Below are 84326 nucleotides of genomic sequence, written 5' to 3' on the forward strand. Positions count from 1 at the left end.
GATCGAGTTGCCCGCCGACAAGGAAATGGTCATGCCTGGCGACAACGTCAGCATCACCGTGAAGCTGATCAACCCGATCGCGATGGAAGAAGGCCTGCGCTTCGCCATCCGTGAAGGCGGCCGTACCGTGGGTTCGGGCGTCGTGGCCAAGATCCTCGACATCTAAGCCGAACGCAAAGGAATCATCATGGCAACCAAGCAAAAAATCCGCATCCGCCTGAAGGCGTTCGACTACAAGCTGATCGACCAATCGGCCGCTGAAATCGTGGACACCGCGAAGCGCACCGGCGCGATCGTCAAGGGCCCCGTGCCCCTGCCGACCCGCATGAAGCGTTTCGACATCCTGCGTTCGCCGCACGTCAACAAGACGTCGCGCGACCAGCTGGAAATCCGCACGCACCAGCGCCTGATGGACATCGTCGACCCGACCGACAAGACCGTGGACGCGCTGATGAAGCTCGACCTGCCGGCTGGCGTGGACGTCGAGATCAAGCTGCAGTAAGCACCGGTTCTCGCGCACCTCGCGTCGCGTTTTGACAAGGCCCGCCCGCAGAAATGCCGGCGGGCTTTGTTTTTTGTCATGCGGCTGTGGCATCCTCGCGCACCGGTAATGTTCAGCGCACGGGCCGGTGCTGAAAACGAGGGCTGCACAAGTGATGAAACAGAAGTTCTCCTTTGCGTCGGGGCTGGTGGCATGCATCGTGGCGGCCGCGCTGCTGACCGCCTGTGGCGGTGGTGGCGGGGGAGGCGGGGGAGGCGGCGGTGGGGGCTTGCCCTTTTTTCCGGTAGCTGCTCCCGCGGCAGGCCCTGTCACCTTAAGCGGCACGGCCACCTACGAGTCTGTGCCGAATGTCAGTGGAGGCCTGGTTTACACCGACACCTCGGTCAAGCCGGTGCGCGGCGCCTATGTCGAAGTGCTCGATGCGGGTGGCAGCCAACTGGTGGCGACCTCGACCGACGACGGCGGCGCCTATGCCGTGAGCGTGCCGGCAAACACGACCGTCGTCGTGCGCGTCCGCGCACAGCTGACGCGTCCCGGACCGGCGGCGAGCTGGGACGTGACCGTGCGGGACAACACGCAGTCCAGCGCAATCTATTCCATGCAATCGTCAGCGTTCTTCACGGGCACTGCCGCATTGACCCGCGACGTACGTGCCGGCAGCGGCTGGGGCGGATCGGGCTACACCAGCCAGCGGGTGTCCGCGCCGTTTGCCGTGATGGACACGATCTACACCGCGATGCAGAAGGTGTTGTCTGTGGCGCCGGTGACGGCGTTTCCGTCGCTGAAGGTGTTCTGGAGCGTCAGCAACACGAACGCCCCGGGCAGCGTCGCGCTGGGACAGATCGGCACCACGTTCTTCATCGCCAGGAGTACGGGCGCAGAAATCTACGTGCTCGGCAAGGAAAACGTGGACACCGACGAATTCGACGCGCCCGTGATTGCTCACGAGTGGGGGCACTACTACCAAGCCTCTTTCAGCCGTGACGATTCGACAGGCGGCGAGCACGCCACGAGCGACCTCGTCGATCGGCGGCTTGCCTTCTCCGAAGGTTGGGGTAACGCCTGGTCCGGCATCGCGCTCGGGCGGAGCAACTATGTCGATTCGGGAGGCCCTGGCCAATCCCAGGGAACGAATCTCGATCTTTCGAAGGGGCCGCCGTCCAATCCGGGCTGGTTCCGCGAGACCTCGGTCCAGTCGATCTTCTGGAACCTGAACCAGCAGGTCGGGTTCAAGCCGATTCACGACACGATGACGAGTGTCCTGTTCCGCGGCGGGGCGCCGGTCACGTCGATTCACCCGTTCACCGCGGCATTCGACGCGGCGGCGCCCGGCAGCGCGTCGGTGCTCACCTCCTTGCTGGCGGGTCAGAACATCAGCGCGGCCGCCAACGATGCCTATGGCGATCAGGAGCGCAACGACGGCGGCCAGCCGGTCGTGCTGCCGATGTACAAGCCGGCCGCGATCGGTGGCGCGAGCACCCAGGCCTGCGTGACGAACGCCGTGGATCCGAAGCGCGAGGGCAACAAGCTCGGCAGCTTCGCGTACCTGCGTTTCGTTGTGCCGACCAGTCGCACGTACCAGTTCGGGATCACACCGCCACCGGGCGCCGCCGCCAATGCAGCGATCTACCAAGGGGGCGTGGTCAGTCGAAATCCCGGTTCGATCAATCTGTCGGCAGGCGCCTACGTGCTGGTGATCAACGATCTCAACAATTCCGCCACGAACACCTGTTTCGGCGTGACCATCCAATAGCAGTGGGGACCGCCATGAACTTCCGTTCCAGCTCGATGATCGCCGCGTCGGCATGGCTGACGCTCGCCGTCGTGTCCATGCCAGCCTGGGCGGACGGCGTACCGGCGCCGCGCGGAGGCAAGCAGGCCGCATCGACTTCTCACGCCTCCATGACGGTCGCAGTGCGCAAATCGAACGATTCGGGTGTGGCGATCCAGTACCGGGTCGACGGCGTGGCGCAGGCCGGCCGGCCGGTTTCCGTCTTCCTGCAGTTCGACGGCGTGACGGACCCGGCCGGCGCCACGGTGCGCCTGACGACGGATGCGGGCCTGGTCTTGTCGACAAGCAGCACCCTGGCGCTGCCGGTCGGCCAGCGCACGAGCGCCACTGCGACGGTAACGAGCAGCCGCGAAGGCCTCGCCTACCTGAACGTCTTCGTGACGCAAAACGGGGCCATGAGCATCGTTGCGATCCCTGTGCAGACGGGCTCGAGCACGCCGGCGACCAGGTCGGCGGGCGACATGAAGTCTTCGGCGGACGGCGAAAAGATCATCTCGCTGCCTGCCCAAGAGCCGAAAGAGCCTGCCAAATAGGCTCGAAACGGACCCTTTGGCCCCTGCCGATCGGACGTTTTTGCAACGCTTGCGCCGCGCCCGCATCGCGGGCTATAATCGCTGGCTCTGCCCTTGTTGCGTCCGCAAGGGTGTTGTGTGGGCAGAGATTTATCAACCTTCTTCCGTAGCCGGAGAAATCTGGCAAACGCTGTTGCCAATTGAAGTGGCAGTGGCGGAAGAGGATTTCCATTTTTGGAGAAAACATATGAGTCTGAGCAACTCCCTCGGGTTGCTGGGCCGCAAGGTGGGGATGATGCGTCTCTTCACCGATGACGGGGACGCAGTTCCTGTCACGGTGGTGGATGTGTCCAACAACCGTGTGACCCAGATCAAGTCCCAAGAGACCGATGGCTACGTCGCCCTGCAGGTGACGTTCGGTTCGCGCAAAGCATCGCGCGTGACCAAGCCCCAAGCCGGCCACCTTGCCAAGGCAGGTGTCGAAGCTGGCGAAATCATCCAGGAATTCCGCGTCACCGCAGATACCGCAGGTCAGCACAAGGCTGGCGGCGTGATCGCTGCGAGCAGCGTGTTTTCCGTGGGCCAGAAGGTGGACGTGCAAGGCACTTCCATCGGCAAGGGTTTCGCAGGCACGATCAAGCGCCACAACATGAAGTCGCAACGCGCGTCGCACGGTAACAGCCGTTCGCACAACGTTCCCGGCTCGATCGGCATGGCACAAGACCCCGGTCGCGTGTTCCCCGGCAAGCGCATGACGGGCCACCTCGGCGACGTCACCCGCACGACGCAAAACCTCGACGTGTTCCGCATCGACGAAGCGCGTCAACTGCTGCTCATCAAGGGCGCGATTCCGGGTTCGAAGGGTGGCTTCGTCACCGTGCGTCCCGCCATCAAGGCCAAGCCGCAAGCGGCTGAAGGAGCGAAGTAATGGAACTCGAACTCCTGAACGAACAAGGCCAGGCCGCGTCGAAGTACGACGCCCCCGAAACCGTGTTCGGCCGTGACTACAACGAAGACCTGGTTCACCAGATCGTCGTTGCATTCCAGGCCAACGCCCGCCAAGGCACGCGCGCCCAGAAGGACCGCGAACAGGTCAAGCACTCGACCAAGAAGCCTTTCAAGCAAAAGGGAACGGGCCGCGCCCGTGCCGGTATGACGTCCTCGCCGCTGTGGCGCGGGGGTGGCCGTATCTTCCCGAACATGCCTGACGAAAACTTCTCGCAGAAGATCAACAAGAAGATGTACCGCGCCGGCATGGCCGCCATCTTCTCGCAGCTCGCTCGCGAAGGCCGTCTGGCCGTGGTGGATTCGCTGACCGTGGATTCGCCCAAGACGAAGCCGCTGGCAGCCCGTTTCAAGGCAATGAATCTCGAGTCCGTGCTCGTGATCGCCGAAGAAGTCGACGAAAACCTGTACCTTGCCTCGCGCAATCTGGTCAACATCCTCGTGGTCGAACCCCGTTACGCCGATCCGGTGTCGCTGGTTCACTACAAGAAGGTGCTGGTCACCAAGGGTGCCGTCGACAAGCTCAAGGAGATGTTCGCATGAGCCGCGTGAACCCTACCGCCGCTGAACGTACGTTCGAAGAAGGCCGCCTGATGGCGGTGCTGGTCGCCCCGATCGTGTCCGAAAAGGCCACGATGGTCGGCGAGAAGTCGAACGCTGTCACTTTCAAGGTGCTGCAAGACGCCACCAAGCCCGAGATCAAGGCCGCTGTCGAACTGATGTTCAAGGTCGAAGTCCAGGGCGTGTCGGTGCTCAACACCAAGGGCAAGACCAAGCGCTTTGGCAAGTCCATCGGCCGCCGCGACAACGTTCGCAAGGCCTATGTGACGCTGAAGCCGGGTCAAGAGCTCAACCTCGTCGGGGAAGGCGCTTAATCATGGCCGTCATCAAGATGAAACCCACTTCGCCGGGCCAACGCGGCGCGGTGAAGATTTCGCGTGATCACCTGTTCAAGGGTGCTCCTCACGCAGCCCTGCTGGAACCCCAGTTCCAGAAGGCCGGCCGTAACAACAACGGTCACATCACGATCCGTCACCGGGGCGGTGGTTCCAAGCACCACTACCGCGTTGTCGACTTCGTGCGCAACAAGGACGGCATTCCGGCCAAGGTCGAACGCATCGAGTACGACCCGAACCGCACCGCCCATATCGCTCTGGTCTGCTACGCCGACGGCGAGCGCCGCTACATCATCGCCCCGCGCGGTCTTGAAGCCGGTGCAACGCTGCTGTCGGGCGCCGAAGCCCCGATCCGCGCCGGCAACACCCTGCCGATCCGCAACATCCCGGTCGGCTCGACGATCCACTGCATCGAACTGCAACCCGGCAAGGGCGCGCAGATCGCGCGTTCGGCCGGCACGTCGGCGACGCTGCTGGCTCGCGAAGGCGTCTACGCCCAGGTCCGCATGCGTTCGGGTGAGGTGCGTCGCATCCACATCGAATGCCGCGCAACCATCGGCGAAGTGGCCAACGAAGAGCACAGCCTGCGCCAACTCGGCAAGGCAGGCGCCAAGCGCTGGAAGGGCATTCGCCCGACCGTTCGCGGCGTGGTGATGAACCCGGTCGACCACCCGCACGGTGGCGGCGAAGGCAAGACTGGCGAAGGCCGCCATCCTGTCGACCCATGGGGCAATCTGACCAAGGGCTATCGCACCCGTAACAACAAGCGCACGCAGGTCTTCATCGTGTCGCGTCGCAAGAAGTAAGGGATAGCCAATGACTCGCTCTCTCAAAAAGGGTCCTTTCGTCGACCACCACCTGGTGGCCAAGGCCGACAAGGCCGTGACGACCAAGGACAAGAAGCCGATCAAGACCTGGTCGCGCCGCTCGATGGTCCTGCCCGAATTCATCGGTCTGACCATCGCTGTGCACAACGGCAAGCAACACGTGCCCGTGTACATCACCGACCAGATGGTCGGCCACAAGCTCGGCGAATTTGCGCTCACGCGCACGTTCAAGGGGCACCCCGCGGACAAAAAAGTCCAGAAGAAGTAAGGAACGACCATGTCTGAAACACGTGCAGTCCTCCGCGGTGTCCGCCTGTCGGTCGACAAGGGCCGTCTGGTTGCGGACCTGATCCGCGGCAAGAAGGTCGATCAAGCGCTCAACGTTCTGCAGTTCACGCAGAAAAAGGCCGCTGTGATCATCAAGAAGGTGCTGGAGTCGGCTATTGCCAACGCAGAGCACAACGACGGTGCCGACATCGACGAGCTGAAGGTCAAGACCATCTACGTCGAGCAAGGTGCAACGCTCAAGCGCTTCACGGCGCGGGCCAAGGGTCGCGGCAATCGCATCAGCAAGCCCACGTGCCATGTGTACGTGACGGTTGGCAACTAAGAAGGCCTGGAAGAAACATGGGACAGAAAATCCACCCAACCGGGTTCCGCCTTGCGGTTACCCGTAACTGGTCCAGCCGCTGGTATGCAAGCGACCGCGATTTCGCGGGAATGCTGGCTGAAGACATCAAGGTTCGCGAATACCTGAAGAAGAAGCTGAAGAACGCTTCGGTTTCGCGCGTCATGATCGAACGTCCCGCCAAGAATGCACGCATCACGATCTACTCGGCACGTCCGGGCGTCGTGATCGGCAAGAAGGGCGAAGACATCGAGAACCTCAAGCGCGAACTGGGCAAGCAGCTCGGCGTGCCGGTCGCGGTCAACATCGAAGAAGTGCGCAAGCCCGAAATCGATGCACAGCTGATCGCTGACAGCATCACGCAGCAGCTCGAAAAGCGGATCATGTTCCGCCGTGCCATGAAGCGCGCCATGCAAAACGCCATGCGTCTGGGTGCCCTGGGCATCAAGATCATGTCGTCGGGCCGCCTGAACGGTATCGAAATCGCTCGTTGCGAGTGGTATCGCGAAGGTCGCGTGCCGCTTCACACCCTGCGCGCCGATATCGACTACGGCACCTCGGAAGCCAAGACCACGTACGGCGTCATCGGCGTCAAGGTCTGGGTCTACAAGGGCGACACGCTGGGTCGTAACGACCTGCCGGCCGTCGAAACGCCGCGTCCTGAAGAAGAACGTCGTCCGCGTGGTCCCCGCCGTGATGGTCGCCCTGGCGACCGTCCGGGTGGCGACCGTCGTGGTCCCAGCTCCGGCCCCCGCGCCGGTGCCCGCGGCCCGATCGGTGGCAACACCGCTCCTGCCGATGGCAGCGACAAGCCCGCAGAAGCAACCGGCGCAGCCGGTGACTCGAAACCCGCCGTTAAGCGCGTCCGCAAAGCCGCGCCCGCTGCAGCAGCGGACGGTGCCAAGACCGAGTAATCGGTCGCTCCCGGGCGCGAAAGCGCCTGGGGCTCTAACGGAGTAATAAAACATGCTGCAACCTGCAAGAAGAAAGTTCCGCAAGGAACAAAAGGGCCGCAACACCGGCGTCGCAACCACGGGTAACTCGGTTGCGTTCGGTGATTTCGGTCTCAAATGCACCGATCGCGGCCGCCTCACGGCACGCCAGATCGAAGCCGCTCGTCGCGCGATTTCGCGTCACGTGAAGCGCGGTGGCCGTATCTGGATCCGCGTGTTCCCGGACAAGCCCATCTCTACCAAGCCCGCTGAAGTGCGGATGGGTAACGGCAAGGGCAACCCCGAGTACTACGTCGCTGAAATCCAGCCCGGCAAGATCGTGTTCGAGATCGTCGGCGTGCCCGAAGAACTCGCCCGCGAAGCGTTCCGCCTGGCCGCCGCCAAGCTTCCGCTGCGCACGACGTTCGTCGCTCGCCAGCTCGGCGCCTGAGAGGAGAACACCCATGGCAACCCGTAAGAAAAAAGAAACCGTGGCTCCGGCCAAGGTGACCAAGGCCGCAACGCTTCGCACGAAAGATGTCGACGCGCTGAAGGTTGAAGTCAAGGAACTGCAAAAGGCCCATTTCGGCCTGCGCATGCAGAAAGCCACGCAACAGCTGTCGAACACCTCGACGCTGCGCGTGACGCGCCGCGACATCGCGCGCGCCAAAACCATTCTTGCGCAGAAGCAGCAAGAAACCCCCGCCGCCAAATAAGGAATGAACATGACGGAACCTAAAAAATCCCTCAAGCGCACCTTGATTGGCAAGGTGGTCAGCGACAAGCGTGCCAAGACCGTGACCGTGCTGGTCGAGCGCCGTGTGAAGCACGAGCTCTACGGCAAGATCGTGGCCAAGACCAGCAAGTACCACGCTCATGACGAGAATGGCGTGTACAAGCTGGGCGACACCATCGAGATCACGGAAAGCCGTCCGATCTCGAAGACCAAGAACTGGGTTGTGACCCGTCTGGTCGAGAAGGCCGTCCTGGTCTAAAAGCCTGGATACCCGGCTCGATACAGCCCCTTCGAAAACGGCCCACAATGTGGGCCGTTTTTCTTTTTCGGGAGCATCTACATGATCAAAGTCGGCGACACCCTTCCCTCGGCCACCTTGCAGGAATATTCCGAAGTCGAGGGCGAGGGCTGCAGCATCGGCCCGAACGCCGTGGACGTGACCAAGGCATCGGCCGGCAAGACCATTGCGCTGTTCGCGCTGCCGGGGGCCTTCACGCCCACCTGCTCGGCCAAGCACGTGCCGGGCTATGTGCAGCACTTCGACGACTTCAAGGCTGCCGGCGTGGACGAGATCTGGTGCGTGAGCGTGAATGACGCGTTCGTGATGGGCGCATGGGCGCGCGACCAGAAGACCGGTACCAAGGTGCGCATGCTCGGCGACGGCAGCGCCGACTTCGCCAAGGCCACCGGCCTGACGCTCGACCTGACCGGCCGCGGCATGGGCGTGCGCAGCAACCGCTATTCGATGCTCGTGAAGGACGGCAAGGTCGCGACGCTCAATGTCGAAGGTCCGGGCAAGTTCGAAGTCAGCGACGCCGACACGCTGCTGGCACAAGCCCGCGGCTGAGCCCGGCTAGACATCCGCTTTCAGGTAGTGGGCCCCGGCGACGGGGTTGTGATAGTAGGGCGGCACCTCCGCGAAACCCAGGTCTTCATAGAGGGCCCGGGCGGACTCCATGTCGTCGAGGGTGTCGAGCAGCACGCAGCTGTAGCCCGCGCCGCGTGCGGCATCCAGGATGGCCTCGGCCAGCTGCCGGCCCAGGCCCAGTCCGCGGAAACCGGGGCGCACGTAGAGGCGTTTCATTTCCGCGGCGTTCACGTAGTCCGCGTTGTCCAGCGGGCGCAGCGCGCAGCACCCCGCCACGTGCGCAAGCGTACCGTCGGCGCGCTGGAGTGTCGGCGTCCGGCGGCCGGCATCTTCCTTCACGTTGACGGGGTCGACCAGCGCCAGCAACAGCGTGCCGCGCGGCTCGGCGTAGTCGCCCGGCAGGCCGGCCAGTTCGCCATCGAAATCCTGGAATTCCAGGTCGATGCCCAGCGAGGCGGCGTAGTCGCGGAAGATCGCGCGCGTGGCGTCGATCTCGTGCGCCGCTTCAGGCGTGAGCAGCACGACGGCCGGCATGGCCGACAGCGGCAGGGGGCGTGAGACGGAAAAGCTCATATGCGCAACGAAGAAACCCAATAGGCCAGGCCGGCGCACAGCGCGAACAGCACCAGCGCCAGCAGACGGGACGCCGCATCGTCGCGGCTGGCGGCGACCTGTCCGCCCGCCGCGCCAAGCAGCTTGTCGCCCGTCACCATCGGTCGCACCAGGCGATGCCGCTTGACCAGAACGTAGAACAGCACCGCCAGAACGTGCAGGCTCACCAGCGCGATCACGGTCCATTTGCCCGGCGCGCTGTGCCAGCGCGTGGCCAGGCTCACCACCTCACCGGAGACAAAGCGCGTGAGCGGCCCGGAGGCCGAAATCTCGTCGTCCGCCATCAATCCGGTCGCGACCTGCAGCGCCAGCAACGCCAGCACCGCGAACACCGACAGCGCTCCCAGCGGCGTGTGTCCGATCAGATGGTCCGGGTGCGCCCGGCCACGCAGATAGGTGACGACCGCCCCCGGCGAATAGACGAAAGCGGCAAAGCGCGACCAGCGTCCGCCCGCAAAACCCCAGAGCAGCCGGAACAGCAGAAGCGAGAGCACCAGGTAGCCGATGCGGAAGTGCCATTCCATGACCCCGCCCAGGCCGGTGCCGATCATGCCGGTGACGGCAATGGCCAGCGTCCAGTGGAACAGGCGCGTCGGCAAGTCCCAGACCCGCGTGCGGGCGCTGGCGCCAGAGGCGGCCACGGAGGAGTCGGTCATCGAGGAAGGCGCGGGAGCGCGATGCTGCGGAAGGCGCAGATTAGCAAAGTCCAGGCCCCAGTCCGCTTCGGGTTGTTGCTATGTGTCCGCCGCAACACGCCCCTACACTCGCCCGCAGCGCCGCGCCCGACGGCGTTTCCCCCCACAAGGACCTGCACGATGACCCGATTTGCCTCGTTCGCACTCGCAGCCGCCTGTGCTGTGCTGTCCCTGCCCGCCGCAGCCCAGTTCGCCAAGCCCGAAGACGCCGTCAAGTATCGCCAGAGCGCGCTGTTCGTGATGAGCCAGCATTTCGGCCGCCTCGGTGCCATGGCCAACGGCCGCGTGCCCTACGACGCGTCGGCGGCCGCCGCCAACGCCGAAGTGGTCGCCGACATGGCGAAGCTGCCCTGGGCGGCGTTCGGCCCCGGCACCGAGGGCGGCAAGGCCAGGCCTGAGGTCTGGAAGGAAGACGCCAGGTTCAAGGAGCGCCAGCAGAAGCTGATCGAAGAGACCGGCAAGCTGGTGACCGCGGCCAGGGCCGGCAACCTCGATGCGCTCAAGGCCCAGTTCAGCCCGACCGCGGCCAGCTGCAAGGCCTGCCACGACAGCTTCCGCAACCAATAGGCGCGCCACCGGCGCGGCTGCAAAAACAAAAGGCGCTCTTTCGGGAGCGCCTTCTTTCTTGTCGGTGAGGGTGCTGGCTCAGGCTTCGGCCAGCAATTTCTCGATCAGCTTGTGCAGTTCGGCGAAGTCCGGCTCGCCCACATAGCGCTTCACGATTTCGCCGCGCTTGTTGACCAGGTAAGTGGTCGGCGTGAGCTTCACGTCGCCCCAGGCCTGCGCCACGCTTCCGGTGTTGTCGATCGCCACCTTGAACGGCAGCTTGCGCGTTTCGGCGAAGTTGACGACGTAGCTCGGCGGGTCGTAGCTCATGGCCACGGCCAGCGTGTCGTAGCCCTGCGCCTTGTACTTGTCGTAGGTGGCGATCACCTTGGGCATTTCGCCGACACAGGTCACGCAGCTCGTGGCCCAGAAGTTGACCAGGGTGACCTTGCCTTTCAGGTCCGCGGTGCTCTTTTGCGTGCCGTCGAGCAACACGAAGGTCGAGGCGGGCGCGGCGGTGGCGCCGGAGCCGAAGTACACGCCCACGCCAACGGCCAGCGCAAGGACGACGGAGGCAGCAGCGATGTATTTCTTCATGGCTTCACAGATGAGAAGGGCGGCGCGATTTTAGTTCCGCCCGCCCGATTCGTGCTGGCGACGCCACGGTGCCCCTCGGCGACGCCTTGCGGCTCGATAATCGCTGCCCCATGCCGTCGTCCGTCCCCCGCTCCTGGCTCGCGCTGGCCATCGCAGCCCTGGTTGCCGCCTGCAGCCCCACTTTCAACTGGCGCGAGGTGCCCATTGCCCAGGCCGGCCTGATCGCGCTGCTGCCCTGCAAGGCCGACCGCGCGAACCGCGCGCTGCCGCTGGGCGCCGAATCGGTGCAGGTCGACATGACGGGCTGCGAGGCCGGCGGCGCCACCTTCGCCATCGCCCATGCGTCGGCCAACGGCCCCGTGCAGGCCGAGGCGTGGCTCGACGCCTGGCGCACCGCCACGCGCGGCCAATTGGAGGGGACGGGCGAGGCGCAGGTGACGGAAACTCAAGTGGCGCTGCAACGCGCAACGGCCACGCCGGCTCCGCTGCGGCTCGACGGGCGCAAGCAGGGTGCCGCGCCCGTGCAGATCCTCTGGTTCGCCCAGTCGCAAAAGGACGGCACCGTGGCGCTCTACCAGGCCACCGTGCTGGGGACGCCCTCCTCGGGCGAGGCGTCCAAAACCTTCTTCGAGGGCCTGCGTCTGCCATGACGGCGGCGCTTCGCGTGGGTACGGGTGCAACACTGTCCGCTTTTCCGGGCTGCCGCGTTGTGTCACATATCTACTTACCCTGGGCGGCCCCGCATAATCGACGCGTCGTCCTCCGTCCCGCATGAACAGCATCCTCATCATCGCCCACTCACCGTTCGCCCATGCGCTGCGGCAGTGTGCGCTGCATGTGTTCCCCGATTGCGAGCAGGCCATCGTCGCGCTCGACGTGCTGCCCAACGTGTCGCCCGAGGAAACGCTGGCCGCCGCGCGCATCACGCTCGATCAGCAGCTGCGCGCACCGCGCTCGCAAGTGCTGGTGCTGGCCGACGTGTTCGGCGCCACGCCCTGCAACGTGGCGCAAAAACTCGTGGACGGCGCCCGTTCGCGGCTGGTGGCGGGGGTCAACCTGCCGATGCTGCTGCGCGCGGTCACCTACCGGCACGAGCCGCTGGAGACGCTGGTGCAGCGCGCCCTCGCGGGCGGCACCGCTGGCGTCATGCAGGTGGCGGTGGCGGCTCCCCAGAACCAGGCCAAGAGAAAGCACAGTGATCAAGAAATCCGTGACCATCAGCAATAAGCTGGGCCTGCACGCACGCGCATCGGCCAAGCTCACCAAGCTCGCAGGCAGCTTTCCCTGCGAGGTGTGGCTCTCGCGCGGCGACCGCCGCATCAACGCCAAGAGCATCATGGGCGTGATGATGCTGGCTGCCGGGCTCGGCTCCACGGTGGAGCTCGAAACCAACGGGCCGCAGGAAGAAGAAGCGATGAACGCCATCGTCCACCTCATGGACGACAAGTTCGGCGAAGGCGAGTAAGGACCCTGCCATGACCTTCGCAGTCCACGGCCTTCCCGTTGCCCGTGGCATTGCCATCGGGCGCGCGGTGCTGGTGGTGTCGAGCCGCATCGACGTGGCCCACTATTTCATCAAGCCCGAAGAAATCGAGACCGAGATCGACCGCGTGCGCACCGCGCGCAACGCGGTGGCCGACGAGCTCATCAAGCTGCAGGCCAACGTCGCGCTGATGGGCCCGAACGACGCGCCGCACGAACTGTCCGCGCTGCTCGAGGTGCACCAGATGCTGCTGCAGGACGAGGCCCTCAGCACCGGCGTGAAGCACTGGATCAGCGAGCGGCTCTACAACGCCGAATGGGCGCTGACCACGCAGCTCGAGATCATCGCGCGCCAGTTCGACGAGATGGAGGACGCGTACCTGCGCGAACGCAAGGCCGACCTCGAACAGGTGGTCGAGCGCCTGCTGCACCGCATGAAGGGCACGGCCGCCGTGCTCGCGCCGAGCCCGCCGCGGCGCAAGCGCGCCGCCGCCACGGACGACGACGCCGACGACCCCACCGCGGGCGACGGCATCGACGTGCCGCTGGTGCTCATCGCGCACGACCTCTCTCCGGCCGACATGCTGCAGTTCAAGAAGAGCGTGTTCGCCGGCTTCGTGACCGACGTGGGCGGGCGCACCTCGCACACCGCCATCGTCGCGCGCAGCATGGACATTCCGGCCGTGGTCGGCGCGCGCACCGCCAGCCAGCTGGTGCGCCAGGACGACTGGGTGATCATCGACGGCGACGCCGGCGTGGTGATCGTCGACCCGTCGCCGATCATCCTGGCCGAGTACGGCTTCAAGCAGCGCCAGGGCGACCTCGAACGCGGCCGGCTCGCGCGGCTGCGCCACAAGCCGGCCGTCACGCTCGACGGCCAGCGTGTCGAGCTGCTCGCCAACATCGAGATGCCCGAAGACACCGTGGGCGCCGTCAAGGCCGGCGCCGTGGGCGTGGGCCTGTTTCGCAGCGAGTTCCTTTTCATGGGCCGCGAGTCGTCCACGCGCCAGACGCGCCTGCCCGACGAAGAAGAGCAGTACCAGGCCTACAAGCGCGCGGTCGAGGGAATGCAGGGCATGCCCGTGACCATCCGCACCATCGACGTGGGGGCCGACAAGCCGCTGGACAGCAAGTCGTCCAACAAGCAGGAGCACCTGAACCCCGCGCTCGGCCTGCGCGCCATCCGCTGGAGCCTGGCCGACCCGGCCATGTTCCTCACGCAGCTGCGCGCCATCCTTCGCGCGGCCGCGCACGGCGAGATCCACCTGCTGATTCCCATGCTCGCGCACGCCAGCGAGATTCGCCAGACGCTGTCGCTGATCGACTTCGCGCGCACCGAGCTCGACAACCGCGGCGCGGTGTACGGCCAGGTGAAGCTCGGCGCCATGATCGAGATTCCGGCGGCTGCGCTCACGCTGCGCATCTTCCTGAAGCACTTCGACTTCCTGTCGATCGGCACCAACGACCTGATCCAGTACACGCTGGCCATCGACCGTGCCGACGAGTCGGTCGCGCACCTGTACGACCCCGCGCACCCGGCCGTGCTGCGCCTCGTGGCCGACACCATCACGGAGTGCCTCCGCCAGGGCAAGGGCGTGTCGGTATGCGGTGAGATGGCCGGCGACGTGGCCTTCACACGGCTGCTGCTGGGGCTGGGCCTGCGCAGCTTCTCGATGCATCCCTCGCGCATCCTCGCGGTCAAGCAGGAAGTGCTGCGCGCCGACACCAGCAAGCTCGAGGCCTGGGCCAGGGCCGTGCTCGAGTCGGACGATCCCGCCGCCGCCATGGCGGGCTGAGTCACCTGTATTCCTTCTCCCGGTAGGGGTGGAGCAGCGGCACGAAGTGCGCGTCGCCTGGGGGCGAGCCGAAATATAACGATACATGCCGCAACCGCGGCGAAAGGACTTGCGGGCCGCCCGCAAGCACGATCAGGTCTTCTCTTCCACCCCGAAAGAAAGGCCTGCATCATGAAGTTCGTCTCCACCTCCGTCTCCTTCTCCCAGATCATCGCGATCAGCTCGTTCGCCATGCTCGCCGCTGCCGGCGCCAAGGCCGAAAGCTACGAGGGCGTGCAACCCGCCGTGTCGGCCAGGAGCCGTGCCGATGTGAACGCCGAAGCCATGCGCACCGCGTCGGCACCCAACCAGAACGTGGTGCGCGGCTCGCGCGGCCCGGAGACCATGGCCGTGTCGATGGAGCGCGACCGCGTCGTCGCCGAAGCCATGCGCACCGCCGCCGCGCCCGACCAGAACGTGTCGTCCGGCTCGCGCGTGAACAGCAAGGTCGTCTCGACCCTGCAGAACCCTGTCGACGCACGCGCCGCGGCCATCAACGCCAAGAGCAGCCGGCTGTAGACAGCCCCTCGGCTGTTGCCACGCCCGTCGCAATCAAACGAAACACGCCGATACCCCGGCGAGAGGACTCGGGCCCACGCACCTCGCACCATCGAGCTTCCTCCTCACAAGACAACACCAAGGACTTGACATGAAGCACTGGATCAAACGCACTCTCTTCGGTTTCGCAGGCGCCGCCATGGTGGCCGGCAGCATCGCCGGCTGTGCCGGCCCACGCCACGGCTGGAGCGGCGACAGCGCCGAGTTCCGCGCGAAGATGGTCGAGCGCGTGGGCAGCAAGCTCGAGCTCGACGCCAGCCAGAAGCAAAAGCTCACCGTGCTGGCCGAGAAACTGCAGGCACAGCGCGAAGCGATGCGCGGCGCAGGCGGATCGGGCGACCCGCGCTCGCAGTTCAAGGCGCTGTTCGCGGGCAACAAGCTCGACCAGGCCGGCGCCACGCGACTGGTCGACGAGAAGACCACCGCCGTGCGCAGCGGCAGTCCCGAAATCATCGCGGCGGCGGCCGACTTCTACGACAACCTGAACGCCGCCCAGCAGCAGAAGGTGCGCGACTTCATGGACAGAGGCGGCCGCCGCTGGAGCCATCGTGGCTGAGCTTGACTCACCCCAAACCTTCGCGCACTTCCTGTCGCTTCGCCAACGTCCTCTTCCGGAGCGACACCTGTGGCCCGGCGAAGCCGGTTCCACGGTGTCTCGCGAACAGAGCCTGGGCGCCGCGGGCGGTGTGCGCGGGCTGCTGCGTCTCGAAGGCACCGTGGTGCTCGGCGTGGCACTCGCCGCCTACGCCCAGTTCGGCGCGGGCTGGGGCGTGTTCGCGCTCTGGCTGCTCGCGCCCGACCTCTCGCTGCTGGGCTACCTCGCGGGTCCTCGCGTGGGCGCGGCGCTCTACAACGCGGCGCATTCTTACGTCGGGCCGGTGCTGCTGCTGGCGCTCGGCGTGTTCGCTGCCCTGCCGTGGGCGGTGGCCGGCGGCCTCATCTGGCTGACCCACATCGGGCTGGACCGCGCACTGGGCTACGGCCTGAAGTACGCCGCGGGCTTTGCCTTCACGCACCTCGGGCGCATCGGCCGGGCCGATCCGTGGTGAGCGGCACCGCCCCCGTCATGCGCCCGCGGGCCGCGCGCGCCTGGATGCTGAGCGAAGCGCTGGTGCTGGGCCTCGCATCGGCAGTGCATGCCGGGCACCTCGTGCCGGGCTATGCGCACCCGCAGGCCCGCACGGCCGAAGCGGTGATCGCCACGGTGCTGGTGCTCGCCTCGGTCGAGACCTGGCTGCGGCCCGACGATGCACGCCGCGCCGCCATCTTCGGCCAGGGTTTCGCGCTGCTGGGCACGCTGGTCGGGCTGGGCGCCATCGTCACGGGCATCGGCCCGCACACCCTGACCGACGTGGTCTATCACGCGCTGTTGCTCTCACTGCTGGTGACGGGCCTGACCTGGGCGGTGCGATGCCACCCGGTCTGATGGTCAGCGAAGTCATCCGCCATTTTCTTGCCAGGAGGCACAATCCCGCCATGCCGCGCATCCTGCTGATCGACGACGACGAACACCTCGCCGCGCCGCTGACCACCTACTTCGCACGCTTCGGCTGCACGCTCGACAGCGCGGTGCGCCCGAGCGAAGGCCTCGCCAAGCTGCGCGCCGGCCATTACGACGCCGCCATCCTCGACGTGATGCTGCCCGAGATGGACGGCTTTGCGCTGTGCCGCGAGATACGCAAGGAAAGCGACATTCCCATCGTGATGCTCACTGCCCGCGGCGAAGTGATGGACCGCGTGGTCGGCCTCGAACTGGGCGCCGACGACTACGTGCCCAAGCCCTTCGAGCCGCGCGAACTGGTGGCGCGCGTGCAGACCATCCTGCGGCGCCAGCGCAGCACGACAGCCGCAGCCAACGCCGCCGGGAACGGCAATGGCAATGGCAACGGCGCTCAGCAGCGCGTGTTCGACGGCCTGTCGATCGACCTCGACCGGCGCCAGGTGCTGCGCCACGGCGAGCGCGTGGAGCTCACCGGCACCGAGTTCGAACTGCTCGCGCTGCTGGCGGCCGAGCCCGGCAAGGTGTTCAGCCGCGACGACATCCTCAACCGCCTGCGCGGCCACGAGGCCGAGCTCTACACGCGCGCGGTCGACATCGTGGTGAGCCGCCTGCGCAAGAAGCTGGAGCCGCTGGACTGCATCAAGACGCTGCGCAACGCGGGCTACGCGCTGGCCGTTGCGCGCAGCGAGGCTGCATGAGCGCAGCGCCGGGCCGCCCCAAGCAAGCTCGCACCGCAGCGCGCCGCGCGAAGGTCTTCCGATGAGCGTGAACCGCAGGGACCATCGCGCGGTGATGCGCGAGATGCGCCAGCGCATGGCCTGCCGCGAAGACATGTCGCGCGAGGAATGGCGCACGCAGTGGCACGCCCGCTGGAACGAGAAGGTGCAGGGCAAGCGCCGCTGGCGCCGCTCGCTGCGTGTTCGGCTGGTGCTGATGTTCGTGATGCTCGCACTGGTGATGGCGGCGGTGTTCATGGGCGGCATGAAGAAGTCGTTCTCCACCGGCTGGGCCGAGGCCGCCAAGCCGATGCTGACCGACTACACCGACCGCCTGGTCGCCGAGATCGGCGCGCCGCCCGACGTGGCGCGCGCGCAGGCGCTGGTGGCCCGGCTGCCCATCACCATCCGCATCGTCGGCCCCACGGTCAACTGGGACTCCAACCCCGGCGGCGCGAACGGCCCCGGCGGCTGGATGCACGACCGCGACGACATCTTCGGCGGCGACAAGTGGTTCATTCGCTCCACCGCCGACGGCCACCGCGTGATCTTCGGCTGGGCGCCCAAGCTGTGGCAGCTGGCGCCGCGCGTCATCGGCTGGGCCACGCTCGGCCTGCTGCTGTCGTGCGTGCTGCTGGCCTATGCCTACGTCAACCGGCTGCTGCGTCCGCTCATCGACATCCGCGAAGGCGCGCAGCGCTTCGGCCGCGGCGAGTTCACGCAGCCCATTCCCGTGCGGCGCAACGACGACCTGGGCGACCTCGCGGAGCGCATCAACACCATGGCCGACGACATCCAGGCCATGCTCGACGCCAAGCGCGGCCTGCTGCTCGCGCTCAGCCACGAGCTGCGCTCGCCGCTCACGCGCGCGCGGCTCAACGCCGAGTTGCTGCCGGCCACGCCCGAAGGCCAGCCTGAGCGCGAGGCGCTGCTGCGCGACCTGAACGAGATGCGCGACCTCATCAGCGACCTGCTCGAAAGCGAACGCCTCGCGAGCCCGCACGTGGCGCTGCTGCGCGAGCCGGTCGACCTGGCCGTGCTGATCCGCGAGACCGTGGCCGAGTTGCCCGGTGCGCAGCACGTGCACCTCGACCTGGCCGAAGGCCTGCCCCCGCAAGCCGTGGACCGCATGCGCATCCGCCTGCTGGTGCGCAACCTGCTGGACAACGCGCTGCGCTACAGCACCGACGCACCGAGGCCGCCCTGCGTGTCGCTGCGCGCGGTGCTCGACGGCAAGAAGCAGGGCGTGGAGATCGAGGTGCGAGACCACGGCCCCGGCGTGGACGATGCGCAGCTCGAGCGGCTGACCGAGCCCTTCTATCGCACCGACGGCGCGCGGGCGCGCGCCACCGGCGGCGTGGGCCTGGGCATGTACCTGTGCCGGCTGATCGCCGAGGCGCACGGCGGCGAGCTGACGGTGCGCAACGCCGGGCCGGGACTGCAGATCATCGTCCGGCTGACTTGAGCGATCGGGCGGCGGGGGCTGTCGCCTGCGCTACCAGCCGGGCCGGGGGGCACGGCTACGATGCGCCTCCCAGTCCGCATCGGTCCATCAAGGAGACACCATGAGCAGCCCCCTCGCCAACCACCAGGTCCGACTCGCCAAGCGCCCCGAAGGCGCGGCCACCCGCGAGAACTGGAAGTTCACCACCGAGCCCGTCGGCGAGCCGGCCGAAGGCGGCGTGCTGGTCAAGACGCTGTCGCTGTCGCTCGACCCGGCCATGCGCGGCTGGCTCAACGACGCCAAAAGCTATATCCCGCCCGTGGGCATCGACGAGGTGATGCGCGCCGGTGGCGTCGGCCGCGTGGTCGCGTCGAAGAACCCGCAGTTCGCGGTGGGCGACACGGTGTACGGCACGCTCGGCGTGCAGGAATACATCCTCGTGGCGCAGGAAGAACTCAAGCGCAACGGCCTCGTGAAGATCGACCTGAACGTCGGCACCATCGGCCAGTGGCTCAACGTGCTCGGCATGCCGGGCATGACCGGCTACTTCGGCCTGATGGACGTGGGCCAGCCCAAGGCGGGCGAAACCGTGGTGGTGTCGGGCGCGGCCGGTGCCGTGGGGCAAACGGTGGGCCAGTTGGCCAAGCTCAAGGGCTGCCGCGTGGTCGGCATCGCGGGCGGCGCGGCCAAGTGCGAGTGGGTGGTGAAGGAGCTGGGCTTCGACGCCTGCATTGACTACAAGGCCGGCGAAGGCGCTGTGCGCGCGGGCCTGAAGGAACACTGCCCGAAGGGCGTGGACGTGTACTTCGACAACGTCGGCGGCGAGATCCTGGACCACGTGCTGGCCAAGCTGGCGCGCAAGGCCCGCATCATCATCTGCGGCGCCATCAGCCAATACAACAACGCCAACAGCATGCCTGCGGCCGGGCCGCGCAACTACCTGAGCCTGCTGGTGAACCGCGCACGCATGGAAGGCATCGTGGTGTTCGACTACGCCGACCGCTATCACATCGCCATCGCCGAAATGGCCGGCTACCTGAAGGACGGGCGCATGAAGAGCAAGGAAGACGTGGTGAAGGGCCTCGACACCTTCCCCGAGTCGCTCAACAAGCTGTTCGCGGGGGAGAACTTCGGCAAGCTGGTGCTGGAGGTGGCCGAAAGCTGAGCGTTCAGTTGCCGGTCTTGTTCGGGTCGCGCCAGGCCCGCTCGAACGGCAGGCGCCACGCGTGCGGCGCAATCAGCTGGTGCACCGGCTTCGGCCCCCATGACCCCTGCTCGTAGAGCCGCACCGGCGGCGGCGATTCGAGCAGCGCGGTCGACACCTCCCACAGCCGCTCGATGCCCTCGGCCGTGGTGAACAGCGTGCGGTCCCCGCGCATCGCATCGAGTATCAAGCGCTCGTAGGCTTCCAGCACCTCGCCGGCCATGCCGGTGTCGCGCATCGCGAACTGCAGGCTCAGCTTGTCCAGCCGCATGCCGGGGCCGGGGCGCTTTCCGTAGAAGGACAGCGACATCTTCGACGCGTCCGCCAGGTCGAAGGTCAGGTGATCGGGCCCCTGCGCGCCGACGCCCGAGCCCGGCGGAAACATGCTCTTGGGCGGCTCGCGAAACGCGATGGAAATGATGCGCTGGCCCTCGGCCATGCGCTTGCCGGTGCGCAGGTAGAAGGGCACGCCGGCCCAGCGCCAGTTGTCGATGTGGCACTTCAGCGCAATGAAGGTCTCGGTGTCGGAGTCGGGGTCCACGCCTTCCTCGGCGCGGTAGCCGCTGTACTGGCCGCGCACCACGTCGGCGGGCCGGATCGGCTCCATGCTGCGGAACACCTTGTTCTTTTCTTCGCTGATGGGCGCGGGCTCCAGCGCGGTGGGCGGCTCCATGGCCATGAAGGCCAAAATCTGGAACAGGTGCGTGACCACCATGTCGCGGTAGGCGCCGGTCTGTTCGTAGAAGCCCGCGCGCTTGCCCAGGCCCAGCGTTTCGGGCACGTCGATCTGCACGTGGTCGATGAAGTTGCGGTTCCAGATGGGCTCGAACAGCCCGTTGGCAAAGCGGAAGGCCAATATGTTCTGCGCCGGCTCCTTGCCCAGGAAGTGGTCGATGCGAAAGATCTGCTCTTCCTGGAATACCTCGTGCAGCTTGCCGTTGAGCGTGACGGCGCTGGCCAGGTCGGTGCCGAAGGGCTTTTCCATCACGATGCGCGAGCGCTCCACCAGCCCGGCCTCGCCGAGCGTGCGGACCACGGTCAGCGCCGCGCTGGGCGGCACGCTCAGGTAGTGCAGGCGCCGGCACTCGGTGCCCAGCGAGGCCTCGGCGCGGTCGACGGCAGCCCGCAGCGCGCCAGCGCCGGCCGACAGGGGCACGTAGTCGAGCGTGGCGGCGAAGGCGTCCCAGTCGGCGGGCTTTGTCTTGCGGCTGCCGAACTCGTCGAGGGCCGCGCGGGCGGCGGCGCGAAAGCCGTCGACGTCGAGTTCGTCGAGCGACACGCCGATGATCCGGCAGCCCGGAATGAAGCCGGCGCTGCACAGGTGAAACAGCCCCGGCAGCAGTTTTCGCCTGGCAAGGTCGCCGGTGGCGCCCACCAGGACCACCACCTGCGGAAAACGCGGACCGACACCGGGAGGGATCTTCGCCATGTTGTCACCTTGGAGCTGTTGTACCCGGGCCCCAAGCGATTTCGGTGCCAGCCCCGGCGCCGGGCGTGCGGGTCAGTCGGTGGCGGGCCGCATGGGCACGTCGCCCAGCGCCTCGTCGTCACGCAGGCCGTGCGCGGACTTCAGCAGTTCGATCGACATGCCGTCGCTCTGTCCGGCAAAGCCCTTGGCAACGCCTTCGAGCACCGTCGACAGGCCGACTTCGCCGTCGGCACGGGCGTCCATGCTCACGTTCAGCACCCGGGCCGCCATCTGGCGGTAGGTGACGGCGCCCGCGCTCTCCAACGCGGCCACCAGGTCGAGGTACAGCGCCAGGTTCAGGTCGAACACCAGCTTGGGCGTGATCTCGAAATCCTCGTTCTTGTTGTGCATCGGTGTGGCTCCTTTTTTTCCTGAGGCTCCACTCTAGCCACAAAAAACGACCGGGCTCGTCGGATACGGCCTGATTCAGCGTGCGCGCGTGCCCATGACGGCCGCCGAGATGATGAGCAGGGCCGCGAGCGCGATGGTCCAGGTCAGCGGCCGTCCGGTCACGAGCAGCAGCAGCGCGGTCGAGCCCAGCGGCGTGAGGTAGCTCAGGATGCCGATCTGGCGCGCGTCGCCGCGCTTGAGCGCCATGTCCCACGCGAAGAAGGCCGCGCCCAGCGGACCCAGCCCGCACAGCAAGAGCAGCAACCCGTCGCGCCCCGACAACGCCACCGAGGGCTCGAGCACCGCGTGGCACGCCAGCGACAGCACGCCCGAGACCAGCCCGAACAGGCCGATGGCCGAGGTCGGGAAGGGCGCGACGCGCTTCGTGCCGAGCGAGTAGCTGGCCCAGACGAAGGCCGAGGCCAGCGCCGGCAGGAAGCCCCAGTAGCCCGAGAAGGTGGCCGTGCCGCCGCCCGCGCCCAGGATCGCGGCCGCCGCGCCCGCGAACCCCAGCAGCCCTGCCACCAGGTGCAGCGGGCGCAGCCTCACGCCCGGCAGCAACACCGGCGCCAGCACCACCATGAGCAACGGCCAGAGGTAGTTGACCAGGTTGGCCTCCACCGGCGGCGCGTAGCGCAACGCGATGAACAGCAGGAAGTGGTAGCCGAACAGGCCGTAGACGCCCAGCGCCAGCGTGCGCGGCGGCACCTTCCAGGCCCGCCGGTCGCGCAGCACGAGCGGCCAGCTCGGCACACTGCCGATGACGAGCGCCAGCCCCGTGAGCAAGAACGGCGGCAGGTGCGACAGGGCCGTGCCGAGCGAGGCGAGGGTGGTCCAGAGCGCGATGGCGAGCAGGGCGTAGACGGTCGATGACATGGGCCGAGAGGCTACGCGATCCGTTCGCCGAGAAACGAGGGCTTGCGTCTTGCTCCTTCCCCCTTTGGGGGAAGGCTGGGATGGGGGCAGGCCTCCGATCAGGCGCCGCCCTTCTCCGCGCCCCGCACCGCCCGGCCGTTGACCTTCACCGCCTCGACCACGCGCCCTTCGCCCGTGGCCAGCGGCTGGGCGTGGCCCTCGGCGCGCACCTTGTCGCCCACCTTCAGGCCCAGTCGCGCGAAGCCGTCGGGCCGGGTGTGGACGAAGTCGCCCGTGTCCAGCACCACGCCGTTGGCCTCGCCATGGCGCGCGTAGTTGAAGCGCACCACCGTGCCCGCGATGTCCGCGTCGGCGTCCGCGTTCTGCGGTGCCTCGCCGTCGACCGAGGCCAGCCGCTCGAAGCGGTAGACCGTGTGCCCGGCCTCGCCCTTGGGGGAGGGGCCTTCTTCGGTGCCCTCGATCACCAGCGCCTGGCCGGCCTGCAGGCCCGCGAAGGCGGGCGCGGCGCCTTCGTCGTGGCGCTCGAACACGAACTGCGTGAGCACGCCGTCGGTGTCGATCAGCACGCCTTCGACACCGCCCTTGGGGCTGTACACCAAATGCTGGAAGCGGCCTTCGACCGACCAGACGTCCAGCGTGTCATGGGTTTCGTGAGGATGTGGCATGGAACGAAAGTCCTTTGTGAGAGTGGTTGTGGAACAGGAAAAAACGCGTTTCAACCGAGCCGCAGCAGCACCGCCGACGCCGCGCACACGATCAGAAAAGGAATGCCGATGCGGTGAAACTCGCGCAGCCCGTGCGGCACCTTGGCCAGCCGCAGCGCGATGAGGTTGGCCAGCGAACCCAGCACGCAGCCGAAGCCGCCCACGCTCACGCCCGCCGCCAGCGCGGGCAGGTCGTGCACGTAGCGGTCCAACAGGATGGTGGCCGGCACGTTGCTGATGAACTGCGAGGTGACGATGGCCGCGAGGTACGCGCGCCAGCCTTCGGCAATGGGCCATTGCCCCACCAGCGCGGCCACCGACGGCAGCTCCGCCAGCTGGCGCAGGTCCACGAACATCAGCGCGATGATGGCCAGCAGCGCCCAGTCCACGCCCAGCAGCACGCGGCGCTGGAACAGCAGGTAGGCGACGAACACCACCGCCAGGCCCGCCAGCAGCCAGTGCCGGTCGAGCGCGACGACGAAACCCACGAACAGCACGCCCGAGAGCGCCAGCAGGCGCGGCTGCACCGGCGCGGCCTCGGCGGAGGGCTTGAGCGCGATGGCCGTGCGCGGCACCAGCAGCCACACGGCCACGAACAACCAGAACAGCATGACCAGCACGGTGGGCGCCATCATGGCCATGAAGCCGCCGAAGCTCTCGCCGGTGCGGTGCCACAGGTACAGGTTCTGCGGATTGCCGATGGGCGTGAGCGCCGAGCCCGCGTTCACCGCCAGCGCCTGCAGCACCACCAGCCGCGCCAGCGGCAGGTGCGCCTGCGTGGCCAGCACGCGCGTGAGCGGCACCAGCAGGAACAGGCTCACGTCGTTGGTGACCAGCGCCGACAGCACGGCGGCGGTGGCGGTGAGCAGCAGCGCCAGCTGGCGCAGGTTGGTGGTGCGCGCCAGCAGGCGCTGCGCGGCCGACTGCAGCATGCCGCTCTTCTCCACGCCCTGGGTGATGGCGAGCAGCCCGGCCAGCGCGCCCACGGTCTGCCAGTCGACCAGCTTCAGCCAGTCCATCGGCGCGCGCGGGCGCAGAAAGGCGAACAGCACGGCCACCGCGACCAGCACCCAGAGCAGGCCGTTGCCGCCGCCTTCGTGGGGCGGTGGGGCCTGGCTGTCCGCAGGGGCAGATGAAGAAGGGGGCAGGGCGGACACGTTGTCTTGGGTCATGGGGCGGCGGGGGTCAGTGCGGAGTCGGCGGGCGCGTTCGCCATCGAACGGCGCCGGTCGCGAGTTTCCGGTATGGCCAGTGCGAACAGCGTCAGCGCACAGGCCGCGACGCCCGCCAGCATCACGAAGGCCGTGCCGTAGCCGGCCAGGTGCGCCACCGTGCCCGCCACCAGGTTGCTGAGCGCCGCGCCCAGCCCCACGCAGGCCGCGCCGATGCCCAGCGCAAAGTTGAAGTGCCCGCTGCCGCGCGTGAGGTCGCCGATCATCAGCGTCAGCATCACGCCGAAGATGCCCGCGCCGACGCCGTCGAGCACCTGCAGCGAAAGCAGCGCAGCCGGGCTGTCTGCCAGCAGGTACAGCAGGCCGCGCACCGGCAGCACCGCGAAGCCGACGAGAAAGATCGGCTTGCGCGCCAGCCGCGGCGCCCAGCGCCCGACCGCCAGCGCGATCGGAATGGTGACCAGTTGCGTGACGATGACGCCGCCCGACAGCCACAGCGTGGCCGAGGTGCCGGCCCGGCTGCCGACCTTCTGCGCCACCAGCGTGAGCATGGCGGCGTTGGCCAGGTGGAACAGGAAGGCGCAGACCAGCAGCACGACGAGGCGGCGGTCGTACCAGCGGGCGGTGGCGGGCGCGGTGGGGGCCTCGCGATCGGCATCGGCATCGGCGCCGCGCGCCAGCCGTGGATCGACATCGCGCTGGCGGATCAGCATCGCCGCCGCCACGGTCGGCAGCGCCATCGCCACCGCGTAGAAAAACATCGCATGCGGGCCGAACGCGTGGCCGACCCCGCCGGTGCCTAGCGCCCAGAGCACCGTGCCCGCCGCGGTGATGGCCGCGTTGCGGCCGACGCGCGCGTCCAGCCCGGCGCGCCCCACCATGCCCAGGCTGGTGGCCGCGATGGCGGGCGCCACCAGCGTGCCCGCCGCGCCGACGAGCGACTGGCCCGCCAGGATCACGCCGTAGCCCGGCCAGTTCGCCATGACCACCAGGCACACCGCGATGAGCGCGATGGCCCCCGCGATCCAGCGCGGCTTGTTCGGCACGCTGTCGATCAGCGCGCCGGCCGGCGCCTGCACCACCAGCCCCACCAGCGCGGAGACGAACATCACGGTGCCGATGCGCTGCGGGTCCCAGGCCAGCGTGCCGGCCATGAAGACGATCAGGAACGGGCCGACGCCGCCCTGAATGTCGGGCGCGAAGAAGGCCAGTGCGTCGAGCGCGCGCAGGCTGCGGCGCGACGGAGCGGAGGTGGCGGTCATGGCGTGCGGGCCTGGCGGATCAGGACGCCGGCAGCGGGGCCGGTGGCGCCATCAGCGGGCCGGGCGGCGTCGGCCCGGCGCCGTGCGGACCGCGGGGGCCGCCCGGACCGGCCGGACCACGCGGTCCGGGCACCAGCCCCGGCCCGCCGAACACCTCGCGCACCGTGTCCGCGCTCTGGCCCAGGCGGGTGGCTTCCAGCGCCGTGCCCTGCGCGCCGCGGGTGCCCCAGCCGCGCGCATGCAGCTGCGCGCCGGGTTGCAGCTGCGTGCCGTACATCGCGCCGATGTGCGGCGGGAAACGCACGATGGTCTTGTCCGCGAGCACCACGCCGCGCACGTCGCCGCGGTCGGTGTACAGCAGGCGCTCGATGCGCCCGCTCGCCGACAGGGCGCTGAGCGCGCCCGGCTCGCGTGGCGGCGGCGGGGCCATGCCGGGGGCCGGCGGCTGGTCGGTCAGGCTGCGGCCGTTCGCGGTGAGCGACTGCATGCGCACCACCGGCACGTGGGGCGCGCGCCAGCCGCTGACCTGCACCGTGTCGCCCGGCTTGAGCATCTGCATCACCGCTGCCGAGAAGTGCGGCGCAAAGGCGACCTGCGTGCCGTCGGCCAGCAGCAGGCCGTCGGCCTCGCCGTTCGGGTTGACCAGCCATTGCTGCACGCGGCCGGTGGCGACCGTGCCTGCTTCGGGGGCGACGGGCGGAACGGGTGCGGCGGCGCCAAGCGGCGGCAGCAGCACCGGACCGCCGGGCGGGGGCGGCGGCATCTGGGCGAAGGCTGCGCTGCCCGCCAGCAGGCAGGCGGCGGCGAGGAGGGTGATGCGGGATGTCATGGGCGCTCCTTGGGGTGGGATGCCCAAAGACATCTCACACAACGTGCCAGGTCCCGAACCCTTTGAAATCAACGACTTGCGTGTACCGCACGGTCAGAGGCCGGATGATTCGCAGACACCGTGTGTCCGGTTTGCGGACACCTCGGTGTCAGTCCAGCCCGTACTGCGTCAGCTTGCGGTACAGCAGCTGCCGGTGAATGCCCAGCCGGCGCGCGGTCTCGGCCCGGTTGCCCTGTGTCTGCGCGAGGGCATGGGCGATGAGCAGGCGTTCGAGCTTCTCCACGGCGGCCGGCAGTTCGCCTTCGAGCCAGTCGGCGGGCAGCGTGCCGGATGCGTCGCCGCGCGGCGCGGCTCCCAGCCCGAGGGCCAGGTCGGCGCCGCCGATCACGCGGTGCCGCACCAGCGCGTGGCAGCGCTCCATCACGTTGCGCAGTTCCCGCACGTTGCCCGGCCACGGGTGGCTCAGCAGCCGCTGGGCCGCCTCGGCCGACAGCGCCTTCGGCTCGTCCGGGGAGCCGGACGAGGCGGACCGCGCCGCGCGGCGCAGGAAGTGCTCCGCCAGCGGAATGATGTCCGCCAGCCGCTCGCGCAGCGGCGGCATGCGGATCGACAGCACGTCGAGCCGGTACAGCAGGTCTTCCCGGAAGCGCCCTTCGCGCACGGCGGCGCCCAGGTCGCGGTGCGTGGCGGCGACCACGCGCACGTCGACCTTCACCGTCTTGTGGCTGCCCAGCGGCGTGACTTCGCCCTCCTGCAGTGCGCGCAGGATCTTGGCCTGCACGTCCAGCGCCATGTCGCCGATCTCGTCGAGCAGCAGCACGCCGCCGTCGGCCGCGCGAAAGCACCCCGGGCGCTCGCCGGTGGCACCGGTGAAGGCGCCGCGCACATGGCCGAAAAGCTCGCTTTCGAGCAGCTCCTTCGGAATGGCCGAGCAGTTGACGGCCACGAAGGGGCGCTCGGCGCGCGCCGAATGGCGGTGCAGTGCGCGCGCCACCATTTCCTTGCCGGTGCCCGTTTCGCCGAGCACCAGCACCGGCATCGCATGGGCCGCGGCCAGGCCGATGCGCTTGTGCACGTCGCGCATCGCGTGGCTCGGGCCGATCAGGTCGCTGCCGTCTTCATCGTCATCGCCCGGCGTGCCGGATGGCGATGCGGTCGTGCGCCGTTGCAGCGCGCGGTCCAGCACCTCGCGCACCGCCTCGCGGCTGACCGGCTTGGCCAGGTGATCGAAGGCACCCAGGCGCATCGCCTCGATGGTGTTGCCCGCGCTCGAGAACGCGGTGAGCACGATCACCGGCGGCAGCCGCGCGAGCAATGCCCGCATGGCCGAGAGCGTCTGCAGGCCGTCCATGCCGGGCATGCGGTGGTCGAGGAACACGGCGTCGAAGCGCTCGCGCGGCAGCACGGCCAGCGCCTCGGCCCCGCTGGCCGCCGCCACAACGCCGTGGCCCAGGCCCTGCAGCGTTTCGGCCAGCGTGTCGCGAAAGGCGTTGTCGTCGTCGACGATCAGGAGATGCGCCATGGAAGCTCCAGTTCGAAGCGGGTGCCCGGTGTCAGCGGCACATGATGCAGGTCGCCGCCGTGCGCCAGCGCCACCTCGCGCGCCAGCGCCAGGCCCAGCCCGGTGCCGTCGGCGCGCCCGGTGGCGAAGGGCTCGAACAGGCTCGCCTGCAGCGACTCGGGCACGCCGGGGCCGTCGTCTTCCACGCGGATGGCCAGCGTGTGCACATCGGGCTGCAGGGCTGACAGCACCACGTGGCCGCCGCGCGGCGCGTGGCGCACCGCGTTGTCGAGCAGGTTGTCCACCGCGCGCGCCAGGTGCACCGGGTCGAACACCGCGCTGGCGGGCCGGTCGTGCTGCAGCGTCACCTGCACGCCCGCGGCATGGGCCTTGGGCGCCACGGCGGCCACGCGCTCGTCCAGCCAGCGGTGCAGCACCACCTCCACCGGCGCCAGCGTCACCGGCTGCACCAGCGCCAGCAGGCTTTGCACCAGGCCGTCGAGCCGGTCGATCTGCCCGACGATGGCCTGCAGCGCGGCGCCCTGGCGTTCGGGCGTCGCGGCCAGGGCGTTCTCGGCCTTCAGCCGCATGGTGGCGATGGGGTTGCGGATTTCGTGCGCGATGCCGCCCGTCATGCGGCCCAGCGCGGCCAGGCGCTGGTCGCGGCTGCGCTGCTGCGCGGCCCCGCGCAGGTGGGCGCGGGCCTCCTCGAAGCGCAGGCGGTAGTGGTTAAAGCCGTCGACGATGCGGTCGAGCTCGCGCACGCCGGTGCGCGGCAACTCGGGCATGGCGCCCCCGTCGGCATCGGCCTCCGCCTCGGCGTGCGCCAGGCGGCTTTCCAGGCGCTGCACATGGCGCAGCCCGCGCAGCAGGATGAAGCCCAGCCACAGCCCCGAGGCCAGCACCAGCAGCAGCAACACGCCCAGGCCGGTGCGCAGACTGTCCTGGGCGGCCAGCGCGCCGCCGTGGGTGCGGGTCATGGTCCATGCCGCCAGGTCGTTGCCCGGCGCGCCCAGCGGGCACGCCGAGACGATCAGTGCCTCGCGGCTGCCGCGCACCACGTCGGTCTGGGGCTGCTGCGTGCGCGCCGAGAGCTGCGCCATCTCCACGATCAGCGGCTGCTCGGCCGCCGGCACGTCGCGCTTGACGCCGCTGCCTTCGTAGGTGGGGTAGGCGTAGGCCAGCTGGCCGCCGCTGGCCTGCCACACGCCGCCTTCGACGTGTGGCGCCTCGATCAGTGCCAGCTGCAGAAGCACCTGCAGCAGGTCGACCTGGGGCTTGGCGGGGGCGGGCACGGCGGCCGACTTGGCGTAGCGCGCCGCAATCGCCCGGCACGACTGTTCGGTGGCGCTGCGCCCCGCAGCCACCTGCGCGCCCGCGCTGCTGCGGTACAGCGTGAGCATCACCACCGCCAGCGCGGCGCACATGCCGAACAGCAGCACCCAGAAGAACAGCAACTGACCGCGCAGGGATTTCATGGGCCGCGATCGTGCCTTGTCCGCGGGCCGCGGCGCGTCAGCCGGGGTCGCGTTCGCGCAGTTCCCGTTTCAGCACCTTGCCGATGGCGCTGCGCGGCAGCTCGTCGATGAAGCCCAGCCGCGCCAGCCGCTGGGTCTTGCCGAGCTGGTCGTTGGTCCACTGCAGCAGGGCTTCTTCGGTGGTGGCGTCGCCGTGCCTGCGCACCACGTAGGCCACCGGCGTCTCGCCCCACTGCTCGGAAGGCACGCCGATCACCGCCACGTCGGCCACCGCCGCATGGCCGCGCAGCACGCCCTCGAGGTCGCTCGGGTAAATGTTGAAGCCGCCGCTGATGATCATGTCCTTCTTGCGGTCGAACAGCGTGAGGAAGCCCTCGGCGTCGAAGCGGCCCACGTCGCCCGTGCGAATGAAGCGTTTGCCGGCGGCGTCGAACCATTCGGCCTCGCGCGTCTTCTCGGGCTGGCGGTGGTAGCCGGTCATCATGCCGGCCGAGTGGCCCACCACTTCGCCGGCGGCCTCCGGGTTGTCGCGCGACAGCTCGCGGCCTTCCTCGTCGATCAGTCGGATGTCGCTGCCCGGCGCGGCCTGGCCCACGGTGTGCAGCTTGGTCGGGTGCAGGTGCGCCTCCAGGATGCACGTGCCGCCGCCTTCGGTCATGCCGTAGAACTCGATGAGCCCGCCCGGCCAGCGCTCGAGCACGTCGGCCTTCAGCGCGGCATTGAAGGGCGCGCTGGTGCTGAACTTGAACCTGTAGGTCGACAGGTCGTGGTCGTCGAAGCGCGGGTGCGCCATCAGGCGCTGGTACTGCACCGGCACGAGCATGGTGTGCGTCACCTTGTGCTTCACGGCCAGCTGCAGGTAGCCCAGCGCGTCGAACCTGGGCATCAGCACCACGCAGCCGCCGAAGGCGATGGTGGGGAAGAACACCACCAGCGTGGTGTTGGAGTAGAGCGGCGTCGACAGCAGCGTGACGGTGTGGCTGTCGTACTCGTACTTGGCGCCGCGCTGCACATGGGCCCAGCGCATGCCGTGGCCCTGCACGATGCCCTTGGGCTCGCCGGTGGTGCCCGACGAATAGATGATGTTGAACGGCCATGCGGGCTGTGCCTCCACCGGCGTGGGGCTCGCGCCTGCCGGCGCCAGCCAGGCTTCGAAGGCGCCGCCGACCTGCGAGCCGTCGAGCGCGATGCGCGCAATGCCGCCCGGCACGGCGGGGCCGATGACTTCGGCGGCCAAGGCGTCGCTGAACAGCAGGCGCGCGTCGGCGTCCGAGATCATGCGCGCCAGGCTGGCGGGCGTGGAGCCGGGCGCCAGCGGGGCCACGGCCACGCCCGCGCGCAGCGCGCCCAGGAACACGGCCGCGTAGTTCACCGACGAGGCCGCGCACACGGCAATGGCGTCGCCGGGCTTCAGGCCGTCGCGCTGCAAGGCGGCCGCGATGCGGTCCATCAGCGCGTCGAGCGCGCGGTAGTCCAGCGTGTGCTGCGCATCGGCCAGCGCGGGGTGGCCGGGGGTGTGTTCGGCGTGGAAGCGAACCAGGTCGGCGATGGCGCCGAATTCGCGTTCCATCGCGGCTTGAAAAACGGGGTGCATGAGAGGGTCGGTCCTTCGTCTTGGCCAGGAGCCGGCAGGATAGCGGAGCCATCGCCCAAGGCCAGCGCCTAGGTGACGCGGGCGCGGCACTCCCGGCGGGCGCGGCAGTCGCGGCGGGAGCCGCGGACACGGCCGCCCCACCGGCGTCAGTTGCCGCTCAGCAAGGCGGCGCCACCATGCCCGCCACGGCTTTCGATTCCAGCCAAGGAGCTCCCATGGGTTTACTCGACATCCTTCAGCAGGCCATCGGCAACAACAACGCCGAGGCCCACATCGACCAGGTCACGCAGCACGCCTCCACCGGCGAAGTCGGTGCGGGGCTCGCGGCGGCCATGCGCTCCGACCAGACGCCGCCCTTCGGCGACACCGTGGGCCAGCTGTTCGGCCGGTCGTCGCCCACGCAGCAGGCCGGCGTGCTCAACCAGATCCTGGCCACGCTCGGCCCGGCGGCCGCGTCGGCGCTGGCCGGCGGCGTGCTGGGGCGCCTGCTGCAGCCGGGGCAGACGCAGGTCACGCCCGACCAAGCCTCGCAGCTGTCGCCCGCGCAGGTGACCGAGATCGCCGCGCACGCCGAGCAGCAGCACGCCGGCGTGATCGACGAGGTGAGCCAGTTCTATGCGCAGCACTCGGGGCTGATCAAGACGCTGGGCGGCGCGGCGCTGGCCATCGCGCTGGCGAAGATGAAAGAGAACGCCACGCGCGGCTGACGCGCCGAACCCTTCAGCGGGACGAGGCGGTCGTCTCGGCCTTCACCCTTGGCTGCTCGGTATCCCCGCCCCCCATCACCTTGTAGAGCGTGATGCGGTTGCCCTGCTCCGACAGGCGCAGGCCGATCAGCGTCTGCTGCGCGGTGTACAGCGAGCGCTGCGCGTCCAGCACCTCGAGGTAGCTGTAGCTGCCGTTGCGGTAGAGCGCGTTCGACAGCGTGAAGCTTTTCTGCGTGGCGTCCACCAGCGACTGCTGCGCCGCCAGCTGCTCGCCCAGCGAGGCGCGCGTGGCCAGCGCGTCGGCCACTTCGCGGAACGCGGTCTGCACGGTTTTTTCGTAGGTGGCGAGGTCGATCTCGCGCTGCGCCCTGGCGGCGTCCAGGCTGGCACGGTTGCTGCCCGCGTTGAAGATCGGAATGCTCACGGAGGGCGCGAAGCTCCACGCCCCGCTGCCGCCCTTGAACAGTCCCGACAGCGCCGTGCTCGACGAACCCGCGCTCGCCGTCAGCGAAATGCTCGGAAAGAAGGCCGCGCGCGCCGCGCCGATGTCGGCGTTGGAACCTTGCAGCGTGTGCTCGGCGGCCAGCACGTCGGGCCGCTGCTGCAGCAAGGCCGAGGGCAGGCCCGCGGGCACATCGACCAGCGCGCTGGCTGCGCTGTCCGGGGCCAGGCCGGCGGCGGGCAGCAGCTCGTCGGGCACCGTGGCACCGGCCAGCAGGTCGAGCGCGTTGCGGTCCAGCGCCACCTGCGCGGTGTAGCTGGCCACGTCCACGCGCGCGGAGTCCACGGTGGTCTGCGCCTGGGCGAGCGTCAGCGCCGAGCTGGCGCCCAGCGCGTGCATGCGCCCGGTCAGCGCGTACGAGCGCTGCTGGCTCGCCAGCGTGTCCTGCGCCAGCTGCAGCCGCGCGCGGTCGGCCGCCAGCGTGAGCCAGGCCGAGGCGACTTCCGCCACCAGGCTGATCTGCGTGCTGCGGCGCGTGGCCTCGGTGGACAGGTAGCTCTGCAGCGCCGCCTCGTTCAGGTTGCGCACGCGGCCGAACAGGTCGAGCTCGTAGCTGCTGAAGCCCAGCGCCGCCGTGTACTGCGTGCCGATGGCCGACTCGCCGCTGCTGCTCGCGGCCGCCGAGGTGCGCTGGCGCGTGGCGCCCGCCGTGGCGGCCACGCTGGGGAACAGCTCGGCGCGCTGCACGCCGTACTGCGCGCGCGCCTTCTCGATGTTCTGCACCGCCACGCGCAGGTCGCGGTTGTTGGCCAGCGCGAGCGCGATGGTGCGGCGCAGCCGGTCGTCGGTGATGAAGTCTTGCCAGCCGGCAGGGGGTGTGGCTGCGTCGGCCTTCGCGTTCGACGGCGTGGGCCAGGTCGAGGCCACCGGCGCGTCCGGCCGCGAGTAGACCGGTGCGAGGTTGACGCAGCCGGCCAGCAATGCGGCCACGGCCAGCGCGCAGCGTCGGAAATTCACGGCGGTCATGGGGTTCCCGTTTCAGCAAGTGCGGGCAGCGTGGGCGCCGCCGCGGGTCGGGTCTTCGGCGCGAAGAAGCGCCGGATCACCACGAAGAACAGCGGCACGAAGAAGATGCCCAGCGCCGTGGCGCTCGCCACGCCGCCCAGCACGCCCACGCCGATGGCGCGGCGGCTGCCCGAGCCCGCGCCGGTGCTCAACGCCAGCGGCAGCACGCCGAACATGAAGGCCAGCGAGGTCATGAGGATGGGGCGCAGCCGCAGGCGCACGGCCTGCAGCGTGGCGTCGACCAGGGCCATGCCTTCGTCCTGCAACTGCTTGGCGAACTCGACGATCAGGATGGCGTTCTTCGCCGACAGGCCCACCGTGGCCAGCAGCCCCACCTGAAAGTACACGTCGTTCGACAGCCCCGCGAGCTTGGTGGCCACCACCGCGCCCAGCACGCCCAGCGGCACCACCAGGATCACCGAGAACGGGATCGACCAGCTCTCGTACAGCGCGGCCAGGCACAGGAACACGAACAGGATCGACACCGCGTACAGCAGCGGCGCCTGCGAGCCCGACAGCCGCTCCTGGTAGGAGCTGCCCGCCCATTCGTAGCCGATGCCCTGCGGCAGCTGCTTCATGATGCGTTCCACCGCGTCCATCGCCGCGCCCGAGCTCACGCCCGCGGCCGGGTCGCCGATGAGCTCGAACGACGACATGCCGTTGTAGCGCGCCAGCTCCGGCGAGCCGTAGGTCCAGCGGCTGCTGGCGAAGGCCGAGAACGGCACCATCTCGCTGTTGGCGTTGCGCACGTGCCAGCCGTCGATGCTGTCGGGCTGCATGCGAAAGGGCGCGTCGGCCTGCACGTAGACCTTCTTCACGCGGCCGTTGTTCACGAAGTCGTTCACGTAGCTGCCGCCCATCGCGCTCGACAGGGTGTCGTTGATGTCCGCCGTGGCAAGGCGCAGCGCGGCGGCCTTGCGGTCGTCGATGTCGATGGCGAACTGCGGCGTGTCGTCCAGGTTGTTGCTGCGCACCTGGCTGAGCGCCGGGTCCTTGCGCGCGAGCGCCAAAAACTGCTCGCGCGCCTTCACCAGCGCGTCGTGCCCGATGCCGCCCAGGTCCTGCAGCTGCACGTCGAAACCGGCGTTCGACCCCAGGCCGCGCACGGCCGGCGGCAGCATCACGAACACGCTGGCGTTGCCGGCGCGTGCCGACATCTCCTGCGTGAAGCGGCGTGCCAGCGAGGCGGCGTCCTGCGCCTTGCCGCTGCGCTCGCTCCAGTCCTTCAGCGTGATGAAGGCGTTGCCCGTGGCCTGGTCGCCGCTCAGGCCGGTCAGCGTGATGTAGTGGCCCACCTCCTTCTGCGTGGCCAGGTAGTCCTCGAAGACCTTCATGGTCTGGCGCAGCTGCTCGTCGGTGGCGCTGGCGGGCAGCTTGATCTGCGTCATCAGCGTGCCCTGGTCTTCGTCGGGCAGGAACGAGGTGGGCAGGCGCATGAAAGTCAGCGCCATCACGCCCGCGAGCAGCGCATACACCAGCAGGCTGCGCTTGCCGCGGTGCAGGATGCCGCCGACGCCCGAGCGGTAGCGCTCGGCATTGCGCTCGAAGCTGCGGTTGAACCAGCCGAAGAAGCGGCCCCCGATGCCGCTGCGCGGCGCATGCCCGGCCGCCTTGACCGGCTTGAGCAGGGTGGCGCACAGCGCCGGCGTGAGCGTGAGCGCCACCACCACCGACAGCAGCATGGCCGCGACGATGGTCACCGAGAACTGCCGGTAGATCACACCCGTGGAGCCGCCGAAGAAGGCCATGGGAATGAACACGGCGGACAGCACCAGCGCAATGCCCACCAGCGCACCGGTGATCTCGCGCATCGACTTGCGCGTGGCCTCCAGGGGCGAGAGCCCTTCCTCGGCCATGAGCCGCTCCACGTTCTCCACCACCACGATGGCATCGTCCACCAGCAGGCCGATGGCCAGCACCATGCCGAACATGGTGAGCGTGTTGACCGAATAGCCCAGCAGCGACAGCACGCCGAAGGTGCCCAGCAGCACCACCGGCACCGCGATGGCGGGCACCAGCGTGGCGCGCAGGTTCTGCAGAAAGAGATACATGATGAGCACCACCAGCACCATGGCCTCGCCCAGCGTCTTGGCCACTTCCTCGATGGAAATGCGCACGAAGGGCGTGGTGTCGTAGCCGACCACGGCCTTCATCTGGTTCGGAAAGAAGGGCTCCAGCGTGGCCAGTTTGGCCTTCACCGCGTTGGACACCGAGAGCGCGTTGGCGCCGGTGGCCAGCTTCACGCCCATGCCCCCGGAGGGCTTGCCGTCGAAGCGGGAGTTGACGGTGTAGCTCTCGCTGCCCAGCTCGATGCGCGCCACGTCGCCCAGGCGCACCACGGCGCCGGCGCTGTCCGACTTGACGATCACCTCGCGGAACTGCTCGGCGGTGCGCAGCTTGCTGCGCGCGGTGATGGTGGCCGTGAGCCGCTGGCCGGCAATGGCGGGCAGTGCGCCGAGCTGGCCGGCCGAGACCTCGGTGTTCTGGCTGGTGAGCGCGCTCGTCACGTCCGACGGCATCAGCGAATATTTCTGCAGCTTCGCCGGGTCGAGCCAGATGCGCATGGCGTAGCCCGAGCCCAGCACCTGCACGTCGCCCACGCCGTCGATGCGGCTCAGCACGTCGAGCAGGCTGCTGGAGATGTAGTCGCCGATGTCGGTGGACGAAGCGCTGCCGTCCTGCGAGGTCAGCGAGACGATCATCATGATGTCGGTGCCCGACTTGGTGACCGTCACGCCCTGGCTCTGCACCGACTGCGGCAGCTGCGACATGGCCTGCTGCAGCTTGTTCTGCACCTGCATCTGCGCCACGTCGGCGTTGGTGCCGGCCTCGAAGGTGAGCTCGATGCGCGCGGTGCCCGAGGAGGTGCTGCTCGAGGACATCGAGCTCAGCCGGTCGAGCCCTTTCATCTTCTGCTCGATGACCTGGGTGACCGAGTCCTCGATGGTCTTGGCCGACGCGCCCGGGTAGGTGGCGTTGATCGACACCTTGGTGGGCGCGATGTCGGGGTATTGCTCCAGCGGCAAGGTGCTGATGGACAGCGCCCCGGCCAGCATGATGACGATGGCGATGACCCACGCGAAGATGGGCCGGTCGATGAAGAAGCGTGCCATGTGCGGTGCCTCAGCGCGCGGTGGCCGGGGTGGCCGCGGCGGCGACCGTGGTGTCCGTGGCGGCCACCGGCTTCACCGTGTCGCCCACCCTCACCTTCGTCGAGCCTTCGACGATCACGCGTTCGCCGGCCTTCAGCCCCTCGGTGACCTGCCAGCGGCTGCCGAGCGCGCGCGACACCTTCAGCGCGCGCTTCTCGACCTTGTTTTCCGCCGTGACCACCAGCGCCGAGGCGTCGCCGCTCGCGGTGCGGGTCACGCCCTGCTGCGGCACCAGCAGCGCCTGCTCGGCCACGCCTTCTTCGAGCACGGCGCGCACGTACATGCCGGGCAGCAGCGTGCGCTCGGGGTTGGGCACCAGGATGCGCAGCGTGACCGCGCCGGTGCCTTCGTTCACCGTGACGCTGGCGAACTGCAGGCGCCCGGCGTGGGCGTAGGCCGTGCCGTCTTCCAGCATCAGCCGGACCGCGGCCTCGCCCTTGTTCGCGCTGCTCTTGAGCGCGCCGCTGGCCAGTTCGCGCTGCAGCCGCAGCAGCTCGGTGGTCGACTGCGTCACGTCGACGTGAATCGGGTCGAGCTGCTGCACCGTGGTGAGCGCCGTGGTCTGGCCGGCCGTGACCAGCGCGCCGGGCGTGACGGCGGAAGCCTCGATGCGCCCCGCGATGGGCGCGGTGATGCGCGTGAAGCCCAGGTTGATGCGCGCCGTGTCCAGCGCGGCGCGCGCCACGCCCAGGTCGGCCTGGGCCTGCTGCAGCGTGGCCTGGCTGTCGTCGTTGGTCTGCTGGCTCACGGCGTCGATCTTCACGAGATCGGCGTTGCGGCGTGCGGAGGTCTTTGCCGAATTGAGCGTGGCCTCGGACTTGGCGACGCTGGCCTGCGCGCTGGCGTAGGCGGCCTGGTAGCTGGCCGGGTCCAGCTGGTAGAGCACCTGGCCGGCCTTGACCAGCGCGCCTTCTTCGAACAGCCGCTGCTGCACGATGCCGCCGACCTGCGGGCGAATCTCCGCGCTCAGGCGGGCACGGGTGCGGCCCGAGAGCTCGGTGGTGACGGGCTGGTTTTCAGGCTGCAGGGTCACCACGCTGACCTGCGCGGCGGCGGGTGCGGGAGGCGGTGCGGACGAAGAGCCGGAGCACCCCGCGATGCCGCCCAGCAGGCCGAGGGCCAGGGCGCACGCGAGGCCGGTGCGGGTGAAGCGAGAAGACATGGGCGGGTTTCCAATCAGGTTGGAACCCATGGTCTTCAGCGAATGTGGAGCGAGTGTGAAGGTGCCACGGCCCGCGCGGCCATGGGGCGGCGATGCACCGGACACGCGCCTTCTGGCTTATCTTTCGGGCCTTCATGAAGATCAGCATCACCACCAAGCTCTTTCTCGCCGTGCTGGCCACCGCCGTGCTGGCCGTGGTCGCGATGGGCGCCGCCTCGCGCTGGAACTTCGAGCGCGGCTTTGTCGGCTACCTCAACGAGCAGGGCGTGGAGCGGCTGGACGCGGTGGTGCCCAACGCCGTGGCGGCCTACCGGCAGCACGGCAGCTGGGACTTTCTGCGCGAAGGTCCGGGGCCGTGGTTCGAGATCATGCGGCCCGCGCCCCTGGCCAGCGGTGAGCGCTTCGAGCCGGGACGCACGCCGCCGCCCGTGTCCGACCTGACGGGCGCCATGCTGCGCGTGGGCCTGCTGGACGCCGACCGGCGGGGGATCGCCGGCTTCAGGGAGGCGCGAAAGGGTTCGACGGAACGCGCGGTGGTGGTCGAGGGCAAGACCGTGGGCTGGGTGGTGATGGCGCCGTTCCAGAACGTGAGCGAGGCCGGCGACCAGCGCTTCCAGCAGAACCAGGCGCGCGCCAGCTGGGTCATCGGCAGCCTGTGCGTGCTGCTGGCCGCGGGCATCGCGTGGTGGATCGCGCGGGTGCTGCTGGGCCCCGTCAAGCGCGTGGCCGCGGCCACCCACCGGCTGGCCGCCGGCGACTACGAAAGCCGCGTGGCGGTGGCCTCGCAGGACGAGGTGGGCCAGCTGGCGCGCGACTTCAATTCGCTGGCCCACACGCTGCAGCGCAACGAGCGCATGCGCCGCGAATTCATGGCCGACGTGTCGCACGAGCTGCGCACGCCGCTGGGCGTGCTGCACGGCGAGCTGGAAGCCATGGAAGACGGCGTGCGCCGGCTCGACGCGCAGGCCGTGCGCGCGCTGCAGCACGAGGTGGGCATGCTCAACAAGCTGGTGACCGACCTGTACGACCTGTCGCTGGCCGACGTGGGCGCGCTGGCCTACCGCAAGGCCGACGTGGACCTTCGCGAGCTGGTCGAGGCGAGTGTCGATGCCTTCCGCGAGCGGCTGGCCTCGGCGGGCCTGCGGCTGGAACTGGACCTGCCGGCGCAGCCGCTGGTGGCGTTCGCCGACGAGCGGCGCATGCAGCAGCTGTTCAGCAACCTGGTGCTCAACAGTTGCCGCTACACCGATGCGGGCGGCGTGCTGCGCATCGCGGCGCGCGAGGAAGGCGCGCAACTTGCCATCGACCTGATGGATTCGGCGCCCGGCGTGGAGGCGGCGCAACTGCCGCGCCTGTTCGAGCGCTTCTTTCGCGGCGAAGGTTCGCGCAACCGCGCGAGCGGCGGCGCGGGGCTGGGCCTGTCGATCTGCCGCAGCATCGTGGAGGCGCACGGCGGCACCATCGAGGCCCAGGCCTCGCCGCTGGGCGGCCTGTGGGTGGCCGTTCGGCTGCCGCGCGCCTGAGGACCGGCGATGAACGACACCCCCATGACGCCTCCCCTGGCCGCGCACATCCTGATCGTCGAGGACGAGCCGCGCATGGCCGCGCTGCTCGCCGACTACCTGCAGGCCTCGGGCTACACCTCGGCATGGCTGGCCAACGGGCTGGAGGTGGTGCCCAGCGTGAAGGCGCGCCGGCCCGACCTGGTGCTGCTCGACCTCATGCTGCCCGGGCAGGACGGCATGAGCGTGTGCCGTGCGCTGCGCCTGTTCAGCGACGTGCCGGTCATCATGCTCACCGCGCGCGTGGAGGAGGCCGACCGCCTGATGGGCCTGGAGATCGGCGCGGACGACTACATCTGCAAGACGCCGTTCAGCCCGCGCGAGGTGGTGGCACGCGTGAAGGCGCTGCTGCGCCGCAGCGGCCATGCCGCGCGCGAGGTGTCTGCGCTGCAGATCGACGCGCAGGGCTACAAGGCCTCGTGGCAGGGCGCTGCGCTGGACCTCACGCCGATCGAGTTCCGCCTGCTGAAGGCGCTGGCCGACGCGCGCGGGCGCGTGCTGTCGCGCGACAGGCTGCTCGACCACGTGCATGCCGACCAGCGCGCGGTGACCGATCGCGCGGTCGACAGCCATGTGAAGAACCTGCGCCGCAAGCTGGACGCGGCGAGCGGGGGGCAGGAACTGATCCGGTCGATCTACGGAGTGGGGTACAGGCTGGACTTGCCTTAGGCCTGCGGGCGCCACGCGTTGCCTTGTGCCGCCATTGAAAAAGGCCCTCGACGGGCCTTTTCCATTTGCTTTTTTAAACGCTCAACCGCCCGCGGCGTGCGCCTGCTGGGCCGCATGGGCCTGCTGGTCGGCGTGGTAGCTGCTGCGCACCATCGCGCCCACGGCTGCATGGCTGAAGCCCATCTTGTAGGCCTCTTCCTCGAACATCTTGAAGGTGTCGGGGTGCACGTAGCGGCGCACCGGCAGGTGCGAGCCCGACGGCGACAGGTACTGGCCGATGGTCAGCATCTCGATGTCGTGGGCGCGCATGTCGCGCATCACCTGCAGGATCTCTTCGTCGGTCTCGCCGAGGCCGACCATGATCCCGCTCTTGGTCGGCACTTTCGGGTGCAGCGCCTTGAACTTCTTCAGCAGGTTCAGGCTGAACTGGTAGTCGCTGCCGGGGCGCGCTTCCTTGTAGAGGCGCGGCGCGGTTTCCAGGTTGTGGTTCATCACGTCCGGCGGCGCGGCCTTCAGGATTTCGAGCGCGCGGTCGTCGCGGCCGCGGAAGTCGGGCACCAGAATCTCGATCTGCGTCATCGGCGAGAGCTCGCGGATGTTCGTGATGCAGTCCACAAAGTGCTGGCTGCCGCCGTCGCGCAGGTCGTCGCGGTCCACGCTGGTGATCACCACGTACTTCAGGCGCAGCTTGGCGATGGTCTTCGCCAGGTTGAGCGGCTCGTCCTTGTCCAGCGGGTCGGGGCGGCCGTGGCCCACGTCGCAGAACGGGCAGCGGCGGGTGCACTTGTCGCCCATGATCATGAAGGTGGCCGTGCCGTTGCCGAAGCATTCGCCGATGTTCGGGCAGGAGGCCTCTTCGCACACGGTGTGCAGGTTGCTCTCGCGCAGGATCTGCTTGATTTCGTAGAAGCGCGTGGTGGGGCTGCCGGCCTTCACGCGGATCCATTCGGGCTTCTTGAGCACTTCGCCGGTCTGCACGACCTTGACGGGGATGCGCGAGAGCTTGGCCGCCGCTTTCTGCTTGGCCAGGGGGTTGTAGTTTTCGGCGCTCTGGGCGTCGCGGACGACTTCTGTGGTGCTCATTGGTAGTTCAAGGCGCCAGGAAGGCGCAGAGCTTCTGGCTCAGCACCGTGGCGGCTTCTTCCCATGTGGTTTGGATGCCGATTGTAGAAAGGTCGACCGTTTGCAGCCCCGCATAGCCGCAAGGGTTGATGCGCGAGAAGGGTTCGAGGTCCATGGCGACGTTCAGCGCCACGCCGTGGTAGGTGGCGTGGCGACTCACCTTGATGCCCAGCGCCGCGATCTTGCCCAGGCCGCGAAAGGGGTCGCCGGCGGGCAGCGGGCCGGTCAATGCGGCATGCGAGAACGGGTCGTCCAGCCGCACGTAGATGCCCGGCGCACCCGGCACGCGGTGGCCGGTCACGCCGAAATGGGCCAGCGTGCGCAGCACCGATTCCTCGATGCGGTAGACGTATTCCTTGACGAAATAGCCCGCCCGGCGCAGGTCGACCAGCGGGTACACCACCACCTGGCCGGGACCGTGGAAGGTGACCTGGCCGCCGCGGTCGGTCTGCACGACCGGAATGTCGCCGGGGTTCAGGATGTGGTCCTGCCGGCCCGCGACGCCCTGGGTGAAGACCGGGGCGTGCTCGCAGATCCATAGCGCATCGGGCGTGTCCGGCGTGCGTTCCCGCGTGAATTGCTTCATGGCCGCGAAGGTGTCGGCATAGCCGACGCGGCCCAGCGGATGCCGTTCGATGGCGGGGGCGGCAGCGGTGGTGTCGGTCATGGCAGGGCCTGCCGCACGGGCAGCTTGCGGGTCTCGCCGATGGCGAGCGTGAAGAAGGCGTCGTCGGGCAGGCCCTGGGCCTTGCGGGCCACGGCCAGGTCCTTGGGCGGCTGGTCGAGCGCTTCGTCTGTCAGGGCGAAGGTGGCCCAGTGCACGCCCAGGCTGCGCTTGGCGTGCAGCTCGCGGTGGATGCGCACGCTCTCGTCGGGGTTGACGTGCTGGTCCTTCATGAACCAGCGCGGCTCGTAGGCGCCCACGGGCAGCAACGCCAGGTCGAAGCCGCCGCCCTGGGCAGTGCCCTGGCGCGGCGCGAGGCGGGCCTGGATGTCGGCGAAGTCCTGCGAGTAGGCGGTGTCGCCGGAATAGAAGAGGTGCATCTGAGGCGACAGCAGCGCAAAGCCGCCCCACAGCGTCTGCATCCTGTCGCCGAGACCGCGTGCGCTCCAGTGCTGCGCGGGCGTGAGGAACACCTGCACCGCATCGGGCGTGTCGGTGGCAATGCCCGCGCCGTTGCGCTGCACGCGCACCTGCGCGGCCTGGAGCGATCCGGCGGAAGGCCGGGGCAGCGTGATGCTGTCCCACCAGTCGAGCTCGATCGCGTTCGCGATGCCGCGCTGCGCAAGCCACGGCGCAATGCCCAGCGGCACCACGAACAGCGGCGGTCCGCCGGCCTGCGCGTTCAGCGCTTTCACGCTGCCCTCGTCGAGGTGGTCGTAGTGGTTGTGGCTGATCAGCACCAGGTCGATGTGCGGCAGGTCTTTCAGCGCGACCCCGGGCGGCTGGAAGCGCCTGGGCCCGGCAAACGAGACGGGCGAGGCGCGCTCGCCGAACACCGGGTCGGTCAGCACGTTGAGGCCGCCGCCGGAGGTCGGCAGCTGCACGAGCACCGTGGCGTGACCGATGAAGGTGGCTGCGGGCTGCGTTGCCGCGCCGGTGTTGGCCTGGAGAAACGCAAGCTCGGGCGAGACGACGGGCGGCGGCGCTTCGGGTGCGGGCGGCAGGCCCTTGAACCACGAGGGCAGCTGCCAGCCGATCAGCACGTCGGTGAAGAAGTTCTTCGGCTTGAACTCGACGTAGTTGTCCTGGAAGCCGCCGGGTCGGTGGTGCTTGCGGCTGGCGTCGTAGTACGGGTTGGGCGCCGTCGTGCAGGCGGCCAGCAGGCCGCTTGCGCACAGTGCCGCCGCAGCGAATCGCCAGCGCAGGCTCAAAGCACCACCTTGACCAGCGGGTGCGCGGACAGCGCGCGGTACAGGTCGTCGAGCTGCTCGCGGCTGGTGGCCGTGACGGTGATGGTCACGCCCAGGTAGTTGCCGCCCTTGCTGTCGCGCAGCTCGACGGTGGTGGCGTCGAAGGTGGGGTCGAACTGCTCGGCGATCTTCGTGATCGCATGCACGTAGCCGTCGGCCTTCACGCCCATCACCTTGATGGGGAACTGCGAGGGGTACTCGATCAGCGATTCCTTGCGCGGGTCGGGGATCGCGGCGGTCTCCGGGGTCGCGGTGGTGTCGATGGGGGTATCGATGGGGGTGGTGTCGTCGGTCATGCCGGGGCTCCTTGCCTGTGTGCGTTGCGTACCTTGGCCTCCTGGTAGGCCTCGTACAAGCTGTCGTAAATGGGGCCGGGTCGGCCGTTGCCAATAGCCTGGCCGTCGAGCGCGACCACGGGCAGCAGCTCCTTGCTGGCCGAGGAAATGATCAGCTCGTCGGCGCCGAACACCTCGCCGCGCGAGATGCGGCGCAGCGCGAAGGGAATGCCGCGTGCCCCGCACAGGCGCTCGAACAGGCCGTAGCGGATGCCGGCGAGCACGAGGTTGTCCTTGGGCGGGCCCATCAGCTGGCCGTTCTTCACGATCCACACGTTGCTCGACGAGGCTTCGCTGAGCCATTCGTCGCGGAACATGATGGTTTCGGCAGCGCCGGCTTCCACGCTGATCTGCCGGGCGAGCACGGCGCCAAGCAGGCTGGTGCTCTTGATGTGGGCCTTCTGCCAGCGAAAGTCGGCCGCGGTGACGCAGGCCACGCCCTGGGCGCGCACAGCCTGAGAAATAGGCGGCAGCGGGTTCACCATGACGAACACCGTGGGGCGCAGGCCGCGCACCATCGCGTGGTCGCGCGGCGCCACGCCGCGCGTCACCTGAAAGTACACGGACTGCGGTGCATCGCCACCGGGCGCCACGAGGCGCATGACGATGTCGCGCCACTGGTCGAGCGAGTGCGGGTTGTCGATCTGCAGTTCGGTGAGCGAGCGGGCCAGGCGCGCCATGTGCTCCTCGAAGCAGAACGGTTGGCCGAAGTAGACGGGCACGTATTCGTAGATGCCGTCGCCGAAGATGAAGCCGCGGTCGAGCACGCTGATCTTTGCGTCTCGCAGGGCGGTGTATTCGCCGTCGAGGTAACAAAGCGTGGCGGGCAGGGCGTCGGTGATAGGGTGCATGCCGGAATTATGGTTGGCGGTGCCGCGTCGGGTTCGCGTCAGGGAATCCGGCGGCGATTTGCATGCGCGACACGGCGAATGGCGGGAGCGCTTGGGTTTTTACTTATAATCAATGGCTTTGTAGATTCTGGGTCGTCATCCGGGCTTCATTCGAAATGAAAACAATCGCCCGACAAGACTCGGAGGTCGCTGAAGACCTCGACGCAGAATTCAAGCCGTTGACCGCCGATGAGGCGCGTGAACTGCGAGCAAAGAACCCTTCGGTCTCCCCATGGCGGGTGGTCGCGGGTCAGTTGGCTGTCGGTCTGGTGGTGGCTTTGGCCGCCTGGGGACTGACGGGGAGGCAAAATCTGGGTTGGTCCGCCGCTTACGGTGCGATCGCGGTGGTTGTTCCATCGGCGGTTTTCGCACGCGGGCTGACCGGTCGGTTTTCTTCCTTGAATCCGGGCACAGCCGTGTTCGGATTCTTCCTGTGGGAAATGGTCAAGATGGCCTTGTCGGTGGCGATGCTGATCGCTGCGCCAAGGCTGATTACGGCGCTGAGCTGGCCAGCAATGCTGATCGGCCTGGTGGTGACAATGAAGGCGGCCTGGTTGGCGGTGATGTTCTCGCCCCGGCGCCGGAAACAGAGAGACGAGTAACGGAATGGCTGCTGAAAACGCTGCGGAACATGGTCAGACCGCGGGTGAATACATCGTTCACCACTTGACGCACCTGCAAAGCTCCAAGCCTGGGGGCGTTGCGGACCTGACTGTTTTCAATTTCGACTCACTTTTCTTTTCGATCTTGCTCGGCGTGCTGGGTTGCTGGCTGCTCTGGCTGGCTGCCCGCAAGGCCACTTCGGGTGTTCCCGGCCGTTTTCAAGCGGCTGTCGAACTGCTCGTCGAAATGGTCGATCAGCAGGCCAAGGGCATCGTCCACAACGCCACGAGCCGCAAGTTCGTCGCTCCGCTGGCGCTCACGATCTTCGTGTGGATCTTCCTGCTCAATGCAATGGACCTGTTCCCGGTCGATTTGTTCCCGGCCATCTGGGCCAAGATCTTCCACATTGCCGGCGAAGACCCGCACCACGCCTACCTGCGCGTCGTGCCCACCGCCGACCTCTCGGTGACCATGGGCATGTCGGTCGCCGTGCTGCTGATCTGCATCTACTACAACATCAAGATCAAGGGCATCGGCGGCTGGGTCCACGAGCTGTTCACCGCACCCTTCGGCAACCACTGGGCGCTGTACCCCTTCAACTTCGCCATGCAGATGATCGAGTTCGTCGCCAAGACGGTCTCGCACGGCATGCGGTTGTTCGGCAACATGTATGCCGGTGAGCTGATCTTCCTGCTGATCGCCCTCATGGGCGGCGCCTTCACGCTGTCGGCCACCGGTATCTTCCTGGCCTTCGGCCACATCGTTGCGGGCACCGCCTGGGCCATCTTCCACATCCTGATCATCACGCTGCAGGCCTTCGTGTTCATGATGCTGACGCTGGTCTACATCGGCCAGGCTCACGAGCACCACTGATCATTCGTTTTCGTTTTTGTTTTTTGTTTTCTCTTCAACCAAAGTCCTCTAGGAGTCATCATGGAAGTTATTAGCTTTGTTGCACTGGCCGCCGGCCTGATCATCGGTCTGGGCGCTGTGGGCGCATGTATCGGCATCGGCATCATGGGCAGCAAGTACCTCGAGTCGGCCGCACGTCAGCCTGAACTCATGGGCGAACTTCAAACCAAGATGTTCCTGCTGGCCGGTCTGATCGACGCCGCTTTCATTATCGGCACCGGTATCGCTCTGTGGTTCGCAACGGCCAACCCGTTCCTGGCCCAGATCGCTCTGCTGCCGAAGTAAGTCTTTCTCCTCGGACCCGTGTCGTCGTTCCCCACTGCGGAATGGCTTCGCATTCAATCCCAAAGAGAGGGTAAAAAGTGAGCATTACCGGTACCCTGATCGTTCAGATGATCGTGTTCCTGATCCTGGTCGGGTTCACGATGAAGTTTGTGTGGCCTCCCATCGCGAAAGCGCTGGACGACCGCGCTGCGAAGATCGCCGAAGGCCTCGCTGCCGCCGACAAGGCCAAGTCCGAGCTGACCGCTGCCAACAAGCGCGTGGAAGCCGAACTGGGTCAGGCACGCAACGAGTCCGCACAGCGTCTTGCCGACGCCGAACGTCGCGCCCAGGCCATCGTTGAAGAGGCCAAGGCTCGCGCGACCGAGGAAGGCAACAAGATCGTTGCAGCCGCACGCGTCGAAGCCGACCAGCAGGCAGTGAAAGCCCGTGAAGCACTGCGCGAGCAGGTTGCCGCGCTGGCCGTCAAGGGCGCAGAGCAGATTCTGCGCAAGGAAGTGAATGCAGGCGTCCACGCCGATTTGCTCGCCCGTCTGCAGACCGAACTCTGATAGAAGCCATGGCAGAACTCGCCACCATTGCACGCCCCTACGCCGAGGCGCTCTTCAAGGCGTCGTCGTCCGACGTCGCCGGAACCAGCGCCTGGCTCGAAAAGGTAGCCGCCATCGCGGCCAATCCGGAGCTCCAGCAGTTCGCCGACAACCCGAAGGCCACGGCCGAACAGGTGATCGGCGTGGTCACTGGTGCATTCGGTGCACCGCTGGCCGCTCCTGCCCAGAACTTCCTGTCCGCGCTCCTCGATAACGGGCGTTTTTCGGTGCTGCCGGAAATTGCGAAGCAGTTCCGGGCACTGGCCAACGCGAAGAGCGGTTCGTCCGACGCCGTGGTCTACAGCGCCTTCCCGATCGACGCGGCGGCCCTGGCCACCGTGTCGGCCGCGCTCGAAAAGCGTTTCGGCCGCAAGCTCAAGGTCACGGTCCGGCAAGAGCCGGAGCTGATCGGCGGCATTCGTGTGGTGGTCGGCGACGAGGTGCTCGACACCTCCGTCAAAGCGCGCCTTGAACAAATGAAAGTTGCGCTGGCGGCCTGACGGTCTCCATCGCCTTACAAAGAAAGAAGGAAAGAGTCATGCAACTCAATCCCGCAGAAATTTCCGAACTGATCAAGAGCCGCATCGAGGGCCTCGGGGTCAGCGCCAACATCCGCAACGAAGGCACCGTGGTGTCGGTGACCGACGGCATCGTGCGCGTGCACGGCCTGTCGGACGCCATGCAGGGCGAAATGCTCGAGTTCCCGCCGAGCGCCGACGGCACGCCGTCGTTCGGCCTGGCCCTGAACCTCGAGCGCGACTCGGTCGGCGCCGTGATTCTGGGTGAGTACGAACACATCTCCGAAGGCGACACCGTCAAGTGCACGGGCCGCATCCTGGAAGTGCCTGTGGGCCCCGAGCTCATCGGCCGCGTGGTGAATGCCCTGGGCCAGCCGATCGACGGCAAGGGCCCGGTCAACGCCAAGCTGACCGACGTGATCGAAAAGGTCGCACCGGGCGTGATCGCCCGCAAGTCGGTCGACCAGCCCCTGCAGACCGGCCTGAAGTCCATCGACTCGATGGTGCCGATCGGCCGCGGTCAGCGCGAGCTGATCATCGGCGACCGCCAGACCGGCAAGACGGCCGTGGCCATCGACGCGATCATCAACCAGAAGGGCCAGGGCGTGACGTGCATCTACGTCGCCATCGGCCAGAAGGCGTCGTCGATCAAGAACGTGGTGCGTGCGCTCGAACGCGCCGGTGCCATGGACTACACGATCGTGGTGGCCGCATCGGCCTCCGAATCGGCTGCCATGCAATATGTGTCGGCCTACTCGGGCTGCACGATGGGCGAATACTTCCGCGACCGCGGCGAAGACGCGCTGATCGTCTATGACGACCTGTCCAAGCAAGCCGTGGCCTACCGCCAGGTCTCGCTGCTGCTGCGCCGCCCGCCAGGCCGCGAAGCCTACCCCGGCGACGTGTTCTATCTCCACAGCCGTCTGCTCGAACGCGCAGCCCGCGTGAACGCCGACTACGTCGAAGCCTTCACCAAGGGTGAAGTCAAGGGCAAGACCGGTTCGCTGACCGCGCTCCCGATCATCGAAACGCAAGCCGGCGACGTGTCCGCTTTCGTGCCGACGAACGTGATCTCGATCACCGACGGCCAGATCTTCCTGGAAACCAACCTGTTCAACGCCGGCATCCGCCCCGCCATCAACGCCGGTATCTCGGTGTCGCGCGTGGGCTCGTCGGCTCAGACCAAGATCATCAAGGGCCTGTCCGGCGGTATCCGTACCGACTTGGCGCAGTACCGTGAACTGGCTGCGTTCGCGCAGTTCGCTTCCGACCTGGACGAAGCCACCCGCAAGCAACTCGACCGCGGCGCCCGCGTGACCGAGCTGCTCAAGCAGGCCCAGTACAGCCCGCTGCCGATCTCGCTCATGGGTGCCACGCTGTTCTCCGTGAACAAGGGCTTCATGGACGATCTCGAGATCAAGCAAGTGCTGCCGTTCGAACATGGCCTGCATCAGTTCCTGAAGTCGAGCCACGGCCCGCTGCTGGACAAGATCGAGAAGGCCAAGGCGCTCGACAAGGAAGCGGAAGCTGAACTGACCGCGGCAATCACCGCGTTCAAGAAGTCGTTCGCCTGATCGACGCCTTGACCGACGCAAGAAGGAGCTCTCATGGCAGCTGGTAAGGAAATCCGCGGCAAGATCAAATCGGTGGAAAACACCAAGAAGATCACCAAGGCCATGGAAATGGTCTCGGTTTCCAAGATGCGCAAGGCGCAGGAACGCATGCGCGCCGCGCGCCCCTACAGCGAAAAGATCCGCACCATCGCGGCCAATCTTGGCAAGGCGAATCCCGAGTACACGCACGCGTTCATGAAGACGAACGAGGCCAAGGGCGTCGGCTTCATCGTCGTGACGAGCGACAAGGGCCTGTGCGGTGGTCTGAACACCAACCTGCTGCGCGCCGTGACCGCCAAGCTGCGCGAAGCGCAGAGTGCCGGCAACGCCATCGAATCGGTAGCCATCGGCAACAAGGGCCTGGGGTTCCTGAACCGCATCGGCGCCCGCGTGGTCGCACATGTCACCCACCTCGGCGATGTGCCGCACCTGGACAAGCTGATCGGTCCGGTGAAGACCCTGCTCGACGCCTATGCCGAAGGCAAGGTGTCGGCGGTGTACCTGTGCTACACGCGGTTCATCAACACCATCAAGCAAGAGCCGGTGGTGGAGCAGCTGCTGCCGTTGGCCGCCGAGTCGCTCGCGGTCGAGGCCGGGCAGCATTCGTGGGATTACATCTACGAGCCCGATGCGCAAAGCGTGATCGACGAACTGCTGGTGCGCTATGTGGAGTCGCTGGTCTACCAGGCCGTGGCCGAGAACATGGCGTCCGAGCATTCGGCGCGCATGGTCGCCATGAAGGCGGCCACCGACAACGCGGGCAATGTGATCGGCGAGCTGAAGCTGATCTACAACAAGACCCGCCAGGCCGGCATCACCAAGGAGCTGTCCGAGATCGTTTCCGGCGCCGCTGCGGCGGCCGGCGTGTGATCGAGGCGATACAACGGGCCGCGTTGCGGGTCGCAAGTATCTGAACCCAAGGGTGCCGGCCCGTCCGGCATTCTTGCAAAAGCGGCCCGTACTGGCACCAGGACGCTTCTGCAAGAACCTGTCGCAATTATTTAGAGATCCATCCAGAAGGAAACGTCATGGCTGAAGGAAAAATTGTCCAATGTATCGGCGCCGTGGTCGACGTGGAGTTCCCGCGTGACCAGATGCCGAAGATTTACGACGCACTGAAGTTCGAGGGCAGCGCGCTGACCCTCGAAGTGCAGCAGCAGCTCGGCGACGGTATCGTGCGCACCATTGCTCTCGGCTCTTCCGACGGCCTGCGCCGCGGCCTCGTGGTGACCAACACCAATGCGCCCATCACCGTGCCGGTCGGCAAGGCCACGCTGGGCCGCATCATGGACGTGCTGGGCGCGCCCATCGACGAACGTGGTCCGGTCAGCCAGGAACTCACCGCGTCGATCCACCGCAAGGCGCCCGCCTACGACGAGCTGTCGCCGTCGCAGGACCTTCTGGAAACCGGCATCAAGGTGATCGACCTGATCTGCCCGTTCGCCAAGGGCGGCAAGGTGGGCCTGTTCGGCGGTGCCGGCGTGGGCAAGACCGTGAACATGATGGAACTCATCAACAACATCGCCAAGGCTCACTCGGGCGTGTCGGTGTTCGCCGGCGTGGGTGAGCGCACCCGCGAAGGCAACGACTTCTATCACGAGATGGCCGACTCCGGCGTCGTGAACCTCGACAACCTCGAGGACTCGAAAGTGGCCATGGTCTACGGCCAGATGAACGAACCCCCGGGCAACCGTCTGCGCGTGGCGTTGACCGGCCTGACCATCGCCGAGTCGTTCCGCGACGAAGGCCGCGACGTGCTGTTCTTCGTGGACAACATCTACCGCTACACGCTGGCTGGTACCGAAGTGTCGGCACTGCTGGGCCGCATGCCTTCCGCCGTGGGCTACCAGCCGACGCTGGCCGAAGAAATGGGCCGCCTGCAAGAGCGCATCACGTCGACCAAGGTCGGCTCGATCACCTCGATCCAGGCCGTGTACGTGCCTGCCGACGATTACACCGATCCGTCGCCTGCCACCACCTTCGCCCACCTGGATTCGACCGTGGCGCTGTCGCGCGACATCGCATCGCTGGGCATCTACCCGGCCGTGGACCCGCTGGACTCGACCTCGCGCCAGCTCGACCCGAACGTGGTCGGCGAAGAGCACTACAACACGGCCCGTGCCGTGCAGGGCATGCTGCAGCGCTACAAGGAACTGCGCGACATCATCGCGATCCTGGGCATGGACGAACTGGCACCCGAAGACAAGCTGGCCGTGGCCCGCGCGCGCAAGATCCAGCGCTTCTTCTCGCAGCCGTTCCACGTGGCCGAAGTGTTCACGGGCTCGCCCGGCAAGTACGTGCCGCTGGCCGAAACCATCCGTGGTTTCAAGATGATCGTGAACGGCGAAGCCGACCACCTGCCGGAACAAGCGTTCTACATGGTCGGCGGCATCGACGAAGCGTTCGAAAAAGCCAAGAAGGTCGCCTAAGGCGACATGGGAACTCAGATGGCAAACACCATTCACGTCGACGTGGTCAGCGCGGAAGAGTCGATCTTCTCGGGCGAAGCCAGGTTCGTCGCGCTGCCCGGTGAAGCCGGTGAGCTCGGCATCTATCCGCGTCACACCCCTCTGATCACACGCATCCGTCCCGGCGCGGTGCGCATCGAAACGGCCGACGGCAAGGAAGAGTTCGTCTTCGTGGCGGGCGGCATTCTCGAAGTGCAGCCGCATTCCGTCACCGTGCTGTCCGACACCGCGATCCGTGGCAAGGACCTCGACGACGAAAAGGCCAACGTGGCCAAGGCTGCGGCCGAGGAAGCGCTGAAGAACGCGAAGAGCGACATCGACATCGCGATGGCGCAATCGGAGCTGACCGTGATGGCCGCCCAGATCGCGGCGCTGCGCAAGTACCGCCAGAAGAAGTAAGCAAGAGCGCCGTCTCTCTGCTCAGAAGAAGCCGCCCTCGGGCGGCTTTTTTGCGCCTGGTCTTTCTGGAGCCCATTGCGACCATCTTCGATCTGAATATGGTCGAAGTTCAGCCTTGTCTGGCTGAAGCCCTGCCCCTAGTATTCGCCGCGAAGACAAGAAAAGAACACGGAGACAAGACGTGGCACGTTGGAGTGGCATCACCGCCGATGAAATGCGCTTGCTGGAAACGACCTTCTGGTCGGCCGGCGGCTCGCGCCATGCCATGGCCGAACAACTCGGCTTTTCCAAGAGCAAGGCCAACGGCCTGATTGCCGGCCTTGTCGACCAGGGTTTGCTCGCCGAGGCCGGCCTGCAACGCTCCTCGGGCGGGCGCCGCGCCGAAAACCTCCAGCTCCACGCCGGACTCGGCGTGCTCGTGGGCATCGACATCGGTGCCACCAGCCTCGACGTGGCCGTGCTGCGCCCCGACCTGACCGTGCTGGCTCAGCACGACGAACCTGCCGACGTGCGCGAAGGCCCGACCGTCGTGCTGGCGCGCGTGCGCATCCTCATGCGCGAACTGCTGGCGCGCTGCGGCTGCAGCGCCAGGGACGTGCTCGGCATCGGCATCGGCGTGCCCGGGCCCGTGAACTTCGAGATCGGCCAGCTCGTGAACCCGCCGCTGATGCCGGCCTGGGACGGCTTCTCGGTCCGCGATTACCTGCGCGAAGACTATGCCGCGCCGGTCTTCGTCGACAACGACGTGAACCTCATGGCGCTCGGCGAGCTGTGGCGGCTCAAGCGCTCGCTGAACAACTTTCTCGTCATCAAGATCGGCACCGGCATCGGCTGCGGCATCGTCTGCCACGGCGAGGTGTACCGCGGCGCGGCCGGTTCGGCCGGCGACGTGGGCCACATCTGCGTCGACCAGGAGGGCCCGCGTTGCCATTGCGGCAACCTCGGCTGCGTCGAGGCGATGGCGGCCGGCCCCGCCATCACGCGCATGGCCGTGCAGGCTGCGCAGGCCGGCGAAAGCGCCGCGCTCGCCGAATGCCTGCGCGTGCACGGCCGCATCGACGCCATCGACGTGGGCCAGGCCAGCCGCGGCGGCGACACGGCGGCCAACGGCATCATCCAGCGCGCCGGCAGCCTGATCGGGCAGATGCTCGCGTCGGTCGTCAACTTCTTCAATCCGTCGCACGTGTTCATCGGTGGCGGCATCACGCGCATCGGCCCGCTGTTCCTCGCGGCCGTGCGCCAGAGCGTGTACCAGCGCTCGCTCGCGCTCTCCACGCGGCACCTCGAAATCCAGTACACGCCGCTGGGCATGCAGGGCGGACTGGTGGGCGCGGGCGTGCTCGCGATGCATGAGACGCTGAAGGTCCGCGGAGTGGCGCCATGAACGCAGCAGATACCAAGGGCAGCGTCGCTGTCGAGTTCGACGGCGTGGTGAAGGCCTTCGGCCCCGTGCAGGTGCTGCACGGCGTGAGCTTCGCGCTGGCGCCCGGCCGCGTGTACGGGCTGCTCGGCGAGAACGGCGCGGGCAAGTCCACGATGATGAAGATCCTGGCGGGCTACGAGCAACTCACCGGCGGCACGCTGCGCATCAACGGCCAGCCGCAGCAGTTCACGAGTTCGCGCGATGCGGAAGCACTCGGCATCGTGCTGATTCACCAGGAGTTCAATCTCGCCGAAGACCTGAGCGTGGCGCAGAACATCTTCCTGGGCCATGAAAAGAAAAAGGGCTGGCTGCTCGACGACGCGTCGATGGAGCGCGACGCCGCCGCCGCGCTCGCCGCCGTCGGCCTGCAGGTCGACCCGCGCACCAAGGTGCGAAAGCTCATCGTCGCCGAAAAGCAGCTCGTGGAGATCGCGAAAGCCATCGCCCGCCGCGCGCGCCTGCTCATCATGGACGAGCCCACCGCCACGCTCACGCCCGGCGAGACCGAGCGCCTGTTCAAGCTCATCGCGCAGCTGCGCGCCGACGGCGTGACCATCGTCTACATCTCGCACAAGCTCGACGAGGTGGAGCAGGTGACCGACGAGGTGATCGTCATGCGCGACGGCCGCTTCGTGGCGCGCGCACCCACCGCCGAGGTCACGCGCCACCAGATGGCCAACCTCATGGTGGGCCGCGAACTGGCCGACCTCTACCCGCCGCGCGACCTCGTCGTGGCCGCCGATGCGCCTGCGATGCGGGTGCGCAACTTCAACGTGCCCGGCTGGGCGCAGGACGCGAGCTTCGAAGTGCGCCCCGGCGAGATCCTCGGCTTCGCGGGCCTGGTCGGCGCGGGCCGCACCGAGCTCTTCGAAGGCCTGCTCGGCCTGCGCCCCGCGAGCGGCAGTGTCGAGATGCTCGGCCGGCCCGTGCCCGGCGGCAAGGGCTGGCGCAACCCGCGCGACGCCGCGAAGCACGGCCTCACGTACCTCAGCGAAGACCGCAAGGGCAAGGGCCTGCACGTGGACTTCGGCCTGCGCCAGAACCTCACGCTGATGGCGCTGGAGCGTTATGCGAAACCGTGGCTGCAGCCCGAGGCCGAACGCGGCGCGCTGGCCGAGGCGGTCAAGGACTACGGCATTCGCACCGGCTCGCTCGAGGTCAGGGCCTCGTCGCTGTCGGGCGGCAACCAACAAAAGCTGGCGCTCGCCAAGGTGCTGCAACCGCGGCCCAAGGTGGTGGTGCTCGACGAGCCCACGCGCGGCGTGGACGTGGGCGCCAAGCGCGACATCTATTTCCTGATCCAGCGACTCGCCCGCGAAGGGCTCGCGGTGATCGTCGTCTCGTCGGAGCTGATGGAACTGATCGGCCTGTGCCACCGCGTCGCGGTGATGCGGGCGGGCAGGCTCGTCGCCACGCTGGACGCGGACCATCTCACAGAAGAGGAGCTCATCGCTCATGCCACCGGAACAGCAGACACCCCCGCCCCCACCGCAGCCTGAATCGGCCTCGCACCGCAGCGAAGCCAAGCCCGGCTGGACCGAGCGCCTGCACGGCCTCGGTCCGGTCATCGGCCTCGTGCTGCTGTGCATCGCCGGCACGCTGCTCAACGGCGACTTCGCCACCGTCGACAACGCGATGAACGTGCTCACGCGCACGGCCTTCATCGGCATCATCGCGGTGGGCATGTGCTTCGTGATCATCTCGGGCGGCATCGACCTGTCGGTGGGCTCCATGGCCGCGCTCATCGCGGGCAGCGTGATCATGTTCATCAACTGGGCCGGGCCCGCATCGGGCTCGCCGATGCTGGCGGTGGTGATGGGCGCGGTGCTGGCCATCGTGCTCGGCGCGGTGTTCGGGCTGGCCCACGGCCTGCTCATCACCAAGGGCCGCATCGAGCCTTTCATCGTGACGCTGGGCACGCTGGGCATCTTCCGCGCATACCTGACGTACTTTGCCGACGGCGGCGCGCTCACGCTCGACAACGACCTGTCGGACCTGTACGCGCCCGTGTACTACGCGAGCCTGGCGGGCATTCCGGTGCCGGTGTGGGTGTTCGTGATCGTCGCGATCATCGGCGGCGTGATATTGAACCGCACGGCCTACGGGCGCTACGTGCAGGCCATCGGCTCCAACGAGCAGGTGGCGCGCTACGCGGCGGTGGACGTGGACCGCGTGAAGATCATGACCTACGTGCTGCTCGGCGTGTGCGTGGGCATTGCCACGCTGCTGTACGTGCCGCGCCTGGGCTCGGCCTCGCCGACCACCGGCCTGCTGTGGGAGCTCGAAGCGATTGCTGCGGTGATCGTCGGCGGCACCGCGCTCAAGGGCGGCGCGGGCAGCATCACCGGCACGGTGGTGGGTGCGATCCTGCTCTCGGTCATCAGCAACATCCTGAACCTCACCAGCATCATCAGCGTGTACCTGAACGCTGCCGTGCAGGGCTTCGTGATCATCATCGTGGCGTTCCTGCAGCGTGGACGCCGCTAGACGCCTTTCCGCGTTCCGTTCGTACGTTCGTTCCATCAACCACAAGGAGACATCCAGCATGACAAGCTTCACACGTCGTATCGCGCTCACGGCCGTTGCCGCCGCAGCCTTCGCCAGCCTGCCCGCGCTCGCCGCGGAAAAGGTCAACCTCGGGGTGTCGATTCCCGCGGCCACGCACAGCTTCATGGGCGGCATCAACTACTGGGCCAACCAGGCGAAGAAGGACCTCGAGAAAGAACACAAGGACCTGAAGATCACGATCAAGACCGCAGCCAACGCGCCCGAGCAGGCCAACCAGCTGCAAGACCTGTCGACGGTCACCAAGATCAACGCGCTGGTCGTGTTCCCGTTCGAATCGGCCGCGCTGACCAAGCCGGTCGCGCAGGTCAAGGCCAAGGGTGCGTACGTCACCGTGGTCGACCGCGGCCTGACCGACACCAGCGCGCAGGACGCCTACGTGGCCGGCGACAATACCGCCTTCGGCAAGATCCCCGCCGAATACATCGTGAAGACGCTGGGCGGCAAGGGCAACGTGGTCGCGCTGCGCGGCATTGCCACCACGCTGGACAACGAGCGCATGGACGCCTTCAACGCGGTATTGAAGGGCAGCCCCGACATCAAGCTGCTGGACGCCAAGTACGCGAACTGGAACCGCGACGACGCTTTCAAGGTCACGCAGGACTACCTCACGCGGTTCAAGCAGATCGACGCCATCTGGGCTGCCGACGACGACATGGCGGTGGGCGTGCTCAAGGCGATTGCGCAGGCCAAGCGCGACGACATCAAGATCGTGTTCGGCGGCGCCGGCGCCAAGGACATGGTCAAGACCATCATGGACGGCAAGGACAAGCGCATCGGCGCGGACGTGAGCTACTCGCCCAAGTTCATCTACGACGCGATCAAGCTCACGGCCGAAGCGCGCCTGAAGGGCGAGAAGCTGCCGGCGACGACGATCATTCCTTCGGTGTTGATCACCAAAGAAAACGCGAAAGAGTTCTATCACCCCAACTCGCCGTTCTGAGGCGCTGATGTTCTGAAGAGCGGCGGTCCCTGACTTGCTCCCTCTCCCCTTGGGGAGAGGGTTGGGGTGAGGGCAGCGGCGATGGCACAGGCTGTGCGCTTGCAAAAGCCGCAACCCTCACCCTAGCCCTCTCCCCAAGGGGAGAGGGGACAGTAACCAAGCCAGAAACACCGAGGAGATCGATGACCGACACCCCGCTTCGCAAGCTGCGCTACGCCATGGTCGGCGGCGGGCGCGACGCCTTCATCGGCGCGGTGCACCGCAAGGCCATGGCGCTCGACGGCCAGATCGAACTGGTCGCCGGTGCGCTGTCATCGAGCCCCGACAAGGCGCGCGCCTCGGGCCGCGACCTGGGCCTGGCCGACGCGCGCAACCACGGCGACTGGCAGGCGCTGCTGGCCGAAGAACTGAAGCGCCCCGCGGACGAACGCATCGACTTCGTCTCCATCGTCACGCCCAACCACATTCACTTTCCGGTGGCGCAGGCCTTCGCCGAGGCGGGCTTTCATGTGGTCTGCGACAAGCCGCTGGTGCACACGCGCGAACAGGCCGATGCGCTGGTCGCCACCGTGGCCGCGCAGGGCACCGTGTTCGGCGTCACCTACAACTACACCGGCTACCCCATGGTGCGGCAGGCGCGCGAGATGGTGCGCTCGGGCCAGCTCGGCGACATTCGCAAGCTCGTCGTCGAATACAACCAGGGCTGGCTCGCGAGCCATGTCGAAAGCGGCAGCAACAAGCAGGCCGACTGGCGCACCGACCCCGCGCGCAGCGGCGCGGCCGGCGCCATCGGCGACATCGGCTCGCATGCCGAGAACCTCGCGGCCACCGTCACCGGCCTGCAGATCGAAAGCCTGTGCGCCGACCTGAGCGCGCTGGTGCCGGGCCGCACGCTGGACGACGACGGCAGCCTGCTGCTGCGCTTCCGGGGCGGGGCGCGCGGCGTGCTCATTGCCTCGCAGATCAGCACGGGGCTGGAGAACGACCTGCGCCTGCGCGTGTCGGGCACGCTGGGCACGCTCGAATGGCACCAGGAGCAGCCCAGCCGACTGGTGCACCTGCCGCACGACGGTCCCCAGCGCGTGCTGACGCGCGGCGCGCCGTGGCTGTGCGAGTCCGCGCGGCGCGCGAGCCGGCTGCCTGCGGGGCACCCGGAAGGCTTCATCGAGGCGTTCGCGAATGTCTATGCGGGCGTGGCGGCGGACATTCGCGCGCGGCTTGCGGGGCAGGTGGCCGACCCGCTGGCGGCGGACTACCCGCGCGTGGAGGACGGCGCGCGCGGCGTCCGCTTCATCGAGCGCACGGTGGCGTCGGCGAAAAGCGAATTAAAGTGGACGCCCTGGTAGCGCGCCGTGCGCTGCACGCGCCTTCATGACACCCTCCGCACCCGACACGTCCAACCGCGCGTCCCAGACCGCACCCACCTGGCTCGCCGCCCTGTGGCAGCGCTGCACCACGCTGTTCCCGCTGAAGCTGGCCGGCAACCTGGTCGCCACCATCGGCTTCTTCCCGCTGTATTTCTGGATCATGAAAAACGCGGGCCAGGTGTGGGTGCTGCCGCTCACGGCCTTCGACCGGCTGATTGCCTTTTCGCCGGTGCTGCTGCCCGTCTACCTCTCGCTGTGGGGCTACATCGCGTTGCCGGTGCTGCTGGCCAAGGACAGGCGCGAGCTGTGGGGCTTCTCCTTCGGCTGCGCGTCGATGACCGTGTTGGCGCTGCTCGTGTTCTGGTTCATGCCCACGGCCATTCCCAACTTCGCGGTCGACACCACGCCGGGCACGTCGCTGCAGTTCCTGAAGATGGTGGACTCGGCCGGCAACGCCTTCCCCTCGCTGCACGTGTCGTTCTCGGTGTTCGCCTGCGTGGTGCTGGCGCGGCAGCTGCGCCAGGTGGGCGCGCCGGCGTGGCTTCGCGTCGTGAACGTGGCCTGGGCCGCGGCCATCGTGTATTCGACGATGGCGGTGCGCCAGCATGTGCTGGTCGATGTGCTCGGCGGCTTCGCGCTGGGCGTGGCGCTGGGCGTCGCGACGCGGCAGCGCGGCGCGGCCGCGGCACACGTGCACGCGCGTCCGGCGTAGGCCGATTGCGGTATTCCGCAGCGGCGGCGCTCGCGGTACAACCCCGGCATCGTCGTTCACCGCCGCGGGAGCCGTCATGAAGATCCGTTTGTCCGCCGCTGCCGCCTGCATGGTGGCCAGCGCCATTGCAGGCCCCGCTTTCGCGCTCGATTTTCCGGCGCGCAAGCCCGGCCTGTGGGAAATACAGACCGGCGACGGCACAGGCCAGGCCTCCGGCCCCGGTGCGGCAGGCCACAGCATGCAGCAGTGCATCGACGCGGCCAGTGACAAGGCGCTGCGCGACATGGGCCAGGGCATGGGCAAGGACATGTGTTCGAAGCAGGAGCTGCGCGCCGACGGCGGCAAGCTGGTGATGGACTCGGTCTGCAAGATCGGCAACACCACCGCCACCTCGCACGCGGTGATGAGCGGTGACTTCGGCTCGGCCTACCGCATGGAGAGCAAGTCGAGCTACAACCCGCCGCTGATGGGCCGCGCCGAAGGCACCAGCGTCATGGAAGCCAAATGGATCGGGCCCTGCAAGGCCGACCAGAAGCCGGGCGACATGGTCATGTCCAACGGCATGAAGATGAACGTGCTCGACATGATGAGCGGCCGGCCGAAGAAGCCCTGAAACAGGCGCCAGGTAGGCGCCGGGCAGGTACCGGGCAGGCACCGGGTAGGCGCCGGCCCACACCGCATCGCGGCTGCCGGGCGGCGGCGCGCCGAGCGGCCAGCGCCTACGATGGCGTGCCATGCCCGCATCCCAAGAAGAGCTCGTCGTCGCCCGGCCCGAAGGCCTGTACTGTCCGCCCGGCGATTTCTACATCGACCCCTGGCGCCCGGTGGGGCGCGCGGTCATCACGCATGCGCATTCGGACCACGCCCGCGTCGGTCATGCGCACTACCTGGCCCACACCGACAGCGAAGGCACGTTGCGCACGCGGCTCGGGCAGGACATCAACCTGCAGACCTTGCCCTACGGCGAGGCCATCGAGCACCACGGCGTGCGCGTGTCGTTGCATCCGGCCGGCCACGTGCTGGGCTCGGCGCAGGTGCGGCTCGAACACGGCGGGCGCGTGTGGGTGGCCTCGGGCGACTACAAGACCGAGCCCGACGGCACCTGCCCGCCGTTCGAGCCGGTGGCCTGCGACACCTTCATCACCGAGTCGACCTTCGGCCTGCCGATCTACCGCTGGCCCACGCAGGCCGTGCTGTTCGCGCAGATCGATGCCTGGTGGCGCGCCAATGCGCAGGCCGGGCGCGCGTCGGTGCTGTTCTGCTATGCCTTCGGCAAGGCGCAGCGCGTCCTGCACGGGGTGGACGCGAGCATCGGGCCGATCGTGGTGCACGGCGCCGTGGAGCCGCTGAATGCCGTGTACCGCGCGGCCGGCGTGGCCTTGCCGCCCACCTTGCGCGTGAGCGACGAAGGTGTCGATGCCGCCCTGCTGAAACACGCGCTGGTGCTGGCGCCGCCTTCGGCGCAGGGCACGCCGTGGATGAAGCGCTTCGGCAACTACGCCGATGCGTTCGCCAGCGGATGGATGCAGCTGCGCGGCACGCGCCGGCGGCGCGGCGTGGACCGGGGCTTCGTCATGTCCGACCATGCGGACTGGCCGGGCCTGCAGCAGGCGATTGCGGGCACGGGCGCGGAGCGCGTGTTCGTCACCCACGGCAGTGTGCAGGTGATGGTGCGGTGGCTCACGGAGAACGGGCTGGACGCGCGCGGCTTCAAGACCGAGTACGGCGATGAAGACGATCAAGAAACTCCCTCCCCTTCCGGGGGAGGGCTGGGGACGGGGCCAGCGGCGATCGACGGAGACGCCGCCGGCGCCCATCCCGACCTTCCCCCAGCGGGGGAAGGGGCCGATACATGAAGGCCTTTGCCGCGCTGTACCGCGAGCTCGATGCGAGCACGTCGAATCTCGTCAAGCAGGCCGCCTTGCAGCGCTACCTGCGCGAGGCCGACGCGGCCGATGCTGCATGGGCGGTCTACTTTCTCGCCGGCGGCAAGCCGCGCCAGCTCGTGCCCACCAAGCTCCTGCGCCTGCTCGCGCAGGAGTCCGCGGGCCTGCCGGAGTGGCTGTTCGACGAAAGCTACGACGCCGTGGGCGACCTCGCCGAGACCATCGCGCTGCTGTTGCCGCCGCCCAGCGAGACGCACGACCTCGGCCTTGCCACCTGGGTCGAGCAGCACCTGCTGCCACTGCGCGAAGCTGCAAAGACCGAGCCCGAGCAACTGGCCGACCGCCTGCGCGCGCAGTGGCGCCAGCTTGCGGCCGAAGAGCGGCTGGTGTACTTCAAGCTCATCACCGGCGCGTTTCGCGTGGGTGTGTCGAAGCTGCAGGTCACGCAGGCGCTCGCGGCCGTGGGCGGCATCGACGCCAAGCGGGTCGCGCAACGCCTGATGGGCTACACGCACATCGGGGCGCGGCCGCAGCCCGGCGACTACAGCGCGCTGGTCGCGCCGGAGTCGGGCGAAGAGCAGGTGCAAAAGACCAGCGGGCAGCCGTACCCGTTCTTCCTGGCGCATCCCTTCAACCTGCCGGTCGAGCAGTTCGATGCGGTGCTGGGGCCGCCTGCCGACTGGGTCGTCGAGTGGAAGTGGGACGGCATTCGGGCGCAGCTGGTCAAGCGCGCCGGCGTGGTCTGGGTGTGGTCGCGCGGCGAAGAGCTGGTGACCGAGCGCTTTCCCGAACTCGCCGTGCTTGGCGAGGCCTTGCCCGACGGCACGGTGCTCGACGGCGAGATCGCCGTGTGGCGCAGGGACGAGGCGTCGCCGGAAGGCGCAGGCAAGGTCCAGCCCTTTGCCGAGTTGCAGCGGCGCATCGGCCGCAAGACGCTGGGCCCCAAGCTGCTGCGCGAGATTCCGGTGGTGCTGCTGGCCTACGACCTGCTCGAATGGGAAGGCCGCGACCTGCGCGTGCTGCCGCAGTCCGAGCGCCGCGCGCTGCTCGACGAGCTGGTCGCGCGCATGCGGCACCCTTCGCTGCTGCCCAGCCCGATGCTCGCGGGCACCGACTGGAGCGACCTCGCACGCCAGCGCGAAGCCGCGCGCACCATGGGTGTGGAAGGGATGATGCTCAAGCGCCGCGACGCGCAGTACGGCGTGGGCCGCACCAAGGACGTCGGCGTGTGGTGGAAGTGGAAGATCGAGCCGCTCAGCATCGACGCCGTGCTGATCTACGCACAGCGCGGCCACGGCCGCCGCGCGAGCCTGTATAGCGACTACACCTTCGCGGTGTGGGACGGCCCGCCCGGGCAGGAAGGCCGCAGGCTCGTGCCCTTCGCCAAGGCGTACTCGGGGCTGACCGATGCGGAGATGGGTCGCGTCGACGCGGTCATCCGCAAGACCACCGTGGAGAGCTTCGGACCGGTGAAGAGCGTGAAGCCGACGCTGGTGTTCGAGCTGGGCTTCGAGGGCATCGCGCGCAGCACGCGGCACAAGAGCGGCATTGCAGTGCGCTTTCCGCGGATGCTGCGGTGGCGGGAAGACAAGCCGGTGGCGGAGGCGGACACCTTGCAGACGCTGGCGGCGTTGTTGCCGTCATGAACGATCCCGTGGAGCCCGAATTTCTCCCTCCCCTCCCGGGGGAGGGCCGGGGTGGGGGCCAGCGGCGTACCGAAGACCAGCCGCCTGTCGAAGGCCGCGTGCCCCCATCCCAGCCTTCCCCCGGGAGGGGAAGGAGCAAGACAGTCGAGCTGGGCGGTCCCGAATTTCTCCCTCCCCTCCCGGGGGAGGGCCGGGGTGGGGGCCAGCGGCGTACCGAAGACCAGCCGCCTGTCGAAGGCCGCGTGCCCCCATCCCAGCCTTCCCCCGGAGGGGGAAGGAGCAAGACCAAGGTCAAGGCGGCGCTCGATGCGTGGTTCGCGGCGCGCGAGTGGAAGCCTTTCAAGTTCCAGCGCGAGGTCTGGAAGGCCATCGCCGAAGGCAAGTCCGGCCTGCTGCACGCCACCACCGGCGCTGGCAAGACCTATGCGGTGTGGCTCGGCGCCTTGCTGGCGTTCTCCAAGGCCCGCAAGCAGAGCGCCCTCAAGCCCACACCGATGCCGCTCACCGTGCTGTGGCTCACCCCCATGCGCGCCCTTGCCGCCGACACCTTGCGCGCCCTGCACCAGCCGCTCGAAGCGCTGGGCGTCGACGTGCATCCATGGAGCGCGGGCGCCCGCAGCGGCGACACCTCTTCCGCCGAGCGCAGCGCGCAGAACAAGCGCCTGCCGACCGTGCTCGTCACCACGCCCGAGAGCCTCTCGGTGCTGCTCTCACGCGCCGATGCCCGCGAGGTGCTCGGCCATGTGCAGATGACCGTGGTCGACGAGTGGCACGAGCTGCTAGGCAACAAGCGCGGCGTGCAGGTGCAGCTTGCGCTCGCGCGCCTGCGGCGCTGGAACCCGGGCCTCGCGGTCTGGGGCATGTCGGCCACGCTGGGCAACCTGCACGAGGCGATGCATGCGCTTCTCGGCAATGAAGACGGCGTGCTCGTGCAGGGCCAGGTGCCCAAGAAGCTCGTCATCGATTCGCTGCTGCCCGGGCGCGCCGAGCGCTTTCCATGGGGCGGCCACCTGGGGCTCACGATGCTGCCGCAGGTGATCGAGGAAATCGCCTCCAGCAAGACCACGCTGGTCTTCACCAACACACGCTCGCAATCGGAAATCTGGTACCAGGCCCTGCTCGAAGCCAGGCCCGACTGGGCCGGCCTCATCGCGCTGCACCACGGCTCGCTCGACCGCGAGGTGCGCGAGTGGGTCGAGCTGGGCCTGAAGAGCGGCGAGCTGAAGGCGGTGGTGTGCACCTCGAGCCTGGACCTGGGCGTGGACTTTCTGCCCGTGGAGCGCGTGCTGCAGATCGGCTCGCCCAAGGGCGTGGCGCGCCTGCTGCAGCGCGCGGGCCGTTCGGGCCATGCGCCGGGGCGGCCGTCGCGCATCACGCTCGTGCCCACGCACAGCATCGAGATGGTCGAGGGCTCGGCCGCGCGCATGGCCATTGCGGCGGGGCACATCGAGGCGCGCTACTCGCCCGACCAGCCGCTGGACGTGCTGGTGCAGCACCTGGTGACGGTGGCGCTGGGCGGCGGCTTCGTGCCCGACGACCTGTACGACGAGGTGCGCGGCACCGCGGCGTATGAAAAGCTCTCGCGCGAGAACTGGCAATGGTGCCTCGACTTCGTGTCGCAGGGCGGCGCCTCGCTCGCGGCCTATCCGGACTACCGGCGCGCCGTGCCCGATGCCGACGGCGTGTGGCGCGTGCCCGATGCGCGCCTGGCGCGGCGCCATCGCATGAACATCGGCACCATCGTGAGCGACGCGAGCATGTCGGTGCAGTACCTGGCGGGCTCGAAGATCGGCAGCGTCGAAGAAAGCTTCGTCGCGCGCATGAAGCCCGGCGACTGCTTTCTGTTCGGCGGCCGGCTGCTCGAGCTGGTGCGCATCCACGACATGACGGCCTGGGTGCGGCGTGCCAGCGGCAAGCGCGCGGCGGTGCCGCGATGGAACGGCGGGCGCATGCCGCTGTCGACCACGCTGGCCGATGCGGTGGTGCAGCAGCTGGCGCTGGCCGGCGAGGGCAGGTACGACTCGCCCGAGTTGCAGTGCGTGCGCCCGCTGCTCGAGATCCAGCAGCAGTGGTCGGCGCTGCCGACGCCGCAGACGCTGCTGGCCGAGACGCTGACGACGCGCGAAGGCTCGCACCTGTTCCTGTACCCCTTCGCCGGGCGGCATGTGCACCTGGGCGTGGCGAGCCTGCTGGCTTGGCGCGTGGCGCAGCACGAGGCGCGCACCTTCTCCATCGCGGTGAACGACTACGGCTTCGAGCTGCTGAGCGCGACGCCGGTCGACTGGCCCACGCTGCTGCCGCAGGTGCTGCGCCTGCCGGAAGGCGAAGGGGAGGGGGACGAAGCCCACGTGGCGCTGCTGCACGAGGTGCTGGCCTCGCTCAACGCGGGCGAGCTCGCGCAGCGGCGCTTTCGCGAGATTGCGCGCGTGTCGGGGCTGATCTTCCAGGGCTACCCCGGCGAGAAGCGCAGCAGCAAGCAGCTGCAGGCCTCGTCCTCGCTGTTCTGGGAGGTCTTTCGCAAGTACGACCCCGGCAACAAGCTGCTGCAGCAGGCCGAGCAGGAGCTGCTGGCGCAGGAACTGGAAATCGGCCGGCTGCGTACCAGCCTCGTGCGCATGGCCGCTCAGGCGCTGGTGCTGAAGCCGCTCGCGCGGCCCACGCCGTTCTCGTTTCCGCTGATGGTCGAGCTGTTTCGCGAGAAGCTGTCCAACGAGAACGTGGCCGACCGCATCGCGCGCATGGTCGAGCAGCTGGAAAAAGCCGCGGGCGGCGTGGTCACGGCCGGCGGTGTCGAGCGGGTGAAGGGAACGATGGCCTTCGGGCAGGAGGGCGCGGGCAAGGGGCGGGGAAAGCCTCCGTCGCCACGGCGCGAGCGCCGCAAGCCGTCACGGCCTTTGCCGCCGCTGTGAGGCGCAGCAAGGCTCGGTGCGCCGCGTGCTCAGCCCGCGCCGTTCGCCTTCACCCAGCGCACGATGTCCGCCGCGCTCATGGCGCCGGCCTGCCGCGCCACTTCGCGCCCGCCGCGAAACAGCGCCAGCGTGGGGATGCTGCGGATGTTGAAGCGCGCGCCCAGCGCCTGCACCGCCTCGGTGTCGACCTTGGCCAGCCGCACCTGGGGCTCGAGCTGGGCCGCCGCCTGCTCGTAGCCCGGCGCCATCTGGCGGCAGGGGCCGCACCACGGCGCCCAGAAGTCGACCAGCACGGGGATGTCGTTGCGCGCGATGTGCTTGTCGAAGGTGGCCGCGTCCGCCAGCGCGGTCGAGTGCCCGGTGAACAGCGGGCGGTGGCAGCTGCCGCAGTCGGGCGCGCTGCCCAGCTGCGTCGCGCGCACGCGGTTGGTGGTGTGGCAGTGCGGGCAGACGATGTGCAGCGCTGGAGCTTCGGCGGTGGTTTCGGCGGTCATGGCAAAAAGCTGGGGGCCGCGAGGGCGAATTGCAAGGCAAGGGCCGGTGCGGGCGTCTTTTGCGACACTGACGGCCAGTGACTTCTTCTCTTTCTTCCACGACACCGCTGGCGGTGCGGTGGGCCGGCGAATCGCTGTGCCTGTTGCCTGAACGCGCCGTTTGGTGGCCTGCGCAGCGCACGCTGTTCCTGGCCGATCTCCACCTCGGCAAGGCCGCGACCTATCGCGCGCTGGGCCAACCCGTGCCGGGCGGCACCACGCAGGAGAACCTGGCGCGGCTCGACGCGCTCATTGCCGCCCACGCGCCGCAACACATCGTGTTCCTCGGTGACTTCCTGCATGCGGCGCAAGCGCGCACGGTCCTCGCTGCCGTCGAGGCCTGGCGCGCGGGGCACGCCGACGTCGCGATGACCCTGGTGCGCGGCAACCACGACAGCCGCGCGGGCGATCCGCCGGCCGCGTTGCGCATCGACGTGGTGGAGGAGCCCCATTTGCTGGGCCCCTTCGCTTGTTGCCACCATCCGCAGGCGCATGCCACGCACTTCGTGCTGGCGGGGCACCTGCATCCCGCCTGCAAGCTCTACGGACCGGGGCGCGACCGCGTGCGGCTGCCGTGTTTCGTGAGCGATGCGCAGCAGGCCGTGCTGCCGGCTTTCGGGGAATTCACGGGCGGGTGGTTGATGGAGGCGGCGCCGGGGCGGCGCTTTCACGCGGTGGGCGGGTCGGCCGTGTGGGCGCTGCCGGCTACTGACTGATGTCCTGGTCTTGCTCCTTCCCCCGCTGGGGGAAGGTCGGGATGGGGGCAGCCAGAGCGCCCGATGGACACGCCGCTTGCCTCCACCCCAGCCCTCCCCCGGAAGGGGAGGGAGAAAGTCCGGTCTTGCTCCTTCCCCCAACGGGGGAGGGAGCAAGTCAAAGGGTCAGAGCACGACCGGCTCGTCCGGCAACTCGTTCACGTCCAGTTCGCCGTCGGCCAGCGGAAAGTGTTCCACCAGCAAGGCCGAGATCTCTTCCAGCGCCTGCGTCAGCCCGTCCTCGAAGCGGCCTTCGCGAAACGCCGCGCTCATGCGCTGCGTCATCGCGGCCCATGCCGCATCGTCGACGTGCGCATGCAGGCCCCGGTCGGCCACGACCTCGATCGCGTGCTCGGCCAGCAGCAGGTAGACGAGCACGCCGTTGTTGTGTGCCGTGTCCCACACGCGCAGCTTGCCGAACAGCATGACCGCGCGCTCGCGCGCCGAGGCATGGCGCCACAGGTACGACATCGGCAGGCCCGCCTCGACGCAGATGCGCACCTCGCCGCTGTGGCGACGTTCGCTCGCGGCCACGCGGCCCGTCAGGCGCTGCATCACGGCCTCGGGCAGCGCGCGGCGCACTTCGGATTCGTCGATCCAGCGATGGCGCCAGATGCGCGCCAGCCTGGAGAAAAGGGTTGCGTCGGTTGCCATCGTGTTCACCAGTTGCCCGAGGCGCCGCCGCCACCGAAATTGCCACCGCCGCCGGAGCTGAAACCGCCGCCACCGCCGCGGTTGCTGCCGCCACTGCTCCAGCCGCCGCCCCCGCCGCCGGAGCCCCAGCCGCCGCCGCCGCCTCCGCCACCGCCCGCGCGCCCCGCGGCCGCGACCAGCGTGACGACGAGCGCAATCACCCCCGCGATCGCCGCGATGGCGATGCTGGCGGTGAGGAGGAACACGATCACCCCCACGCCGCCGCCCACGACCACGGTGCCCAGCTTCTTGCCCAGGACCGCCCGCGCAATCGGGGCACCGATGAAGACGCCGACGAACAGGAACACGCCGAAGTGCTGCAGAAAACCGAAGAGGCCGCCTTCGTCATTGGCGCTGTTGCCGCCGCTTGCGGCGTTGTCGCGCGACGGCGCCGGCAGCGGCTCGCCGTCGACCAGCCCGATGAGCCGGTCCACCGCCGCGTTCAGCCCGCCCGCGAAGTCGTTCTGGCGAAAGCGCGGCTTCATCTCCTCGTCGATGATGCGCACGGCCGCCAGGTCGGGCACCGCGCCTTCGAGCGTCTTGGCCGTGGCGATGCGCATCGCGCGGTCGTTCTTGGCCACCACCACCAGCAGGCCGTCGCCCACGCCCTTGCGGCCGATCTTCCAGGCGTCGCCCACGCGCTGCGTGTAGCTGGCGATGTCTTCGGGTGCGGTGGTCGGCACCATCAGCACCACGATCTGCGAGCCCTTGCGCTGCTCGAAGGCCGCGAGCTTGGTCTCCAGGCCGTTGCGCTGGGCGCTGTCGAGCGTCTGGGTCTGGTCGATCACGCGCGCCGTGAGCGCGGGCACCGGCAGCAGCCCTTGCGCCAGCGCAGGCAGCCCGGCCCAGGAGAGGGCCGCGAGACAGAACGCGGCCAGCGCGCGGCGGAACAGGGCAGCGGCCATCGGTGGCGGCCCTTACTTCTTCGGTGCGCTGAAGTCGACGGTGGGCGGCGTGGAAATCTGCGCCTCGTTCTGCACGGTGAAATTGGGCTTGGGCGCGTAGCTGAAGATCTTGGCCGTGATGTTGGTCGGGAAGCTGCGCGCGAGCACGTTGTACTCCTGCACGGTCTCGATGTAGCGGTTGCGCGCCACGGTGATGCGGTTCTCGGTGCCTTCCAGCGTCACGCGCAGGTCGCGGAACGCCTGGTTGGCCTTCAGGTCGGGGTAGCGCTCCGACACCGCCATCAGCCGCGACAGCGCCGAAGAGAGCTCGCCCTGCGCCTGCTGGAACTTCTGGAAGGCCTCGGGGTTGTTCAGCGTCTCGGGCGTCACCGTGATCGAGGTGGCCTTGGCGCGCGCCTCGATCACCTTGGTGAGGGTGTCCTGCTCGAAGGCGGCCTCGCCCTTCACGGTGGCCACGATGTTGGGCACCAGGTCGGCGCGCCGCTGGTACTGGTTGAGCACCTCGCTCCAGGCCGACTTGCTGGCCTCGTCGAGCGACTGGAAGTTGTTGTAGCCGCAGCCGCTCAGCGACACGACCGCCGCAAGGATCAGGAACCAGCGCTTCATCATCATTTGCATTACCTCCGCAGAAGGTGCGGAAGTTAGCATAGATGCCCCTATGGCCCTCGACCCTCTCCACGCCCTGCAGGCTGCGAACCGCGCGGTTCTGCCCGCGGCGTCCGCGGCCTTCGGCACGCTGCTGATCGCCGGTGCCACGGGCGCATTGGGGGCCGAGCTGCTGCGCCGGCTGGCGGGCAGCCACCGCCATGCGCACACCCGCGTGCTGGCGCGCGAGCCGATGCGCGACGGGTTGCGCGGCGTGGAGACCTGCCTGAGCCCGGCGCTGCCCATCGCGCAATGGCCGCTCACGTCGGCCCACACCGCCATCGTCGCATTCGACCCGCCGCGCCTGTACCACGACCGCGAGCGCGCGCTGTGGGTGCCCGAGCCTTCGGAGTTGCCCGCGCTCGCGCGCTGGCTGCATGCCTGCGGCGTGCGCACGCTGGCCATCGTGCAGCCGCACGACCAGGGCCGGCTGCCCGAGGCACTCAAGCACGGGCTGGCCAGCCTCGACGAGCAGGCGGTGGTGGCCTGCGGCTTCGAGCGCGTGATCCTCGTGCGCTCGGCGCGCAAGCCGGCGAATGCCAAGTTCGCCAACCCGCTGGAGCGGCTGGCCGCATGGATGCTGTCCGTCGTGCGCTTCATGGTGCCCAGCAGCGAGCAGCCGGTGCGTGCGTCGAAGGTGGCGGAGCTGGTCGACCTGGCGCTGCGCATCGCGCCGCCGGGCGTGCATGTGGCCGCGCCCGAGCTGGTGTGGCAGGCCGCGCAAGGCGACATGCAAGGTGTGGCCGCGCGCTGGCTCCGCGTGCCGGGGTAGCGCTTTTTCGGAGCTTGCTAAAGCTTCACTCGCGCCACTGGCGCAGCAGCTCGCCTGAATCGACCACCAGCCCCAGGTGCAGCGACACCATCGCCAGCGCCGCGCCTTCCAGGTGCGCATCGGTGCCGCGCACCAGGTCGCGCAGCACGATCACGCGGTAGTTGTGGTTGTTGGCGTCGAACGCCGTGTTGAGCACGCAGCAGTCGGTGAAGCCGCCGTTCAGCACCACCGTCTCGATGCGCTGGTTGCGCAGCAGAAAGTCGAGGTCGGTCGGGTAGAAGGCCGACAGCCGGCGCTTGTTGTCCACCCGCATGTCGCCGGGCGCCACGCGCGTGACCCACTCGGTCCACTTCGAGCCTTCGATGGCATGCGCGTCGGCATTCGGAATGTCGCCCACGTGCAGCGGAAAGGTACGCCGCCACGCGGCCGGAATGCCGCGGATGTCGTCCTCGCCGCCGGGCCGCAGCACCGACTTGATGTGCACGATGCGCACGCCCAGCGCGCGCACTTCGTCGTGAAAACTGTCGATGGGCGCCACCACGTCGCGCGCCCGGGGTGCCGGGCAGGGGCAGTCGGGGCTGTCGTCCAGGTGGCCGCGGTGCATGTCGATGGACACGACCGCGGTGGTGGCGGGGTTCAGGTAGTCGGCGAACTGCGCCGCGTCGAGCTCGCGCTCCTCGTTGTAGACCCAGGCCTTCATCGGCGTTCTTCTCTCACGTAGGGTTGGCCCAGCGCGCCGGGCTCTTCGTCGGCACCGCGCCGCGACAGCGCGACCCACACCATCACGCCGAGCGTCACCGCGTACGGCGTCATCATCACGAAGTACTGCGGCAGCTGCACGCCGGCCGCGGCCAGCTGGGGAATCAGCGCCTCGATGCAGCCGAACAGCACCGCGCCCACCAGTGCCTTCCACGGCGACCAGCGCGCGAAGATCACCAGGCCCACCGCGATCCAGCCGCGCCCGCCGGTCATGCCAGCGATCCACAGCTTGGTGCTGACCACCGAGATGTAGGCGCCCGCCAAACCCACCAGCGCCGAGCCCGCGAGCACCGCCACGAAACGCCACGCCGTGACGTTGATGCCCGCGGCATCGGCCGCCTGCGGGTTCTCGCCCACGGCCCTCAGCCGCAGCCCGGTGGAGGTGCGCGCGAAGAACCACGCCACCGCGCCGAAGATCGGCAGGGTGAGCCACACCATCGCGTTCTGCGCGAAGAGCTTGCCCACGCCGGGCAGCATCGACAGCGGCCACAGGGCCATCGTGCCGATGCCGTCGGTGGCGTGGTTGGTCCAGTCGGCCATGGAGCCGACCAGCGAAGTAAGGCCCTGGCAGAAGAACACCAGCGCGAGCCCGGCAATCACCTGGTTCACGCGCAGCCAGATCACCATCACCGCGAACAGCATGGACACCACGCTGGCCGCCAGCATCGCGAGCACCAGCGACACGGCCGGCTGCCCGATGGCGATCTGCGCGCCGATGCCGGCCAGCGCGCCGACCAGCATCAACCCTTCGGCGCCGAGCGAGAGCACGCCCGCCCGTTCGCTGATGATGAGACCGAGTGCCGCGAGCGCATACGGAATGGCGAAGTCCGGCGTGCTCGCGAGCCAGTTCAGGACGACGCTGCCGCTCATTGGAGAACCTCCGCGCTGCGCGCTGCGGTGCGAGCTTGCTCGGGGCGGCCCGGCGCGGCGCTCATTGGAGAACCTCCCCGCCCACGCGGCGCAACCGGTGGCGAATGAAGAAGTCGCTCGACGCGACGCACACCACGATGATGGCCTGGATGAGCTGCACCATCGAGAACGGCACCTGGTAGAACACCTGCAGGCTGCGCCCGGTGACGAACAAGGCCGCCACCAGCAACGCCACGACCGTTGCCGCCAGCGGGTTGTTGCGCGCCAGGAAGGCGATGAGGATGCCCGAGAAGCCGTAGCCCTGGTAGAAGGCCTGCGTGAGCCGGCCTTCCTGCCCCGCGACCACCGCGAAGCCCGCGAGCCCGGCCATCGCGCCCGACAGCAGCACGGCGCCGTAGATGGTGCGCCGCACCGGCACGCCGTTGGCATGCGCCACGCGCGGGTTCGCATCGACGAAGCGCAGGTACAGGCCCACGCGGCTCACGCTCACCAGCCACCACGCCAGCAAGGCGACAACGCCCGCCAGCAAAATCGCGCTGCCCACGCCGCCGCCGAGTTCGGGCAGGCGCTCGAACGCGCGGAACTGCGGCGAGTACGGAAAGTTGTCCTTCGGGTCCTTCCAGTTGCCGTACACCAGGTGCAGCAGGAAGTTGGCGGCCATGTAGTTGAGCATCAGCGTGGAGATGATCTCGTTCACGCCGAGCTTCAGCTTGAGCCACGCCGGGCCCAGCACCCACAGCAGGCCGCAGCCCACGGCGGCCACGAACATCAGCGGCAGGCGCAGGTTCTCGGGGCCGATCTGCCACATCGAGATGGTGGTCGCGCCGATGGCGCCCCAGATCATCTGGCCCTCGAGCCCGAGGTTCCAGAAGCGCGCACGAAAGGCGATGGAGCCCGCCAGGCCGACCAGGATCATCGGCGCGGCCTGGAACAGCACGGCGCGAAAGTTCTGCCCGTCGAAGAAGGTCTGCGTGACGAACTCGTTGGCCAGTTCGTCGGCCGGCACGCCGGCCGCCACCAGGATCGCGGCGGAGATGGCGAAGCCCAAGAACAGCGCGCCCGCGAGGATCAGCGCCTGCCAGCGCCACGCCATGTGCTGGCGGATCTCGAGCGCGTAGCGGCGGCGCGCGAGCGGCTGCATGGCGCGCGGCGCTTCATGCGCGAGGGAAGCGGAAGGCGAAGAGGAAGAGGAAGAGGGCTTGGGTGTGTGTGCCATGTCGGCCGTGAGGAATGCGTCAGCCATGGTCGACCATCGCCTGTCCGATGGCCTGCCGGTCGGCGGGCTGTGCGAATTCGCCGGCAATGCGACCGCGCGTCATCACGCCCACGCGGTCGGCCAGCTGCAGCACTTCGTCGAGGTCTTCGCTGATCAGCAGCACTGCGGCGCCGCCGTCGCGCGCGGCACGCAGCCACGCATGCACCTCGGCGCTGGCACGCACGTCGAGGCCTCGGCTCGGGCTGTGCGCGAGCACCAGCATGGGCGACTTGCCGAACTCGCGCGCCAGCACCAGCTTCTGCGCATTGCCGCCCGACAGCAGCGCGGCCTTCTGCGCGACCGAGCGCACGCCCTGCACGTCGAAGGCGCGCACCGCCTCCTGCGTGTCGCTCTGGATGCGGCCCCGGCGCAGGCGCCACACGGGCCCGTAGCGCCCGGTGTGCACGCGGCCGATGGCGTAGTTCTCGGCCACCGACAGGCCGCCCGCGAGCGCGAGCCCGTAGCGGTCGGCCGGAATGGCGGCAATGCCGATGCCGCGCCGTGCCGATGCGGCCAGGGTCTTCAGGTCGCCATGGCCCGCCAGGTCGATCTCGCCTTCGGTGGCTTCGCCCGGCAGGCCCATGATCGCGCCCGCCAGTTCGCCCTGGCCGTTGCCGCCTACACCGGCCAGGCCGTAGATTTCGCCGGCGTGCAGCTCGAGGTCGACGCCGTCGAGCACGCGCCGGCCTTCGGGCGAGGCCGGCGTGCGCAGCCCGCGCACCGACAGCCGCACCGGCCCGCGCGACGTGGTCGAGGCCTGAAAGCCCAGCGCCGCAATCGATTCGCCCACCGTGAGCTTCACCAGTTCGGCGACCGATGTTTCCGAAGGCTGCAGCGTGGCCACCGTGCGCCCGCCGCGCATCACCGTCACGCGGTCGGCGTAGGTCTTCACGTCGGCCATCTTGTGGGTGACCAGCACCACGGCGGCACCGGCGCGCGCCAGGCCCTGCACCGTCTGCAGCAGGCGCGCGGCCTCCTGGTCGGTGAGCACGGCGGTGGGCTCGTCGAGGATCAGGATGCGCGCGCCCGCGAGCAGCACCTTGAGGATCTCGACGCGTTGCTGTTCGGCAATGGAGAGCGCGTCGACGCGCTTCGACGGATCGATGTCGAAGCCCAGCTCCGATGCCTTGTTGCGGATGTCGCGCGCCATCTCGCGCAGCCGCTCGCCGTGGCTCTGGAACTCGGCCGGCTCCGGCGCGGTGAGCAGGATGTTTTGCGCCACGGTGAAAGGCCGCACCAGCTTGAAGTGCTGGTGAACCATGCCGATGCGGTGCCGTGCCGCGTCGCGCGGCCCGGTGAAGCGCACCGCGTTGTCGTCCACCAGCAGCTGGCCGGCTTCGGGCGCATACAGCCCGGCCGCGATGTTCATCAGCGAGGACTTGCCCGCGCCGTTCTCGCCGAGCAGGGCATGGACCTCGCCCCAGCGCGCGGCAAAGTGTGCGTCGGTCAGTGCCGCGAAGCCGTCGAAGGACTTGCGGATGCCGGTGAGTTCGAGCGCGTTGGGCATGGGCGTGGTCGGTGCTTGCTGGGGGCTTACTTCTGCGTGACCACACCCTTGACGAACCAGTCCATCTTCCACAGGTCGGCATCGGACAGCACGGCGCCCTTGGCCACGCGCTCCTTGCCGTCGCGGTCGGCCAGCGGGCCGGCATACACCTGCTTGCCCTTCATGATCGCGTCGCGCTCGGCGGTGATGACCGCGGCCTTGTCCTTGGGCACGGCGGGGCCGAAGCCGGCGATGTCGGTGCCGCCGTCCTTCATCTCGATGAAGGCGCCGTAGGGGGCAGGCTTCCAGCCGCCGGCCATGACCTTCTTCAGCTCCGGCGTGAGGAACCTGTCCCACACCCACACGGAGGAACACAGCGTGGCCTTGGGCGCGAACTGGCGCAGGTCGCGGTGGTGGCCGGTGCCGTACACGCCGCGCTCCTGCGCCACGATTTGCGGCGTGGGGCTGTCCACGTGCTGGCCGATCACGTCGGCGCCCTGGTCGATGAGCGCGGCGGCGGCGGCGCGTTCCTTGATGGGGTCGTTCCATGCGCCGGTGTAGATCACGTTGACGGTGGCGGCGGGGTTCATCTTCTGCGCGCCGAGCGCGAAGGCGTTGATGGTCCAGTTCACCACGCCGAAGGGGTTGGCCGCGACGAAGCCGAGCTTGCCGGTCTTGGACGCCGCGCCCGCGGCCATGCCGCAGAGGTACTGGCTCTCGTAGGTGCGGCCGTAGAACGATTCGAGGTTGGTGCCGTTGGTGGTGCCCGAGCCGTTCAGAAAGGCCACGTCGGGGTACTTGGCGGCCAGGTCCTTGAAGCTGTCGGAATAGCCGAAGGCGGTGCCGATGACGATGTTGGCGCCGCGCTGAATGAACTTCTCGGCCGCCGGCTTGATGGCCGAGGCGTCTTCGGGCACGTTTTCGACGAACTGGATCTTCTGGCCGATTTCCTTCTCGATCTTCACGCGGGCTTCGTCGAAGGCCTGCGTCCAGCCACCGTCGTTCTTCGGGCCGAAGTAGAGCATCGCGATCTTCGGCTTGTCCTTCAGCGTGAAGCCGTCGGCGGCCGCGGCGGGCAGCGTCGTGAACAACGCGCCGCCGGCTGCGAGGCTCAGGGCCAGGCCGAGGGTGGTGCCGTGGGAGGGAGTGCGCAGCATGGAGCAACCTTTCGTGAGGAGCATGGGAAGAGACAAGGGCAAGAAGAAGGAGACGAACGCCGCGTGCCGCTACATCATGAAATTGATGCGGAACACATTGCCTTCGGGGTCGAGCAGCACCGACTGGTACCAGTGGTAGTAGGTGACGTACGGCGGCTTGACGAGCGTGGCGCCGGCCTCCAGCGCCACGGGCACCATGCGGTCGACATCGGCCTGGCTGTCGACGTCGATGTTCAGCAGAAACTTCACGCCGCGCGTGTCGGAGAACTCGGAAAGGTGCAGCAGCTCGTAGGCATCGAGCGCGTTGAAGCCGAGGCTCGACTTGCCGGTGTCCAGCCCGCGAAAGATCGGCGAGCGGATCGCCTCGATTTCCGGGAAGCCGAACACGCGCTGGTAGAAGCCGCTGAGCGCGACCACGTCCTTGGCGAAGACGTTGACATAAGAGAGGTGCGCCATGTGCGTGGGGCCCGATCAGGCGGTTGCCTTGGTCCCGCCGAACGTCGTCTGCTTGACGAACTTCGAGGTCAGGTGGTCGCCGGAAGTAATGGGGGGGTACTTGGCGCTCTCCCCAGGTGCCAGGCAGACGGGCAGGCACTCCACCATCGCGTCGTAGTTGGGCTGGTGAAAGAACACCAGCGACTGCCGGCGGTTGGTGCTCGCCACCTCGAACGGCGGGTTGATCACCCGGTGCAGCGTGGACACCCACTGGTCGTTGGTCCACTGCATCATCAGGTCGGCGATGTTCACCACCAGGCCGCCCTCGACCTGCGGCACGTCGACCCACTGGCCGGCCTTGTTGAACACCTGCAGGCCCTTGTCGTCGGGCAGCACGATCGTCAGGCTGCCGTAGTCGCTGTGCGCACCCGCGCGCAACTGGCCGGGCAGCGGCTGCTCGCGCTGGGGCGGATAGCTCAGCACGCGGAACATGCTGATGTGCGCGTCGATCTTGTCGTCGAAGAAGTTTTCCGGCAGCGACAGGCCGAGCGCGAAGATGCGCATCAGCGAGCGCGAGAGATCGCTCATGGCCTCGAAGTAGCCCTCGTAGGCTTCGCGGAAACCGTCTATGGGCGGCCAGCTGTTGGGCTCGAAGTGCGGGCCGGCGGCAGGGCCGCGGTGGTAGTCGTCGTTCGGCACGTTCGACGGGCCGACCGAGAACGACTCCTTCAGGTCGCCGGGGGCCGCCTCTTCCAGGCTGTACGACAGGCCCTCTTCGCCCACCGCGCTGTACCCGCGCACCGCGTCTTCGCGCGGCCGGTCGACCTTGCGCTTGTCGGCCAGCGGCATGTCGAAGAAGGTGCGCGACAGCGACGACACGCTGGAGATCAACGCCGGCGGAATGCCGTGGTTGGTGATGACGAGAAAGCCGATGCTGCGGCAGGCTTCATCGACTTTCTTCGCGACCTCGGCCTTGCCTTCGGCGGTGCCGGCGAAGTAAGGCGCGAGATCGATGATGGGGACGGACAGCAGGGTCATGGCAGGTTCCTCTGGCTTGGCATGCCTTTCGCCATGCAACGTCTGTGCCAGTTGGACCAAATGGACAAATCGCAACGGCCGCGTCAGCATGGTGCGTGGCAAGGCCCTTGCATGAGCCTGTGAACGCCTTCGTGACGCAAGGCGATGCACCGTGGCCTTACAGTGGTGCGCAGTACCAGAACCAGACCGAACACCGAGATAGAGAGAGTGAGGGAAGATGCCGAAGACCAAGGCGCTGGCTGCCAACACCAGCAAGGAAGCCAGCAAGGAAAGCCCGGCGCGCAAGCGTGCGAAACCCGTGGTGCGCAGCGCGTCCGCGGTGAGCCGCCGGCTGCGCCAGATCGAGGACAAGCGCAGCGCCATCCTGGGCGCTGCACTGGGCCTGTTCTCGCGCTTCGGCCTGCACGGCACGTCGATCGACCAGGTGGCGGCGCGCGCCGATGTGTCCAAGAGCAACCTGCTCTATTACTTCGCGAACAAGGAAGAGCTTTACGTCAACGTGCTGCGCGACCTGCTCGCGCTGTGGCTCGAACCACTGCGCGGCTTCAGCGCCGAGCAGGACCCGAGCCAGGCCATCGGCGACTACATCCGCCGCAAGCTCGTGATCTCGCGCGACCGGCCCGATGCGTCGCGCCTGTTCTGCCTTGAAATGATCCAGGGCGCGCCGCTGCTGCGCGACGAACTCGACCGTGAGTTGCGCACGCTGGTGGAGCGCAAGTCGGAGGTGATCGTGGCGTGGGTGGCCGCCGGCAAGCTGGCACCGGTGGACCCGCAGCACCTGATCTATGCGCTGTGGGCGATCACGCAGCACTACGCGGATTTCGGCGTGCAGGTGCAGGCGCTGTCGGGGCACACGCTCGACGACGAGGCGTTCTTCGAGAAGACGGTGGAGAACGTGCAGCGCATCGTGCTGCAGGGCATCACGCCGCGGTGACTGCGGCAAGGCGCTGTGTCTTGCTCCCTCTCCCCTTGGGGAGAGGGCTGGGGTGAGGGCAGCGGCCTCGAACCCACAACGACTGCGTGCCGGCGCCGCTGCCCCCTCACCCTGACCCTCTCCCCGAGGGGAGAGGGGACAACACGGAACGCGCGTCGCGCACGTGGGTCTTGCTTTCCAAGAGAAAAGTCAATGCTGCGGCGGCACCGCGATCTCGTGATACCGGCGGTCGAAGTAGATGAGCCCTTGCGCCGCGCCGCCGATGGCGATGGCCACCGCCTCGCAGAACAGCACGTCGTGCGTGCCCGCGCTCGTTGCGTGCATCACGCGGCAGTCGAAGGACACGGCCGCGTCGTCGAGCATCGGCGAGCCGGTGGTGTTGCGGCGCCACCGGCCCGCCGCGAAGCGTTCGTCCATCGGCGTCTTGCCGCCGAACAGGGCCGACAGCGACTGGTGCCCCGCGGCCAGCACGTTCACGCACAGCACGCCGTTCGCCTTGAACGCCGGGTACACCGACGCCGAGCGGTTCAGGCACACCAGCAGCGTGGGCGGCTCGTCGGTCACGCTGCACACGGCCGATGCCGTGAAGCCCGCGCGGCCCGCGGGGCCGTCGGTGGTGATGATGTTCACCGCGGCGCCCAGGCGCGCCATCGCATTGCGGTAGTCGGCCTTGGGCAGGCCCGGCGGCAGGCCGGCAGGGTTCGATGAAGCGGCGTGAGAGGCCATGGCGTTGTGCATTGCAGTAGCTCCGTCAGGCCAGCACGCAGGCCGCGTCGAAGGGCAGGCGCGGCAGGCGGGCGAACACCTTCGACGCGTCGCCGTGGCCCAGGTTGATGAGGAAGTTGACGCTCCAGTCGGTGCCCTCGAAGAAGGCCGCCTCGACCGTCGCCTTTTCGAAGCCCGACATCGGGCCGGCGTCCAGGCCCACCGCGCGCGCGGCCAGCAGCAGGTAGCCGGCCTGCAGGCTGGCGTTGCGAAAGGCGGTTTCGTGCGCGGCCTCGGGGCTGCCGGTGAACCAGCTGCGCGCGTCGGCATGCGGGAAGAGCGTGGGCAACTGGTCGTAGAACTTGCGGTCCCATGCGGCAATGACCGTGACGGGCGCGGCCATGGTCTTGTCGAGGTTGCTCTTGGAAAGCGCGGGCGCCAGGCGCGCCTTGCCTTCGGGCGTGCGCACGAACACGAAGCGCGCGGGCGAGCAGTTGGCCGAGGTCGGGCCGAGGCTCGCGAGCGCGTAGACCTGCTGCAGTTGCGCGTCGGTGACGGGTTCGTCGGTCCAGCCGTTGTGGCTGCGCGCGCCGGTGAACAGCAGCGACAGCGCGGCGTCGTCGAGGGTGGAGAGCGTGGCGGAGGTGGTCATGCGGAAACGGTGTGTGCTGCGTGGGCGGTGTGTGCGGTGGGAGTGCTCGCCCGCGAAAGAAAGGCCAGCAGGGTGCTGTTGAACGCATCGGCCTCGGTCACGCTGTGGGCGTGGCCGCCGTGCGCCATGAGGTTGAGCGTGGCGTTCGGCAGGCCTTCGGCCAGGCGCAGCGAGCAGGTCCAGGGCACGAGCACGTCGTCGTTGGCGGCGGCCACCAGCGTGGGCGCGGCAATGTCGGCCAGGCGTGCGTCGATGTCGAAGGCGCGCAGCGCGGCGATGCGCGTGCGCATGGTGTGCTCGCCGGGGAAATGCGCGAAGGCGTGATCGACTTCGTCGGCCACGCGCCTGGCGTGCGCGGCGCACCACGCGGCGGGGTACAGGAAGATCGGTTGCGCTTCCACGTAGGCACGCGCACCGCACGCACCCAGCAGTGCAAGGCGTGCATCGAAGCAGCGCGCCGAGTGCGGGTTGGGCTTGGACCAGGCATTGACGAGCACCAGGCTGGCAATGCGCGCGGGTGTATCGAGCGCGAGCTGCAGGCCGACGAGGCCGCCCAGCGCATGGCCCGCGAAATGGCACTGCGCGGTGTTCGTGGCGTCGAGGATCTCGCGCACGTCGTTCGCCATGTCCGCGATGGCGTACGCATCGGGCAGGGCGCCGGGGCTGCGGCCGGTGCCGCGCTGGTCGTACGCAATCACCCGATGCCCCGCGGCAATCAAGGCGCCCAGTTGCGGCTGCCAGAACCCGGCCGAGCCGCCCAGGCCCGACGACAGCAGCACGGTGGCAGCCGCGTCCGACGGCCCGTGTATTTCGCAGTGCAACGAAGTCATGCGGGTTGTGCCGGTCATGCGGTTCAGGCCTTCTTGCCGACGTGCGCGATCGAGGCGATCTCGACCAGCGCGTCGGGCTTCACCAGGCCGCACTGGATGCAGTAGCGCGCGGGCTTGGTGCCCGGAAAGAACTCGGCATACACCGTGTTGATCTTGGCGTAGTCGGCCCAGTCCTTCAGCATGATCTGGTTGAAGGTGACGTCGTCCATGGTGCCGCCTGCAGCCTCGACCACGCCCTGGATGGTGGTGAGCACATGGCGCGCCTGCGCACTCGCGTCGCCCACGTGGACCACGTTGTTGTCCTTGTCGAAGGGCAGCGTGCCCGACACGTAGAGCACGCCGTCGGCGAGCGTGCCGGGAACGTAGGGCGCGAGGGGCACGCCGGTGCCGGGCGGGATGATGGCTTGCTTGGGCATGGGGAAGGTCCTTCGTGAAGAAATCAGGCGATGGCCGTTTCGGCCGGGGCGGTGGGTGCAGCGGCGGGCGCGGGCGCGAAGGTGTGGCAGAACTGGTCCACCGTGGAGACCCAGCCGAAGAAGGTCTCCACGTTGTAGACCGAGGCCTTCTGGATGGCCGCGCCGCCGAGCTCGTGCGTGGCGTCTTCCAGCATCACCGCGAAGTATTCGAGGTGGAAGGCATCGCGCAGCGTCGATTCGACGCACACGTTGGTCGCGATGCCGGTGAACACCAGGTGGCGAATGCCGCGTGCGCGCAGCGTGCTGTCGAGCGTGCTGTTGAAGAAGCCGCTGTAGCGCGTCTTGGGCACCACGATGTCGCCGGGCTGCGGCTTCATCGGGTCGATGAGCTCGTAGTCCCAGCCGCCCTTGGCGAGGAACTTGCCCTGCAGCTCGGGCCTGGCGCGCATGGTCTTCAGCGCGTTCGACTTGTGCCAGTTCGGCGAGCCGGGGCCGCCGGCCTCCACGTACGCCGCGTCCCAGCCGTTCTGCAGGAAGACGACCAGCATGCCGGCCGCGCGCGCCGCCGAAATGGCGCGCGCGATGTTGGCGATGGTGCCTTGCGCGCCCGAAATGTCGAAGCCGGCCGAGTCGACGTAGCCGCCGATGGAGGCGTAGGCGTTCTGCATGTCCACCACGATCAGCGCCGAGTCGGTGGCATGCAGCGCCACCGGCTCGGGGCGCGCGGGCAGCACCAGCGGTGCAGGCGCGCCGGGCAGGCGCGGCGCGCCGACGGGCGTGGTCGAGGTGAGGGTGGTGTTCTTGGGGGTGGGCGAGGTCATGCGCGTCTCCCGTTCAGGCTGCGAGACGTTCGGGCTCGACCTGCGAAGGCACCGGGCTTTCGACGTGCGCGCGGCTCTTCATGAGCGGCTGGATGCGTTCGCCGAAGGCTTCCACGCCCTGCAGGAAGTCGTCGAACGTGAGCAGCACGCCTTCGGTGCCGGGCACCTCGGCCACCTCGTCGAGCATGCGCGCAACAGTGGCGTACGAGCCCACCAGCGTGCCCATGTTGATGTTCACGGCCGAGGTCGGGTCGGCCATCTGGCGCACGTTGGTGTCGGCGCCCGACTTGGTGTCGGCCGCGCCCTGCTGGCCCAGCCACGCGATGGCCTCGTGGTCGGCACCGGCCTTGTAGTGCTCCCACTTGGCGCGCGCGGCCTCGTCGGTCTCGTCGGCAATCACCATCATCAGCACGTAGGTGGTGACGTGGCGGCCGGTGCTGGCGGTGGCCTCGATGAGCTTTTCGGCGGCCGGCGCGAAGGCCTTGGGCGTGTTCACGCCCTTGCCGAAGCAGAAGTTGTAGTCGGCGTACCTGGCGGAGAACGCCATGCCCGCGTCGCTCTGGCCGGCGCAGATCACCTTCATGTCGGCCTGCGGCTGCGGGCTCATGCGGCAGTCGTCCATCTGGAAGTGGTCGCCCTTGAAGTCGGACTGGCCCTTGCCCCACAGGTCGCGCAGCACCTGGATGTATTCGGAGAGGTACGCGTAGCGCGTGCCGAAGAACTGGTCGCCGGGCCACATGCCCATCTGCGAGTACTCGGGGCGCTGCCAGCCGGTGACCAGGTTCAGGCCGAAGCGGCCGTTGGAGATGGAGTCGATGGTGGCCGACATGCGCGCCACGATGGCCGGCGGCATCACCAGCGAGGCGGCCGTGGCGTAGAGCTTGATCTTGCTGGTGACCGCCGCCAGGCCGGCCATGAGCGTGAACGACTCGAGGTTGTGGTCCCAGAACTCGGTCTTGCCGCCAAAGCCGCGCAGCTTGATCATGGACAGCGCGAAGTCGACGCCGTAGCGCTCGGCCTTCAGCGTGATCTGCTTGTTGAGCTCGAAGCTGGGCTTGTATTGCGGGGCGTTTTCGGACAACAGCCAGCCGTTGTTGCCGATGGGAATGAAGATGCCGACGTTCATGGAAAAGGCTCCTGTTGCGTGATTGCGCAACGCCTTGCATACGCCGTGCCAGTTGAATAAGTTGTTTGAAATCAATGGCTTGAAGAAATGATGCAGCGGAGTTTTGACCAAGTGGTCCAAAGTGGCGCAAGCGAACGGCCCACGGTGCGACGGCACGGTGCGCGCCGGACCAAAGCGGTGCAGTGCCGGCGTCACGTTCGGCGCGGCAGAATCACGCCATGCCCAAGACCCCACACCGCGCCGCCGCGGCCATCGGCGGCACCGCCGACGACGCCGAGGCGGCCTTCTACGAGGCGCTGCAACGCGGCGACATCGATGCGCTGATGGCCTGCTGGGCCGACGAGGACGAGGTGTTCTGCGTGCACCCCGGCGGCCCGCGGCTGGTGGGCGCCGTGGCCATTCGCGCGGCCTTCGAGCAGATGTTCGGCAACGGCGCGATCCACGCCACGCCGGCGCGGGTGCGCAAGATCGAGTCGCTCGCCAGCGCGGTGCACAACGTGCTGGAGCGCATCGAGGTGCTCACCGCCGAAGGCCCGCGCCATGCCTTCGTGCTGGCCACCAACGTCTATCACAAGACCGCGCAGGGCTGGCGCCTGGTGGCGCACCATGCCAGCCCCGGCAGCGCGCGCGAACCCGATGACCTGAACGACCCGCCCCAGACCCTGCATTGATGCCGTCCTTCGTTTCCCCCTCTTTCCCCTCTTCAGCTTCTTCCGGTTCGGCGATGGGCTACACCGCGCCGCGGTGGCTGCCCGGCGGCAACCTGCAGACCATCTGGGCCGCGCTGTATGCGCGGCGCTTCGACGGGCCGGCGCCGGTCTACCGGCGCGAGCGCTGGCCCACGCCGGACGGCGACTTCATCGACGTCGACTTCGTGGATGCGCCCCCGGCGCCATCGACCGCAGGCCCGGCGCCGCTGCTGGTGCTGTTCCACGGCCTGGAAGGCTCGTCGCGCAGCCACTACGCCGAGGCCTTCGCCACCTTCGCCGCCGCGCAGGGCATGGCCTTCGCCGTGCCGCATTTCCGAGGCTGCAGCGGCGAGCTGAACCTGGCGCCGCGCGCCTACCATTCGGGCGACTTCGAAGAAATCGGCTGGATCCTGGCGCGCATGCGCGAGCAGCACGTGGCCAGGGGCGGCGGCACGGTGCTGGCCGCGGGCGTGTCGCTGGGCGGCAATGCGCTCATGCGATGGGCTTCTGAAGCCGGAGAAACGGCCTCGGGGGTGGTGGGCGCCGTGGCCTCGGTCTGCGCGCCGCTTGACCTGGCGGCGGGTGGCGAGGCCATCGGCCGGGGCTTCAACAAGCTGGTCTACACGCGCATGTTCCTCGCCACCATGAAGCCTAAGGCGCTCGCCAAGCTGGCGCAGTTCCCGGGCCTTTTCGACCGCGAGCGGCTGATGTCGGCGCGCAACCTCCACGACTTCGACAACGTGTTCACCGCGCCGCTGCACGGCTTTCGCGACGTTGCGGACTACTGGTCGCGCGGCTCGGCCAAGCCGCACCTGGCGTCGATCCGCGTGCCCGCGCTGGTGGTGAACGCGCGCAACGACCCCTTCATTCCCGCCGCGAGCCTGCCCCGCGCCGGCGAGGTGGGCCGGCACGTCACGCTGTGGCAGCCCGCGCACGGCGGCCATGTGGGCTTTCCGATGGGGCTGCCGCCGGGGCATGTGCAGGGCATGCCCCAGCGTGTCGGCAACTGGCTGCAGTCGCATGGCGGCACAGGCGGCACAGGCGGCAAAGGCGGCAAAGGCGGCATATCGGCTGACGGCGCTGGCTTGCGCACGGGAAGAGAATGACATCATGGACGACATCGTCAAACAGGCCATCGCCAAGTGGCCCAACGTGCCGCACTGCTACGGCTGGCTCGGCTTGGACGCGCGCGGCAACTGGTACATGCGCGACGACCGCACCCAGGCCGAAGGCCCGTTTCGCGCCGCCAAGGGCTCGATGCTGCGGCATGACAAGCTGATCGACTTCATCCACCGCAACTACGAGCACGACGACGAGGGGCAGTGGTTCTTCCAGAACGGGCCGCAGCGCGTGTACATGGAGCTGGAGGCCGCGCCCTGGGTGTGGCGCGTGGCCGAGGAGGGGGAGGGTTTCACCGTCACGTCGCATACCGGCAATGCGGTCGAGGTGTCGGGCTGCCTGCTCGACGAAGAAGGCCGGCTGTACCTGGCCTCGCCGATCGGGCTGGGCCTCGTGCACACGCAGGACGTGGGCATTGCGGCGGAGGCCGTCGAACGCGGCCTGTGGACGCCGGAGGCGGTGCAGGCCGGCGACTTGCCCGGCCGCTTCGGGCACGTGCTGAGCCCGGCGGCGCGCCATGCGGAAGAAGCTGCTCCGCCTTCGGCGCCTTAGCCTTTGTCAGGCATGCGTGCCGCCCATAGAAAAAGCCGGCGCTGGCAGGCTGTGTAAATAGTCTGCATCGAGTCGACGAGAAGTGCCCTCCAGGCGTTGGTCTGGAGGGCATTTTTCATTGGAGACTGACCCATGGGACATCGACACGGACAGGACCGAGG

At 68.3% G+C, this 84326-nt stretch carries 93 protein-coding genes; 55 read left to right on the top strand and 38 right to left on the bottom strand.

Features of this window, described 5'->3' with window-relative positions:
• From ACSFA5_RS31340 to ACSFA5_RS31410, 15 genes are all read left to right on the top strand, one after another.
• On the top strand, positions 1-166 hold a 166-nt coding region (locus ACSFA5_RS31340; RefSeq protein ID WP_475539812.1), incomplete at its 5' end, for an EF-Tu C-terminal domain-related protein.
• A 21-nt stretch (positions 167-187) separates the two neighbouring features.
• On the top strand, positions 188-502 hold the full coding sequence (gene rpsJ / locus ACSFA5_RS31345) for a 30S ribosomal protein S10 (protein ID WP_007838118.1): 315 nt from the start codon (positions 188-190) through the stop codon (positions 500-502).
• A 154-nt stretch (positions 503-656) separates the two neighbouring features.
• A complete protein-coding gene (locus ACSFA5_RS31350; RefSeq protein ID WP_435447961.1) occupies positions 657-2255 on the top strand; it encodes a hypothetical protein in 1599 nt (532 codons plus the stop codon).
• A gap of 14 nt (positions 2256-2269) precedes the next feature.
• On the top strand, positions 2270-2827 hold the full coding sequence (locus ACSFA5_RS31355; RefSeq protein ID WP_435447962.1) for a hypothetical protein: 558 nt from the start codon (positions 2270-2272) through the stop codon (positions 2825-2827).
• Positions 2828-3053: 226 nt separating this feature from the next.
• Positions 3054-3734 (top strand): 50S ribosomal protein L3, encoded by a 681-nt coding sequence (gene rplC / locus ACSFA5_RS31360; RefSeq protein ID WP_409169220.1) that lies wholly within the window; start codon positions 3054-3056, stop codon positions 3732-3734.
• A complete protein-coding gene (gene rplD / locus ACSFA5_RS31365) occupies positions 3734-4354 on the top strand; it encodes a 50S ribosomal protein L4 (RefSeq protein WP_093218836.1) in 621 nt (206 codons plus the stop codon). Before rplC ends, rplD begins: the two co-directional genes overlap by 1 nt.
• Positions 4351-4686, top strand: a complete 336-nt coding sequence (gene rplW, locus ACSFA5_RS31370) for a 50S ribosomal protein L23 (RefSeq protein WP_007838129.1) — start codon at positions 4351-4353, stop codon at positions 4684-4686. Before rplD ends, rplW begins: the two co-directional genes overlap by 4 nt.
• 2 nt (positions 4687-4688) lie before the next feature.
• The gene (rplB, locus tag ACSFA5_RS31375) at positions 4689-5513 is read left to right on the top strand and encodes a 50S ribosomal protein L2 (protein WP_093057772.1); all 825 of its coding nucleotides are present in this window, start codon (positions 4689-4691) and stop codon (positions 5511-5513) included.
• 10 nt (positions 5514-5523) lie between these two features.
• Entirely contained in the window at positions 5524-5802 is a 279-nt protein-coding gene (gene rpsS / locus ACSFA5_RS31380; RefSeq protein WP_007838132.1) for a 30S ribosomal protein S19, read from the top strand.
• 9 nt (positions 5803-5811) lie between these two features.
• A complete protein-coding gene (rplV, locus tag ACSFA5_RS31385) occupies positions 5812-6144 on the top strand; it encodes a 50S ribosomal protein L22 (RefSeq protein WP_007838134.1) in 333 nt (110 codons plus the stop codon).
• 17 nt (positions 6145-6161) lie between these two features.
• Positions 6162-7076 (top strand): 30S ribosomal protein S3, encoded by a 915-nt coding sequence (gene rpsC / locus ACSFA5_RS31390; protein ID WP_435447963.1) that lies wholly within the window; start codon positions 6162-6164, stop codon positions 7074-7076.
• Positions 7077-7128: 52 nt separating this feature from the next.
• Entirely contained in the window at positions 7129-7545 is a 417-nt protein-coding gene (gene rplP / locus ACSFA5_RS31395; RefSeq protein ID WP_093136308.1) for a 50S ribosomal protein L16, read from the top strand.
• 55 nt (positions 7546-7600) lie between these two features.
• Positions 7601-7810 carry a 50S ribosomal protein L29 gene (gene rpmC / locus ACSFA5_RS31400; RefSeq protein WP_435448035.1) on the top strand — a complete coding sequence of 70 codons (210 nt, stop codon included), beginning with the start codon at positions 7601-7603 and terminating at the stop codon, positions 7808-7810.
• Positions 7811-7819: 9 nt separating this feature from the next.
• Positions 7820-8089 (top strand): 30S ribosomal protein S17, encoded by a 270-nt coding sequence (gene rpsQ, locus ACSFA5_RS31405; RefSeq protein ID WP_435447964.1) that lies wholly within the window; start codon positions 7820-7822, stop codon positions 8087-8089.
• Between the two features lie 81 nt (positions 8090-8170).
• Positions 8171-8677, top strand: a complete 507-nt coding sequence (locus tag ACSFA5_RS31410) for a peroxiredoxin (protein ID WP_435447965.1) — start codon at positions 8171-8173, stop codon at positions 8675-8677.
• A 6-nt stretch (positions 8678-8683) separates the two neighbouring features.
• Here the strand turns inward: ACSFA5_RS31410 and ACSFA5_RS31415 are convergent, their stop codons facing one another.
• Both ACSFA5_RS31415 and ACSFA5_RS31420 read right to left on the bottom strand, forming a co-directional pair.
• Positions 8684-9271 (bottom strand): GNAT family N-acetyltransferase, encoded by a 588-nt coding sequence (locus tag ACSFA5_RS31415; protein ID WP_435447966.1) that lies wholly within the window; start codon positions 9269-9271, stop codon positions 8684-8686.
• A complete protein-coding gene (locus ACSFA5_RS31420; RefSeq protein ID WP_435447967.1) occupies positions 9268-9966 on the bottom strand; it encodes a cytochrome b/b6 domain-containing protein in 699 nt (232 codons plus the stop codon). The genes ACSFA5_RS31415 and ACSFA5_RS31420 overlap by 4 nt, the downstream gene beginning before the upstream one ends.
• Positions 9967-10125: 159 nt before the next feature.
• Between ACSFA5_RS31420 and ACSFA5_RS31425 the strand changes: the two genes are divergently transcribed.
• Positions 10126-10572: a c-type cytochrome gene (locus ACSFA5_RS31425; protein WP_435447968.1), complete on the top strand. Its 447-nt coding sequence runs from the start codon at positions 10126-10128 to the stop codon at positions 10570-10572.
• Between the two features lie 78 nt (positions 10573-10650).
• Here the strand turns inward: ACSFA5_RS31425 and ACSFA5_RS31430 are convergent, their stop codons facing one another.
• On the bottom strand, positions 10651-11148 hold the full coding sequence (locus ACSFA5_RS31430) for a TlpA disulfide reductase family protein (protein ID WP_435437677.1): 498 nt from the start codon (positions 11146-11148) through the stop codon (positions 10651-10653).
• 110 nt (positions 11149-11258) lie between these two features.
• On the opposite strand from ACSFA5_RS31430, the gene ACSFA5_RS31435 reads away from it, so the two are divergent.
• The 11 genes from ACSFA5_RS31435 to ACSFA5_RS31485 all read left to right on the top strand — a co-directional run bounded on the left by ACSFA5_RS31435 (position 11259) and on the right by ACSFA5_RS31485 (position 19849).
• Positions 11259-11798, top strand: a complete 540-nt coding sequence (locus ACSFA5_RS31435) for a hypothetical protein (protein ID WP_435447969.1) — start codon at positions 11259-11261, stop codon at positions 11796-11798.
• 121 nt (positions 11799-11919) lie between these two features.
• The gene (locus ACSFA5_RS31440; RefSeq protein WP_108141989.1) at positions 11920-12375 is read left to right on the top strand and encodes a PTS sugar transporter subunit IIA; all 456 of its coding nucleotides are present in this window, start codon (positions 11920-11922) and stop codon (positions 12373-12375) included.
• On the top strand, positions 12344-12613 hold the full coding sequence (locus ACSFA5_RS31445; RefSeq protein WP_081266134.1) for an HPr family phosphocarrier protein: 270 nt from the start codon (positions 12344-12346) through the stop codon (positions 12611-12613). The genes ACSFA5_RS31440 and ACSFA5_RS31445 overlap by 32 nt, the downstream gene beginning before the upstream one ends.
• Before the next feature lie 10 nt (positions 12614-12623).
• On the top strand, positions 12624-14426 hold the full coding sequence (ptsP, locus tag ACSFA5_RS31450; protein ID WP_435447970.1) for a phosphoenolpyruvate--protein phosphotransferase: 1803 nt from the start codon (positions 12624-12626) through the stop codon (positions 14424-14426).
• 171 nt (positions 14427-14597) lie between these two features.
• Positions 14598-14984, top strand: coding sequence for a DUF4148 domain-containing protein (locus ACSFA5_RS31455; protein WP_435447971.1), 387 nt, complete (start codon positions 14598-14600; stop codon positions 14982-14984).
• Positions 14985-15114: 130 nt separating this feature from the next.
• Positions 15115-15579, top strand: a complete 465-nt coding sequence (locus ACSFA5_RS31460; protein WP_435447972.1) for a Spy/CpxP family protein refolding chaperone — start codon at positions 15115-15117, stop codon at positions 15577-15579.
• A 94-nt stretch (positions 15580-15673) separates the two neighbouring features.
• Complete coding sequence (locus ACSFA5_RS31465) at positions 15674-16072, top strand: DUF4260 domain-containing protein (protein ID WP_435437683.1); 399 nt, start codon at positions 15674-15676, stop codon at positions 16070-16072.
• A complete protein-coding gene (locus ACSFA5_RS31470; RefSeq protein ID WP_435447973.1) occupies positions 16069-16449 on the top strand; it encodes a hypothetical protein in 381 nt (126 codons plus the stop codon). The genes ACSFA5_RS31465 and ACSFA5_RS31470 overlap by 4 nt, the downstream gene beginning before the upstream one ends.
• Before the next feature lie 50 nt (positions 16450-16499).
• A complete protein-coding gene (locus ACSFA5_RS31475) occupies positions 16500-17222 on the top strand; it encodes a response regulator transcription factor (protein ID WP_435447974.1) in 723 nt (240 codons plus the stop codon).
• 103 nt (positions 17223-17325) lie between these two features.
• A complete protein-coding gene (locus ACSFA5_RS31480; protein ID WP_435448036.1) occupies positions 17326-18705 on the top strand; it encodes a HAMP domain-containing sensor histidine kinase in 1380 nt (459 codons plus the stop codon).
• A 100-nt stretch (positions 18706-18805) separates the two neighbouring features.
• Complete coding sequence (locus ACSFA5_RS31485) at positions 18806-19849, top strand: NADP-dependent oxidoreductase (RefSeq protein WP_435447975.1); 1044 nt, start codon at positions 18806-18808, stop codon at positions 19847-19849.
• 4 nt (positions 19850-19853) lie between these two features.
• On the opposite strand, the gene zwf is transcribed toward ACSFA5_RS31485, so the two are convergent.
• From zwf to ACSFA5_RS31535, 10 genes are all read right to left on the bottom strand, one after another.
• Positions 19854-21317: a glucose-6-phosphate dehydrogenase gene (gene zwf, locus ACSFA5_RS31490; protein WP_435447976.1), complete on the bottom strand. Its 1464-nt coding sequence runs from the start codon at positions 21315-21317 to the stop codon at positions 19854-19856.
• A 72-nt stretch (positions 21318-21389) separates the two neighbouring features.
• On the bottom strand, positions 21390-21707 hold the full coding sequence (locus ACSFA5_RS31495) for a hypothetical protein (protein WP_435447977.1): 318 nt from the start codon (positions 21705-21707) through the stop codon (positions 21390-21392).
• Positions 21708-21782: 75 nt separating this feature from the next.
• Positions 21783-22622: a DMT family transporter gene (locus tag ACSFA5_RS31500; protein WP_435447978.1), complete on the bottom strand. Its 840-nt coding sequence runs from the start codon at positions 22620-22622 to the stop codon at positions 21783-21785.
• A gap of 98 nt (positions 22623-22720) precedes the next feature.
• Complete coding sequence (locus ACSFA5_RS31505; RefSeq protein ID WP_435447979.1) at positions 22721-23287, bottom strand: hypothetical protein; 567 nt, start codon at positions 23285-23287, stop codon at positions 22721-22723.
• A 50-nt stretch (positions 23288-23337) separates the two neighbouring features.
• Positions 23338-24498 carry an SLC13 family permease gene (locus tag ACSFA5_RS31510; RefSeq protein WP_435447980.1) on the bottom strand — a complete coding sequence of 387 codons (1161 nt, stop codon included), beginning with the start codon at positions 24496-24498 and terminating at the stop codon, positions 23338-23340.
• Positions 24495-25760: an MFS transporter gene (locus ACSFA5_RS31515; RefSeq protein WP_435447981.1), complete on the bottom strand. Its 1266-nt coding sequence runs from the start codon at positions 25758-25760 to the stop codon at positions 24495-24497. Before ACSFA5_RS31515 ends, ACSFA5_RS31510 begins: the two co-directional genes overlap by 4 nt.
• Positions 25761-25779: 19 nt before the next feature.
• Positions 25780-26589: a hypothetical protein gene (locus ACSFA5_RS31520; protein ID WP_435447982.1), complete on the bottom strand. Its 810-nt coding sequence runs from the start codon at positions 26587-26589 to the stop codon at positions 25780-25782.
• Between the two features lie 148 nt (positions 26590-26737).
• Positions 26738-28111, bottom strand: a complete 1374-nt coding sequence (locus tag ACSFA5_RS31525) for a sigma-54-dependent transcriptional regulator (RefSeq protein ID WP_435447983.1) — start codon at positions 28109-28111, stop codon at positions 26738-26740.
• Positions 28096-29568 (bottom strand): sensor histidine kinase, encoded by a 1473-nt coding sequence (locus ACSFA5_RS31530; protein ID WP_435447984.1) that lies wholly within the window; start codon positions 29566-29568, stop codon positions 28096-28098. The genes ACSFA5_RS31525 and ACSFA5_RS31530 overlap by 16 nt, the downstream gene beginning before the upstream one ends.
• A gap of 37 nt (positions 29569-29605) precedes the next feature.
• Complete coding sequence (locus ACSFA5_RS31535; RefSeq protein ID WP_435448037.1) at positions 29606-31138, bottom strand: class I adenylate-forming enzyme family protein; 1533 nt, start codon at positions 31136-31138, stop codon at positions 29606-29608.
• A 239-nt stretch (positions 31139-31377) separates the two neighbouring features.
• On the opposite strand from ACSFA5_RS31535, the gene ACSFA5_RS31540 reads away from it, so the two are divergent.
• On the top strand, positions 31378-31869 hold the full coding sequence (locus ACSFA5_RS31540) for a hypothetical protein (protein WP_435447985.1): 492 nt from the start codon (positions 31378-31380) through the stop codon (positions 31867-31869).
• A gap of 13 nt (positions 31870-31882) precedes the next feature.
• Here the strand turns inward: ACSFA5_RS31540 and ACSFA5_RS31545 are convergent, their stop codons facing one another.
• Genes ACSFA5_RS31545 through ACSFA5_RS31555 form a run of 3 tightly spaced genes read right to left on the bottom strand, consistent with a single transcriptional unit; the run spans position 31883 to position 37690 of the window.
• The gene (locus ACSFA5_RS31545; protein ID WP_435447986.1) at positions 31883-33337 is read right to left on the bottom strand and encodes an efflux transporter outer membrane subunit; all 1455 of its coding nucleotides are present in this window, start codon (positions 33335-33337) and stop codon (positions 31883-31885) included.
• Complete coding sequence (locus tag ACSFA5_RS31550; protein ID WP_435447987.1) at positions 33334-36489, bottom strand: efflux RND transporter permease subunit; 3156 nt, start codon at positions 36487-36489, stop codon at positions 33334-33336. Before ACSFA5_RS31550 ends, ACSFA5_RS31545 begins: the two co-directional genes overlap by 4 nt.
• A 10-nt stretch (positions 36490-36499) precedes the next feature.
• The gene (locus tag ACSFA5_RS31555) at positions 36500-37690 is read right to left on the bottom strand and encodes an efflux RND transporter periplasmic adaptor subunit (protein WP_435447988.1); all 1191 of its coding nucleotides are present in this window, start codon (positions 37688-37690) and stop codon (positions 36500-36502) included.
• A gap of 134 nt (positions 37691-37824) precedes the next feature.
• On the opposite strand from ACSFA5_RS31555, the gene baeS reads away from it, so the two are divergent.
• On the top strand, positions 37825-39213 hold the full coding sequence (gene baeS, locus ACSFA5_RS31560) for a sensor histidine kinase efflux regulator BaeS (RefSeq protein ID WP_435447989.1): 1389 nt from the start codon (positions 37825-37827) through the stop codon (positions 39211-39213).
• A 9-nt stretch (positions 39214-39222) separates the two neighbouring features.
• Entirely contained in the window at positions 39223-39921 is a 699-nt protein-coding gene (locus ACSFA5_RS31565; protein WP_435447990.1) for a response regulator, read from the top strand.
• An 81-nt stretch (positions 39922-40002) separates the two neighbouring features.
• Here the strand turns inward: ACSFA5_RS31565 and lipA are convergent, their stop codons facing one another.
• Genes lipA through ACSFA5_RS31590 form a run of 5 tightly spaced genes read right to left on the bottom strand, consistent with a single transcriptional unit; the run spans position 40003 to position 44143 of the window.
• Positions 40003-41004 (bottom strand): lipoyl synthase, encoded by a 1002-nt coding sequence (lipA, locus tag ACSFA5_RS31570; protein ID WP_435447991.1) that lies wholly within the window; start codon positions 41002-41004, stop codon positions 40003-40005.
• Positions 41005-41011: 7 nt separating this feature from the next.
• A complete protein-coding gene (gene lipB, locus ACSFA5_RS31575; protein ID WP_435447992.1) occupies positions 41012-41710 on the bottom strand; it encodes a lipoyl(octanoyl) transferase LipB in 699 nt (232 codons plus the stop codon).
• On the bottom strand, positions 41707-42918 hold the full coding sequence (locus tag ACSFA5_RS31580) for an MBL fold metallo-hydrolase (protein ID WP_435447993.1): 1212 nt from the start codon (positions 42916-42918) through the stop codon (positions 41707-41709). The genes lipB and ACSFA5_RS31580 overlap by 4 nt, the downstream gene beginning before the upstream one ends.
• Complete coding sequence (locus ACSFA5_RS31585) at positions 42915-43253, bottom strand: YbeD family protein (protein ID WP_435447994.1); 339 nt, start codon at positions 43251-43253, stop codon at positions 42915-42917. The genes ACSFA5_RS31580 and ACSFA5_RS31585 overlap by 4 nt, the downstream gene beginning before the upstream one ends.
• Entirely contained in the window at positions 43250-44143 is an 894-nt protein-coding gene (locus ACSFA5_RS31590; protein WP_435447995.1) for a D-amino acid aminotransferase, read from the bottom strand. Before ACSFA5_RS31590 ends, ACSFA5_RS31585 begins: the two co-directional genes overlap by 4 nt.
• Before the next feature lie 155 nt (positions 44144-44298).
• On the opposite strand from ACSFA5_RS31590, the gene ACSFA5_RS31595 reads away from it, so the two are divergent.
• The 19 genes from ACSFA5_RS31595 to ACSFA5_RS31685 all read left to right on the top strand — a co-directional run bounded on the left by ACSFA5_RS31595 (position 44299) and on the right by ACSFA5_RS31685 (position 65018).
• A complete protein-coding gene (locus ACSFA5_RS31595) occupies positions 44299-44784 on the top strand; it encodes an ATP synthase subunit I (RefSeq protein ID WP_435448038.1) in 486 nt (161 codons plus the stop codon).
• 4 nt (positions 44785-44788) lie between these two features.
• Positions 44789-45658: a F0F1 ATP synthase subunit A gene (gene atpB, locus ACSFA5_RS31600; protein ID WP_435447996.1), complete on the top strand. Its 870-nt coding sequence runs from the start codon at positions 44789-44791 to the stop codon at positions 45656-45658.
• 60 nt (positions 45659-45718) lie between these two features.
• Complete coding sequence (gene atpE, locus ACSFA5_RS31605; protein ID WP_093443444.1) at positions 45719-45982, top strand: F0F1 ATP synthase subunit C; 264 nt, start codon at positions 45719-45721, stop codon at positions 45980-45982.
• Positions 45983-46059: 77 nt separating this feature from the next.
• A complete protein-coding gene (locus ACSFA5_RS31610; RefSeq protein ID WP_435447997.1) occupies positions 46060-46530 on the top strand; it encodes a F0F1 ATP synthase subunit B in 471 nt (156 codons plus the stop codon).
• A gap of 8 nt (positions 46531-46538) precedes the next feature.
• Entirely contained in the window at positions 46539-47069 is a 531-nt protein-coding gene (locus ACSFA5_RS31615; RefSeq protein ID WP_435447998.1) for a F0F1 ATP synthase subunit delta, read from the top strand.
• Positions 47070-47107: 38 nt separating this feature from the next.
• Positions 47108-48661 carry a F0F1 ATP synthase subunit alpha gene (gene atpA / locus ACSFA5_RS31620; protein ID WP_435447999.1) on the top strand — a complete coding sequence of 518 codons (1554 nt, stop codon included), beginning with the start codon at positions 47108-47110 and terminating at the stop codon, positions 48659-48661.
• A 33-nt stretch (positions 48662-48694) separates the two neighbouring features.
• Positions 48695-49570 (top strand): F0F1 ATP synthase subunit gamma, encoded by an 876-nt coding sequence (gene atpG / locus ACSFA5_RS31625; RefSeq protein ID WP_435448000.1) that lies wholly within the window; start codon positions 48695-48697, stop codon positions 49568-49570.
• Between the two features lie 158 nt (positions 49571-49728).
• Positions 49729-51129 (top strand): F0F1 ATP synthase subunit beta, encoded by a 1401-nt coding sequence (gene atpD / locus ACSFA5_RS31630; RefSeq protein WP_435448001.1) that lies wholly within the window; start codon positions 49729-49731, stop codon positions 51127-51129.
• A gap of 18 nt (positions 51130-51147) precedes the next feature.
• On the top strand, positions 51148-51567 hold the full coding sequence (locus tag ACSFA5_RS31635) for a F0F1 ATP synthase subunit epsilon (protein ID WP_435448002.1): 420 nt from the start codon (positions 51148-51150) through the stop codon (positions 51565-51567).
• A 214-nt stretch (positions 51568-51781) separates the two neighbouring features.
• Positions 51782-52951: an ROK family protein gene (locus ACSFA5_RS31640; protein ID WP_435448039.1), complete on the top strand. Its 1170-nt coding sequence runs from the start codon at positions 51782-51784 to the stop codon at positions 52949-52951.
• Entirely contained in the window at positions 52948-54489 is a 1542-nt protein-coding gene (locus ACSFA5_RS31645) for a sugar ABC transporter ATP-binding protein (RefSeq protein WP_435448003.1), read from the top strand. Before ACSFA5_RS31640 ends, ACSFA5_RS31645 begins: the two co-directional genes overlap by 4 nt.
• Complete coding sequence (locus ACSFA5_RS31650; RefSeq protein WP_435448004.1) at positions 54446-55477, top strand: ABC transporter permease; 1032 nt, start codon at positions 54446-54448, stop codon at positions 55475-55477. The genes ACSFA5_RS31645 and ACSFA5_RS31650 overlap by 44 nt, the downstream gene beginning before the upstream one ends.
• 58 nt (positions 55478-55535) lie before the next feature.
• Positions 55536-56498 carry a substrate-binding domain-containing protein gene (locus ACSFA5_RS31655; RefSeq protein WP_435448005.1) on the top strand — a complete coding sequence of 321 codons (963 nt, stop codon included), beginning with the start codon at positions 55536-55538 and terminating at the stop codon, positions 56496-56498.
• Between the two features lie 182 nt (positions 56499-56680).
• Complete coding sequence (locus ACSFA5_RS31660; protein WP_435448006.1) at positions 56681-57844, top strand: Gfo/Idh/MocA family protein; 1164 nt, start codon at positions 56681-56683, stop codon at positions 57842-57844.
• 25 nt (positions 57845-57869) lie between these two features.
• The gene (locus tag ACSFA5_RS31665) at positions 57870-58577 is read left to right on the top strand and encodes a phosphatase PAP2 family protein (protein ID WP_435448007.1); all 708 of its coding nucleotides are present in this window, start codon (positions 57870-57872) and stop codon (positions 58575-58577) included.
• Positions 58578-58653: 76 nt separating this feature from the next.
• Positions 58654-59190 (top strand): DUF3617 domain-containing protein, encoded by a 537-nt coding sequence (locus tag ACSFA5_RS31670; RefSeq protein ID WP_435448008.1) that lies wholly within the window; start codon positions 58654-58656, stop codon positions 59188-59190.
• A gap of 121 nt (positions 59191-59311) precedes the next feature.
• Positions 59312-60433 (top strand): ligase-associated DNA damage response exonuclease, encoded by a 1122-nt coding sequence (locus ACSFA5_RS31675; RefSeq protein ID WP_435448009.1) that lies wholly within the window; start codon positions 59312-59314, stop codon positions 60431-60433.
• Positions 60430-62109: an ATP-dependent DNA ligase gene (locus tag ACSFA5_RS31680; RefSeq protein WP_435448010.1), complete on the top strand. Its 1680-nt coding sequence runs from the start codon at positions 60430-60432 to the stop codon at positions 62107-62109. The genes ACSFA5_RS31675 and ACSFA5_RS31680 overlap by 4 nt, the downstream gene beginning before the upstream one ends.
• Positions 62110-62351: 242 nt before the next feature.
• A complete protein-coding gene (locus tag ACSFA5_RS31685; RefSeq protein WP_435448011.1) occupies positions 62352-65018 on the top strand; it encodes a ligase-associated DNA damage response DEXH box helicase in 2667 nt (888 codons plus the stop codon).
• 29 nt (positions 65019-65047) lie between these two features.
• Here the strand turns inward: ACSFA5_RS31685 and trxC are convergent, their stop codons facing one another.
• Complete coding sequence (gene trxC, locus ACSFA5_RS31690) at positions 65048-65512, bottom strand: thioredoxin TrxC (RefSeq protein WP_435448012.1); 465 nt, start codon at positions 65510-65512, stop codon at positions 65048-65050.
• Between the two features lie 77 nt (positions 65513-65589).
• Between trxC and pdeM the strand changes: the two genes are divergently transcribed.
• Positions 65590-66267 (top strand): ligase-associated DNA damage response endonuclease PdeM, encoded by a 678-nt coding sequence (gene pdeM / locus ACSFA5_RS31695; protein ID WP_435448013.1) that lies wholly within the window; start codon positions 65590-65592, stop codon positions 66265-66267.
• 165 nt (positions 66268-66432) lie between these two features.
• On the opposite strand, the gene ACSFA5_RS31700 is transcribed toward pdeM, so the two are convergent.
• From ACSFA5_RS31700 to ACSFA5_RS31710, 3 genes are read right to left on the bottom strand one after another with little or no spacing between them, the layout of a single operon-like run.
• Positions 66433-66960 (bottom strand): TPM domain-containing protein, encoded by a 528-nt coding sequence (locus tag ACSFA5_RS31700; protein ID WP_435448014.1) that lies wholly within the window; start codon positions 66958-66960, stop codon positions 66433-66435.
• Positions 66961-66965: 5 nt separating this feature from the next.
• Entirely contained in the window at positions 66966-67904 is a 939-nt protein-coding gene (locus ACSFA5_RS31705; protein WP_435448015.1) for a TPM domain-containing protein, read from the bottom strand.
• 12 nt (positions 67905-67916) lie between these two features.
• A complete protein-coding gene (locus ACSFA5_RS31710) occupies positions 67917-68516 on the bottom strand; it encodes a LemA family protein (protein WP_435448016.1) in 600 nt (199 codons plus the stop codon).
• Positions 68517-68562: 46 nt separating this feature from the next.
• On the opposite strand from ACSFA5_RS31710, the gene ACSFA5_RS31715 reads away from it, so the two are divergent.
• A complete protein-coding gene (locus ACSFA5_RS31715) occupies positions 68563-69321 on the top strand; it encodes a hypothetical protein (protein ID WP_435448017.1) in 759 nt (252 codons plus the stop codon).
• Positions 69322-69346: 25 nt separating this feature from the next.
• On the opposite strand, the gene ACSFA5_RS31720 is transcribed toward ACSFA5_RS31715, so the two are convergent.
• The 7 genes from ACSFA5_RS31720 to ACSFA5_RS31750 form a co-directional block, all read right to left on the bottom strand.
• Positions 69347-70021: a cysteine hydrolase family protein gene (locus ACSFA5_RS31720; RefSeq protein ID WP_435448018.1), complete on the bottom strand. Its 675-nt coding sequence runs from the start codon at positions 70019-70021 to the stop codon at positions 69347-69349.
• The gene (locus ACSFA5_RS31725; RefSeq protein ID WP_435448019.1) at positions 70018-70950 is read right to left on the bottom strand and encodes an ABC transporter permease; all 933 of its coding nucleotides are present in this window, start codon (positions 70948-70950) and stop codon (positions 70018-70020) included. Before ACSFA5_RS31725 ends, ACSFA5_RS31720 begins: the two co-directional genes overlap by 4 nt.
• A 61-nt stretch (positions 70951-71011) precedes the next feature.
• Positions 71012-72193 (bottom strand): ABC transporter permease, encoded by a 1182-nt coding sequence (locus ACSFA5_RS31730; RefSeq protein ID WP_435448020.1) that lies wholly within the window; start codon positions 72191-72193, stop codon positions 71012-71014.
• Complete coding sequence (locus tag ACSFA5_RS31735) at positions 72186-73712, bottom strand: ABC transporter ATP-binding protein (RefSeq protein WP_435448021.1); 1527 nt, start codon at positions 73710-73712, stop codon at positions 72186-72188. The genes ACSFA5_RS31730 and ACSFA5_RS31735 overlap by 8 nt, the downstream gene beginning before the upstream one ends.
• 26 nt (positions 73713-73738) lie before the next feature.
• Positions 73739-74848 carry a BMP family ABC transporter substrate-binding protein gene (locus tag ACSFA5_RS31740; protein ID WP_435448022.1) on the bottom strand — a complete coding sequence of 370 codons (1110 nt, stop codon included), beginning with the start codon at positions 74846-74848 and terminating at the stop codon, positions 73739-73741.
• Positions 74849-74917: 69 nt separating this feature from the next.
• The gene (locus ACSFA5_RS31745; RefSeq protein ID WP_435448023.1) at positions 74918-75304 is read right to left on the bottom strand and encodes a VOC family protein; all 387 of its coding nucleotides are present in this window, start codon (positions 75302-75304) and stop codon (positions 74918-74920) included.
• Between the two features lie 15 nt (positions 75305-75319).
• Positions 75320-76321, bottom strand: a complete 1002-nt coding sequence (locus tag ACSFA5_RS31750; protein WP_435448024.1) for an isopenicillin N synthase family dioxygenase — start codon at positions 76319-76321, stop codon at positions 75320-75322.
• Positions 76322-76538: 217 nt separating this feature from the next.
• Here ACSFA5_RS31750 and rutR point away from each other — a divergent pair, with 217 nt between their 5' ends.
• Positions 76539-77255 (top strand): HTH-type transcriptional regulator RutR, encoded by a 717-nt coding sequence (gene rutR / locus ACSFA5_RS31755; RefSeq protein ID WP_435448025.1) that lies wholly within the window; start codon positions 76539-76541, stop codon positions 77253-77255.
• 189 nt (positions 77256-77444) lie between these two features.
• Here rutR and rutF read toward each other — a convergent pair whose 3' ends face one another.
• The 6 genes from rutF to rutA are packed head-to-tail and all read right to left on the bottom strand — an operon-like array spanning position 77445 to position 81805.
• Positions 77445-77981, bottom strand: coding sequence for an NADH-dependent FMN reductase RutF (gene rutF / locus ACSFA5_RS31760; protein ID WP_435448026.1), 537 nt, complete (start codon positions 77979-77981; stop codon positions 77445-77447).
• 25 nt (positions 77982-78006) lie between these two features.
• Entirely contained in the window at positions 78007-78612 is a 606-nt protein-coding gene (locus ACSFA5_RS31765; protein ID WP_435448027.1) for a malonic semialdehyde reductase, read from the bottom strand.
• Positions 78609-79460 carry a pyrimidine utilization protein D gene (gene rutD / locus ACSFA5_RS31770; protein WP_435448028.1) on the bottom strand — a complete coding sequence of 284 codons (852 nt, stop codon included), beginning with the start codon at positions 79458-79460 and terminating at the stop codon, positions 78609-78611. Before rutD ends, ACSFA5_RS31765 begins: the two co-directional genes overlap by 4 nt.
• Before the next feature lie 5 nt (positions 79461-79465).
• Positions 79466-79858, bottom strand: a complete 393-nt coding sequence (gene rutC, locus ACSFA5_RS31775) for a pyrimidine utilization protein C (protein WP_435448029.1) — start codon at positions 79856-79858, stop codon at positions 79466-79468.
• A gap of 23 nt (positions 79859-79881) precedes the next feature.
• Positions 79882-80679, bottom strand: a complete 798-nt coding sequence (gene rutB, locus ACSFA5_RS31780) for a pyrimidine utilization protein B (protein ID WP_435448030.1) — start codon at positions 80677-80679, stop codon at positions 79882-79884.
• A 13-nt stretch (positions 80680-80692) separates the two neighbouring features.
• Positions 80693-81805, bottom strand: coding sequence for a pyrimidine utilization protein A (rutA, locus tag ACSFA5_RS31785; protein ID WP_435448031.1), 1113 nt, complete (start codon positions 81803-81805; stop codon positions 80693-80695).
• A gap of 218 nt (positions 81806-82023) precedes the next feature.
• On the opposite strand from rutA, the gene ACSFA5_RS31790 reads away from it, so the two are divergent.
• The 3 genes from ACSFA5_RS31790 to ACSFA5_RS31800 are packed head-to-tail and all read left to right on the top strand — an operon-like array spanning position 82024 to position 84165.
• Positions 82024-82476 carry a YybH family protein gene (locus tag ACSFA5_RS31790; protein WP_435448032.1) on the top strand — a complete coding sequence of 151 codons (453 nt, stop codon included), beginning with the start codon at positions 82024-82026 and terminating at the stop codon, positions 82474-82476.
• 53 nt (positions 82477-82529) lie between these two features.
• Positions 82530-83600 (top strand): YheT family hydrolase, encoded by a 1071-nt coding sequence (locus ACSFA5_RS31795; protein WP_435448033.1) that lies wholly within the window; start codon positions 82530-82532, stop codon positions 83598-83600.
• 4 nt (positions 83601-83604) lie between these two features.
• A complete protein-coding gene (locus tag ACSFA5_RS31800; RefSeq protein ID WP_435448034.1) occupies positions 83605-84165 on the top strand; it encodes a DUF2946 family protein in 561 nt (186 codons plus the stop codon).
• Positions 84166-84326: the final 161 nt, after the last annotated feature.

Origin of the sequence: Variovorax monticola (assembly GCF_051216855.1) — a bacterium.
Taxonomy (GTDB): Bacteria; Pseudomonadota; Gammaproteobacteria; order Burkholderiales; family Burkholderiaceae_C; genus Variovorax.

Bases quoted from the DNA above. Each gene is read 5' to 3' on its own strand.
- atpB (WP_435447996.1), top strand. From the start codon at position 44,789: ATGGCTGCTGAAAACGCTGCGGAACATGGTCAGACCGCGGGTGAATAC.
- ACSFA5_RS31480 (WP_435448036.1), top strand. From the start codon at position 17,326: ATGCGCCAGCGCATGGCCTGCCGCGAAGACATGTCGCGCGAGGAATGG.
- ACSFA5_RS31475 (WP_435447974.1), top strand. From the start codon at position 16,500: ATGCCGCGCATCCTGCTGATCGACGACGACGAACACCTCGCCGCGCCG.
- rplD (WP_093218836.1), top strand. From the start codon at position 3,734: ATGGAACTCGAACTCCTGAACGAACAAGGCCAGGCCGCGTCGAAGTAC.
- ptsP (WP_435447970.1), top strand. From the start codon at position 12,624: ATGACCTTCGCAGTCCACGGCCTTCCCGTTGCCCGTGGCATTGCCATC.
- lipB (WP_435447992.1), bottom strand. From the start codon at position 41,710: ATGACCGACACCACCGCTGCCGCCCCCGCCATCGAACGGCATCCGCTG.
- ACSFA5_RS31640 (WP_435448039.1), top strand. From the start codon at position 51,782: ATGCGCTTGCTGGAAACGACCTTCTGGTCGGCCGGCGGCTCGCGCCAT.
- ACSFA5_RS31675 (WP_435448009.1), top strand. From the start codon at position 59,312: ATGCCCGCATCCCAAGAAGAGCTCGTCGTCGCCCGGCCCGAAGGCCTG.
- ACSFA5_RS31420 (WP_435447967.1), bottom strand. From the start codon at position 9,966: ATGACCGACTCCTCCGTGGCCGCCTCTGGCGCCAGCGCCCGCACGCGG.
- ACSFA5_RS31740 (WP_435448022.1), bottom strand. From the start codon at position 74,848: ATGCTGCGCACTCCCTCCCACGGCACCACCCTCGGCCTGGCCCTGAGC.
- rplW (WP_007838129.1), top strand. From the start codon at position 4,351: ATGAGCCGCGTGAACCCTACCGCCGCTGAACGTACGTTCGAAGAAGGC.
- ACSFA5_RS31710 (WP_435448016.1), bottom strand. From the start codon at position 68,516: ATGATGATGAAGCGCTGGTTCCTGATCCTTGCGGCGGTCGTGTCGCTG.
- ACSFA5_RS31505 (WP_435447979.1), bottom strand. From the start codon at position 23,287: ATGCCACATCCTCACGAAACCCATGACACGCTGGACGTCTGGTCGGTC.
- rutF (WP_435448026.1), bottom strand. From the start codon at position 77,981: ATGGCCTCTCACGCCGCTTCATCGAACCCTGCCGGCCTGCCGCCGGGC.
- ACSFA5_RS31440 (WP_108141989.1), top strand. From the start codon at position 11,920: ATGAACAGCATCCTCATCATCGCCCACTCACCGTTCGCCCATGCGCTG.
- ACSFA5_RS31545 (WP_435447986.1), bottom strand. From the start codon at position 33,337: ATGACCGCCGTGAATTTCCGACGCTGCGCGCTGGCCGTGGCCGCATTG.
- ACSFA5_RS31790 (WP_435448032.1), top strand. From the start codon at position 82,024: ATGCCCAAGACCCCACACCGCGCCGCCGCGGCCATCGGCGGCACCGCC.
- ACSFA5_RS31750 (WP_435448024.1), bottom strand. From the start codon at position 76,321: ATGACCCTGCTGTCCGTCCCCATCATCGATCTCGCGCCTTACTTCGCC.
- rutR (WP_435448025.1), top strand. From the start codon at position 76,539: ATGCCGAAGACCAAGGCGCTGGCTGCCAACACCAGCAAGGAAGCCAGC.
- ACSFA5_RS31565 (WP_435447990.1), top strand. From the start codon at position 39,223: ATGAACGACACCCCCATGACGCCTCCCCTGGCCGCGCACATCCTGATC.
- ACSFA5_RS31700 (WP_435448014.1), bottom strand. From the start codon at position 66,960: ATGGCAACCGACGCAACCCTTTTCTCCAGGCTGGCGCGCATCTGGCGC.
- ACSFA5_RS31765 (WP_435448027.1), bottom strand. From the start codon at position 78,612: ATGACCACCTCCGCCACGCTCTCCACCCTCGACGACGCCGCGCTGTCG.
- rplP (WP_093136308.1), top strand. From the start codon at position 7,129: ATGCTGCAACCTGCAAGAAGAAAGTTCCGCAAGGAACAAAAGGGCCGC.
- ACSFA5_RS31725 (WP_435448019.1), bottom strand. From the start codon at position 70,950: ATGAGCGGCAGCGTCGTCCTGAACTGGCTCGCGAGCACGCCGGACTTC.
- atpD (WP_435448001.1), top strand. From the start codon at position 49,729: ATGGCTGAAGGAAAAATTGTCCAATGTATCGGCGCCGTGGTCGACGTG.
- rpsC (WP_435447963.1), top strand. From the start codon at position 6,162: ATGGGACAGAAAATCCACCCAACCGGGTTCCGCCTTGCGGTTACCCGT.
- ACSFA5_RS31550 (WP_435447987.1), bottom strand. From the start codon at position 36,489: ATGGCACGCTTCTTCATCGACCGGCCCATCTTCGCGTGGGTCATCGCC.
- ACSFA5_RS31425 (WP_435447968.1), top strand. From the start codon at position 10,126: ATGACCCGATTTGCCTCGTTCGCACTCGCAGCCGCCTGTGCTGTGCTG.
- ACSFA5_RS31430 (WP_435437677.1), bottom strand. From the start codon at position 11,148: ATGAAGAAATACATCGCTGCTGCCTCCGTCGTCCTTGCGCTGGCCGTT.
- ACSFA5_RS31495 (WP_435447977.1), bottom strand. From the start codon at position 21,707: ATGCACAACAAGAACGAGGATTTCGAGATCACGCCCAAGCTGGTGTTC.
- ACSFA5_RS31795 (WP_435448033.1), top strand. From the start codon at position 82,530: ATGGGCTACACCGCGCCGCGGTGGCTGCCCGGCGGCAACCTGCAGACC.
- ACSFA5_RS31680 (WP_435448010.1), top strand. From the start codon at position 60,430: ATGAAGGCCTTTGCCGCGCTGTACCGCGAGCTCGATGCGAGCACGTCG.
- ACSFA5_RS31350 (WP_435447961.1), top strand. From the start codon at position 657: ATGAAACAGAAGTTCTCCTTTGCGTCGGGGCTGGTGGCATGCATCGTG.
- ACSFA5_RS31705 (WP_435448015.1), bottom strand. From the start codon at position 67,904: ATGGCCGCTGCCCTGTTCCGCCGCGCGCTGGCCGCGTTCTGTCTCGCG.
- rpsS (WP_007838132.1), top strand. From the start codon at position 5,524: ATGACTCGCTCTCTCAAAAAGGGTCCTTTCGTCGACCACCACCTGGTG.
- rutB (WP_435448030.1), bottom strand. From the start codon at position 80,679: ATGACCTCGCCCACCCCCAAGAACACCACCCTCACCTCGACCACGCCC.
- ACSFA5_RS31510 (WP_435447980.1), bottom strand. From the start codon at position 24,498: ATGACCCAAGACAACGTGTCCGCCCTGCCCCCTTCTTCATCTGCCCCT.
- rplV (WP_007838134.1), top strand. From the start codon at position 5,812: ATGTCTGAAACACGTGCAGTCCTCCGCGGTGTCCGCCTGTCGGTCGAC.
- rplC (WP_409169220.1), top strand. From the start codon at position 3,054: ATGAGTCTGAGCAACTCCCTCGGGTTGCTGGGCCGCAAGGTGGGGATG.
- ACSFA5_RS31800 (WP_435448034.1), top strand. From the start codon at position 83,605: ATGGACGACATCGTCAAACAGGCCATCGCCAAGTGGCCCAACGTGCCG.
- ACSFA5_RS31730 (WP_435448020.1), bottom strand. From the start codon at position 72,193: ATGGCTGACGCATTCCTCACGGCCGACATGGCACACACACCCAAGCCC.
- ACSFA5_RS31415 (WP_435447966.1), bottom strand. From the start codon at position 9,271: ATGAGCTTTTCCGTCTCACGCCCCCTGCCGCTGTCGGCCATGCCGGCC.
- rutD (WP_435448028.1), bottom strand. From the start codon at position 79,460: ATGACCGGCACAACCCGCATGACTTCGTTGCACTGCGAAATACACGGG.
- ACSFA5_RS31540 (WP_435447985.1), top strand. From the start codon at position 31,378: ATGGGTTTACTCGACATCCTTCAGCAGGCCATCGGCAACAACAACGCC.
- rutC (WP_435448029.1), bottom strand. From the start codon at position 79,858: ATGCCCAAGCAAGCCATCATCCCGCCCGGCACCGGCGTGCCCCTCGCG.
- ACSFA5_RS31500 (WP_435447978.1), bottom strand. From the start codon at position 22,622: ATGTCATCGACCGTCTACGCCCTGCTCGCCATCGCGCTCTGGACCACC.
- ACSFA5_RS31435 (WP_435447969.1), top strand. From the start codon at position 11,259: ATGCCGTCGTCCGTCCCCCGCTCCTGGCTCGCGCTGGCCATCGCAGCC.
- ACSFA5_RS31665 (WP_435448007.1), top strand. From the start codon at position 57,870: ATGACACCCTCCGCACCCGACACGTCCAACCGCGCGTCCCAGACCGCA.
- ACSFA5_RS31585 (WP_435447994.1), bottom strand. From the start codon at position 43,253: ATGACCGACGACACCACCCCCATCGATACCCCCATCGACACCACCGCG.
- atpA (WP_435447999.1), top strand. From the start codon at position 47,108: ATGCAACTCAATCCCGCAGAAATTTCCGAACTGATCAAGAGCCGCATC.
- ACSFA5_RS31635 (WP_435448002.1), top strand. From the start codon at position 51,148: ATGGCAAACACCATTCACGTCGACGTGGTCAGCGCGGAAGAGTCGATC.
- ACSFA5_RS31615 (WP_435447998.1), top strand. From the start codon at position 46,539: ATGGCAGAACTCGCCACCATTGCACGCCCCTACGCCGAGGCGCTCTTC.
- ACSFA5_RS31745 (WP_435448023.1), bottom strand. From the start codon at position 75,304: ATGGCGCACCTCTCTTATGTCAACGTCTTCGCCAAGGACGTGGTCGCG.
- atpG (WP_435448000.1), top strand. From the start codon at position 48,695: ATGGCAGCTGGTAAGGAAATCCGCGGCAAGATCAAATCGGTGGAAAAC.
- lipA (WP_435447991.1), bottom strand. From the start codon at position 41,004: ATGAGCACCACAGAAGTCGTCCGCGACGCCCAGAGCGCCGAAAACTAC.
- ACSFA5_RS31655 (WP_435448005.1), top strand. From the start codon at position 55,536: ATGACAAGCTTCACACGTCGTATCGCGCTCACGGCCGTTGCCGCCGCA.
- ACSFA5_RS31355 (WP_435447962.1), top strand. From the start codon at position 2,270: ATGAACTTCCGTTCCAGCTCGATGATCGCCGCGTCGGCATGGCTGACG.
- ACSFA5_RS31720 (WP_435448018.1), bottom strand. From the start codon at position 70,021: ATGAAGGCCTGGGTCTACAACGAGGAGCGCGAGCTCGACGCGGCGCAG.
- ACSFA5_RS31715 (WP_435448017.1), top strand. From the start codon at position 68,563: ATGGCCCTCGACCCTCTCCACGCCCTGCAGGCTGCGAACCGCGCGGTT.
- ACSFA5_RS31555 (WP_435447988.1), bottom strand. From the start codon at position 37,690: ATGTCTTCTCGCTTCACCCGCACCGGCCTCGCGTGCGCCCTGGCCCTC.
- ACSFA5_RS31645 (WP_435448003.1), top strand. From the start codon at position 52,948: ATGAACGCAGCAGATACCAAGGGCAGCGTCGCTGTCGAGTTCGACGGC.
- ACSFA5_RS31535 (WP_435448037.1), bottom strand. From the start codon at position 31,138: ATGGAACGCGAATTCGGCGCCATCGCCGACCTGGTTCGCTTCCACGCC.
- ACSFA5_RS31530 (WP_435447984.1), bottom strand. From the start codon at position 29,568: ATGAAATCCCTGCGCGGTCAGTTGCTGTTCTTCTGGGTGCTGCTGTTC.
- ACSFA5_RS31735 (WP_435448021.1), bottom strand. From the start codon at position 73,712: ATGCCCAACGCGCTCGAACTCACCGGCATCCGCAAGTCCTTCGACGGC.
- ACSFA5_RS31590 (WP_435447995.1), bottom strand. From the start codon at position 44,143: ATGCACCCTATCACCGACGCCCTGCCCGCCACGCTTTGTTACCTCGAC.
- rutA (WP_435448031.1), bottom strand. From the start codon at position 81,805: ATGAACGTCGGCATCTTCATTCCCATCGGCAACAACGGCTGGCTGTTG.
- ACSFA5_RS31670 (WP_435448008.1), top strand. From the start codon at position 58,654: ATGAAGATCCGTTTGTCCGCCGCTGCCGCCTGCATGGTGGCCAGCGCC.
- ACSFA5_RS31455 (WP_435447971.1), top strand. From the start codon at position 14,598: ATGAAGTTCGTCTCCACCTCCGTCTCCTTCTCCCAGATCATCGCGATC.
- ACSFA5_RS31660 (WP_435448006.1), top strand. From the start codon at position 56,681: ATGACCGACACCCCGCTTCGCAAGCTGCGCTACGCCATGGTCGGCGGC.
- atpE (WP_093443444.1), top strand. From the start codon at position 45,719: ATGGAAGTTATTAGCTTTGTTGCACTGGCCGCCGGCCTGATCATCGGT.
- zwf (WP_435447976.1), bottom strand. From the start codon at position 21,317: ATGGCGAAGATCCCTCCCGGTGTCGGTCCGCGTTTTCCGCAGGTGGTG.
- rpsJ (WP_007838118.1), top strand. From the start codon at position 188: ATGGCAACCAAGCAAAAAATCCGCATCCGCCTGAAGGCGTTCGACTAC.
- rplB (WP_093057772.1), top strand. From the start codon at position 4,689: ATGGCCGTCATCAAGATGAAACCCACTTCGCCGGGCCAACGCGGCGCG.
- rpsQ (WP_435447964.1), top strand. From the start codon at position 7,820: ATGACGGAACCTAAAAAATCCCTCAAGCGCACCTTGATTGGCAAGGTG.
- trxC (WP_435448012.1), bottom strand. From the start codon at position 65,512: ATGACCGCCGAAACCACCGCCGAAGCTCCAGCGCTGCACATCGTCTGC.
- ACSFA5_RS31485 (WP_435447975.1), top strand. From the start codon at position 18,806: ATGAGCAGCCCCCTCGCCAACCACCAGGTCCGACTCGCCAAGCGCCCC.
- ACSFA5_RS31520 (WP_435447982.1), bottom strand. From the start codon at position 26,589: ATGACATCCCGCATCACCCTCCTCGCCGCCGCCTGCCTGCTGGCGGGC.
- ACSFA5_RS31410 (WP_435447965.1), top strand. From the start codon at position 8,171: ATGATCAAAGTCGGCGACACCCTTCCCTCGGCCACCTTGCAGGAATAT.
- ACSFA5_RS31525 (WP_435447983.1), bottom strand. From the start codon at position 28,111: ATGGCGCATCTCCTGATCGTCGACGACGACAACGCCTTTCGCGACACG.
- ACSFA5_RS31515 (WP_435447981.1), bottom strand. From the start codon at position 25,760: ATGACCGCCACCTCCGCTCCGTCGCGCCGCAGCCTGCGCGCGCTCGAC.
- ACSFA5_RS31460 (WP_435447972.1), top strand. From the start codon at position 15,115: ATGAAGCACTGGATCAAACGCACTCTCTTCGGTTTCGCAGGCGCCGCC.
- baeS (WP_435447989.1), top strand. From the start codon at position 37,825: ATGAAGATCAGCATCACCACCAAGCTCTTTCTCGCCGTGCTGGCCACC.
- ACSFA5_RS31595 (WP_435448038.1), top strand. From the start codon at position 44,299: ATGAAAACAATCGCCCGACAAGACTCGGAGGTCGCTGAAGACCTCGAC.
- ACSFA5_RS31650 (WP_435448004.1), top strand. From the start codon at position 54,446: ATGCCACCGGAACAGCAGACACCCCCGCCCCCACCGCAGCCTGAATCG.